The sequence below is a fragment of the Micromonospora wenchangensis genome (assembly GCF_002210435.1).
Lineage (GTDB): Bacteria > Actinomycetota > Actinomycetes > Mycobacteriales > Micromonosporaceae > Micromonospora > Micromonospora wenchangensis.
In genome coordinates this window covers 1-115,343 of record NZ_MZMV01000005.1, presented here as the reverse complement: position 1 = coordinate 115,343, position 115,343 = coordinate 1, and the positions used below count along the sequence as shown (strand labels likewise).

The window sequence follows — 115,343 nt, the reverse complement described above, 5'->3', positions numbered from 1 at the left end:
GACCCGGTGCGCGGCGGAGTGCGACACCCCGAACAGGGGGCCGATCTGCCGCATCGTCAGGTTCGTGCGCCAGTACACGGCCACCAGCAACACCCGGTCGGCGAGGTCGAGCGACCACGGCCGGCCGGCCGACCGTCAGCGATCGCGTCACCACCACGCTCGGCGAGCAACCTGACCAGTGTCACCTGCACCCGAACATGATCCACCATAGACCTGACACCGAGTTGCGAGACGTCCTTGAGCGACCTGCGGGTTCATCTAGGGTGGCAGGGAGTGGCTTACGTTCATCCACGGCACCCGGAGTCCCGTTTAACCAGCCCAGGAGCACAGCTCGAGCACACGAACCCTCGTTTGCGACCACAATCGGCTGTGGTGAACCGGTAGGCTCCAGTTGACCCGGGCTGGCATCCGCCGACGAGCACATGCCTCGCACACCATCGATGATCATCTAGAGATGATCCTGCTGCAGCGGGCTGGTCGGAGGTGGTCAGATCTCGCTCGACGTGCTTCCCATCAGTCGGGAGACTGGTGGTCGTGAGAGCGGTAATGGTGTTCCCGGACGGTGCTTGGCAGGCGGGGGCTGTCCGCTACCAAACACACAACGCCACACTCCTGCGGTGTCCCGCCGCGTGGATAGACCGCTCCTGTAGCGGGGCTGTCGACAATGGATACATGGCGGTGCGTAGCGATGTTCGGTGGTGGTCGGTCGGCGGATTGGTGGTCCTCGGGCTGGCGCTGATCGCGTTGGGCAGGTTCCTGGCAGGGCAGGGCCTGGAGGACGCCGACCGATGGGGCAGTGTCATGGGCGTGTTCCTGAACGTCGCTGCGGTGCTGCTGGCCGGGTACTCCGCCGTCGTCGGCCGCCGGGCCCTGGTGGCGCAGACCCGGAGCGTCCCGATGGACACCACCCGCAACACGCTTACTGATGTCGAGGCCGACGGGGTTGTCGTCATGGGTCGGGACATCCACGGTCTGGGGCCAGCCGCGGTGGACGCGGCTGCGGCCGGTGGGGCCACGGGGTCTGCCGCGGATGGCGGTGGGGGTGACACGGAGAACCGGGTCGAGGGCGGGACCTTCCACGGGCCGCTGATCATGGGTCGGGACATCCGTGACCTGCCTTCGTTCCCGCCGTCGGGGTCGGGTGGCATCCGGTGACCGGCGCTGTCGGGCCGTCGGCGGACGGCGGGGTGTCGAACACGATCGGCGGTGGCGTGTTCTTCCACGCGGTAATCCAGGGCCGTGACATTCAGGTGGTGCTGCCGCGCAAGGTGGCACCAGCGTTGACCGGGCTGCCACCGGCGTCACCAGTGTTCACCGGCCGTACCGAGATGACCGAGACACTCCGCTACTGGCTACGCCCCGACCAGCCTGGGGAGGTGCAAGTGGTGTCGGCGGTCGCAGGGCTGGCCGGGGTCGGGAAGACGGAGCTCGTCCTGCACACCGCGCACCAGGTGTTAGCGGAGGGCTGGTTCCCGGGTGGGGTGTTGTTCGTCGACATGTTCGGCTACGACCCGGACCGCCGGCTCTCGGCCGGGCAGGCACTGACGGGCTGGTTGTCGGCGATTGGCATACCGGGTGAGCACATTCCCGCCGGGGAGCAGGACCGGTCCCGGTTGTGGCGCAGTGTCCTGGACGCCTACACACATCAGGACCGGCGGCTACTGCTGATCATTGACAACGCCTCGGCCGAGGAGCAGATACGGCCGCTGCTGCCTGCCGATGCCCGTACTCCGGTGTTGGTAACCTCCCGGCACACCCTGGACCTCGACGCACGGCTACATGACCTGGACACCCTCGACGCGCAGGCGTCACTGGATCTGATCACGCGGATCGTCGCCGGGCGTCGCGGCCCTGATGATCCGCGCCTGCTTGATGCTACTGGGCTGGCCGAACTGGCTAAGCTGTGCGTGGGGCTGCCCCTGGCGCTGCGGATCGTCGCCGCGCTGCTGGCCGACCGTCCTCATCTGCACCCCCATGCCCTGGCCAGGCATCTGAGTGACGACCAGTACCGTCTCGACGGCCTGTCCCGGCAGCAGGCCGCGGTGCGGGCCGCGTTCGATCTGTCGCATCAGCACCTCACCGGCCCGCAGGCCCGCCTGTTCCGGCTGTTGCCAGTCAACCCCGGCCCGGACATCGCCACCGGCGGCGCCGCCCGGCTGGTCGACCTGCCCGAACAACAGACCGAGCGGCTACTGGCTGACCTCCACCGCGCCCACTTGATCACCGAACCCACACCCGACCGGTGGGGCATGCACGACCTGGTCCGCCTGTACGCCACTGACCAACAAACCCATCAGGCCAGCGGGTGGTCCGACGACCGACCACCCGACGACAGCCACTCCGCCACCGCCACAACCGAGACCGAGGCGGTGGCGGCCCGGCGACGGCTGTACGACCACTACCGGCACACCGCCGCCACCGCCACCACCCATCTCCACCCCACCGTCCCCGCCGACACCAGCGTGTTTCCCGACCAGAAGCGCGCCCTGGCCTGGCTGGACGCCGAGCACACCAACCTCATTACCGTCGCCATCACCGCCCCCGACTACCAGCGGCCCGAAACCACCACCGACCTTGCGTTCACCCTCGCCCACTTCCTGTTCTTCCGCCGCCACTTCACCGATGTGATTGCCATCACCACTTGTGCTCGTGACGTCTTGCAGCAGGCTGGCGACCTACACGGTGAAGGCCAAGCATGGGGCAACCTCGGCCTCGCCTTGGCCCAGGTACGCCGGTTCGACGAGGCGATCGCCGCCCACACCCACGCCCGCAAGATCCTTCAACAGACCGGCGACCTACACGGCGAAGGCACTGCGTGGAACAACCTCGGCCTCGCCCTGCCCCAGGCGCGGCGGTTCGACGAGGCCATCACCGCCCACACCCACGCCCTAAACGCCTACCAGCAGACCGGCGACCTACACGGCGAAGGCCAAGCATGGGGCAACCTCGGCAACGCCCTGGCCGAGGTACGCCGATTCGACGAGGCCATCACCGCCCACACCCACGCCCGCAAGATCCTTCAACAGACCGGCGACCTACACGGCGAAGGCCAAGCATGGGGCAACCTCGGCAACGCCCTGGCCGAGGTACGCCGATTCGACGAGGCCCAGAGCAGCCACCATCACGCGATCGCCGCGTTTACCGCGACCGGCGACACCGCCAGGGCGAAGCTCGTTCAGGGTTGGCTCGCCAAGCTTCCTCAACCCTGGTGCCGCTAATACTCCAGCCGTGGTTGCTTCATCTAGAGCTTCAGCTTCTCGTCGCCATGATCATTATGGGAGTTGAACGCGCCATGTAGCTGCGAATGTCGGTGCTGTTCGGTCGGCGGTTTGCGTGGTTGCACTGTCTGTCTGTGGTGGCCGATCGCAGTGCGGGCAGGCTCATGTGCTTGTTTTGGTCGATGAGGTCGTGGGCTGGCGGGCGGGTCTGGATGATCTGCTGGCGCGGTTCGCGCACCGGTTCGGGCGGGCGGAGCCGCGCCGGCAGGCGCTGACCTACCTGGTCGGGTTGTTGTCACCCCTGGCCTGCAAGAACGGCTGGACGCTGGCCGAGGCTGCGGGCGACGCGACGCCGGATCGGATGCAGCGGCTGCTGACCGTTCGGCGTGGGACCCAGACGCGGTCCGCGATGACCTGTCCGCCTACGTATCCGAGCACCTCGGCGACGACCAGGGGGTGCTGATCGTCGACGAGACTGGCTTCCTGAAGAAGGGCGTCAAGTCGGCCGGGGTGCAGCGTCAGTACTCGGGCACGGCCGGGCGGACGGAGAACTGCCAGCTCGGAGTGTTCCCGAAGACGCTCCGGATGCGGATGATCTACGCTGCGACGGTGGCAGGCGAAACGTCTTCTGGCCCGATTCGTTGGTCTGCCTATGATCGACGTTGACGTTGAGCATGGTGATGCAGCGTTGCACCAGCTGCACGCACCGGTCGGATCCTGGTTGTCCCGGCTGGAGTTGGGTCAGCGACAGAACCGGAGTGGGCTGGTCGGTGATCTGTCGCGGAACAACGGCTGGCCGGCAGTTGCAGCCCGGTTGGTCGACGGCCGACACATCGAGCGCGAGATGGATGATGGAGAGGCGCTGGCCGCGGACGACGAGGGCCTTCGGCGGGCAGCAGGTCCGAGCCTGATACGCCGGGGCCACATCCCTCGATTCATCAGGAAATCCAGCAGCGTCAACGGCATGGTCCTCGACGAGAGGGTATCAACTCTCGAAGATCCTCCATAGGCTGGCCGCTTCGTCGCGTTGACGACACAGAGCTGCTCTCGATGTCATTCGTCGCCACCATGAGATGTTCCACGGTGTGGTCGGGCCGCGTACCGGAAGGGCTCTCAGCCGACCTCGACAACACAGAATCCGTTTGGCCGAGTTTGTTGCCGCAGACATAACCGCCACTGAGTGGTACAGATTCAGCCGTTCAAGGGCCATGGGCTTCGTCGAAGTAAATCCGTCCGACCTCGACCGTCCACAAACACGATCCAGGAGACAGTACGTGCCGAGCATCGACGACTTCGTTCAGCGCCAGGAACGCCTCATCGACACCACCGGCTGGGCCGTCACTCATGTGCTGCCGACCGAACACGACCCCGACCTCACCCCGTTCACCTACACCGTCGGGCTCACCGCTCACGACCAACCGGAGCTGGTGGCTGCCGGGTTGTCTCCGGAGATTGCTCACAGCCTGCTCAACGATCTGGCTCGACGGGTCCATGACAGAGCCGAACGGTTCACCCATGGTCAGCTCATCCGCAATTTCATCGCGAGCTACGACGCGATCATTATTGACGGCCCGCCCACCGACGACCTGCTTCCGGGGCTGGCGATCGCCCGTTACGGCCGTGCTCGCGTTCGCCTTCAGCAGATGGTGTGGCCCGACCAGCAGGGCTTGTTTCCCTGGGATGCGGGGTATGATCTCGCACCGGGGGCGCAGCCGCTGATCGCCTGCCGGTAGCCGGAGTTGCGCGCGGGCCCTGTCCGAACCCCAGACGTCTGAGGGGCCTCCTCGTTCGGTGTCCCGGTGAGTGGCGTGCTACGGCAGTACGGGCAGATTCGCCGTCACACCAGGTGCATTGTTGTCAGCACGACCGTCAGCGTCGGTGGCTGGACTCGGCCGGGCGACAGTCTCCGCGGCTGTGACGTGCATCGATCAGCTGTCGCTACGGCCGCCGCAGGTGAGGTTTGCTGACCCGGGTGGTGGACGGTACCCCCTGATCATGACGGAGACTGCGCTAGTGGTCGATGTCGTGTTCAAAGAGGTCGGCATTGACCACGCCGCCAGGCCTGGATCGATGCGGCAGGGGAAGGTGAGGTCGACGATCCGCTTGTCGCCCCGGTGACACCAGCGCGTTACGTGTGTCGCCCCCCACGGGCACGAGCGCGCCGGTGTCGAGGAGCCGGGCGATGGCGTGCACACAGCGCTCGGCTGCGCGGCCGTCGCCGAAGGGTGAGCCCGCTGGTGCGCCGCGCGGTCCGCTCAAGCGTCGGGTGACCGCGTCGATGATCCGGTCGGGGTCGGTACCGACGAGTTCACCGAGGCCGTGGTGCAGGATTTCCGGTCGTTCGGTGGTCTCTCGGGTGACCACTACCGGCACCCCGAGACTGGCGGCTTCCTCCTGCAACCCTCCGGAATCGGTGACGACCAGGTCGGCGGCGTGCAGTAGGCCAATCATCTCCGGGTACGGCATCGGCGGCATCAGGCGGGCGTTGCGGACGTGACCGAGTCCGGCTTGGACCTGGGCGGCCAGCTTCGGGTTCGGGTGGTTCACCAGGGCGAGGTCGAGGTCGGGGTGGGCGGTGGCGACGTGGGCGAGAGCACCGAGGATGTCGGTGATGCCACGGCCCCAGTTCTCTCTGCGGTGCACGGTGGCCACGGCCAGTCGACGTTGCGAGTGCACCCAGGATGGCGCTCGGGCGACGCCGTGACGCAGCAGGGTGTGTAGGGCGTCTACGACGGTGTTGCCGGTAACCACGACCTGGTGTGCGGGTAGTCCCTCGGCGAGTAGGTTGCGACGTGCGGTGGGTGTTGGCGCCAGATGCAGGTCGACGCAGCGCGCCACCATCGCCCGGTTGGCCTCCTCGGGGAATGGGTGGCCGCGGTCGTGGCTGCGTAGTCCGGCCTCCAGGTGCACCACGGGGATCTGATTCCAGAACGCCACCTGTGCGCCGATCAGGGCGGTGGTGGTGTCGCCGTGCACCAGCACGGCGTCCGGGCGGTGTCGGTGGAGGCTGCGGTCCACGGCGGTGGTCAGCTCGGCGGCGAGTTCGGCGAGGCGGCCGGTTCGCCGCCGAATGGTCAGGGTGTCGTCGGGCCGCAGCCCGAACGGCGCCAGGGCCTCGACGACCCGGCCGGGTTGCTGCCCAGTGTCGACGACCCGGGCGGTGATGCGGGGGTCGTGGCAGAGCAGCCGGACCACAGGAGCGATCTTGATGCCCTCGGGGCGGGTGCCCACCAGGACCATGATCTCGGGAGCGTCCGCTCTGCCACGACCCATCGGTCAGCTCCGCACGGTGGCGCGGCGACGCCGGTGCAGCATGATGCCGCCACCGGTGCCCGCGGCCACAGCGCCGAGACCCACGGCGATGGGCATGCCGGCGAGCGGGATCACCGGGACGGGCGGGGCGATCGCGTTCGGGCCGCAGCCCGCCGACCCGATGACGAGCGAGGCGAGGGAACCGCCAAGGGCACTGAGGTTGAGCGCGGTGACGGTCAGCTGTCCGGGAGTGGAGCTGGTCTGGCCGTTGAGGACCAGGCTCAGCACGCCCGGAATGTTCAGCCCGGTGTTGGCCGCCGGGTTGGCCGGCAGGGTGAGCAGGGTGGTGGGGATGCCGAGAGTGGTCGACACGATGCTGGCGTTGACCAGGGTGGCGCTGCCTGTCGCCGACGGGCTGCTCGTCGCCGAGCATTGGGCGTAGATCGCATCGGCGACCAGTGTGATGGTGGCCAGGCCGTTGGTCCCCAGGGTCAGGGTGACCGAGGCGCCGGGTGTCACGGTGCAGGACCCGCCGGCGCCGATGTTGATGGTGCCGCCGCTACCGAGCACGCCGGCGCAGGCGGCCGAGGTGCCGTCGTTGAACGCCCGAACGTACTGGCCCAGCACGCCAGCGGTGATGACCGTCTGGCCACCCAGCACCGACAGCGGTGGGTTGGTGTTCCCGGAGATCGACTCGGTCGTTCCGTCGTTGGTGGCCGTCGCCGTTCCGGAACTGGCCAGTCCCCCGCCGACGAGGCTGATCTGCAGGGCGCTGGCCGTCGCCTGTGACGTGTCGGCCAGCGCTGGTGACGCCGCCAGGACGACCATCGCCAGGCCGCCGGCCAGCACGGTGGCGGTCCGGGTGAGCCCCGGTCCTAGTTTGCGCATGACACTGCTCGCTCTCTGTTGCTGTTGGTGAGGTGAGGGCTGGTCTTTGGGGTGCTCTGGGTGGATGGTTGGGCGATGGGCACACTGGCGCGGATCACCGGTACGCCGGCGGGGGTGAGCTGGTGGGGGTGTAGCCGCCGTGGGCTGGTTGCTGCGGGAGTCGGTTCGGTTCGGGCAGGTGCGGGCGCTGGGTCGGCCGCCCGGGCGGTCTTGTGCCATTCGGAACGCGCGGTGAGCATCCGACCGAGCGCGATCCAGACGGCCACCGACTGCAGATAGCTGTAGACCCAGTGGCCGATGCCGAGGCCGAGGGCGGCCGGAAGCGACAGGTGTGGTTCGCAGCGGTTGCGGTAGACCAGTCCCCAGACTGCGAACGGGCCGACGCCGAACAGCGCCACCAGCGGGATCAGGCCCCAGCCCCCTGACGTCCACCAGGCGGCGATGCCGCCGTCGGTGCGGCTGATGTACCAGCCGAGCACGCCGACGCAGCCGAGATAGATGGGGGTGCCGATGAGTTGGCACCAGGGTGCGGCGAGGAAGTGGGTGATCTCCATGATGGCCGGGTTGCCGATCTGCCGGCAGTTCAGCACCGCGTTGAGGTAGCGGACGCACTGCATGGATCCCTGCGCCCACCGGGTGCGTTGCCGGATCAGCGGTCTGACCTTGGTAAGTGCCTCCTGGGTCACCCAACTTTCGGCGCAGTATTCGGTCGCGCCGCCGTGCAGCAGGATGTGCAGGCCGAGTTCGAAGTCTTCGAGCAGCGCGCCGTGCCAGGGTGTGCCGTGCTGGGCGCCGAGCGCGTTGAGCAACGACAGCCTGGTGAACTGTCCGTTGCCGCCCATGGCGACGCTGCGGGTATGCCGGCGCAGCGACTGCATCGCGGCGATCGGCGCCCGGAACTCCATGTCCTGTAGCCGCACGAGGAGGCGACCCCACAGGTTGAGTCCGGGCGTCGGTCGACTGCACTGGACCATCCGGACCTCGATCTGGACGGCGGCGACGGCGGGTGAGCCGAAGTAGCGGGGGCCGGCCAGGGCGGAGCGGCAGCGCGGGTCGAGCTGACTGTCGGCGTCGAGGACTCCGACGATGGTCCGCTCGGCGTCGGTGTCGGCGGGCAGGTGGTCCTGGATGGCCCGCCATGCGGCGTTGAGGGCTGCGCCCTTGCCCTGTACGGCATCGGGACGCCGCCGGGTGACCACGCGGACCCTGGGGTCAGCGATGAAGGAGGCCAGCACTGCGGCGGTGCCGTCGTCGGAGTCGTCGTCGACGCACCAGATGGTGACATCGGGCATGTCGTGCAGGAGCCGCTGCAGGGTCGCGGCTATGACCGTCGCCTCGTTACGGCAGGGCACGATGACGTGCCAGGAGAATCGGCTGTGATCGCCACCGGCAGCCCTTCCTGCGCGCAGGTGCAGCACGAGGATGCTAAGGACGTAGGCGCAGAAGTAGACGCACAGCAGGAACGCGATGGTGTTCAGGATCGCCAGTGACGGGATTTCAGTGGGCATCGCGTTGCCTTCCCGGTCGGTGGCTACGGCCGACGACAAGCAGGAAGATGATCGCCACCGCGATCAGTCCGAGGGTGCTGATGACGGAACCGATCAGCACGTGACTGCGTTGGTAGCCCACCTCGAAGCCCCACATCTGCATGGCGGCGACGACGGCGGCGAGTCGGAGTTGGTTGACGGTGACCAGCATTGCCACCGCCAGCGCGACGGTGATCGCGGCTCGGGACAGGGTCAGCCGCCGGAAGCCGACGAGGAGGCTCGCCAGGACAAAGGGCGGGATGAGCAGCATCGACACCGAACAGCCGGTGGAGACCAGGAACCCGACCCATTGCTTGTCGAGCGGGAAGGTCACGGCCGCACCGACCGAGGTGGTGTCGGCCAGGCCGACGGCTGAGACAAGGTGCGCGTTGAGCCACGCCTCGACCACGGCCACGTCGTGCCAGCTGCGGAACAGGATGGCACCGAGGGCGGCCCCGCAGACCGCTCCGAGCAGTGCCTGCGTCCATCCCAGCAGGGTGCGGCGGGTCATCGAGCCCGACCGGCGTTAGCGGCCAGCCACAGTGACGCGCCGAGGACCACCAGGCCGATTCCGACCAGGATCCAGGAGTGGAGCGCCGCACCCGTCGTGGCGAGACCACCGCCGACGGAAGGCCCCTTCGTCGGAACCCCGTACATGTCACAACCTCCCGGCACCAAAACGCCCTTCACTTAACGGAAGGAACATACATCCCCAAAACGGTCAAATGGGAACTTTCGGGAATGTGAAACGGGATCAGCAGAGCTGACCTGACAGGCTCGACCGTCGGGTCGAACCACCGCGCCCGACAGGCTGCCCGCGATCGGCGTAGGACCGATGTCGCGCAGGGGTCAGCAGTGGCTCGATCGCTCGACGAAGCGCTCACGGAGCGCGCGGATCTGGGGCGCGACAGCCCTGGCTGATCTCTCGTCGCATGCTGACGCACCGCCTCGCGTTGCCGATGGCACGCGGGCGGGATGGTCGATTCTCATGGAGACGGGCAGGCCGGCGGAGAACCAGAGCATCTGACTGGCGGGTGGGTGGGGTCGCCGTCCGGGCCAGGGTTCGGCGTCATCGCGCGCAGAAGACGTGCGTGCCGCGAAGGCGGGCGGACCCTCCTGCCCACTCGCAGCTGACTTAGGCCCTCTCCCGAAGCGTTGGCTGGCTGACTACGGGTACTTGTGTATTCCGGATGACCGGTGTCGGTTGCCAAGACAGGCATCGACTGCACCCGGCCGAGGCAACTCCGTCCGGGGTGCGGACTGATCCAACGGCTGGATCCGCGCCGAGCCGGATTTCTCGCGAGTCGTTGCGGAGCGAACCGCAGGCGTCCGTGTCTACTCAGAGTCCTGCGCCGACGGGCTGCTCGGTGGTCGGCCGGTATGGGCGCTGCTGCCCGGCACGACGTCGACGGATCTCGCGCACGGTGAGCTGGACCCCGTCGGTGAGCCCGATGGTGGGCCGCCACCCGAGGCACTGCAACGCCTTACCGCTGTTCAGCGCCATCCGTCGCAGGTCGCTGCCGTCGAATTGCGGCTCATAGCGGGGCAGGGTGCTCGATCCGACCGTGGCCGCGACCGTTCGATACAGATCGTTGACGCTGGTCTGCCGACCGGTGCCGATATTGACCAGCCCGGCACCTGGGTGATGGCAGGCACGGGCGATGGCGTCAACCACGTCGCTGACGTGCACGAAGTCGCGGGTCTGCCGGCCGTCGCCGTAGATCGTCGGCTGCTCGCCGTCGAGCAGGGCTTCGGCCAGCACCGACACCACCCCGGGGGTGCGGACCGCGCGGTCCGGGCCGTAGACGTTGCCCAGCGCGAGGGCGGTGAAGGCGAGACCGTGCTCCCGGCGGTACCAGTCGAGGTAGCAGACCCCGACAGCTTTGCTGATCCCGTAGGGGCCGGTGGCGGCCAAGGGGTGGTCCTCGCGTACCGGTAGGGCCTCGGCGGGCACCGGGCCGTAGATCGCGCTCGAGGTGGCGTAGACGAAGAGCCGCACTCCGCTGCGGGCGCAGGCATCCAGGACGTTGATCGTGCCGAAGATGTTCACATCGGCGTCGAAGAGCGGCATCTCCTGGGCAGCGGGCGCGCTGCTCTGCCCCGCGAGGTGCACCACCACCTCGGGCTGCCACTCGTGAATGATGTCCACCGCTTCGGCGGTCCGAACGTCGCCGTCGAGGACATCGGACTCCTGGAGTCCTCCGTACGCCGCGTCGGCGAGATTCTCCATGCTTCCGGTGGAGAAGTCGTCGATCACCCGCACGTCGCTTCCCATCAGCATCAGCCGAGCGACGACGCCGCCGCCGATGAAACCGGCCCCGCCGGTGACCAGCACCCGGCTCGGCACGGAACTGCCGGGCTGAAACGGCTGCTCCAGCGACTCTGCATCCATCCTGAGACTCCTTGACAGTGGTGGGACAGAGTCACCACCGTGGCCCTTACAGCTTGATTGGACCACGGTATGCACCATTATGTCCGATAGAACCGTCAAGCATCTTGATGCATTTTTATGAGCAAGCCTTGTATTTGAGGGTCTCCAACAATCTTTGCCGCATCTAGTGCCTTTTACGACCCTTTAGCGTTGTTCGTCTGAAGGAGCACGAAGGGTACGACATGAAGCAGCCGACAAGCACACACACCGAGGGCCCGCTCGCCGCGTCCGCGCCCGAAACCGCGCGCCGGCACGGAGCTGGCTCACTGCTCAGCGGCGACCGCCGCAGATCCCCGAAGCCGCGACAGCCGCGCCCGTACCGAACCATGATCATGGTCGTCGAAGCCGACGACACCATGCCGCTGGTGGACCGTCTCGCCGACGAGTTCGACGTTGTCGTGCGCATGCCCGCGTCCACGCAGCCTGACGACCTGGTCGCCGCCATCGGGCGGATCCGCCCCCAGATGCTGTTGCTCAAGCACCCGCTGGAGAACATCGACGTGCCGACGGTGACGCTGTGCCGTCAGCTCGGTGTGGAGATCCTGGTGTTGGCCCGCCCCTGCTACGGCCTGCTGCAACCATCCGGCCTGCGCCGCTTCGGCGGGATGCCCTGGATCCGGTTGCGACCCGGACCGCACCGACAGACTCGGGTGGATCTACAGCGTTGCCTCGACCTCGGAATCCTCGCCCTCGGCTCCATCCTGATCCTGCCGGTCATACTCGGCATCTGCCTCGTCGTGGCAAGCACCGGACCACCGTTCTACCGTCAACAGCGAGTGGGTGCCGGCGGCCGGCTGTTCCACGTCGTCAAGTTCCGCACCATGCGCACCGATGCGGAGCGGGACACCGGACCGGTCCTCGCCCGCCCCGGCGACGAGCGGGTCACCCGGCTGGGCAGTCACCTGCGCCGCTGGCGCCTCGATGAGCTGCCGCAACTGTGGAACGTGCTGCGCGGCGACATGAGCCTGGTCGGCCCGCGCCCGGAACGCCCGGAGTTCATCGCCGAGTTCCGCCGGATGCCCCACTACGACCTACGCCACCTCATCCGGCCGGGCCTGACCGGCATCGCGCAACTCACCGGCGGCTACGCGGCCACGGTCGAGGACAAGCTCCGCTGTGACCTGCTCTACCTCAACTGCCGGTCGTTGCGGATGGACCTGAGCCTGCTGGCGTTGACCCTTCTGGAGTTGCTGCGGGGATTTCCCCGTGGCTGAACCGACCGTGCGCGCGGGGGCCCGACTGACCCGCAACACCCTGACCATGCTGGCGGCGCGCGTCGTGGTGGCGTCGACGGGTGTGGTGACCCTGCCGATCGTCTACGAGCGTCTCGGTGCCGTCGAGTTCGGTGTGTGGGTGCTGCTGTCCGGTCTACTGGCCATGGCCGCAGTACTCGACCTCGGGCTCGGATCGACACTGGTCCGCGAGGTCGCCGGAGCCGGTCCGGAGCGCGACCCGGTCAGCGTGCGTCGGCTACTCGGGCTGGGCCTGGGCTGGGGAGTCGTGCTCGGTCTGCTGCTGCTGGTCGTCCTGGCCAGCGGCTGGCCGTGGATCAGCCACCTGCTGCGCCTGGGCGAGCTCAGCCGTGACGCCTGGCACGCCGCCCTGTGGCTGCTGGTGGGGGTCGTCGCCGGCGGCGTCGAAACGCCCTGGCGGGCGATCCTCGAAGGCGTCCAGCGCTACGGCGTCCTCGCAGCCGTCACCAGCATCACTGCGGTTTTCGGCGCGGCCCTGACCGTCGTGACGCTCCGCCTCGGCGGCGGCCTCGCCGCCCTCGCCGCCTGCACCGCCGGAACCGGGATACTGCGCACCGCGATGCTCGCCGTCGCCGCGGAACGCGGACACCGGCACCTCGCTCCCCGCATCGGCCGCCTGACCAACCAGGACCTACGTCGGGTCACCGGGTACGGCCTGCGGGTACAACTCACCAGCGCCACCGGCGCGGTCAACGTCGAGCTCGACAAGCTGATCCTCGGCGCGGCATTCGGTCCGGCCGTCGCCGGCTCGGCCGACCTCGGGGTACGGCTGCTCAATCTGCTGCGGCTACCCCCGGCGTTCGCACTGCAGGTGCTCTTCCCCGAGGCCGTCCGGCGCACTGCCATCGGCGGTCGGGACTGGCTGGACCGCTTCTACCTCACCACCCTGCGCTACCTCGCCGTGCTACTCGCCCCCGCCGCGGCTGCGCTGGTCGTCGGTGCCGAGCCGCTGGTGCGGCTCTGGCTCGGCCACCCGGTCGACTGGGCTGCGGCGACCATCGCCATCCTCGCCCCCGCCTACGCACTGAACCTGGTCGCCGGTGCGGCCACGGTCACCGCCCGGGTGCAAGGGCGACCGGGGCTGGAGACCCGCTACGTCCTGCTCTCGGTGGCGATCAACCTGGCGCTGACCGTTCCCCTGCTCGTGCTGGTCGGGCCGCTCGGGGTTCCCCTGGCCACCTCACTCGGCGTGGTGCTGGCCACCGGCTACTTCCTGGCCCACTTTCACCGGGCGACCGGCCGTCCCATCGGCGTGCTGCTGCGTACCCTTTGGCCGCCCGCCGCCGCAGCCACCCTCGCCGCCCTGGTCACCGCCGCGTCCACCGAACTGCTGCCCGACGGGCCCGGGCGCCTGGGTGCCGCCGCCGCCGGATCCGTCCGCGCCGCGCTGGTGTTCGCCCTCACCGCCGCCCTGCTCCTGCTCTGCGGCTACCTACGCGCCGACGAACGCAGCCGACTACGCGCCCTGGCCACGAAAACCCGCCGGGTGGCGGTGTCGAGCGTCGCAGGGGGCGACCGATGAGCATCGACGTCTCCGTCGGTACCTGCCTGACCTGCGCCGCCGACCAGCCCCACCTGCCTCACCTCGACGGCCTGCTGCGCCGGTGCACGGGCTGCGGGCTCGGCTGGACCGTGCCCGAGCCGGGGCAGACCCCGGTTCGCTACGACCTGGACTACTTCACCGGTGGCGGTTACGAGGACTACTTCCTGACCGGCCCCCGCCGGTTCGAGGCGGGTCGCCGGTTGCGGTGGTTGTCCTCCCTGGTGAAGCCGTCGGTGCTGGTCGAGGCCGGGTGCGCGGGAGGCTACTTCCTGGAGGCCGCGAGGCGGGCGGGCTTCACGGTGACCGGCGTGGAGGTGTCGGAGGCGGCGGCGGGATTCGCGGCGGCCCGCTGGGCAGTACCGGTCCGGCAGGGCCGCTTCGAGCAGGTCGCGCCGTCGTTACGGGCGGACGTGGTGTGCGCGTTCCACGTGTTGGAGCATGTGGCGGATCCGCGAGCGTTCCTGCGGGCGGCCCGGGCGACGCTGACGCCGGGCGGATGGTTGGCGTTGGAGGTGCCGAACATCGCGTCGGCGGCAGCCCACCGCCTCGGACACGACTGGCCCGGCCTGCAGCCCCGCTACCATCACTGGCACTTCAGCCCGCTATCGCTGGCCCGGCTGCTCGCCGCCACCGGCTTCGATGTGGTACGGCAGGACACCGCCGTGTTCCGTTACTACATGCCGCTGGGCTACCGGGTGCGGCACGCCCGTCGTCTCCTCCCCCGAGACTGGCTGGACCTGCGTTCACCCCGCCTCACCCACCCGCGGCGGGGAGACCTGCTGCGGGTCGTCGCGCGCAGGGCCGACAGGGGGACAGCCCGATGAGCGTCGCCACCCGACCCGCGCTGTCCATCCTGCTGACAAGCTGGAACACCCGGGAGCAGACCCGGCTCTGCCTGCAGTCGCTGGCCGACACGGCCGACGCCGACCTCGACTACGAGGTGATCGCCGTCGACAACGCCTCCCGTGACGGATCCGCCGAGCTACTCGCGGGCTGGCCCGGCGTCGACCTCATCCGCAACGAGCGCAACCTGGGCTTCGCCGCCGCCGTCAACCAGGCCTACCGCCGTTCCCGGGGAGAGGTGATCCTGGTGCTCAACAGCGACGTCCGCTTTCATCCCGGGGCCCTAGCTCGGATGCTCGCCTTCCTGCGTGAGCACCCGCAGGCGGCCGGGGTGAGCCCGCTCTACCTCAATCTGGACGGCACCTTCCAGCAGCACTATATCCAGTTGCCCAGCTTCCCCGCGGCCCTGGCGCTGGTCACCGTGTTGCGACGGGTACCCGGATTCCGCCGGGCCCTGCACACCTTCCAGATGCGAGGACAGGATTTCAGCCGCCCCCGACGACTCGCCTCGGGCAGCTGCCTGATGGTGCGCCGGCACATCCTGGAACCCGACGCCATCTTCGACGAACGCTTCCCGATCTACTGGAACGACGCCCTGCTCGTACGCCGACTCGACAAGGCAGGACACCAGATCTGGATGATCCCCGACGCGGTGGTCGACCACGTTCGGGGCGCCTCCTGCCGGCTACTGGGCCCCGCGATCCGCTACCGGCACCTGCTCGGCGGTCTCGTGGCATACCTGAGGCTGACCCAGCCGCGCCACCGGGTCACCCTGTTCCGACGCGTCGTCCTCGCCGACCACCTGGTGAAACTGCTGTGCGGGCGTCCGGTGCAGCTCACCCTGCCCGACCTGCGCGCCGCCCTGCGCGCAGACGTCGGACCGCTACCCGACGGCGACACCCGCGACTGGTTGATCGTCTTCACCCGATCCGCGTGGCCGGCACCGCAGGCCCGGGCCGCAGCCGACAGACGAACGCCGCAGGGCGACCGCCTGCTACTCGTCGACCCACCCGCCGCACGGATCAACCGGCGTAGCCGGGTCACCACTCTCACCGACGCACGCTGGCAGTTCACCCCACCGACCCTGCTGCCCTTCGGTAACCGGATGCCCTTCGTGGACCGGATCAACCGGCGGGTCGCCGCCGGCGCCGTCCGACGGTGGCTGGACCGGCAGTCCGGCGTCCGCCTGCTGCGCCTCGACGATCACCGAGCCGGTTGCGTCCAGGGTCGGCTCGGCGAGGACGAGGTACTGCCCGCCTCTGCCCCGGTACTGGTCGAGCAGCGGGAGCACGTGTGAGCGACCTGACCGCGCGGCGACAGCCGACTCTCGACAGTGATCCCGTGCGTACGGCCATGCCATGGGCCGTGCTGTTCAGCGGCACCCCCTGGGTAGGCGGCGCACATCGCCAACATGCCCTGGCCCGGGAACTCACCACCGAACACCACGTGATGTTCGTCGATCCACCCGGACAGCGGCCCCGCTGGCAGGCGACGGTGACCCAGGTCGACCGGGCGCTCTGGCATGCCGTGCCGCCCACCGCCGTACCGTTGGGTCGGCATCTGCCGCCGGGCAACGAGATCAACCGGTGGGTGGCTGCGGGCGCCCTCCGCCGCTGGTTGCACCACCACGGAGGCCGGATACGCCTGCTCTGGATGGACGAGGATCTGGCCGCGCCCTGCGCCGACCGGTTGCCCGCCGCCGCCGTAGTCTACGACGCCACCGACCTGGACTGGACCTTCACCCGCTGGTGGAACCGCCGACACCTGCGTCGTAACCTGGCCAGGGCCCTGACCGCCGCCGACCTGGTGCTCGCCTCGTCGTCGGCGCTGCCCGAGCGGATGCCGCTGCTGGGTCCCGTCCCGGTGGTCCTGCCCAACGGGTGCGACCCGACGCACTTCGCGGTCGATGGTCCTGTCGCACCTCTGGTGGCGTGCCTGCGCGGTCCGATCGTCGGCTACTGCGGGGCGGTGGACACCCGGGCCTTCGACGCCGATCTGGTCGCCGCCGTCGCGCGCGCCCGTCCGCACTGGACGTTTCTGCTGATCGGCCCGAGCACCCGATCCGGACGGGCACCACTGCGCGGACTGGACAACGTGATACTGACCGGCCCGGTCGGATACACCGACATTCCGGCTCTGCTGCGGGGCTGCGACGTCACGGTCATTCCGTACCGGGTCGGCGGACTCATCGACTACGTGCACCCGAAAAAGTGCTACGAGTACCTCGCCTTGGGCAAGCCGGTGGTCGCCACTGCCCTGCCCGCGCTGCGGAAGCTGGAAGGTCTGGTCCGGATCGCCGCCGGCCCGGCGGCCTTCACCGAGGCGCTCGCGACGGAACTCGACACTGCCGCCGTACCGGAGCAGATCGCCCGTCGTCGGGCGGTGGCGGCCGCCAACAGTTGGGCGCACCGCGGCCAACGCCTGCGCAACCTACTCGAAGGGCTGCCACGGTGAGGCGGGCCGTCGGACCAGCTACCGCCGCGCTGGCCGCCGCCGCGCTCGCCAGCATGGCGTCGGTGCTGCTGATGCTGCCGGGGAAACTCGCGCTGGCCGGCACCGGTGCACTGGTGGCGCTGCTCGTGTTCCTGCTCTGGCCATGGCTGGTGCTGCCGGTCGGCACCCTCGGCGGAGCCGTGATCGGCGGTGTCACCAGCGGCGGTGACGTCCGAACGTACATCGTCGCGCACCTGCTGCTCCTGGCGACCGGGGTGGCCGCTCTGCTCGTCCGGTACTGGCTGCGGATGGACCCGGGGCCCCGGCGCACTCCCGCCGATCTCGGGATGTTGGTCGTGGTCGTCCTGACCGGCATCACCGCCGGCTACGGGTTGGCGATCGGGAACCTGCCTTCGGAGGTACTGGTCGCCGGGTACCAGATCACCGTCTTGCCGTTGTACTTCTTCCTCACCACTCATTCGCTGACCACGCCCCGGCGGCTCGCTGCGGCCGGGCTGGCGTACGTGGTTGTCGCAGCGGGGCTGACAGCTGCGTCGATGACGTTGCCGGGGCGACACGGTGGACTGCTCACCCTGCTGGCGATCCCCCCGTTGGTCTGGCTCGCCGGGAGGGTGCATGGCTGGCGTCGGATCCTCACGGTGGCGGTCGCCGGGTTCTTCGCCGCCGACGTGCTGCTCGCCTCCTACCGGGGAATCTGGCTCGCGGCTCTGGTGACGATCGCGGTCCTGCTGCTGCGCGGCGGACGGAGCATCCGCACCGGGCTGACCGCCACCGCGACGGCCGGCCTGGCATTGGGTGTCGTGCTGGTCTTCACGCCCGGTGTGCAGCAGCGGGCCCAGGAGATCGCCACCGGACTGGAGCAGTCCGCCGGGTACCGGGGCCCGGAGTCGGCCGTCGGGTTGGAGGTCTTCGCGCACCGTCCGGTGCTCGGTGCCGGCCTCGGGCAGTCCACCGCCGACGTCTACCTCGCCGACTTCGCATCCACCAGTGTCGGGCCGGTCTACCACGCGTACTACGTCACGCTCCTGGCGAACGTGGGTCTGGTCGGTCTCGCCCTGGTGCTCTGGCCGATCGTGCGCAGCATCCGGACCGGTCTCGCCGTCCGGGATGCGCCGTCCGTGCCGTTCGCCGCATTGTGCTGCGGTTTCCTTGCTGCGGCGTTGTTCGCCGCCCCGACCGACGGGCACTGGGAACTCGGTCTGCTGCCCGCCCTGACCCTGCTCACGCTGCCCGCGGCACGACCGTCACCGACCTGGTCGACGATGCCGGCGACGGCGTCACCACCCACGGCTTGGCGGCGCCTGGAGGTTGTCCGATGACGTCCCACTCCGATGCCACCGCGATCGTGGTGACACACAACTCCGCCCGCCAGATCCCCGCGACGCTGGCCGCGCTGCACCAGGCCGCCCTGCCGGTACGCCTGGTCGACAACGCCTCGACCGACGAGACGGTGGATCTGGTCCGCGAACTCTTCCCCACCGTGACGGTGCTGGCGAACACGGAGAACCTCGGCTTCGCCGCAGCCGTCAACCAGGCCGCGCTCGGCGTCGACAGCGCGGTGCTGCTGCTGGTCAACCCGGACTGCGTCGTGCCACCGACGACCGCCCACGAGCTCGTCCGCGTGGCGACCGAACGGTACGGGGTGGCCGGACCGAGACTGGTCGACCCCACCGGGCGGGTCGCGGTGAGCGCCCACCCCTTCGAGACGTTGACGACGGTGGTGGCGAGCCGGTTCGGCGGTCCACTGGTACCGGTGCCGCTGCGCCGGTGGTTGTCCGGACGACGGCACCGACTCACGTACGACGCCTGCCTGCGCGGTGACCGGCCCACCCCGGTGGACTGGCTCTCCGGTGCCTGCCTGGCGGTACCCACCAGGCTCTTCCTCGCCGTCGGGGGACTCGACGAGGCGTACTTCATGTACTACGAGGACGAGGAGTTCTGCCTACAGGCCCGGCACCGAGGTGCTGAGGTGTTCTATGTGCCGGCAGTGAGCGCCTGCCACATCGGCGGGGCGAGCAGCAGCGATCCGGTCTGGATCTGGCCGCACCTGTATCGCAGCATGCTGCTGTTCTTCACCCGACACCGGTCACGCAGCCGGCATCTGGTTCGGGCGGTGGTCCTGCTAAGGGCACTGCTCGGTATCGGCCTGGCGGGCGTTCGGCTGTCCCTGCAACCACGAGTCGGCCTGGCCCGCCTGCGGGCCTGGGCCCGGGTCGGCCGACTCGCGATATCCCGTCTGCCCAATTGAAGGAAAATTGTGATGCACGTTCTGACGTTTGTCGTGGGATCGCGGACCGAGCACTGGAGCGATCTTTTCGACGTTCTCTGCAACCATCCGGACCTGCACTTCAGCGTCATCGCCGCTGACGTCTCCGAGGCGACTCGCGAAGACTTCGACCGGCTGGCCCGGCTACACACCAACTTCCACGCACGTGTCGTTCCGCACTGGCTCGGGGAGGGGCGTAGCGGACACATGGCCTCGGTGATGTTCCGCAGGTTGGCGCTGGACGACCTGCCCGCCGAACCACCGGATGTCGTGCACGTCATCGGTGAGGCCGCGTACCTGTCGACCTGGCAGGTGCTGCGGCTGTGCCGACGTCACTGGCCCCGCGTTCCGACGACGCTCTACGCCGCGCAGAACGTGGTGACCCGATTCCCGCTTCCCTTCCCGATCCTGGAGCAGGCCGCGTACCGGTCGGTGCGGATGACCCTGCCGATCACTCCGCAGGCCCGGGAGGTCCTGCACGCGAAGGGGTACCGGGGACAGAGCAGCATCGTCCCCCTGGGGGTGGACACCCGTATCTTCCGCCCGTCGGCGCGAACCGACAGTGATGGCCGGTTCACTGTCGGGTTCGTCGGTCGGCTCGAGCCGCACAAGGGAATCCTCGACCTGTTACGCGCCGCTGAGCTGGTCGACTGCGACGTGCTGCTCGTCGGTGACGGTAGCCTCGCCGCGGAGATCGACCTCGCCGGCAAACGCCGCCCCGGACGGGTGCGGCGGCACAGCTGGGTGACCCACGACCGGCTGCCGGCGCTGCTCGGTGCGATGAGCACCCTGGCGCTGCCGTCCGTGGAGGTCGTCCAGCGCAACGTGCTGCCCTGGGTCGGCATCCCGCTGCGTGAGCAGTTCGGCCGGGTGCTGGTTGAGGCCATGGCATGTGGCGTTCCGGTGGTCGGCAGTGACGTCGGTGAGATCCCGTACGTCGTCGGCGACGCCGGTCTCATCTTCCCTGCCGGAGACGTGACCGCGTTGGCCGATCAGCTGACCCGGCTGAGAGACGAACCCGGCCTGGCCGCCGACCTGGCGGCTCGGGGCCTGCGCCGGGTCGAGACGGAGTTCACCTGGGAGCGGGTTGCCGACAGGCTGCATGACATCTGGCACGAGTTGGCCGCAACCACGACAGCCGCGCCGCCGGTGTTCAGCGCCCCCGCCGAGTTGATGGGAGAGGTGCGAGTCTGATGGGACGCTCAATGGGCTTCAACGGCGGTGCAACGATGTTTTGGCATCGGATAGCGCTGCCGCTGCTCGGCCTCTGCGCTGGCCTGGCCGCTGCTCAGGTGCTGACCCCGCTCCTACCGGCCCGCTATGAGGCACAGTCATCGCTTCTGCTGACGGCGACACCGCCGGACGAGGACCGTTCCGCAGAGCGGAGTCTCGCGCTTGCCCAGAACCTCGCCCCGACCGTGGCGAAGTTGGTTGGCTCCCGGGAGGTGGCCGTCGAGACGGCCAGGGCGATGTCCGTGTCGGAGCAATCGCTCGTTGGCCGCGTATGGGGCACGTACGAGCCGGGTCTGCAGATCATCACGATCGGAGCCAGTGCCCCATCGGCGCAGCAGGCGGCCGATCTCGCCAACGCGGCCACTGCGGCAGTGAGCGAGCAACTGACCCGCCTCAAACTGGGCAGGGACACACCGGTGGCCACCCGGGTAGTCGACACCGCCAGCCCGCCGGCGACGGCTTCGTTTCCGAAGCCGCTACTCAACTGCGCTCTGGGGGCGATGATCGGCCTGCTGGCCGGCTGGTGTGCGATGGTGCTGCGGGACCGCTTCGACCCTCACGTCCGCGATGTCGGGCAGGTGGAATCGCAGCTGATGCTGCCCGTCGTCGGTGCCCTGCCACCGTTGCCCCAACGGTTCGCCCGCCATCATGCGTCGGCACTGTTCGCCCGGCGGGAGGTCGCCGAACAGACCCAGGCCACCGTCGCGGCGGTGAGCATGTTGACCGCGTCGATCGGGCGTCAACGGCTGCTGGTCACCAGCGTGCGCGACGACGACGGCGCGGCGTTGCTCACCGCGCTGCTCGGACTGGGGGTGGCCGCCGAGCATCGCAGGGTCACGGTGGTCGACGGCACGGTCCGCGAGCCTGTGCTCTCCGGGCACTTCCCGGACGCGTCGTTCACCTGGCAACAGGTTGTCGGTGAGCAGCGCACCCCCGCCACGCTGCCCGGGCATCCGACGCTGACCGTGCTGCCGACCGAGCCGCAGGACTGTCTGACTCCGCAGCGGACCCGGGAACTCGCCGACCTGCTCAACGCTCTCGAGGCGACCGAGGAGGCGGTGCTCGTGCACGCGCCGCCGGTCCTGGCCAGCAGCGACACCGCAGTGTTGGCCCAGCACGTCGACGGGGTGCTGTTGGTGGTGGTGGCCGGCCGCACCCGGCTGGCCGAAGCGGCCCGGGCTGCGCGGTTGTTGCGTCAGTTGGACCTGCCGCTGGTAGGGGTGATCGCGGTCGGTGCCGCCGACCAGACCGGCCGCCGGACGGTGGAGGCCACGACCGGCACCCTCGGGTCGCTGCCCGTCGCTCCCGAGACCGAGCCGGTGTCCGGTCCCACCGCCGCTGTCACCGAAAGCCGCCAATCGGCCCGCAGCCGCCTCGCGGCGTCGCGGATCACGCGCCCGGCCGAGAGGGCCTCCAGCCGGTCGGTTGTGGCCGGACATGCCAGCGGACGAGCGGCCGTGGTCGAGCCGGCAGGTCCCGAACGGGTGGCTGCGGCCGAGTCGGCCCGGGAGCCGGTCGGCGTCGAGACCAGCGGGGAGCCAGCGGTCTTGCCGAACGTTCGGCAGGTCGTGCCGGTGGCGCGACACCGCAGGTTGGGGGCCGACAAGGCGGTCCCCACCGTGGTGGCTCCGATCGGTGCCAAGGAACTGCCCAGCCTGCTGCGCAGCCGGCCGCTGGTGCGGCCTGAGCCGAGCAGCCAGTCATCACGACCGCCGACCGGTCGCGTGCCGATCGAAGCGGTGCCGAGCAAGCGGGAGGCGGAGCCGGAGGATTCCCGCTACGTCCCCAACGGGGTACTCACCGAGGGTGGCGGTTACCGGCGGTCCGACAGCCGCCGGTGATGACCGTCCGTTCCCGGGTCGGCGCGGTCACTGTCGAGACCACGTGGGCCCGTCCATACCTGAGAGGATTTCGATGACCGAGACGATGACCACGGACCGGACCGGGGTGACCGATCCCCGCGTCCTGTACTGCGAACTGCTCAAGCAGGCGCTGACCCGGTATGTCTTCCAGGAGACCTGGATGCCGTACCAGCCGCGGGCGGCCTCCCTGCACGGCCGTATCTACCATCGGTTCAAGCATCTGCTCCAACGCCGCGGGTTGGAGCTGGTGTTGCGGTTCCCGTTCGACGCCGACGCCCGCGCCAATGGTAGGGACTGGCCGCCCGAGGCGGACACCATGATCGGCCTGCGTCGGCTCGACAATCTGGAACGGTGCATAGCCGACGTGTTGGAGCGCAACGTCCCGGGCGATCTGATCGAGACCGGGGTATGGCGCGGCGGCGCGGTGATCTTCATGCGGGGAATGCTGCGCGCCTACGGCGATCAGGAACGCTCCGTGTGGGTCGCAGACTCGTTCCAGGGCCTGCCGAGGGCCGAGCCGGGTCGGGTCGAGGACGAGGAGGACGCGCTCTGGTCGCAGCCGATCCTGGCTGTGTCTCAACAGCAGGTGGAGAACAACTTCCGGCGGTATGGCCTGCTCGACGAGCGGGTCCGGTTCCTGCCAGGTTGGTTCCAGGACACCCTGCCCGGCGCTGCGGTGCAGCAGCTGTCGGTGATCCGTCTCGACGGTGACATGTACGACTCGACAATGGTCGCGCTGCGCAGCCTCTACCCGAAGCTCTCGGTCGGCGGCTACGTGATCGCCGACGACTACCACGCGGTACGGGGCTGCAGGCAGGCCGTTGACGACTTCCGGGCCGAGCACGGCATCACCGACGAGCTGCACCGGGTGGACTGGACGTGCCGGTACTGGCGCCGTTCCCGGTGACCGGGACACGGCATGTGGGCCGTTTGCTCTGAGGACTCAGTCGGGCACGCTGACATATCGAGGATTGTCGGTGAGCCATCGGTCGACGGTGTCGCCGCGCACGGCGGTGAACAGCTCGGCGGCGGCTTGGTCGTCGAGTAGTACCGCCGAGCCCGCCGGGGTGTCGAGGCCGGGGTCGCTGACCGGTACCGTCACGAAGCGGATTCGTTCGGTGCGGACGTGGCGTAACGCGAGCGCCAGCTCGGTCAGGTCGAGGTTCTCATCGACGGTGAGCGACTCGGCGGCGGTGGTCAGCAGCCGGTCCAGCCGGGTCGGGTTGGCGATCAGGCTGGCCGGGCTGAGCTGCTCCGCGATTGCTTTGACGACAAGGTGCTGGTCGCGGATGCGACCCAGGTCCCCGCCGGGCACTCCGTGCCGTTGCCGGACCAGGTCCTCGGTGGCGTTGCCGTCGAGTCGATGGCAGCCGGCCGGCCACCGCCTGCCGGTGGTGGTCGAGGTGACCTCGTACGGTATGCAGACGGTGATGCCGCCGACGGCGTCCACGATCGTGCGTACGGCGGCGAAGTTCGCCACCACGACGCCATCGAGGGCCACACCGGTGAGCCGGTGCACCGTCTCGGCGGCGAGGGCGGCCCCACCGAAGGCGAACGCCGCGTTGATCTTGTTCTTGCCGCCGTCCCAGACGCCCGGGCGGGCGGGCACGTCGACATAGCTGTCCCGGGGGATCGACACCACCGTCACGGTGTCTCTGGTCCCGTTGAGGTGCATCAGCATGATGGTGTCCGAGCGCTGGCCCGAATACTCCCCCTGGTCCGGTTCACCGTCGCGGGAGTCTGAGCCGAGCAGCAGCAGGTTCAACGCTCCCCGACGCCACTGTTGCCCGTCGCGGGATGCGCCGCTCTGGCCGAGGATCTCCTCGCGGTGCACCCGGCCCTCGTATCGATGTCCGGCGCTGAGAACGAGCGTCACGAGGCCGGCGCAGACCGTCGCGCAGACGACCACGACGGCGAGCACGGCCCGCTGCCGTCGGGTCAGGCGACGCCAGCGTCCCGCCGGGTTCCTCGTGCTCATCGCGACAGCGGCCGGGGTGCCTCGTCGGCGATCGGGCGCAGTTGGGTCGGTGTCCGCAGGTCGGGTACGGCAGAGCGGTGGCGTTCCTCGGCGTCATTCCGCGACCGGGCGACAAGCCAGTTCCTGCCGCGCAGCGCCGGTCCTTCCACCATGTGCCAGCTGGGTATGGCGAACACCAGAGTGCCGATCACGGAGAGCACAATGTAGATCAGCAGACCCTCCGAGGCTCCGCCGAGCAGCGCCACCACCTGCTGCACCGGAAACGCGTAGATGTAGATGCCGTAGGAGTAGTCCCGGCGACGGCCGATCCGCCGCAGTACCCGGGGTGCCGCCACCGCGACGTAGAGCACAAGGTAGGCGAAGGCAGGCAGGCCGATGGCGAAGAAACCACCGAACACCATGGAGACGGGCAGCACGATGCCGGCCGCCGCGGCGTACCTTTCGCCGATCGGCAGCCGGTGGGCGTATCGGCGGGCGCAGACGCCGAGCAGGAACAGGAAGGTGAGGTAGAGCGTCCAGTCGGTGGTGAAAGTACCGAGCAGCGGCAGGCTGATCGCTCCCCGTGCCGGCGGTCGGTCGGTCCAGTCTGCGACGGTCAGCAGGTCGTTAAGGATAAGCAGGTAGGTGCCGATGGTGAGCACCAGTACGAAGCGGGCAGCACGGTGCAGCACCGCCGTCGCGGCCAGCAAGCCGGTCAGCAGGTAGCAGGCGATCTCGTAGCGCAGGCTCCACAGTGATCCGTCGAAGGCACTCGGGCCGCCCATCATTCGGCCGAACGGGGTGTCGGCCAGCAGACCGGAGATCGGATACTGATCCATCGCGCCTAGCCAGTTGACAGCGAGGTAACGCAGCGGGCCCTCAGGGTGGGTCCAGAAGCCGGTCAGGTCGCCCCGCTCGATCAGGTGGACCGCCGGCGCGATCAGCAGTGCGGTCACCGCGAGACAGACCCAGAGGCCGGGCAGGATACGCAGCGCTCGGTGCCAGGCGAACCGGCCCGCAGAGAGCCGGAGCGCACTGCCAGCGACCAGGAAGCCGGAGATGACGAAGAACCCCTGCACCGACAGGGTGCCCAGATCACTCTGTCCCGCAGTGAACGAGGCCCCGAAGCTCGGCTGGGCCAGACCGAGTGGCCAGGCGTGCGCGATGAGCACACCGAGAGCCAACGCCAGCCGCAGGAACCCGAAGGCGTTGTCTTGTGGGTCGTAGCGCTCAGCAAGGGTCCTGCGGACTGCGCGCCCTGTCTCCGTTTTCTCCATCGGGCACCCCTGTCACGGTCAGTCGGGCTCCGGCGGGTAACCACCGGATCACAACGCCATTATCGCCTTAGAATCCACCAATGGTGCCAATTAGCCAATTCACCCGTCGGCGGACGGCTTCGAGTGCAGAACCCGGTGGGTCTGTCGGCTCCACCTGAAACTGGCTCTGGCACATTTCGTGATTGATCTTGTTGATGGTTCACAGGGTCGCCAGGACGCGTTTGCGGAGGAGGTCGAGGTTCGCGCGGCCGTACGTCTTGCGCTTGATGCTCTTGATGCGGTTGACCTGGCTCTCGACGAGGCCTGAGCGCCAGGGCTGAGTGAGGCCGGCAATGACGGCGTCACAGTCGCTGGCGAAGCCGCAGATCTCGGGGGATCCGGCGTGGCGGGCGCGGTTGATCCAGGCATCGAGGTGTTGCCCGGTGCCCTGGTGGCGGAACCGGGGCGGCGAGATCGGTGACGGTGTCGAGGTCTGGGTAGCGGCTGCGGGCGTCGGCGAGATCGGCGCGGTCGTCGTCGGTGAGCCTATGTCCGGGTCGCATGATCCAGACGGTGATCCGCCGGGCCGGTGGCACCTGGACTGCGGTCGCAGGGGTGGGTCGGGTGCGGTTGGTGGCGAGCCAGTCCCGTAGCACCCGCAAGCCGCCCTGATAGCCGCGGGCCAGGATCTCCCCGTGCAGCACGGCCGTCTGGTGGACGCCATCGGTGAGGCGTTGCTGCAGGAAGGAGTGGAGCGGGGTGAGGATGCTGGTGTGGCTGCTGGCGTTCGGGCTGATCAACGACGGGAGTGTGGCGTTTTCAAACTACGCAGTCCCCGGCCTCTTTCTGATTTCTGATTGTCGCCGGCGAAGACGTGCACGAGGGTCAAGCGGCGTTAGCGTGGGATACGAAGGCCTCCTGGTTGCCGCAGCGGTTCCTGGACGGTTCCACTCCACAACCGGAGGCCTTCGTCATCACGTCCCTCTACGTCGTGTCGTCACACGACGTAGACCACCGTCCTTGAGCGGTACAGGTGGTCAGGGGTAGTTGGTCAGGTAGACGACCTGGTTGGTGGTGTTGGCGGTGCCGCCGGCGCTGTTGACGACCCGGTTGATGGTGCCGACCCCGCCGAGCGAGACGGTGACCATGTTGGTGAACCGGACGTTGGGGTTCGTCGGCGCTTCGATGGCCCGGTCGGCGACCACCGCGGGGTTGACGTTGAAGTAGCAGTAGCTGCCCAGCCCCCATGCCTGGTGGCTGGTGACCGAGTCGGCCACCTTGTACGCGGCGTAGCCCCGGGTCGCCCCGTTCGTCCAGGCGGCCTGGTTGGGTGGGTCGTAGGGCATTTCGTTCTGGTAGAAGTACGTCCGGCCGCCGTTGCCGTTCCAGACGGTCTGGTACTTCTGGTAGTGCTCGACGAACAGGCCGTACATGGTGACGTCGTCGCCGTTGACGGTCAGTCCGGTGTCGGCGGTGTTCACCGTCCAGCCGACGCCGTCGCCGTGGTCGGCACGCCACAGCCACATGTGGTCGCCGATGACGTCGTCGCTGTTGACGGTCAGGGTGTTGGTGGCCCGGCCGACGCCCGGCCCGCCGATGCGGAAGAAGACGTCGTGCAGCGAGGTCGGGTTGGCCGAGTGGTCGGCTGACGATCCGGGTGGGCCGACCTCCATGAGCACCGGCGAGGTGGTCTGCCCGGCCTCGAACATGAGGCCGGCGACCTTGACCCCGTCGACGTCGGCGACCCGCATGCCGACGGTGCCGTTGTCGGTCTGGATGGTGGCCAGGCCGAGCCCGAGGATCACCGTGTTGGCGCGGTTGACCTGGATCGGTTCGGTGACGTGGTGCACGCCGGGGGTGAACAGCAGGTGCCGGCCCTGGGCGAGCGCGGCGTTGATGGTGGCCGCGCTGGTGCCCGGCCGGACGACGAAGAACTGGCTCAGCGAGATGGACGAGCCGGCCGGGGTCTTGCCGTACCAGCTCGTGCCGGTGGAGTTGGTGCGCAGCGCCGGGACGAACACCCGGTACTCGCCGGTGCCGTCGATGTAGAGGAACGGCTTCTCGCGGATCTGCGGAGTCTGCGCGATGACGGTGTGCGACGGGTTCGGGAAGTGCGGCGGGGGTGCGCCGGTCACGCCCTGGAAGACCATGTTCCACACCGAGCCGGTCCAGCCGTTGCCGAACTCGCTGTTGCGCGAAAACCACTGCTGCTGGGAGCCGGAGACGACGAGTCCGTCGATGCGGGTGTCGGCCAGCAGGCCGCCGCTGGACCAGCCGTCGCCGCCGTTCCATAGCTGGATCTGGTTCTGCGCGCCACGCAGGTGCATCCGGCGGTACGGTGCGGCCTGCGAAACCGCCCAGCGTTCGACGGTCACTCCGGCGGGCAGGGTGACCGACAGGTTCTCTGCGGCGCGCCAGAAGTTCTGCGTCGCGTTGCCGCCGAACCAGTCGGCCTCGACCCGGACGTGGCCGTTGAGGTTCACGTCGTCGGGGCTCATGCCCAGCCCGGCGACCTGGGTGAAGAAGCCGAGGTTGACGTCGGCGGTGTAGGTGCCGGGCTTGAACAGCACGGCGTATCGCTGTGGGCCGAACTGGTTGGTCTCCTGCTGGGTGAACAGGGTGTTCAGCCGGCTCTGGATGGTGGCCGTGGGCGTGGACGGGTCGAAGACGAAGGTGTTCGGGCCGAAGTTCGGGTTGCGTGGGTCGGTGGGCTCGACCGGGTCGGTTCCACCGCTCTCGCCGTAGACCTGGAACTCCCACAGGGAGTAGCCGTAGCCGGTGGCCCGGGTGGTGCCGTACATCCGCACGTACCGGCCGCTGCCGGTGACGGGCACCGTCTGGGTGCCGCCGGTGCCGGTGGTGGTGCTCCAGACGGTGGTCCAGGTGGTGCCGTTGTCGGAGGTCTGGATCTGGAACGCCCGCGCGTGCGCGGCCTCCCAGACCAGCGTGACCTGGCTGAGGGTGGCCCGGGCCCCGAGGTCGACCTGTAGCCACTGGGGGTCGCTGAAGGCACTCGACCAGCGGGTGCCGGTGTTGCCGTCGACCGCCGCCGATGCCGGGAAGCCGGTGCCCTCGGTTGACGACGCGGTGGCCGGGCGGCCCTGGGACAGCAGTACCGGCGCGGCGTGTGCCGGTGCGGCCAGGGCGGTCGGCGTCAGGGCCGCGACGAGGGCGACGACCACGCCGACGGTGGTACGCCGCCAGCGCCGTGGGCCCGTTCTCGGGCGTGCGGGGGTGACACGAGATGTCATGACTTCGCCTGTCGGTAGGGGGTGCGGACGCCGGGCACGACGGGGCTGAGGAGAGCGGTCGCGGGTGCCGGGGTGGTGCCGCCGGGACCGGCCCGCGACCGGAGAGCGCTCTCTTCCCGAGTGTTGCGGTCATGTTGCACGGGCGTCAAGACATCGATCCATAACAGTGTTATTTATCCCGGTTGCTACCTATGGTGGTTATCGACTGTCGGCCGCAGTCCTCCGGTGGCGAGCAGCCGGGCCACCGGCAGGGTGGCAGCGCCGAGCGCGACCGCGTCCACGCCGAGCCGGCACAGTTCGATCGACGCCTGCTCGTACGGCTGGCGCAGCGCCTGCCGTCCGGCCGCCTCGCGGATTGCGGGCAGCAGACCGCCGAGCGCCATCGCCGTCCAGCCGCCCAGCACCACCCGCTCGGGATTGAACAGGTTGATCAGATTGGCGACCCCGGCGCCGAGGTAGCCGGCGGTCTCCTCCAGCACCCGACGGGCGGTGGGCGAACTGGCAGCGGCCTCGACCAGGGCGGCGATCCGGGACTCCTCGTCCCCACCGGGCACCGCCCGGCCGCCGTGGGCCTCCTGGTAGCGATCGATGATCGCCTCGGCGCCCACGTACGCCTCCAGGCAGCCCCGGGCCCCGCAGCGGCAGGTCCGGCCGCCGTACACCAGCGTGGTGTGTCCCCACTCGCCGGCGCTGCTGGACGCTCCCCGGTAGGCGACCCCGTTGGTCATCAGGGCCGCGCCGACCCCGGAGCCGACCAGGGCGAACACGGCGTGGCGGGCACCGCGTCCGGCTCCGAACCACATCTCCGCCTGGCCGAGGGTGTTCGCGCCGTTGTCGATGTGCAGCGGCAGGTCGGTGCCCGACCGGATCAACCGCTCCAGCGGCACCCGGTCCCAGCCGAGGGCCTGGGCGTGCACCACCGCCTCGGTGCCCTGCTCCACCACGCCCGACACACCGATCCCGACGCCGAGCACGTCGGCGCAGGACACCCGGGCCTGGGTGGTGACCGCGTCGATGCCGGCCAGCACGTGTCCGGCGACCGTCGCCGGTTCGGTGCGCGCCGGGTCCAGCGGGTAGCCGGCGCGGGCCAGCACGGTCATGGCGAGGTCGAACAGTTCGACCCGGACCAGGGTCTCCCCGACGTCCACCCCGATGACGAAGGCGAACCGGGGCGCGACGCGCAGCATCATGCTGGGACGCCCGCCGTCGGACTCGGCCACCCCGGCCTCGACGACCAGCCCCTCGCCGATGAGGTCACTGACCACGTTGCTGATCGCGGGTTGGCTGAGACCGGTGCTGCGCATCAGGTCCTGCCGGGTCAGTGGACCGTCGAGGAAGAGCCTGGACAGCAGCGCGGACCGGTTCCGCAGCCGCACGCTCCGATTCGTCGCTCGCGCCAACTCCACCCCGCCACCTTCCCCCGGGCCGTCCGGAGCGACTGTACGACCCCGGGGTTGACGGTCCTGCGGACAACCACTTTAATGACGACATTAATTAAGCTGTGATGTAACTCCCGCGACACGGTGCGCACCCCCCGGATCCGACGGTCCCGGATCTCCGACTGCCGGCCCCTCGCGCACGCCACCGCACCGACACACCCCACCACCAGAACCGGAAGGTCCGATCGTGTCGAGACGACGCCTCGCGATACTCACCGCCGCAGTCCTGGCTGCCGCCCCGCTCACCGCCTGCGGTGGCTCGGACGACCCGTCCGGCGGGTCCGCCAAGACCCTCACCTACTGGGCCAGCAACCAGGGGGCGAGCCTGGAAGCCGACAAGCAGATCCTCCAACCCGAACTGGACCGGTTCGAACAGCAGACCGGCATCAAGGTCAACGTGGAGGTGGTGCCCTGGTCGGACCTGCTCAACCGGCTGCTCGCCGCCGCCACCTCCGGACAAGGCCCGGACGTGGTGAACATCGGCAACACCTGGTCGGCGTCGTTGCAGGCGACCGGGGCCATGGTCGAGTTCGACGACGCCACCCTGGCCAAGGTCGGCGGCAGGGACCGGTTCGTCCCGGCCGCGCTCGCCGCCGCCGGGGCCCCGGGTAAACCGCCCGCCGCGGTGCCCCTCTACAGCCTCGCCTACGCCCTCTACTACAACAAGAAGGCGTTCGCCGACGCCGGCATCACCACCCCGCCGACCACCTGGGAACAGGTGGCCGAGCTCGGCCGGAAGCTGACCGGCGACGGCCGGTGGGGCCTCGCCGTCGAGGGTGCCAACGCCTCGGAGAACGCGCACCACGCCTTCACCTTCAGCCAGCAGTACGGCGGCGAGTGGTTCGACTCCGCCGGCAAGCCGACCTTCGACACCCCGCAGAACGTCGCCGCGGTCAAGCGGTACGTCGACCTGATGGCCACCGACAAGATCATCAACCCGAGCAACGCCGAGTACGCGCAGAACCAGTCGGTGTCCGACTTCGCCAACGGCAAGGCGGCGATGCTGCTCTGGCAGGCCGCCGGGGCGAACCTCAAGTCCCAGAACATGGCCGCCGACGCGTACGGCGTGGCCCCCGTGCCGTTCCTGGCCGCCCCGCCGGCCGGCGGCAGGAAGGTCAACAGCATGGTCGCCGGGATCAACATCGCGGTGTTCAAGCACACCAGGAACCCCGACGCCGCCCTGGAGTTCGTGAAGTTCATGACCAGTGACGCCGAGCAGGTGACGCTCAACAAGACGTACGGATCGCTGCCGCCGGTCACGACCGCCGCCAGCGATCCGGCGTTCACCGCCCCCGAGCAGAAGGTGCTCCAGGCGACCCTCGCCACCACCGCGGCTCCGCTGCCGCAGGTTCCCGACGAGAGCACCTTCGAGACCCTCGTCGGCACCGCCATCAAGGAACTCTTCGCCGACGCCGCCAGCGGCAAGCCGGTCACCGAGGACGGCGTCCGGCAGAAGCTGAGCAAGGCCCAGCAGCAGATGCGCTGACCCGCCGGACCGGTGGCCGTGGCAGGGACGCCGACCCTGCCACGGCCACCCCGCGAGAGGACCACGATGGCCATCACCACCGTCCACGACGCCACCGGGCGGGACGGGCCGCCCCGGGGCGGGGCACCGCAGAACCGCCCCCGCCGGCCCCGCCGCTCACTCCTGCCGTACCTGCTGCTCGCCCCGGCCGTCGTGCTGGAACTGGCGATCCACGTCGTGCCGATGCTCGTCGGCGCCTGGATGAGCCTGCTGGAGCTGACCCAGTTCCACATCCGCGACTGGTCCACCGCCCCGTTCGTCGGCACCGAGAACTACCGGATGGTTCTCGATCTCGACTCCGCCGCCGGAGCCGAACTGCTGCACTCGTTCCAGGTGACAGTGCTCTACACGGTCTGCTCGGTCGGCCTGTCCTGGGTGCTCGGCACCACCGCGGCCGTGCTGCTGCAACGCCCGTTCCGCGGCCGGGGCCTGCTGCGCGCGCTCTTCCTCACCCCGTACGCCCTGCCGGTCTACACCGCCGTGATCACCTGGAGTTTCCTGTTCCAGCGCGACAACGGCCTGGTCAACCACGTGTTGGTCGACCAGTTGCAGCTGCTCGGCGACCGGCCGTTCTGGCTGATCGGCGACAACAGCTTCGTCGCGTTGCTGATCGTGTCGGTCTGGCGGTCCTGGCCGTTCGCCTTCCTGTGCGTCATGGCCGGCCTCCAGAACATCCCGGCCGACCTGTACGAGGCCGCCGCGATGGACGGCGCGGGCTTCTGGCGGCGGTTTCGCTCGGTGACCCTGCCCATGCTGCGTCCGGTCAACCTGGTGCTGCTGCTGGTGCTGTTCCTGTGGACCTTCAACGACTTCAACACCCCGTACGTGCTGTTCGGCGGCTCCGCGCCGGAGCAGGCCGACCTGGTCTCCATCCACATCTACCGCAGCTCCTTCAAGACCTGGGACTTCGGCTCCGGCTCCGCGATGTCGGTGGCGCTGCTGCTGTTCCTGCTCCTGGTCACCGCCGGGTACCTGCTGCTCACCAACCGCCGGAGGAACGATGCGTGAGACCACCGCCGAGCGTTGGGCCCGCCGCAGCGTGTTGACCCTGCTCACGCTGTTCGTCCTCGTCCCGCTCTACGTGATGGTCAGTTCGTCGGTCAAACCGCTTCAGGACGTGCAGAACGCGTTCACCTGGTGGCCCCGCCGTCCCACCGTCGACGCGTTCGTGGACATGTGGTCGACCGTGCCGCTGGGCCGATACCTGGTCAACAGCCTGGTCGTCTCCTCGGTGGCGGCGGTCCTGTCGGTGGCCGTGGCGATCTTCGCGGCGTTCGCGGTCAGCCGCTACCGTTTCCGCGGCCGGGGCCTGTTCTCGGTGACCGTCCTGTCCACCCAGATGTTCCCCGGCATCCTGTTCCTGCTGCCGCTGTTCCTGATCTACGTCAACCTGGGCAACGCCACCGGCATCCAGTTGTACGCCAGCCGGACCGGCCTGATCGTCACCTACCTCACCTTCTCGCTGCCGTTCTCGATCTGGATGCTGGTCGGCTACTTCGACTCCATCCCGCGCGGACTCGACGAGGCCGCCCAGGTCGACGGCGCCGGCCCGCTCCGCACGCTGTTCCAGGTGGTGCTGCCGGCGGCAGTGCCCGGAGTGGTCGCCGTGACCGTGTACGCGTTCATGACCGCCTGGGGTGAGGTGCTGTTCGCCTCGGTGATGACCAACGAGGGCAGTCGCACCCTGGCCGTGGGCCTCCAGGGCTACTCCACCCAGTTCAACGTCTACTGGAACCAGGTGATGGCCGCCTCGCTGGTGGTCAGCATGCCCGTCGTCGCCGGCTTCCTGGCGTTGCAGCGTTACTTCGTCGCCGGCCTCACCGCCGGCGCGGTCAAGTGAGTCCGCCACCGTGTCCCGCGAGGAGAACCCCGACGTGCCCGACCTGTCCACGCTGCCAGCCGACTTCATCTGGGGCGTCGCGACCGCCGCCTACCAGATCGAGGGTGCCGTCGCCGCCGACGGCAGGGCACCGTCGATCTGGGACACCTTCTGCCAGGTGCCCGGGGCCGTCGACAACGGCGACAGCGGCGCCGTCGCCTGCGACCACTACCACCGGTGGCCGCAGGACATATCACTGGCACGCGGCCTCGGCGTCGACGCGTACCGGTTCTCGGTGGCCTGGCCCCGGGTGCTTCCCGCCGGCGTCGGCCCGGTCAACCCGCGAGGGCTGGACTTCTACGACCGGCTGGTCGACGCGTTGCTCGCGGCCGGGATCCGGCCGTTCGTCACGCTCTACCACTGGGACCTGCCGCAGGCCCTCCAGGACCGGGGCGGCTGGCCGCAACGCGCCACCGCCGAGGCGTTCGCCGACTACGCCGCGGTCGTCGCGGCCCGCCTCGGCGATCGGGTCGCCGACTGGACCACCGTCAACGAGCCGCTCTGCGTGTCCTGGATCGGGCACCTGGAGGGCCGGATGGCACCGGGCGAGCGGGATCTCGCGCGCGCGGTGCGTACCTCCCACCACACGCTGCTCGGCCACGGCCTGGCCACCCTGGCGGTCCGCGCCAACGCCGCCCGCCAGGCCTCCGTCGGGGTGGTGCTCAACCTCAGCCCCTGCGAGCCCGCCACCGACCGTCCGGCGGACGTCGCCGCCGCCCACCGGATGGACGGCCACGTCAACCGCTGGTGGCTGGACCCGCTGCACGGCCGCGGCTACCCCGCCGACATGCTCGCCACCTACCAGGTGGAACCGCCGGTACGCGGCGACGACCTCGCCGTGATCGCCACGCCGACCGACTTCCTCGGGATCAACTACTACTTCCGGCAGGTCGTCGTCGACGACCCGGACGGCCCCCCGCCGTACGCCCGGCAGGTGCCGGTGCCGGGCGCGGTGCAGACCGCGATGGGCTGGGAGAACCATCCGGCCGGGCTGGAACGGCTGCTGGTCGCGGTGCACGAGGAGTACGCGCCGGCCCGGATCGTCGTCACCGAGAGCGGGTCGGCCTGGCCGGACCACGTCACCGCCGACGGCACCGTGCAGGACCGGGAGCGCACCGACCATCTGGAGCGGCACCTGGCCGCCTGCGCGGCCGCCGTCGACCGGGGCGTTCCCCTCGCCGGATACTTCGTCTGGTCGCTGCTCGACAACTTCGAATGGGCGTACGGCTACGACAAGCGGTTCGGTCTGGTGCACGTCGACTACTCCACCCAGCGGCGCACGGTCAAGGCGAGCGGGCTGCGGTACGCCGACCTGATCCGCGCACACCGGCAGCGCACCGGACCGGCGAGGACGGTCCCGGTACGCCGATGACGGGCCGACGGGGCCCGGGAACCCCTGGGTGTCACACCGGGTGACACCCAGGGGCCCGACCCGGCGATCCTCGGCCTGCCGGTCGCGCCGCTGACCCCACAGGTGAACCTGGTCGGCGGGTCCGTGAACGCCTCGATCGTCAGACAATCGACTGTCATCCACCCGGGGAGAGGAGGCCATCCGGTGTCCGTGTCAGTGGGTAGACGTGCTCTGCGGGAAACAGCCGGTGGACCCTGGCGGCGTGCCCGGTTTGTGCCGGTGCTGCGGCCTTGCGAACCCGGAGGGTCAGGTCGGAAAGGCCGACGATCCAGTCGTCGGTGAACGTGCGGATCGCGTCGACCCTGTTCGTGCCGCCGCCGGTAGCCGATCAGCAGCGGGTTGGTGGCCAGGGCGATGTCGGCCAGCACCACCTGCCGGACGTACGCCAGCGTCCCCAGCCAGTGCCTCTCCAACCCGATTGAGATCGGACTGGTCCCTGCGAAGCGCACCCGCCCGGTCTCGGTCCGAAATCGGGCTACCTCGTCAACCAGCGCTGTGGGCAGCCCGACGGTGAGAGTTTCGACGGCATCACACTCCAGTTCGAGCACCTGGCCGGCCGGCAGCAGGACGGTGTGGCCGGGGGCCACCTGATTGACCTCCCCATGCTCGGTGATGCAGAGCCGCCCGCTCCGCACGTGGATGATGTTGATCAGCCCACGCGCAACGCCTCGCACCCGCATCTGCGCCGAGCACTGCCAGTCATTCAGCACGACATCGCCGAGCACGGCCCGCATGCCCCACAGTTCCGCTCCCTCCGGCCCAGGTGCGGACACCAGGACGTCGACGTCGGCGAAGGTGGTCTGGAAGAAGGCGAGCACCTCGTCGGCATCGGTCATGATGTACCGCTGCCAGGGCGATGGCTGCACCCCGACCCCGGGATCGGCGTCGATGGCCACTCGTGCCGTCGGCCGCCGGTTGAGCGGCGGTCGATAGCCCGCCATCCGGTGCCTCCCGTGATCACACCGACCAGCTTTCGCCGACCAGTGGAAATCCAACAATGCCGCACTATCCGGGAGATTAGAAGTACCGGAGGTGTCGTGTCCCACTTCGGACACGTCACAGCTGCCCGCGCATTCCCAATACGCGAAATGGGGTACTGGAAGGCGAAGAGGGAGCAGCGTCGGAGCGGTATTTCCGGAGCCTCGGATAGGTTGCCGAAAACGAAGGCACCGGGGTGGGAATCATCCCGTAACGTCCTCGCGCCGATTCCCGCCGACCCGGCAGGTGGCGGTGCGCGGCTCAACGGAGGACGGGCAGGGCCAGCGTCCGATCGTACCCCTGTTCACCCTGAGGGAGCGCCCGGCTGCTCGGCCGGACGAACGCCAGTGTGTGGCCGCCGGGAACCACCTGGGACCAGGGATCTCCCTGGTTCGGGACCCCAGTCTTGGCTGGCCGGGTGTTCGCCGGACGCGCGGCCGGGCCGGCGCTGGAGCGATCGTCGCCCGGGGTCCGACTCACGATGGGGGTCGGGCCGAGGTGTAGGCCGGCAGCGGCAGCGGCTCGTCGCGCAGGAACGCGCGAAGCAGCGCGTCGTACGCCTCCCGCTGGCCGGAGGTGATGTCGTGTCCCGTGTGCGGCAGGTAGACCAGCGTCGCCTGCGGCAGCGTGCGTCGGTATTCGTACGTTTCCTCCCATGGGACGAAGTCGCACTCGCCGCGCATGATCAGCGCCGGCACCCGGGCCTGCCGGAGCGCGGGCCGCGGATCGGGGATGCGGGCGAAGTCCTCGACCGTCTGTTGGTTGACGTAGAAGCCCTGGTGGTTGTCGTGTGCCTCGGCGGGTGCCGAACCGGGGCAACGGGCGGTGTCCTTGCCGAGCACGGCGACGGCGTGCATCAGCGCGTCCGCCTCGTCGTCGCCGACGAGCGCGTGCGCTGCGTTCGGGTTGACGCTCTGCAGGATCGCCTGGGCGATGACCCGGGGCGAGGCGAACAGGTCGTCGCGCTGCCGACGCTGCTCGGCGGTCATCCGGGCCCAGGGGTCGCCGCCTCCGCCGTCCGGGTAGGCGCCCGCCCAGATCGGGCCGGGCGAGGTGAACACGGCCCGGGCGACGTGCTGCGGGTGGGCCGCGAGATACTGCGCCGCGAGCGACCCGCCCCACGACTGCCCGACGAGAACGACGCGCTCGGCGCCCAGCTCGACACGGATCGCGTCGAGGTCGGCGACCTGCCGGGCGACGGTGTAGCCGGTGACGTCGGTGAGCCGGGTGGACCGGCCGGCGCCGAGCTGGTCGTAGGCGTAGACCTCGAAGCCATCGGCAGCGAGCAGGGCACCGACGGCGGGCACCCCCTCCCCCGGGGTGCCGGGGCCGCCGTGCAGGAAGAGCACGGGCGTCGGGCGGGGCGTGCCGGAGGCAGCGGCATGGACGTACGCAATCCGTGATCCGGTGGGCAGGTCCCAGAACCGGACGCCGGCGGGTGGGGGCGGGGCGGCCGGGTGCGGGCCGGGCCGGAACACGGTCACGGCGGCGAGCCCGGCGACTGCGACGGTGACGGCGACGGCCAGCACCGTCGCGGCGCGGCTCCGGCGTCGAACGCCGAGTAGCGCGAACGCGGGCCGGGCGAGGAGCTGGGCGACGGTGCCCAGCAACACGAGCCCCACCACGCACAGCAGCGGTATCCAGGCGGTGACGAGCGCGGTGGCGACGAAGCCCGCGCCGCCCACGGTCACGGCGGTGGCCACGGCGACCGGCAGCAGCAGGACGCCGATGCTCCGGCGAACAAGGGAACGAACCATGAAGATCATGCTGGCCGGTGCCTGGCGTAGGCGCGTCGTGCCACAGGACGGCTTCCGCGCGCCCCACCCCCGTCTCGCGGCGGGGTCCCGACCGGCCGGGCGGCCCGTACCATCGGGGTATGCGACGCTGGGCCCCTGACCTGGGCGACACCTGGGCTGCCGGCGCCGTGGCGGTGTCGCAGGCGCTGTGGTGGCTCGCCGCCCGGCCGGAGCCGCGGCTGGCGCCTGGCGTCTGCGCCGTCGCCGTCGTCGCCGTGGTCGCGCTGCTCTACCGCAGGCGGGTGCCCGGTCCGGCGCTGGCCGGTGCCGCCCTGGCCACCGCGCTGGCCGCCCCCGTCGTCGGGGCCGCCCCGGCCGGCCCGGCCGCGGTGCTGCTGACGGCGTACGCGCTGGTGGTGCATCGCACGGCGGCGGTCTCGGCGGCCGGCGTCGCGGCCGTGGTGGCCGGGTTCGCCGTGACGGCGGCGGCCTGCGGTGCGTCGGCGCGGGCCACCGTCGCGACCGCGCTCGTGCTCGGGGCCGTGGCCGCCGGGGTGTGGGCGGTCGGGCGGTTTGGCCGTCGGGTCCGCGCCGACCGGGCGTCGGCCGAGACCTTCCGGGCGGCCGTGGACGGGTTCGCGCCGCTCGCGGTCGCGCAGGAACGCCGGCGGCTCTCGACCGAGCTGCACGACGTGGCCGGTCACCGGCTGACCGCGATCCTCGTGTCCGCCGGTGCGGCGCTGCGCCTCGCCGACCCGGTGCTGCGGGAGCGGGCGATCGAACACGCGATCGGCGCCGGGCAGGCGGCGGTCGACGACCTGGACCGGGTGGTGGCGTCGGCGGGGCGGGACGACGAGGTCGGCATCGAGGCGGTCGACCAGCTGGTGGCGGGGCACCCGTGGGTGCGCTACGAGCGCACCGCGCGGGTCGTCCCGCCGGCGGTCGCGGCCCTGGCGCACGGGATCGTCCGCGAGGCGCTGACCAACATCATGCGGTACGCGCAGGGCGCGGCGGCGACGGTGCGGATCATCGCCGACCCCGGCGGGTTCACCGTGACGGTGCTCGACGGGGGTGGCAGCCGTGCGGCCGGCGACGTGGGCAGCGGGCTCGGCATCGCCGGGCTCCGCGCCCGGGTCGAGGCGGTCGGCGGTGACCTCGACGCCGGGCCGGCCGGTCCGGGATGGCGGGTCCGGGCCCGGCTGCCGTGGCGGCCCGGGGTGGCACCGGGCGCCGCGCCAGGGACCGGAGCGACGCCGCCCGTCTGGGCGACGACGGGAGCGCCGCCGGGCGTCCGGACGTGGGCCGGGGCCGGCGCGGCGGTCCGGGACGGGGCGATGGTCGTCCTCGCGCTCGGGCTGTCCACGGGCACGGTGCTGCTGCCGGGCGGGGACAGCCCCGATCCGCTGGCCGCGCCGATTCCGGCGACGCTGCTGGTGGCGCTGCTGGTGCTGCACGCGCTGCCGTTGGCGTGGCGCCGGCTCGCGCCCGGCCCGGCGCTGGTCGCGGCGCTGGCGATCCAGGTCGCCTGGCTTGCTGGCACCGCTGCTGGCTGGACCCGGCACGACCCGGCGGAGACGTTCCTGTGGTGCTGGTGGGTCGAGCTGGCGCTGGTGTACGCCGTGGCCGCCTACCGGCCCGCAGCCAGCCTCGGGTTCGCCGCGCCGTTGGCGGTGGCCGCCGTCGGCGGGGTGGCCCTGGGCGCGGGTGCCGACATCACCGGAAACCGTGCCGCGGCCGGTGCGGTGCTGGGCGTCGTGCTCGCGATACCGCTGGGTGCCGCCTGGCTCGCCGGCAGGCTGGTGACGACGCGGCGGTCCCGCCGGTCGACCGCCGAGGCCGCCGCACGGGAGACCGTGCGCCGGCACGCCGACAGCGCGGCGCGGGGCGAGCGCGCGCGCATCGTGGACGACCTGCGCGCGAGCGCGCGGCTGCACGCCACCTCGGCGCTCGCCGCGGCCGAGGCGGGCCGGCTGGACGAGGTCGCGGCGCAGGCCCGCGCCAGCCTGGTCGCCCTGCGACGGCTGCTGCACGGGCTGCCCCAGGACCGGCCCGACCCGCCGCCCGCCGTCGCCGCCCTGTCCGACCTGGCGGCGCGCCGCCGGTCGGCGCTGCGGTTCGTCGGCGAGCCACGGTCCCTGCCCGTGCCCCTGGAGGTGGCCGCGCACCGGGCGGGTGCGGCGCTCATCGCCGACGGCGCGGTGGCCACGGTGACGTACGTCGCCGGCGGGATCGGCCTGGAGGTCCGCCGCTGCCCGCCCGTCGGTGCGGAGGTGCTGCGGTCGCTGCGGGATTCGACGGACGCCGCCAGCGGTTCGGTGGCGGTCGACACCGACCGCACCACGGTCCGCGTCTGGTTGCCGGAGGCGCTGCGGTGATCCGGGTCATCGTCGCCGACGACGAGGCCACGGTGCGGGCCGGCATCGCCGCGATCCTCGACGCAGAGCCGGACATCGCGGTCGTCGGCCAGGCCCACGACGGTGACTCGGCCGTCGCGGTCGTCGCGTCGACCACTCCCGACGTCGCCGTCCTGGACGTACGCATGCCAGCCCGCCGGCCCCCCACCCCGGGTCCGCCGGTTCGGGGGCTCCGCCCGGAGGGGCCGCCCTCGGGCCGGCCGACCTGCGCCGACGGGATCGCGGCGGCCGCCGTGATCGGGCAGCGGCATCCGGCGACCCGGATCGTCATGCTGACGACGTTCGGCCTCGACGAGTACGTGTTCGCGGCGCTACGGGCCGGAGCGGCCGGGTTCCTGCTCAAGGACGCGGAGCCGCAGCGGGTCGTCGACGCCGTCCGGGTCGTCGCCGCCGGGGACGCGATGCTCGACCCGGGGGTCACCCACCGGCTCATCGACCGGTTCGCGACCGGGCCCGGGCCCGAGGACGCCGCACGCCTCGGCGGGCTGACCCCCCGCGAGACGCAGGTGCTGCACCAGGTGGCACGCGGGCTGTCCAACGCCGAGATCGCGGCGGTCCTGGGTATCAGCGCGTCGACGGTCAAGGACCATGTGGCGGTCGTCCTGGGCAAGCTGGGCGTGCGCGACCGGGTGCAGGCGACGATCGCGGCGTACGAGGGCGGGCTGATCCGCCCGGGGGTACGCGAGCAGCCGGCCCTGGAATCGTCGGGGCGCCACGGGTCTCCACCGTCGAAGGGCCGGCTGCTCGGATGAAGGTCCGGCCGGTCGGCCATGCCGCACCCGGCCCCTACCGCCCCGTCGACTCCCTGAGTCACGCACGGCTGTCGGAGATCGGCTTTTTGGTGCGTTCCTGCGGCGAGGCTGGCGCGGCGGCTCCACGAAGCCGGATCCCCGGCGCTGTTGCGTTGTCCGATCGGGAGACGCGTTCCGCCTGGGTAGAGCGGTGGGAGTGAGATCGCCTGGGCGAGCTCGTTGAACGCGGCGGCCGGGCGTTGCCGGGCTGGGGTGTCGGTGGTGACGGCGGCGGCGTCGGTCACCACCTCGACCGGCACCGTCTTCAACACCTTCTGTGCCCGGGTGAAGAACCTGCGGGCTGCGGCAGCGTCAAGGCGGGCGGATACCAGCACGTCGATGACCTGCCCGTACTGACCGATGGCCCGGTACACGTACCGCCAGACGCCGCTGACCTTGACATACGTCTCGTCGACGAACCAGCGGTCACCCGGAGCGTGGCGGGTAACTCGGGCCGCGTCAACGTAAGAAGGGGTCGAAGGGCGGCCGGCCACCCGCCTTCGACCCGCAGCGGTACGAGCAGCGCCACGCAGTCGAGTGCGGCTTCAACAGACTCAAACGCAACCGCGCTGTGGCGATCCGCTTCGACAAGCTCGCCGTCCGCTACGAAGCCACCATCCACATCGCCGCGATCAACGAGTGGCTGTGACCAACTTCGACACAGGCCGTGACAGTGAGCCCTCCCCAGGCTGATCTTCCAGGTCTGGTCCCCCCACCCGATCAGCCCGAATCAAGATCACCGGAGCCTGTCTCTGGCGGTGCCTGCTCCCCCACCATGCTGGTCGCGATCCCGCGGCTTCACCATGCTCCGCCGCCACGCCCCGCCTTATCGCCGATGTCGCAGCAGCTTGGTCAACTGCGGCAGCGCTGGCGGCCGGCTGCTCGACGTCGTTCCTGAAACGATCTCTCATCGCCGGCTTGGCCGTCGGCTTGGTCCTGTCCTTGATCAAGGCGTGGTGCTACGCCCCGACCCCAGGACGGCGCGATGTCAAGATCGCGGACGCCGTTGCCTGCGGGCGGCCGCAGCTGCGCCGCCGGGCTGCGGCCTCGATAGTTGCGGCACGGGGGTGGCATCCTATGGGTCGTGAGGCCTAAATGCTCCCTGTATGTGGACGTCGGTTACCTGCTCAGCGCTGCGGCGGTCCGGGTGACGGGGACGTCGCTGCGGAACGGGATTCAGGTCGACTACGAGTCACTGATCGACGCGCTGGTCCAGCAGTCCGAGGCGCTGTCGGAGCTGCCGATGTTGCGCGTTCACTGGTACGACTCCGCGAGAGACGGCGTGCCCGACGGCTCGCAGCAGTTCATCGGTGAACTCCCCAACGTCAAGCTGCGGCTCGGCCGGTTCGGCGTGGATGGCCAGCAGAAGGGTGTCGACCTGCGCATTGGGCTCGACCTGGTGATGCACGCACGCAACGCCGTTGCGGACGTCTTCGTCCTCGTCTCGGGCGACGATGATCTGACCGAGGCTGTGGAGGAGGCCCAGGTGCACGGGGTGCAGGTCATCCTGCTCGCCGTCCCGAACGGGCAGGACCGGCCTCACGGCATCAGCCGGCATCTGATCCGGGCGGCCGACGGGCTCAAGATCATTTTTCCGGACGCCATCGACACTGCCGTGACGAAGATGGAGACACCCTCGGCGGTGCCGTCACCGATGGCGGTGTCGCTGGGCGGGCACCCGCGTGCCAAAGCCCCGACGACGGGCTCCACCGCGCAGGAAGACTCACGAGCACCCCGCCGGCCGTCCGCGCTCGCCGTCAGCGGGGCCCTGGACGTCGGCACGGGCACGACGAATCACGAGGATCCTCCTGACCTTGCCGAACAGATCGGCTCGGTCGTCACCAACGTCCTGACGACTTTCCGCAGTTCCGCCACGCCCGAGGCCCTGGCGGAACTCACCGCCGGCAAACCATCGATCCCACGCGATATCGACAAAGCCCTACTGACCGACCTGTCGGAGCAGCTCGGGGAAGTCGATCTGAGTGAAGCCGTGCGACACCAGCTTCGGGCACGGTTTTGGGAGCAGTATGACCAGACCTAGTAGTGCATTGTCAGGTTCTGTGGCGCTTGTAGCGGCGTAGGGTTTCACGATTTGATGGCAGGTGAGGTAGGCGCCGGTCCAGGTCCCGAGGAGCCTCCGGCAAACCGGGGGAACCTCATCCTCGTCGCCGGCTCAACCCTGGCTGTCCTCGTCGTGCTGGTGGGTGGGCTGCGGCGGCGGGCGGCCCGTCGTTGAGCAGACCCCCGCTCCCGCGATCGCGGCACATTCTCCGAGGGGATCCCTGAACGCGTGGCAGGCCGGGTCCCTCCGTGTCTCGGTGCCGGTCTCGGGACGCCGGGGTGACGACGAGCTGCGCGAGAACGCCTGGCAGTCAGCTACCGGTGTGGGCCGGTCGAATGACGGTGAAGACGGCTCCCGCCGGGTCGGCGAGCGCGCAGACCCGACCGGTCACCACGTCGCGCGGCGGCACCAGCAGTCGGCCACCGCCCCGCTGGGCCCGCTCGGCGACGTCGTCCGGGTCCGCCACGGCCAGATAGACCATCCAGCCGGCGGGCAGCAGGGTGTCCAGCGGCGCAGGCGTGGCGAGCCGGCCGGCGACCGGCGCGACGTCGCCGACGAGCAGGGCGTACGAGTCGTCGGGGGCGCCGGGTGGCACGCTGGACCGCAGGCCCAGGGCGGCGGTGTGGAACCGGTCCGCTCCGGCCGGGTCGGTCGTCATGTACTCGTACCAGCAGGGCCGACCGGGGCCCGGGGCCACCGGGGCCGGTGCGGTGCGTAGCCGGAAGCTCCCGCCCAGCGGGTCGTGCACCTCGTCGCCGGTCAGCCGGGCGCCGGCTGCGCCGGCGGCGGCCCGGACGGTGGCCTCGTCGGCGGCGCCGAAGACAGTCCACCAGCGGGCCGGGGCAGGACCGAACCGCAGATCGGCGGCGGGAACTCCGTCGGCGAGCGCGGTGCAGCCGTCGGCGGTGGCCTGGTACGTCCAGCCCAACAGGTCCTGGTAGAAGCTACGGGCAGCGTCGAGGTCGCTCGTGACGAGTTCGGCGCCGGTGGGGAACGGCCTTGTCCGGGGTGCGTTCACCTGAGTCTCCAAACCGGGGCGGTTGATCAGGGTTCAGGATGCCCCACGACTGTCCCGGCCGCCCCGCCGCCCTGCCGCGAGTCGAACGTTCGGCCGAGTAGTTCGTCCAATGGGGTCGGTCGGCCCAGGTGGTAGCCCTGGCCGGCGTCCACGCCCAGCGTCCGCAGTGCCGGCACCAGCGCGGCGCGCTCCACCGACTCGGCGACGGTTCGCATGCCCAGGCCGTGCGCGGCGCGGACGACCGCGTCGATGAGCACGGGATCGGCACCGCCGTGATCCGCCTGGCGGACGAAGTCGCCCGCGATCTTGACCGTGCTGAAGGGCAGGTGCTTGAGGTAGGCGAACGAGCCGAACCCGGCGCCGAAGTCGTCCAGGCTCAGCCGGCAACCGGCGTCGCGCAGGGTGCTGGCGAGGTGCCGCACCGCGGCGACATTGGTGATCGCCGCGGTCTCGGTGATCTCCAGGCCGAGCCGGCTCGCGTCGATGCCGGCCGCGCGCAGGGTGCGCACCACCCAGTCACCGAAGCCCGGCGATTCCAGGGATCGGGCCGAGATGTTGATGTCGAAGCACATTCCCGCCGTCATGGCCTTGGGGTGGGCCAGCGCCTGGGTGGCGGTGGACACCACCCACCGGTCGAGCTCACCGATGAGGTCGTCACGTTCCACCGTCGGTAGGAACTCCGCCGGTGACAGGCTGGGCTCGCCGCCGTCGCGCAGCCGGATGAGCAGCTCGCGGCTGACCACTTCCCCGGTCGACAGGTCGATGATCGGCTGGGCGTCCAACCGCATCCGGTTCTCGTCGAGGGCCTTGCGGACCCGGGTCACCACGTTGACGCGCTGCACGGCGTGCCGGTACTGCTCCGGCAGGTAGAGCCTGGCCCGGTTGCGGCCGGCGTTCTTCGCCTCGTACAGGGCGAGGTCGGCGTGGGCGAGCACGGTGTCGCGGGTGTCGCCCGGTTCCAGCGAGGCGGCACCGATGCTCAGGGTCACCCGCAGCCCGGTGCCGGCCAACGGCACGGGCGTGCGGACGATGGCGTCGCAGAGCCGCTCGGCGACGGCGAGGGCGTCCTCGGCGTACGCCCCCGGCAGGACGACCGCGAACTCGTCGCCGCCCAGGCGGCCCAGCACCGTGCCGTCGGGCAGCTCGTGCAGCAGCCGCCGGGCCAGGACGCGCAGCACGTCGTCGCCGACCGCGTGCCCGTGCACGTCGTTGATGTCCTTAAAGTTGTCGATGTCGATCAGCAGCAACGCCGCGGACCGTTCCCGCAGCTCGGCGATCAGGTCGTCGAGGCGGGCCAGCAGGGCACGGCGGTTCGGCAGATCGGTCAACGGGTCGCGTTCGGCCAGCTTGGTCAGCTCGTCCTGCACTCGCCGCATCGCGGTGATGTCGTGGGCGGTGCCCAGGACGCGCACCGGCGCCCCAGCGGCATCGGGGAAGACCTCGCCGTAGCACTCGAAGACGCGCAGGGTCGCGCCGTCGGCGAGGTACATCCGATGCGTGTAGGAGAACGAGCCGCCGTCGCGCAGGGCTTCTTCCAACGTCCGTTCGATCATCGCGACGTCGTCCGGGTACAACATCTGCCGGTAGGAGTCGTAGTCGAGGTGCGCATCAGCGGGCAGACCGAACATCTGCAGCAGCACGTCGCTCCAGACGACCTCACCGGTCAGTACGTTCCACTCCCAGGTGCCCACCTTGGCGAGTTGCTCGAGGTGGGCCAGCCGCCACCGGTAGTTGCGCCCACGGTCGCGTTCCTGCCGCTCGGCGCTGACGTCACGCAGCTCGTACAGGCGCAGCGGTTGCCCCTCGTGTTCCATGCCGTGACATCGCACCCGTAACCACCTGGTGGCTCCGTCGGCACCTTGCACCTGGTGGTCCACCGCGGGCCCGTCGGGCCCGATCTGTCCCAGCGGCAAGTCTGCCAGCCCGACACCCAGCCGGTGACCGGCCGGGTTGCACCAGAGAAAGCGGCCGTCCGGGGCCATTATCGCCAAGGCAATGGAGGCGGTGTCCGCCGCGAGTCCCGGCAGCGTGCTCACCTGGGGCCACCACTTCCCTTCGCCGAGCAGGGCGCAGCACAGCCACGGCTGACAGACGGTCATCCTGTCGCGACGGGCAGTCTAGCGGCCGTCCGGACGGTCCGCTCAGGGCGTCGGCGGCGAGAGCGGCGGGGCCGGTCGCGATGTTGGTTGATCGAGGCCGTGGTGCCGGGTTGAAGCTGACCGGTGCGGCGTATGCACCCGAGCAGCCAGCGGCGGGCGACGCGGCGCGGCAGCGTCTGTTCGCACGTCCTGACGGCAAGCTTGTCCTGGTCGACGGCTGTCGATTCCTGGGCGCAGGGGCTGCGCTTCGTCCCCTGAAGACCGTAATCTTGCGGCGTCGGTCACTGGTGCGTCTCGGAGAGTAGCGAGGAGTGTTGGTGAGTGCCGCGCCGAGGGCGCGGTAGGTAGGTAATGGTCTTGGGGGAGGAACTGCGTGCCGAACCCGCCACGGCTGTGGTGGCAGGACATCGATCCGGTCGTGTGGCGGTGTTTCGGCCAACCCGAGGACTTGGCGCGCGAGCGCAACACGGCAGTGTTGGCAGCTCTGGAGGAGTTGGCGACCCGCGCCCCGATGTCGACGCCGGCCGACATCGCCGCGCAGATGCGCGACGTCGGTTTTCGTGACCAGATGACCGAATTCGAGCTGCGCACGGTGCTCGACTACCTGACGAGCGCGCATCTCGTCGAGCCATTCCGGGACTATGCGGCGCTCAACGCGGGTTTGGATGCGGTGGTCCGCCGGCAGGAGGCGTGGGCGCTGACCAAGATCGGCCGGGCCGTGGTGGCTGCGGTGCGCACGGCTGTCGTCGACTCGCGGCGGGCGCTACAACTGCCGAGCCGTCTTCTCGACAGCGTCGAACGCACGGTCCGTGATCTGATCGAGCATCTCTCTTCCGATGCTGGGTTGCTGCCGACCGATCTGGATGACGTCCGGACGAGGCTGGACGAGATGCAGCGTGTCACCGCCGACTTCTACGCTGCGCTGGCGCAGATGGTGCAGTCTGATGTCACCGACGATCTGCTGTTCGGGGAGAACCGTGATCGTGTGATCGAGGCCCTGCGACAGTTCCCGCGTGAGTATGGGCGAGCGCTGCGCCGGGTCGAGGCGGCCCTGACCGACTTGGAGTCGGTCGGGCACCGGCCGCTGGTCGAGACCGCCGCCATGCACGCGGGCCTGCTCGACACCCGTGATCAGCAGGACTGGATCGACGAGCGGGTGCGTCGGCTGTCCGACCTTGCCGCCTGGTTCGCCCCTTCGGGTTCGGTGCAGCGGTTGATCTCCTCGGCGGCTGGTGCCGTGCACACCCTCCTGGTGGCCATCGATCGACGCTACACAGCGCTGCGGCGTGGCTCGGATCTGGCCGCCGACTTCCGGGAACTCGCCTACAGCTTGTACGCCCAGCCGGACGACGAGGCCGCGCGCCGCGTGTATGCCGCTGCGTTCGGCCAGTGGCCTGCCGTGCATGCGGTCGTCGGGACGACGGAGGAGGACGTTGCCCACGCGACCCCGGCAGCCGGTGGGACCAGCCGGCACCAGGTGGATGTGATCCTGCGCGAGCACGAACGCGTCGGTCGTGCCAGCGGCCGTCCCCGCAAGGTCCCGGATGCCGGTGCTGCCCGTGCTGCCGCTTTGGAGAGGGCCGGAGCCACTGCGGCGAACCGGCGACGGTTCAGCGCGTTGCTGGTCACCGACGGCGAAGTGCCGCTGAGCTATTTCACCGGTCTGGAGACACCGGCGTTGATGATCCTGCTCGGTGCGATCGAAGTAGCGCGCAACACGATTGATGCCGCTACCGGATACGGCGAGGCTCATGCCGAGGGTGCCAGCGTGGTGGTCCGGGTCCGGTTGGGCCGTCCCGAGACGCACCTGCCGGTCCGGTTTGCCGAAGGGATTCTGGTGGCGCCGGAACTTCTGATCACCGTGACGCCGTCCGAAGTCGCCCTGGGTCTGCAGGTTGTGACGAGGGAGGGTGCCGCATGACTCAGCGGCTTCTCGACCCGGATCTTGCCGATGCGGCACGTCACCTGATTCTCGCCTGCCGGATCTCTTCGGCCGATGACCCGGTTCGCTACCGTGTGGTGTTGCGCGGCCGGCGGGAGCTCACCGACTTCTTCCGGACGGAATTGGGGTGGACCCTGCACATTCACGACGTTGGTGGGATGGTGCGGCTGCATAAGCGCCGGGACGATGTTCCCGGGGATCGCGGGCCGCGGCTGCAGCGGCGAAGTGGACGAGGCGAGTTGGCTCCCGCTGAGGTGCTGGTGCTGGCCGCGCTGGTCTGTGAACAGCTGTGGCGGCGTCCGCGGATCAGCCTGCGCGAGCTGTTGCAGTCGGTGGCTCAGGTGTGCGCTGCCGAGGCGACCACGGGTCGGCTACCGGCTTTCCGGATCGTGGCGACGGACGGGGTCAGCAAGCGTGAAGCACAGGCCGCACGGGCGAACATTGTGGATGCGATAAAGCTGCTGCAGGTCGACGGGGAGATCGGCGTCGACGCGGACTTGGACCGGGCGGTGACAGACGAGAACGCTGAGGTGTTCATCACCGCTGACCGCGACAGCCTCGCTAACAAGTTCGCCTCGCTGTCACCGACGCTGTTGTCGTTGAGCGCCCGGGCCCCCGATCAGCACGTCGCCACGCTGACAGCGATCTCACTTCCGGATGCCGAGCCCGACGCCGTCGCGCAACGGCAGGCCAGCGTGGAGGGGCGCCGGCTGACCGCGCTGCGGCGGGTGGTGGACGACCCTGTCGCTGATCCGGACAACGACCCGAATCCGGTCGGCTACCTCGCCACCTCGACCGGCCGGGAACGCGCGTTGAACATCGCCGCCGCGCTGGGGCTGGTCGCCAGCGTTCGCCGTGACTGGTGGGAGATCACCGACCCGACGGGAACCGCCTCTGACTTCGACTTCCCGCAGGGCCGCAAGACAGAGCGCCAGGGTGCGCTGGCCCTGCTGTCGCACCTGCCGCATCACGGCGCGTCCGAGGTAACCGCCGGTGAGATTACGACAATGTTCGAGGAGATCCGTCGAGACATGCCGCGGTGGGCGGCCGGCTATGCCGAACGACTGCCCGTTCTGGCCCGGGCCGCTGCTGGGGAACTGGTCACCGCCGGCCTGCTGCGGGTCACGGGCGATGAGGACCGGTGGCAGGTCACACCGGGCGTGCACCTGTGGCGCGTGCGGGCACGACATGGCCAGCCTGCTCGTCCGGGCCGCCACCGCACGGAAGCCGACTCGGACCCGAGGGAGGAGCCGGCGTGAGCCTCATCGCACACCCGGGTCGACAGCCGATCGGAAGAAGCGACGGTGCCGGCCCGGTGGCGGATTGGAACGACGGACCGGTCGCTGCCGACAGGTGGCAGCCGACCCGGGCCGGTGCGGTGAACTCGTGGGCGTGGACCGATGAGACGCTGATGTTCGCCGATGGCTGGCTGGCGCTGGCCGGGCCGAACGGATCCGGTAAGTCCTTGACCGCCTCGATGCTGGTCACCGTCCTGCTCGACGGCGAGGTGTCGCAGAAGGCGCTGTCGGTGTCTGGTGAGGCCGTCGGCACGCTGATAGACCGGCATACCGACCGCAACGCCAAGGAGGACCGTACCGGAGCGTGGTGGCTGGAGTACGGCTACCGCGACAGCGGCACCGGCGAGGTTCGCTACCTGACGACCGGGTTGTGGCTGCGCTCGCAGAGCAGCGGCTTGCAGAAGGCGTTCTTCATCATGCCGGGTCGCGTCGGAACCGACCTCTTCCTCGCTCGACAGCGGGACCCGGTACCGGTCGAAGGGCTCGCCGAGCAGGTTGGCGCCGCGGACGGCCGATTGTTCACCTCCCATGACCGTCTTATCTTGAAGGTCCGGGACTATGTGAACCTTGCCGAGGAGAACCAGTACCGCGACGCGATCCGTACGACGTTGTTCGCGCCGTTGGACTCGGTGCAGTTCGACGCGCTCGTCGGAGTGTTACGCAGCCTGCGCAGCGTCCGCACCGCAGAGGCGATCTCCCCGAATCAGATGCGCGCGGTGCTGACCGAGGCGCTTCCGGCGCTGGATCCTCGCGCGTTGCAGTTCATCGCCGACACGATGGAACGCATCGCTGACCTTGAGGCACAGCTGAAGCAGGCCCGTGCCGAGATTCGGCAGCTGGAACAATCGGAGCAGCAGTACCAGCGCTACATTGACGCGATCATCGCCGAGGAAGCCGCCCGCTTGGCGAATGCCCAGACGGTCTTCGACGATCACGCCCGCGAGGCGCGCGCCGCCGAGCAGCAGTTGGCGGACGCGCAGGCACAGGTGGCGCGCGTGCAGGCCCGGCGCGAGGAACTGCGCCGCGAGATCGCCGGTGTTCGCGGCCGGCTCCAAGCTGCCGAGGGGGCGCTGCGTGAGCATGCCGGCGCCGAGCTTCCGCATCTCGAAGAACGCCTCACCGATCTACGCAAGCAGCAGTTCGAGCTGGAAGCGGCCGGTCTGGACTTGCAGGAAGAGTCACAACAGGCCACCCAGCAGGCAGTGGAGTGCGCCGATCAGTTCCGCAACAGTCAGCGCCATCTGGCTGGGATCGGCTCGCGTCTACGCGCGACAGCCGGCGATGTCGGGGCGCATGCATTCGTCGATCGTCTCGCCGAGGTCACCGAACAGGTGACGGCAGCCACCAGCCTCGATCCGGACCCACCCACGATTGACCTCGCACAGATCGCTGAAACTCCGCGCGGCTGGATCGAGGCGCGCGAGACGGCTCTCAACGGCATCGACGCGATGCTGCACGAACATGACATAGCGCAGGTCGAACAACGGACCGAGGCCGGGCATCTCCGGGCCGCCGAGGAGGCCCAGGACCGTGCCGCCGACCGCGTTGGCGATGCCCGTGCCGAACGTCGTGCCGCCGAGCAGGACCTACTCGACGAAATGGACCGGTGGGAGGGTGGCCGGGTCCAGCTTCCGTCCGTTCCGGCAGACCTGACGACTGACGCCGAGGACCGCATCGACCCCGACCGGTTGGTTGCCTGGCTGCATGAGGCGGGTACCGCAACGCGGGAACGGATCGCCCTGGCGGCCCGGGATCAGGACGTCGTGCACGGTACCCGCCTCGTGCACGCTGCCGAGGGTGCGGCACACCGGGCCGCGCAGGCTCGGGATAGGGCCGAACACGTCGCCGATCAGGCTCAACGTGCCCTGGAAAACGCGCAGGCGCAGGCTGACCTCGACCGTGCGGCCGTAGACGAACAGGCACGCCAGGCCCGAGCCGATCATGACGCGGCCGTGGACGCTGCCCACGCCGTCACCGCCGCCGCTGAGCACGCTCTGGCGGCCGGCCGGGTGGACGCCACCAAGGCGGCATCCGAGTGGAGCCGCCAGGTGGCCGGGTGGCGCACCGGGCTCGTCCACCTCAACGGCCGTACGGTGAGCCTGCCCGACGATCCGGATGCCATCGATCTGCGGCAGCCGTTCCTCGATCTGGAACGGGCCCATTCGGCGGCCGTCAACAGTCTGCAAGGCGCCATCGCCGAGGCAGAGCGTGCCGTCGAGGTTGCGAGGCAACGGGTCACCGGGATCGAGGACGAGCTCGAAAAGGCCCGACGACAGCTGCCGGTGCCGCAGGCGCCGCCGTGGCGGTCGCCCCGCGATCCGGGTCGTGGCGTGCCGTTGTGGGCCGCCGTTGCTTTCGCCGAGCACATCAGTGCAGAACAGGCCGACCGTGTCGAAGGTGCGTTGCTGACCGCGGGGCTGCTCGACGCGCTGATCACTGCGGACCGCCTGGTCGGTGACGGTGACCTGGTACTCGCCGGTGACGGTCCCGTGGACGGGCAGAGTCTGGCCGACATTCTCGTTGCGGAGGACGGCTCGGGTGCCGACCCGCGGCACGTGGAATGGCTGCTGCGGGCCGTTGCCGTCGACCTGGCCGGCAGCGACCTCAGCATCGGGCACCTGCGCACCGGCAATGTGATCGCGTCGGCTCCGCCGAACTACCGGGCCACATTCATCGGTCGGGTCGCCCGCGAACGGGCGCGGCTCGCGCTCGTCGCCGACCTCGAACAGCGATTGGGTACCGCGCGTCACGACCTTGAGGCTGAGAAGCAACACGTTGCACACCTTGATGCCGCTGTCCGTGCGTCTCTGCGGGAGCGGGATGACTTCCCTTCCGCCGACGCGGTTGCCATGGCGCGCGCGCAGGTCAGCCAACTGCAGCTCGGCGTCGCGAAAGCTCAGCAGCAAACCACGCAGGCACTGGCCACCGCCGCAGCGCAGCTCACCGGGCTGCTCGCCGAGTTCGATGCTGTCCGCAGTGGCGTGGACAGGGCGGTGGAGACTGCCCTCCGGCGACGTGAAGAGGCGTCTGGCGCACTAGAACGATCGAGGCGGGATGAGTCCGATGCCGGCGCTGCCCTGGCCGCCGCGCGGGAAGAGTTGGCGGAGGCCACTGAGCGACGCGATGAGGCCCGAACGGCTCAGCAATTGTGCATCGCTGAGGAACAGCGATTCCCCGACGTGGAGCATCTGCGTCGCACCATCCGTGATGAGGACGTCGCCGAACGGGACGAGGTCGCCGCCCGCGCCTCTGTCGATGAGCATCGCCGCCGGCATCAGCGTTCCAGTGACCGTGTCCGCGTGGCGCTGCGCGCACTGCATACTGCTGCGACGCTGCCCGACGGCGCCGTCCTGCCAACCGACCGAGATGTGTTGCGGCGGCACCGGGGCCTGATCGCTGCCCTGCTGCAGCAGATCGGGGCCTGGCAGAGCGCCGGGCAGCGGGCACTCGACTTGCTGGCGACAGCCCAGCGCGAGCAGCGGGCCGCGGACCGGGTCGCCATCCGGTTCCAGAAGGCGGTTGCCGCCGCAGGCCAGATCCGGCTCGCCGCCGAAGAACTGGACGCCCGGGTGGAGCAGACTCGGACGCTGTACGGGGCGGAATACGCCGAGCTACGGCAGACGAAAGACCAGCTCGCTGACGAACTGACCGACAAGCTGGCCGAGGTCGAGCGACGCGAGGCCGAGTTCCGTACGCATGACAATGCTGCGGTTGCCGCCGCCACGACGCTTGAGAAGATTGCGCCGCGTCGTCGAGAGGCGGATCAGCACCGTACCGACTGCTTCGATCGAATGTGTCTGCTGATCACCCATGGCTTCGCCGAAGTGCCGCAGACGCTGCCGCGTGATGGCGACAACCGGCCGGCCAACCTGACCGCCGCGCTCACCTGGTCGCGTCAGCTGCTTGCCGGCAAACCCACCACCAGCGCCCGGATGGAAACCCTGAGGATCGCTCGGGAACGGGTGCAGAAGCAGCTTGAGAGCACGATGCGGTCCGTCAACCAGGCTCTCGCAGAGTTCGATCAGCAGCTCGACAGCACCACCCTTGAGGGCACGGAGTGGCGGCGTGTCACGCTCGCTGCACCTAACGCCGCCGTCGGGGAGGATCTGCGGCAAGCCGCCGAGACGCTCCGCGCTACGGCCGAAGGCCTCGAACGAGATCTGCGTCAGGACGTCAAAGCGACGCTCAAGACGTCGATGTTCACCCAGCTGCGGCGTGACATCCAGACTCGCCGTGAGGCGGCGAGGGAACTGGTTCGGCAGATTCGGGCCACCCTTGAGAACGTTCGGACCGGTGTGGCCCGCGTCGGCGTGCAGGTCGACTGGAAGGTTCGCGACGACGGCAACTCCCAGCAGATGGTCGCCCTGCTCACAGCGCCGCCCTCCGACGAGGTCTTCGATCAGATGTACGAGATCCTGCGGGAACGGATGGAGGATGCCGGCGAGGAAACCTGGGCCGAACGTGTCGCCCACACCTTCGACTACCGCTCCTGGCACCATTGGGAGATCAGCGTCACGCACAGCAGCTTCGGTGCCGACCAGTTCAAGCCGGTCAACACCCGGTCCAACCCGCTCAAGAGCCTGTCCACCGGTGAATCCCGTCTCGCGACGATGCTCCCGCTGTTGGCCGCGGCCTGGTCGATGTATTCCGGCGACACCTACCAGGGGCCTCGCCTGCTGTCCATCGACGAGATCGACGCCGCCTTCGACGACCGTAACCTGCGCCAGATCCTCACCCTGCTGCGAACCTGGGATTTCGACGTTCTTGCGACCACACCTACCATCGCCCCGCTGATCAAACGCGAAGCTCAGAGCGTCGTCGTTCACGAAGTCATCACCGACGGCCGGCACCGTGTGACCGTCCCGTGGTTGTGGAAGGGTAGCGGGGAACCGACGCCCCTCCCCCTCGCCGTTCCTACCGCGAGCGCGACCCCGGTGGGGCACTGAACGATGCCGGCTGACCTCACCTACCTGGCGGAGGACGTCGACCTGCGTCCTTTGTGGCGCGCCGTCCATGGGCGTCTGTGCGCCGGCGCCCGTCCCGAGGTGATCAACACGGTTCGGGTCCCGACGCTGAGCACGGCCGGCATCGCGCAACTGCGGACCTGGCTCGACACCTCCGTTCGTCGGCGCCGCGGCACATCCGCCGTCACCGTGTCCGGGGATACCGCCACGGTCCCGCTGCGAGAGCTCCTCGCCGTGCTCGGCATCGATCGAGAAGCGCTCGTCGCACTGGTCGAGAAGGCGGTGGGGGAACCGGTCATCGACCGTGGTGCCGCTGCGTTGGCCGCGGCGGACCGTCGTGCGCGGCTGTGGCAGTACGCGACCGAGGAGCTTCCCGACCTACCGCAGCTCGTCGCCCGGATGCGGGTGAGCGGCGTCGGCGAGGACGATACCGAGGTCCGGCACAGCATCGCGGCGCTCGCCGCAGCGCTGCGGCGCCTTCCGGCCCGGCCGCCGGTGCCTTTGGCGAAGCTCGCCCACGACATCACCGGCGACCCGCACTATTTCGACCTGACCACCCTCAACGGGATCCGCCTCGTGGCCGCCGTCGCCGAACGCACCGGCCAAAGCGAGCCGAGTCGGCCGGATCTGGTACGCGCGCTGCTGGCCACCGTCGGTGTCATTGCGGACCGGTTGTACGCGACCGTCCTGCTCTTCAACGTCGAGGCTGTCGGCGACGGGCCGATCGACCGGCGGCTGCGTGATTCACCGGCGCCCGTGGCGCTCACCCTGCTCGACCTTGTACATCATCCGCCCATTCTCGCGCCGCAGACCCTGACGGTCGTGGAGAACCCGTCGGTCATGGAGGTCGCTTTCATTGCCGGGGTGCGGCAACCGATCGCTTGTACCAGCGGCCAGTTGCGCGCGATCGATCATGTGTTTTTTCAGCTCGCTGTCGCGCACGGCGTGCGTCTGCGGTACGCCGGTGACATTGACACCGCGGGGAAGCAGATCGCCGCGGTCGTCGCGTCGACCTACGGTGCCGAGATCGTCGCGATGGATGACGACGTCGCCTCCGAAGCTCGGCATCACCCGCCGGCTGCACCCCGGCCCAGGCCGCGCGAAGGTGAGCAGTCCCCCACGTGCGCTGGCGCGGCGACCCCGGTCTTCCAGGAACACGACGTCGTTCTCGCGCGAATCCTCGCTGCTCACCGGCTCTGAACCCGCGTGGACCGGCGGCACCGCCCTAACCGTTGATCGTGCCTCGTCGGTCGCGGCACGGTGCCGCACGTCCGGGTCGCGCATATCCGAGCGTTTCCTCCAGGTGCGGTGCCAGCTTTTTGGCTGCAAGTAGCTGCCGCTTTTTGCGGCCCACATGGTGTCGCGGGCATTGGTTTCGGGCCGCCTATCGTCGGCAGCGTGACGCCCCGTTGAGGGGTCGCGGCGCGGTGGCTTCCGCGCGGTCGGTGCTGTTTTCGACAACCGGCAACGTGGTGCGCCTCGGCGAAGGGTGATGGTGACCGTGACTGTGCTCGCTGCGGTGGTTCAGGCGCGTACCGAGGTGGTGTGGCCCAGCATGTGTGGGCACAACTCGCTGTTCGTCGGCCGGATCGGCGACTGGACCTGGGACGCCGTCGGGGCGGCGTGCGGCATCGACGTGATGAACACCCATGATTCGCAGGGCCGGCCGGCCTATCTGTCGTTCTGCTACTTCCGGATCCGCGGTGGTCGACGTTTCCATCTGCGGACGCCGACGTTCGGGGACCGGCTTCAGGTGGACACGGCGCTGTACCGGACGAGGGGGCAGTCGGTGCTGGCGCTGCATCGTATCGACCGGTCGCCGCGCCGGCACGGTGACGGTTTCGACCTGCACGAGTTCGTGACGGCCGGTGACGCGGACCGCCTGTACGTGCAGACGCTCAACAGGTGGGTGGCCCGTAGCCGGGAGGGTTCGAACCAGGCGTTGCTCCGGTCACTGCCGTCGGACTTTGCGCTCGACAGCTTGCCGGAGATTCCGCCGTCGTACTGTCCCCTTCCCACGATGCGTCGGGCACGGATGGCGTACACCCTGCGCCCGGCCGCAGCGGTGCTCTCCGGGGAGGGCCTGCGGTTGGATTATCAGATCGACCCGTCGCGTGACCTCAACGGTGTCGGTTTGCTGTATTTCGCCTCCTATTTCTCGATCGTGGACTGGGCTTTGTTGCGGTGGTGGCGGCAGCAACGCCGCACCGACGAGACGTTTCTCGGCAGGGTCGTCGTCGACCAGCAGATGTGTTATCTGGCGAATGTGGACGTGAGCGTGACGATCAGCGCCGACGTCCGGGCGTGGCGGCCGATGACGGGACCCCGCCCCCATTCGGAGTTCGTGGAGGTCGTGCTGCGTGACGGGCAGCGGAGGCTCGTGGTCAGCACGCTGGAAATTCTCACCGACGACAGCAGGTGAGCCCAGGTTCCGCCGGAACCTAAACCGAGGGAGCAGTGTCGATGGCCGAGGATGTGCCCAGGGCCGGGACCGTCGGGCGCGCGCAGGCGCTGGCCGCGCTGGAGGCGCTGTGGTCCGACGCCGGGCGTCGTGATCCTTTTCCGCACGTACGGACCCTGCTGGCCCACGCCCCGGTCGTGCCGATCGGTCCGCGCCGCGCCGTCGTGCTCGGCTACCCCGAATGCGAGCAGGTCCTCAGGAACCCGGACGTGTTCCGGGTGTGCGACACGGTGTGGGCGGACCAGTCGTGGCCCACCTGGCGCGAGCATCCCTCGGTCTCCTCCATCTACAACGGGCTCAACCACCAGGAGTCGCCGGACAACCAGCCGGCCCGCCGGTTGCTGGTGAGGCTGTTCGGGCCGAAACAGCTGACCCGGCACCGCCCGCTGATGGAACAGCTCTGCCAACGGTATGTACGCAGGCTCGGTGGGGCCGCACGTGACGGGCGGGTGGACGTCACCGACGACCTGCTGCACCTGCCGATGGCGCTGCTCGCCACCCTCCTCGGCTTTCCCGACTCTGATCTGCCCCGACTGCGGGACTGGTCGACGGCCCTGATGGAAGCCAACGATTTCAACCCGCCGGGAACGGATCTCGCGGCGGCCGACGCGGCCATCTGCGAGTTGCGGCGCTACCTGCGGCCCCGGCTGGTCGGGGACCCGGCCGCAGCTCGGGCAGACCTCACCGCCGATCTGGTCGGAGGGTGGCCGGCTGAAGACGTCGAGGGTCTCGTCGACAACGTCACCTTCCTGCTGGGCGCCGGCAACGAGACGTCGGCGGCGATGCTGGGCACGGGGGTTTTCCTGCTGGCCGATCAGCCGCACCTCGCCGCCCTGCTGCGCGACCGGCCGGACCTGGCTGCGGCGTTCACCCGCGAGGTGCTGCGTTACGACCCGCCGGCCAAGATGACCGGCCGGTGGGTGACCCGACCCACCACCCTCGGCGGGGTGCGCCTGCCGCAGGGGTGCATGGTGGTCGTGCAGGTGGCCGCGGCGGGCCGCGATCCGCGCCAGTACCCCGATCCTGATCGTTTCGACCCGTTCCGGTTCGCCCCGGTCAGCGCCGACGGCGTCGCCCAGGAGCCGCCCCGGTCGCTGACCCTCGGCGTCGGCCCGCACCACTGCGTCGGGTCGACGCTGGCACAACTCACCGGGGAGATCGTCTTTCCGCTCGTCGCCCGCGTCTGCGCCGGCCTGAGGGTCGCCGGGCCGGTGGTGCGGGCCGCAGGCATGGTGGTGCACGGCTGGGACCGGCTGCCGGTGGCCATCCCGGCACCGGTGCACGGGCCGGTCAACCCGCCGCAACCCGCGCGGATCGAGGGCGCGACGCTGCCCGACGCCCTGCGTCGGTTGGCCGTCGCGGCACCGGACACCGGCTGGGTGTTCCCGGGTGTGTCGCAGCGGCTGACCGCAGCGCAGCTGTATCGCGGGGCCGTCGCCGCCGGACGTGGCCTGGTCGCCGCCGGTGTCCGTCCCGGGGACCGGGTCGGGCTGCTCACGCCCACCGGCCCCGACCTGTGGCTCGGCGCGTTCGGCATCATGCTGGCCGCCGGCAGCGTGTCCGCGTTGCCGATGCGTCCGATGGGCGAGTCGCCGCAGGTGGCGGCGGCCCGCATCACCCGCATCGTCGACGCCGCCGGGATGCGCCTCATCGTGGCCCACCCACGGTACGAGCGGCTGGTCCGGGCGGTGCGCCAGCTCAGGCCGGGGCTGCGCTGCGTGCCCCTGCCGGTGGCCGGTGACCGCTGCGACCGGCTGCCAGACATCACCCCGGACGATCTGGCGGTGGTGCAGTACACCTCCGGCAGCACCGCGTTCCCCAAGGGGGTGACGCTGCCCCACGCCACCGTGCTGGCCGGGTTACGGGCCCTGCTCGCCTCGTCGGCGGTGACCGGCCGCGACAGCCTCGTCCAGTGGGTTCCCCACCACCACGACATGGGGTTCTTCACCGCCCTCGGGTACGGGCTGGCCGGACTGCCGGTCCACATGTTCACCTCCACCGACTTCATCCGCCGACCTGTCGCGTTCCTGGAATACCTGTCCCGGCAGCAGGTCACCGCCACCACCGGCCCCGACCACGGGTATGCGTTGATGACCGAGGCGGTCGACCGGTCCGATCCTCGCGGGCTGGATCTGAGCCGGTGGCGGCTGGCGTACAACGGGGCCGAGCCGGTGCGTTCCGAAACGGTCCACCGCTTCACCGAGACCGTGGCCCGGTTCGGGGCCGCCGCCGGGGTGATGTATCCGGTGTACGGCCTGGCGGAGGCGACACTGTGCGCGGCGTTCCCGCCGCCGGGCAGCCTGGCGCGCATAGTCCACGTCGACCGTCAGGTTCTTGCCGCCGACGGACACGTCCGCCACGTTGCAGCCGACGCCGACGGGGCTCGCCCGCTGGTGTCCGTCGGCCGGCCGGTGCAGGGTCTGCGGCTGCGGCTGGTCGACCCGTCCGGCGTCGAGGTGCACGACGGCCGGGTCGGTGAGGTGCAGATCATCGGTGACTCGGTCACCCCCGGCTACCTGTTCGATCCCGACGCCACCGCTGCGGCCTTCGACGGAGGCTGGCTACGCACCGGTGACCTGGGGGTACGCCTCGACGGTGACCTGTTCATCGTCGGCCGCGACAAGGACATGATCATCGTGGCTGGTCGGAACATCTTCGCCGAGGACGCCGAACTGGTCACCCGCACGGTTCCCGGGGTGCATCAGGGCCGGTGCGTCGCGTTCGCCGCAGCGCAGGCCGCCGGGCAGCTCGGTCTGGACGAGGAACACCTCGTCGTGGTCGCCGAGAGCCTGGACATGGGCCGCGCCGCTCATCTCGCGGCGGACATCCGCCGCCGGCTGCAGGGCGAACTCGGCGTCAGCGCCGTGCAGGTGCACGTCGTACGGCGGGGCACGTTGCCCCGAACCACCAGCGGGAAGTGGCAGCGCGGCGCAGCCCGCGACCTGCTCGCCGGCACCCGGATACCCACGGTGACATCGCCGTGACCCCCTCCCGGATTCCGTCGAGAACGACACCGATAGGAGATGTCATGACAACTGTCGACGCCACCCGTTCGGAGATCGTGTCGCGGGTGACGCAGTGGGCCCGCGACGTTTTCCACGCACCTGCCGCCGAGGTGGACGAGACGACGGTGCTGATGGACATCGAGGGCGCCGACTCCATCCGGATGCTGCACCTGCTGGGACGCCTCGAAGCGCACTACGGCGTCGTCCTGATGGCCGAGGACACGTGGGTGCCGGCAACCGTCGGCGAGCTGGCCGAGGACCTACGGCAGGCCGTCGGCCGCCGCCCGGTCGACGGCTGACGACGCGGCCCACCCGCCTCGCCGTTCGACCCCATGCACCCCGCGACCACCGGGCCTGCCCGGGAAGGAGAACGACGACACCGATGAGCAGACCGACCACCCACGTCGTGACCGGCGCCACCGGCATGCTGGGCAGCGCATTCGTACTCGACCTGCTGGCCCGCACCGACGATCCGGTCTGGTGCCTGGTACGCGCCCCCACCCAGCAGCAGGCACAGGCGCGGCTGCACACACAGCTGGTCCGTACGGCGCAGGAACAGGACCGGTCACCGGACCTGATCCGCCGCGACCGGCTCCGGGCGGTACCCGGCGACATCACCGACCTGTCTGCGGTGGCGACCGCGCTGCGGTTTCCTCCGGGCCGGGTCCTGCTGTGGCACAGCGCGGCGTCGCTGGCCTACGAACCGGGCTATTCCACCCAGACGTATCAGGCCAACGTCGTCGGCACCGAGCAGATCGTCGCCCTCGCGCAGGAACACGACGCGGAACTCGTCCACATCAGCACCGCCTACGTCGCCGGCCGCCGTCGCGGCCTGCAGGCCGAGACGCTCCCTCCGTCCGACCAGCCCGTCAACAACCAGTACGAACGCACCAAGGTCGCCGCCGAGCGGCTGGTCGCCGCCTCCGGGCTCACCTGGCGGATCCTGCGCCCCAGCGCGGTCATCGCCGACAGTCGCACGCTGCGCACCAGCGCCTTCTCCGGCCTCTACGACCTGGCCACCCGGGTTGCCCGGTTCCGCCGGCAGTACGAGAAACGCCATGGTGACCGCCTGTTCGGCCAGCCGTCGAGGCTCTGCGGCGACGGCCGGGGCGAGATCAACCTCGTGCCCCTCGACCACGTCGTCGAACACGGCGTGCGCGCCGGACTCCACGGTGCCGGCGGCACCGTCTACCACCTGACCAACTCCACCGCGCCGAGCGCCCAGGAGATGTACGACGTCGTGTTCACCCGTGCGGGGCTCCCCGCACCGGTGTTCGTCGACGATCCCCGCGACCTCGACACCCTGGACCGGCTGCTGGCCAACGCCCTGGCCTTCCACCTGCCCTACACCTGCTCACCGAAGACCTTCGACAACACCCACACCACCGGCCTGACGGGCGCGTCGGCCACCGCCTTCGCGGCACCCCGCCCCGTCATCGGCGCACTACTCGACCGCCACCAGCCGCGGCCCCGGCCGCTGACCCGAGTCAGGAGCACCCTCGATGTCCGCTGACACCCGCCAGGAACGGAACGTCGCCGCCGTCCACCGCTGGATCGAGTACTACAACACCGACGTCCACCGCATGATCGACGACAGCTACGCCCCCGACATCAACGTCGTGTGCCCGGGGCTCATCGACATCACCGACCGCGCCCAGTTCCACGAGATCGAGCAGTCGGTGCTCGACGCCGCACCGGACCGCAGGGCCCGCATCGAGAACCTGATCGCGGCCGATGACCACGTGATCATCGAAGCGGTCCTGTTCGGCACCGACACCGCCTCCGGCACCACCTGGGAAACCCCCTGGTGCGCCATCCTGACCTTCCACGACGGCGCGATCGTCACCGATCACACCTACCTGGACCGCACCCGGTGGCCGTGGGTCAAGGACCAGAAGCTCGACGGCTGACCCACCGAGATCCATCGGACGTCCGGCTGCCCGACGCACCGCACCGCCGGGCAGCCCCGCTCCCCCGGCATCCCCACATCTCACCCCGGAGTCACGATGAACCCGCTGCACCATCGCATAGGCGAGTTGCTCACCACCCGGTTCGGCGTCGAACCCGCCACCATCCGCCCGGATTCCACACTCGATGAACTTCACCTCGACTCCCTCGCCCTGGTCGAGTTCGCCGAGGTCCTCCAGTCGGAGTTCGACGTGACGATCTCCGACGACGACATCTCCCAGACAGCATCCGTCGACGACATAGCCGCCCTGCTCACCGCCATGGGCGCGCCCCGGTGACACCGGCGCCCGTCGTCATCAGCGGTCTCGGGCTGGTCACCCCCGCCGGCGTGGGCGTGCCTGCCAACTGGGACGGTGTACTCGCCGGCCGGTCGACGGCGGTGCGGCCGCCGCAGCTGGCGGGCCTACCGGTCGATTTCGCCTGTGTGGTTCCCGACTTCGACGCCGACACACTGCTCGGGCGTCGGAAAACCTGGCTGCTGGACCGCCACGCCCAGTTCGCCGTCGTCGCGGCCCGGGAGGCGGTCGGCGACGCGGGCCTGGACATCGCCGACTGCGACCCGCACCGCATCGCCGTCATCATCGGCACCGGCGCAGGCGGCACCATCACCGCCGAGACCCAACACCGCAGACTGCTGGAGACCGGTGCCGCCCGGATCTCGGCGCTCACCCTGCCGATGGCGCTGCCCAACATGGCGACCGCTCAGGTGGCCATCGACCTCGGCGCACACGGCCCCAGCATGTCCGTCGCGACAGCGTGCGCATCCGGTGCCACCGCCATCGGTCTCGCCCGGGACCTGCTGCGCTTCGGCGTCGCCGACGTGGCGGTTGCCGGCGGCACCGATGCCGCCGTCACCCCGTACTTCGCCGCCGCGTTCGCCCGGATGAAGGCACTGTCCACCCGCAGGCACGACCCGGCCGGTGCCTCCCGCCCGTTCGACGTCGAGCGCGACGGCTTCGTGATGGCGGAAGGCGCGGGCGTCGTGGTGCTCGAGACCGAACAACACGCCCGCGGCCGGGGTGTCCGGCCACGAACCCACCTGCTCGGCTACGGTGCGTCCACCGACGCCTACCACGCGACCACCCCTGCGCCCGACGGTGTCGGCGTCGAGCGTGCCATGCGCGCCGCCCTGGCCGAGGCCGGACTGGGTAGCGACGACATCGGCCACGTGAACGCGCACGGCACGTCCACTCCGCTCAACGACGTGGCCGAGGCCGCCGCCGTGCGGCGGGTACTCGGTCGGGACACCGTCATCACCTCGACCAAGGGGGTGACCGGCCATCCCCTCGGTGCCGCTGGCGCCATCGAGGCCGTATACACCGTTCTCGCCCTGCGGCACGGCCTCGTACCGCCCACCGCCAACGTGCAGGCGGTGGAACCCGCCGTCGACCTGGACGTCGTCGTCGACGCGCCCCGGAAGAACCAGGGCACTGCCGCGGTCTCCAACTCCTTCGGCTTCGGCGGACACAACACCGCCCTCGTCATCGCCGTCACCTGACTCCGGCGGCCAGACCAACCGGCGATCGCGCCGGGTGATGGGGCATGGGCTTGCCACGGCGATGCATCCCGGGCGCGGAGCCGCTGCACGCCGGGGCCGGTGTCAGTCGCCGGTTGCCTCTCGGGCAGCCCGGTGGGCGGCGACGGCGGCCTGTCGGCGGGCGCTGGCCTCCGCGATGGCCTGGGCGACCCGGTCGGGTCGGCGCAGCGGATTGCGGGGCAGCCGAGGCACGGCTGCCGGGTGGACGCCGCGGACACCGCCCGGCACCGGTCGGGTGGAATCGCCCCCGCTCGCCCGTGGAGAGGTCGGCCCGCTCGGGGTGTCGAGGGTGGAATCCGGTCGGCGTCGCGTGCACGCGCTACAGCAGGGTTCCGTACGGACCACGGTGGTTTCTTCCTGGGTTTTCTCGCTCCTCGTGGTTCCTCCTGGGTCCTCTGTCACCCGTTCCCCGGGGGACGTGAGGACTGTTCAGTTCTGTTTTCGGTTCGGTGGCCACTGGAAGCCGAACTGTTGTGCGGCTTCCTGGCTACCGCCGGCCAGCCGGTCTTGCCGACGCGGGTCGCCGGCGGCGGGTCCGGACCGGATCACCATGGCGGGACGCGCCCGCGTACTACCCGCCGTGGCAGACCTTGTATCGATGGTTTCGGCGCTGGCAGCGCGACGGCGTCTGGGCGCAGATCCTCACTTCGTTGCAGACCAGCGCGGACGCGGCGGGGTTGATCGGCTGGACGGTGAGCGTGGACTCCACCATCAGCCGCGCCCACCAGCACGCCGCTGGGGCCCGCCCTGACGGGCAGGCGCAGAAAGAGCCGCCCGGCGGTGTGCGGGCGGGCCGAACCGGCAGATCATGGGCTCGGCCAATCGAGGGGCGGCTGGACCACCAAGACCCATCTGGCCTGCGAGCAAGGCCGCAAACTGATGGCCATGGTAGTGACCGCCGGACAACGCGGCGACACCCGCTCGCCAGCGACGTAATCGCCAACGGCTGGCCACCAAGCCACTCACCTGTCGGCAAGGTCTTCCCCGCCGTGAACGCCCCACCAACTCGGCGCATGCCTGCGCAGCCTTCCCGAGAAGCGGGTCAGCAGCAGCCAGTCGGCATCGAGGATCAGCGCGGCGTCCTCCGCCCGCTCGCCCAGCACCCGAGCCACAGACGCCAGCATCTCCCGCGTGGCCCGGTCGGAGGATTCGCCCTTTCCCAGTCGGAAGCCAACGGTGACGTACCGCTCCGGTTCCCACTCCCACACCGAGCCGTCACCATCCTCGGCCTCGAAGTAGCCGCGGGAACCGGCGTAGATGATCACCGTGTAACCACACGGATCACTGAGGTCCGCACTCAACACCCGGGGCCTGCCATCTACCGCCGACTCCTCGACACCCTCCGGAGCGACGACGCCGGCCAGCACATCGAGCGGAACGTCGCCGGCCAGCGTCAAGCGGTACTCGGTCGCCATGGATAGCCCTTCAGTCTCGTCGCAGGATCTGGATTATCGCCCCGCCGCGCGTCACCGCCACCAGTTCCTTCAACCCTGCGATCGGCCAGTCGTCGAACTGCTTCTGCAACGCCGCGAGATCGCCGCGAACAGCAGGGTCTTCGTGCCGTTCAGAGAGAAGCCGTCGACCTTCCACTGGGCGCTGCGGAACCCGAACGTGGCCCGGTAGGTGTCGACGACCGTGCCGCTGCCGATCACCCCGTCCGCCGTGGTGTCGGTGACGAGCGAGGTGGTCACGGTATAGAGCGCCGGATTGTTCGGCGCCCACAGATCGAGGCCCTGCACCATGGCGGCGGTGTTCGACAGGGTGCCGCTGAGTGCGTCGAGGGTCGTCGAGGCCGCCGCGCCGAGGGTCCGCACCGGCGAAATGAAGGTCGCCAGCACGGTGTTCGACCCCTGCCGGCGTACCTCCTGGCGGGCGTAGACGTCGATGGGCGAGGCGTTGTCGTTGCGTACCTCGGTCTGTACCCGGACGTTCGATCGGCGGGCGGCGAGGTTGGCGCGCAGGTCGGTCTCGCTGGGATACTGCGACGGGTCGATGTTGCGGTAGTAGGCGGCGTTGCTCGTGTCCCAGGTCGGGTTGGTCAGCGCGGGCGTGGTGACGAAGGTGCCGTACCAGGCGACGTGGACGTTGTTCGTGACGTTCAGGAAGACGTCCCGGTAGATGCCGCCGCTGAACTGGTGGTCACCGGTGCGCGGGGCCAGGTCCGCCCGCCAACCGTTGTCCACTCGTACGGCCAGCACGTTGTCGCCGGTGCGCAGCGCGTTGGTGATGTCGACGGTGAACCCGGTGAAGCCACCACGGTGGGTGCCGGCCCTGGTTCCGTTGACCCACACGTCGGTGACCGAGAACGAGCCCTCGAACTCGATCTCGACCCGTCGGCCGCTCTACGACGTGGGCACGGTCAGGTGCCTGCGGTACCAGCCGACACCGACGTGGAAGGACTGTCCGTTGGTCGTGCCGCCCACGTCGTAGGGGGCGTCGAAATCGTGCGGCAACGCCACCGGCACCCAGGTGCTGTCGTTGAGGTCGGGGTTCTGGGCTCCGGACAGGTCCACACGGATGAACCTCCAGCTCCGGTTGAGGTTGATCTTCTCCCGGGCACCCGACCCGCCCGGCGGGGTGGTGGTCGGGGGCGGGGTGGGGGTGGCCGGTGTCTCCGGTGGGATGGGCGTGGCCGCCCCACCGGTGCACACGGTGCCGTTGAGGGTAAACGCCGTGGGCACGGGATCGCTGCCGGGCGTCGAGCCGTTGAAGCCGAAAGCCGCGTTTGCACCGGTGGGGATGGCCGCGTTGTAGCTCACGTTGGTGACGGTGACCTGGGCTCCGGACTGGCTGACTGTGCCGTTCCAGAGTTGGGTGACCGTCTGCCCGGCGGCGTACGACCAGGACAACCGCCACCAGTCGATCGGATTACCGAGGTTGGTGACGGTGGCCGCCGCGCCGAAGCCACCCGGCCAGGAACTGGTGACCGTTTAGTCGACCCGACAGCCCGGTGCGGCCTGGGCGGCGGTCGCCACCAGCCCACCCGTGCCCGCCAGCACGGCGGCGAGGACGAGACTCCTGATCTTCATTGCTACCTCCTTCGTTGACCGGGACGGGTGGGACGACATCCCGGCCTCGCCGGGGTGACCGGGGCGAGGTCGGGCTGCGCCTGCGGTCTGTCAGGTCGTGGTGCAGGTGAGGATGGGTGTCGTCGCTGAGCCGCCGGCGGTGAAGCCGAACGTGGTGGATGCGCTGGCGGCGAGGTTGCCGTTCCATGCCTCGTTGGTGACGTTCTGGGTGTTGCCGGCGGGGGTGTTGCGCCCGCCCCAGAGTTGGGTGATGCTCTGCCCGTTGGCGAGCGTCCAGCTGACCCGCCAGCCGGTGATAGCGCGGGCGCCGGCGGTCACCGTGACCTCACCCTGGAAGCCACCCTGCCACTGGCCGACGGTCTGGTAGCTGGCCGTGCACCCGCCCGGCCCGGGGCTCGTCGGCGGCGTCGTGGGTGGCGTCGTCGGCGGAGTGGTGGGGGGCGTGGTCGGGGTGGTGCCGGCGAACTGGGTGAAGAACCGCCACACCTCGCCCGGGACCCAGGTCCGGCTGCCGCTGTCACCGCCGGCACCGTCCTGCGGCGCGGCGATGTGCCCACCGTCGAACGCCGCCCACACCACCGGGTAGCCGGATCGGCAGCCGGAGTAGCTGTAGACCGTGTGGGTCAGGCTCCCGGCCCTCGGCTCCGGCGGGCTCGCCGCCGTGCATCCGTTGTTGCGGACGAAGCGGTCCCGCAGCGCCCGTCCGCTGGCGATGTTGTCACCGATACCGTGTACGCCGAGGTAGGCGATCGGCTGGGTGCCGCCGCTGCATCCGCTGAGCGTGCCGGGGGACGACTGGACCGCGACGGCGCGGAAGACGTTCGGCCGGGCACAGGCCAGGGCGTAGCTCATGCCGCCGCCGTAGCTGAAGCCGACGGAGAAGCGTTGTGTCGTGTCGATGCACAGGTCGCTCTCGATCCGGCGGAGCATGTCGTCGACGAAGGTGACGTCCTCACCGCCGGTGTTGGCCCAGCCGTTGCCGATGCCCTGCGGTGCCACGAAGATCGTGCTGTTGTTCGACAACCGCAGCAGGCCGTAGTACGCCCAGACGTCGCGCTGCACCGTCTGACCGGTCGCGACGTCGACGGCGGTTCCACCCCACCAGTGGAATCCGAACACCAGCCGGTACTGGCGGTTGCGGTCGTACCCGTCGGGGAGCTTCAGGATGAAGCTGCGGTTCTTGCCGCCGCTGGAGATGGTGTAGGTGCCGTTACCCAGGGTGGGGGCCTTGCCGCAGCCCGCTGTCGCGGCCAGTGGGCTGACCCCGGCGGCGGACGCGGCACCGGGGCCACCGGTCAGTGCGGCGCCGGCCAGCGCGGCGACGAGTACCGCCGCGGTGGCTAGCGCGCCGACGATGGGCGAACGTCTTGCCATGTCATGACTCCTCTATCGGTCCTGTGCGGGGTCCCTGCTCAGACGGCTGCGTCCCGGACACCGGTGAGGTCGCGGGCGGGCCGGGACAACCCGCCCGCGACCGGTACTGCGGCTACCTGGTGCAGGTGACGCCGTTGAGGGTGAACGCCGTCGGTGCGGCGGCGTTGCCGGTGTGGTTGGCCTGGAAGCCGATGCTGACCGAGGCGCTGGGGGCGATGGTCGGGTTGTAGCTGACGTTGCGGGCGGTGACCTGGCCGGAGGCGGGCGTGTAGGTGGCGTTCCAGCCGGAGGTGATGCTCTGCCCGCTGGGCAGGGTGAAGACCAGCGACCAGCCGTTGACCGGGGTGCTGCCGGTGTTGGTGACGGTGAGGTCCTCGGTCAGGCCGGTGCTCCACGCGTTGACCGTCGTGGTGACCGCGCAGCCCCCGCCGGCCGGCGGCGGGGTGGTCGGCGCGGGCGTGGTCGGGCCGGGCGTGGTCGGTGCGGGGGTGGTGGGCTCGGGCGTGGTCGACGCGAACTGGGTGAAGAACCGCCAGGTCTCGGCCGGCAGCCAGGTGCGGGTGCCGCTGTCACCGGTTGCGCCGTCCTGCGGGGCGGCGATGTGCCCCTCGTCGAAGGCCGCCCACACCACCGGGTATCCGGCCCGGCAGCCCGAGTAGGTGGTGCTGCGGTGGGTCAGGCTGCCCTGGCTCGGCTCGGGCGGGTTCTGCGCGGTGCAGCCGTTGTTGCGGACGAACCGGTCGCGCAGCGTGCGTCCGCCGGCGATGTTGAGGACGCCGTCGCGGATGCCGTGCGCGCCGAAGTAGGCGATCGGTTGGGTGCCGCCGCTGCATCCGCTGAGCTGCCCGCCGGAGTAGACCGCCACGGCCCGGAAGACGGTGGGCCGGGCGCAGGCGACGGCGTAGCTCATCGCGCCGCCGTAGCTGAAGCCGAGGGCGAACCGCTGGGTGGTGTCCACGCACAGGCCGGCCTCGACCCGGTTGAGGATGTTGTCGACGAAGGTGATGTCCTCCCCGCCGGCGTTGCCCCAGCCGTTGTTCAGGCCCTGCGGCGCGACGAAGATGGTGCTGTTGTTCGCCAGTCGTTGCAGGCCGTAGTAGGACCACACGTCGCGCTGCACGGTCTGGCCGGTGGCGACGTCGGTGGCGGTGCCGCCGACCCAGTGAAAGCCGAGCACCAGCCGGTACTGCCGGTTGGCGTCGTAGCCGTCGGGCACCCGCAGGATGAAGCTGCGGTTCTTGCCGTTGCTGGTGATGGTGTGGGTGCCGCTGGCCAGGGTCGGGGCCTTGCCGCAGCCGGCCGTCGCGGCCGTCGTCCCGACGTCCGCGGCGCGGGCGGAGGCGCCCAGGCCGCCGCTGACCATCGCGGTGCCCAGGCCCAGGGCCAGCAGCATCGCCGCGGCTACCGACCCGAGTCTCGATCTGCGTCCTGTCATCAGGTGTCTCCTCGTACGTGGGGGTAGAGGTGGTCCCACCCCGGCCACGGTGGGACGGACGGCCGGGGCGGAGCGGGGCGTCAGCGGAACTGCCACCAGTTGACGTTGAACAGGTTGCCGCTGCCCCCGGCGAACCGCAGGAACACGTCCTGGGTCCCGATGGCGCCGCTGACCGGGCAGGTGACCGTGGTCCAGGTCTGCCAGCCGCCGGTCACCGGGACGGTGCAGGTGCCCACGGTGGTGCCGGTGGCGCTGCCCAGCCGTACCTCGATGCGGCCACCGGTGGTCGCCGACGCGACCCGGGCGGTGAACGAGCTGGCGCCGGCCCCGAAGGCGACCCCCTTGACCTTGATGTAGTCGCCGTTGTTGAGCCAGCCGACGTTCATCCCGCCCTCGCTTGACGGCTCGGTCTCCACCCCGACCGACCAGGCGATCGTCTCGGCCTCCTGGCGTAGGTACGGGTTGAGGGTGCCGACCTGCGGGGTGCCGGAGGTGGTCATGTTGATGGTCGGGATGGTGCCGTCGGCCCGGTAGCTGAACTTCTCCACCGCCACCGAGCGGGTGAAGCCGCCGCCGCCCGGCAGCGCGCCGTTGTGGTAGAAGAAGTACGAGCCGCCGTTGAAGTCGATGACGGCGGGGTGGTTGGTGAAGCTGGTCCCCTGCCGGGGCATGATCGTCCCCCGGTAGGTCCACGGCCCGGTCGGGCCGGGAGCGGTGGAGTAGGCGATGAACTCCGAGCAGCACTCGGCCGCGAACACGTTGTAGTAGACGCCGTTGCGCTTGTAGACCCAGGGCGCCTCCTCGTACAGCGTGGGGCGGCTGGTGTTTCCGCTGCGGGTGCCGAAGCCGGCGGTGGTCAGCGAGATCTGGGTCGGGCTGCCCGAGAACGAGGTCATGTCGGTGTTGAGCCGCACGTACCACAGGTTGGGGTTGCCCCAGTACAGGTACGCCTGTCCGGTGTCGTCGACGAAGGCATGCGGGTCGATCTCGCCGTTCTCCACCAGTGGCCGGCCGATGGCGTCGCGGAACGGGCCGGTGGGGCTGTCGGCGACCGCGACGCCGATCGCCATCCGTCCGGTCGCCCGGTTCTTGACCGGGACGTACCAGTAGAAGCGGCCGTTGCGGTAGACGGTCTGGCCGGCCCACGCGTCGGCGCTGGCCCAGCTGAAGGTGGCCAGGCTCATCGGGGAGCCGTGGTCGGTCCAGTTGACCATGTCGGCCGACGAGTAGACGCGCCAGTCCTTCATCGTGAAGTACGTCGAGCCGTCCTCGTCGTGGCCGGTGTAGAGGTAGACCCGGCCGTTGTGCACGAGCGCGGCCGGGTCGGCGGTGTAGATGGTCTGCACGACGGGGTTGTCCGCGCGGCTGACCGCCGGCGTCAGCACCACCAGGCAGAGCAGGCCGGCGAGTAGCGCGGTGCCACGTCGCAGCAGGTTTCTCGTCACGGTGCTCTCCTCGCTCAGGGCGTGATGCGGAAGGTGGCGTCCTGCCGGTCGGTCACGCTCGAACCGGCGCTGAGCGGGTCGATCCGCAGGACGTTTCCGGCGTGCCGCAGATACCGGTCGGGGAAGTTGGCGGACCGGAGCGACGTCCACGCCGCGTCGGCCAGGCCGGCGGTACGGTGGAAGGTGGCGTCCGCCCGGAACGTCGCCGACCCGTCGTTCGGGTCGAGTCGGATGGCGTAGTTGCTGTGCCGCAGGAAGTTCCCCGGTCGGTTCACCGACTCGAACGAGACCCCGGCAGAGTCGGACAGACCTGCCACCATCCGCCACAGCTGGTCCTGGTACGGGTCGAACGGGAACGGGTCGATCCGGCCGACGCCGTTGCTGTGCCGCACGAAGTAGTCCGGCAGGTTCGACGACTTGAGCCGCACCCAGTTGGGGGTGCCCCACCGGGACACCATCGCGTTGTACTCGGCGTCGCTGATCCCGACGACCGAGCCGTGCTTGGCGTTCAACGGCGGGGTGTAGTCCCGCTGGTTCAGCGCCGTCCACGAGTTGCCGGCGATGTTGGAGGTGGACCAGATGTAGTAGTCGGCGTTGACCGGGCTGAACGAGTCACCCCAGAGCCGCCAGCCACTGCCGTCGTTGTTCTTCACCAGCAGCGGTGCCTCGATCGCGTTGCCCATCCGCAGCCCGCTGGTGTAGGTGGTGAAACTGTTCGGCGCCCCGGTCGAGGAGCGTGCGCCGTGCAGCAGACCGGTGGAGAGGTTCTTGTAGTACAGGTACGTGGTGCTGCCGTCGACGACGACGTCGCCGTCGAGCACGCCGAAGCCGGGGCTGAAGAACACCTGCTGGGGGCCGATGTTGACGAAGTCGCTGGTGTAGTTGACCATCAGCACGTCGCCGCCGCTGTTGCACGAGTAGACGATGGCGTACTGCCCCCGGGCGGCGTCCCAGAACGCCGTCGGTGCCCAGGTGTGCGAGTTGGGCAGGGTGTGCATCCTGATCCGGCGGTAGCCGGTGAGGTTCGTCAGGTTGGTCGAGTCCCACATGTGCAGGTACTGGCTGTTCAGGCCGAAGTTGGTGCCCTTGAGGTCGGTGGCCAACACCACGAAGGTGCCGTCCTGCTTGCGGAACACGAACGGGTCCCGCAGGCCCAGTTGCCCCTGGGTGGGGGTCACCACCGGATTGTTCTGGTTCAACGGTGTCCAGTTCAGACCGTCCCGGCTCACCGCCAGGTGCAGACCGTAGTCCGCGCCCTGGAAGCTCGGCGTCTCGGTGAAGTAGGCCATCGCGTACGCGGTGTTCGCCGCCCACGCAACACCGGGCAGCCCAGCCACCGATGCCGCGGTGAGCGCACCGGACGCGGCCACGGCCTTGATGAGTGCTCGTCGACTGATCGCCACGATACGGAACCCTTCTGCCATCGTTTTGGTCGTCCATTTGCGAAAATGCAGTACGTCTGAGCGGCGGAGCGGCAGCGGGGCAGGGTGCGGCCGGCCGCCACCATCGCGACCCTGGTCCCGCTGGAGGAGGTGCGGACGTCGGCTGCCATCGATACCGGCAGCCATCAGCCCGGATGCCGACGAACACCGGTTCGCGCCAGGTGGAACCGACGTTCTGTTAGCGTTCACAGGATGCTGCCCAGGCATCCTCACCCGAGGGTCTTCCGACGCCCGGGCTCCCGACCGCGCGTCACACTCCCTGACATGGACTCTCGTGGATGGCTGTCTCAGCCGTCAAGATGTGACGATCAGATTTCGCGAAAGTTCCCGTCCGTTGACGTTCGGTCGAAACCCCCGAAACCGCCGCCCGCACGGTGTCCCACCCTCTTTCACCTGCTACGAACCGATTCGAGGACGACGCGATCCACCATCGGGACTTTCGAATGTTATCGATAACGGTTTCGCGCCTGCCGCAGTCGTCGACAGACGACAAGGCGGCGGTCCGGCGGCCTGAGCGGCACTGGTCAACCCCCGCACCTCGACCCATAGACTTCCTTCGTGATTGAGAAAGGCCCCGAGCAGCCACTCCGCAGACTCCGGCGCGGTGACCTGCCCATCGCCGCGATCGCCGAACTCGCCGGCGTCTCCCCACCCACGGTCTCCAAGGTCCTCAACGGCCGTCGCGGCGTGGGCGAACAGACCCGGCAGCGGGTGGAGGCACTGCTCCGCGACCACGGCTACCGACGGCGGGAGACCACCGGCACGGCCCTCTGCATCGAGGTGGTCTTCCACCAGATGCTGTCATCGATCGCCATGGAGATCCTGCTCGGTGTCCAGGGGGTCACCTCTGCCAGCGGCTACACGGTCGGCTTCACCGATGTGGGTGAGCACCTGAGAGCGGGGCAACCCTGGGCGGCGCCGCTGCTGCGGCGGCGGCCAGCCGCCGTCATCACGATGTTCTCCCTGTTCACCGCCGAGGACGGCGAGCAGTTCGCGGCGGCCGGGACACCACTCGTCGCGGTCGACCCGATCGGGAGCCTGTTTCCCACCCCCGCCGTCGGGTCGAACAACTGGAGCGGTGCCGTCGCCGCCACCCAGCACCTTCTCGACCTCGGTCATCGGCGGATCGGAGTGCTCACCGGGCCGGTCAGGGACCTGCACGCACGGGCTCGTCTGGACGGCTTCCGGGCCGCGTTGGACTACGCCGGTGTCCCGTTCGACGCAGCCCTCGAACGGCACGGGATGTTCACCGTCGAGGACGGCCGCGACCTCGGCGCCGAGCTGCTCGCCCGCCCGGATCCGCCGACTGCCGTCGTCTGCGGCAACGACCTTCAGGCGATGGGCGTCTACGTGGCGGCGCGGGAGGCGGGGCTGCGGATCCCTGACGATCTCAGCGTTGTCGGCTTCGACGACGTCGAATCAGCGGCGTGGCTGGCTCCGCCTCTGACCACCGTGCGGCAGCCGTTCGCCGAGATCGGTGCCACCGCCGCCCGACTCGCGCTGACCATGGTCGATGGCCGGTCGCTCAGCCAGGAACGATACGAGGTCGGCACGACTCTCGTCGCCCGTGGCAGCACCGCCCCGCCCGGCTCCGGATCGTCGGCTCCTCCGACGTGACCGATGAACTGCGCCGGGCAGCGGGCCACCCACCGTGGCTCGTCCTGGATCACTGCCAGGACGGGACCGTAGTCCGCACCCTGGAAGCTCGGCGTCTCGGTGAAGTAGGCCATCGCGTACGCGGTGTTCGCCGCCCACGCAACACCGGGCAGCCCAGCCACCGATGCCGCGGTGAGCGCACCGGACGCGGCCACGGCCTTGACGAGTGCTCGTCGGCTGATCGCCACGGTGCGGGCCCCTTCTGTCGGCATGCTTGTCGGTTGGCTTGGTCGAAAAGTGCAGTAGGTCTAACGAGCAGGACCGCATCGGCACAGGATGAAATCGGAGCAACCTAGCCGTCAGTGCACTCTGGAGCTGCCCGACGACGGCAAACCGCCCGCCGGGGGCACCCCGGCCCGGCTTCCCACCCACACGGGACACTCCGATCGGCACGATGTCGCACGTCCGGCCCGCCGCCGATGCGACACCCCCACCACTCGCGAAAGCTGTCGTTCTTCCCGATCAGCTCCAGGACGCAGCGCCACCGTCAATCGTTTTCCCTGGTGGATGGGTCTTTCGCTCCCCCAGCAGGCGGTCGAGAGCAGGGTGGACCCCGGTCGCCATATCCATTGACATGCTCGTATGTGAACGTTAACTTTCTCATCAGTGCAGCAGTGTGGGTCACGCCCTCTGCCGCCGATTCGGCTGACCGTTGGCCCTGGCGTCCGGGCCGCCAGCCCCAACGGCACCGACCAGCGGACTCGCCAGGCTGCACGGTTGCTCCTGCCTGCCGGAGTTCGGGCCCGACAGGCGGCGAACCGGAGGGACCCACCCCGAGTGGGCCCGTGAACTCTCGTCCACATCTGGAGGACTCCATGAAACGTGGCACTGTCTGGCGTCAAGCCTCGGCATCGGTCGCGGCCCTGGCTACGCTGGTGCTCATCGGCAGCGGCACAATCGGGACGCCCCAGGCGTCCGCGGCGGCCGCCGGCTGCCAGGTCACCTACACGGTCAGTTCACAGTGGCCCGGCGGCTTCGGCGCGGGCGTCACCATCACCAACCTGGGCGACCCGGTCAGCAGTTGGCGGCTCACCTGGAGCTTCGACGCCGGACAGACCGTCACCCAGCTCTGGAACGGCTCCTACACCCAGTCGGGCGCCCAGGTCGCCGTCACCAACGTGTCCTACAACGGCAGCATCCCGACCGGGGGCAGCACCTCGTTCGGCTTCAACGGCGCGGCGACCGGCAGTAACCCGGCACCCACCACGTTCACGCTGAACGGCACGACCTGCACCGGCGGCGTCACCCCCACCACACCGCCACCCACCACACCGCCGCCGACCACCCCTCCGCCCACCACCCCTCCGCCCACCACGCCCCCGCCCACCACGCCGCCGCCGGGCACCCGCCTGCCCTGCGACCTCTACGCCGTCGGCAACACGCCCTGCGTGGCCGCGCACAGCACCACCAGGGCCCTGTACGCCGCGTACACCGGCAACCTCTACCAAGTCCGCCGCGCCTCGGACAACACCACCCGTAACATCACCCCGCTGGCCGCCGGCGGGGTCGCCAACGCGGCCGCGCAGGACTCGTTCTGCGCCAACACCACCTGCCTGATCACCATCATCTACGACCAGAGCGGTCGCGGTAACCACCTCACCCAGGCGCCCCCCGGCGGCTTCCCCGGCCCTGCCCCCGGCGGATACGACAACCTCGCCAACGCCACCGCCGCCCCCACCACGCTCAACGGCCAGAAGGCGTACGGGGTGTTCGTCGCCCCCGGCACCGGCTACCGGAACAACACCACCAACGGCATCGCCAAGGGCGACCAACCCGAGGGGATGTACGCCATCCTCGACGGCACCCACTACAACGGCGGCTGCTGCTTCGACTACGGCAACGCCGAGACCAACAGCCGGGACAACGGCAACGGCACCATGGAGGCCATCTACTTCGGCAACAACAAGGTCTGGGGCTACGGCGCCGGCAACGGCCCGTGGATCATGGCCGACCTCGAGAACGGTCTGTTCTCCGGGGTCAACCAGAAATACAACGCCAACGACCCCAGCATCAGCCACCGCTACCTCACCGCCATCATCAAGGGCGAGCCCAACCACTGGGCCATCCGCGGCGGCAACGCCCAGTCCGGCAGTCTGTCGACCTTCTACAACGGCGTACGGCCCAACGTGCCGGGCTACAACCCGATGAAGAAGGAAGGCGCGATCATCCTCGGCATCGGCGGCGACAACAGCCACGGCGCGGCCGGCACCTTCTATGAGGGCGTGATGACCGCCGGCTACCCCACGGACGCCACCGAGAACGCCGTCCAGGCGAACATCGTCGCCGCCGGCTACCGGTGACACCTTCCGCGGCAGGTCATCCCACCACCGTTCGACCAGGAGAGCGTCCAATGTCCTCGATCCCCCTCCGACTGACCCGCCGCGGACTGCTCGTCGCGGGCGGTGCCACCGGTATCGCCGCCACCACCGGCCTGCTGGGCGTCCGCAACGCCCTGGCCACGGCGGGGCCGCAGAGCTACACGCCCACCTGGGCGTCGGTCGACCAGCACCCGCCGGCCGCCGAGTGGTTCCAGGACGGCAAGTTCGGCATCTACTACCACTGGGGAGCGTTCGCCGTCCCCGCGTTTGGCAACGAGTGGTACCCGCGCAACATGTACAACAACGGCTCGTACGAGAACAACCATCACAAGAGCGTGTACGGCGATCCGGCGGCCTGGCCGTACCACAACTTCATCAACGGGGGCCGTGACAAGGCCGGCAACTGGGTGCAGTTCGCGCCGAAGCTCAGATCCGCGGGCGGCAACTGGGACCCCAACGAGTGGGCCCAGTTGTTCGTCGACGCCGGGGCGAGGTTCGCCGGCCCGGTGGCCGAGCACCACGACGGCTACTCGATGTGGAACAGCAGGGTCAACGAGTGGAACTCCGTGGCGACCGGCCCGAAGCTGGACCTGCTGCGGCTGCACGCCGACGCCATCCGCGCCAAGGGTCTCAAGCTGTTCGTCTCGCTGCACCACCAGTGGAACTTCGGCGGCTACTACCAGTACGTGCCGCAGCAGTCCAGCACCACCCTGCGCAAGCTCTACGGTCAGCTCGACAACGCCACCGAGCAGCAACTGTGGACCGACAAGCTGCGGGAGGTCATCGACGGCTACCAACCCGATCTCATCTGGCAGGACCTCTACCTGGGCCGCATCGACGAGGCACGGCGGCTCGATTTCCTGGCGTACTACTACAACAAGGCTGTCGCGTGGAACCGGGACGTGGTGGTCACCTACAAGGACGGGTTCAACAACCGCGGTGAGGTCTACGACTTCGAGCGCGGCGGCCCGGCAGGCATCCAGTCCCCCTACTGGCTCACCGACGACAGCGTCTCCAGCAGCAGCTGGTGCTACACGCAGGGCATCGGCTACTACTCGACCACCGCCCTGCTGCACGCATTGATCGACCGGGTCAGCAAGAACGGCACCATGGTCCTCAACGTCGCGCCGACGGCCGACGGCGTCATCCCGTCCGGGCAGCAGACGATCCTGCGCGGCATCGGCGACCACCTCAAGCGGTTCGGCGAGTCGATCTACGGCACCCGGGCCTGGTCCGTCTTCGGCGAGGGACCCACCCAGATGGGCGGTGGGTCCTTCGTCACCCCGCGCGCGGGCACCAACCGGGACATCCGGTTCACCCGCAACAAGAACAACACCGTCCTGTACGCGACGGTGCTGGGCTGGCCGGGCAGCACCCTGACCATCTCGACGATGACGTCGAGCCGGGTGAACCTGGGCAACCTGACCGGCGTGCAGCTGCTCGGCTCCACCGCCGGTACGTACGTCAATCTGCCCCGGCCCACCCAGGACGGGTCCGGCCTGCACGTCACCATGCCCTCGGCGAGCGCTCCGTACAGCGCGCTCGCGTACGTGGTCAAGCTGACCTTCGTCGGCGCGACCCCCACCGCGACACCGTCTCCCACCCCCACCCCCACCCCGACGCCGACCGGCACCACCGCACCGCCGGCCGGCCAGGCGACGGCGAAGTACACCATCACCAACTCCTGGGCCGGTGGCTTCCAGGCCGACGTCACCGTCACCGCCGGCGCGACGCCCATCAACGGGTGGAAGGTCTCCTGGAGCTTCCCCAACGGGCAGGTGATCACCCAGATCTGGAACGGCAGCCACACCCAGAGCGGGGCGAGCGTTACGGTCGCCAACGTCGCCTACAACGGCACGCTCGCCGCAGGCACCTCCACCACGTTCGGTTTCACCGCGACGTGGAACGGCACCAACAACCCGCCGGCCAGCATCACCTGCACCACCAGCTAAGCCCCGGGTCGTCGTCCGGGATTGGGCGGCTGGGGGCGAGGTTCGTCCTGCGCGGTCCGCGCGGAGTCTCCGGTGCGTCGACGTGCCCGGCTTTCCGACGACGGACCCCACGGCGCTGCATGCCGTGGGGTCCGTCGGGATGCGGCCGTCCGGGCCGGCCAGGCTGTTCTACCCACCGGGATCGGACGGTGCGGGCCAGTGCCCGGCCATTGCCCGGCCGCTCAGGTCGATGCTCTTGCCCGGATGGCGGCGTCACCCTCGGGCAGGACGTTGTCCAGTGCCAACCACCCCGGCCGTCCGGGCTTTCCTGGCCCGCCGGCAGTCGCGCAGGATGCGCACACACCGGTCGTCGTCCCAGTCGTGCAGGATCTACTGCAACGCGTGGATGTCCCCACCGGCCGACACCTCGTCGAAGAAGTTCCCGGGACGGTCGTCCAGCGGTGATCGGCGTCGAACGCGGAAAGTTCGTGTCGGCCGAGGCCCGGCACAGCCGCCTGGCCCTGGGCCGGATTTCGCAACTTTGCCTCTGACGGTTCCGAGACGCGGCCGAGTGCGCTGGCCCGAGCAGCTCCAACCCTCGGCGATCCACGGCGGCGCGGCCGGTAGCGTGTAAGGAGCATCCCCAGCTTCCCTGGGGCGATCCAGGTGATCCAGCGATCAGCGGGTGTTGTCCTCCCCGGTCGGCGGTGCCTGGTGGCTGTGGGGCGACTCGTTCTCCCCCGTCAACAACGACATGTACCTCTGGTCCACCAGCAGTGTCAGTGGCAACTCGTGGACGGTGACCAACCAGCGGGATTACACCCCACCGCTGAACAGCAAGCACGGTTCGATCACCGGCATCACCGATGCCGGGTACAGTGCCGCCACCAGCAGCTGGGGTACCCCGAACTGGGTCCGGCTGAAGTCCTCCGACTTCCCCGACTACTACGTTCGGCACTCCAACGGATCGGTCCGCATCGACCCGTACGCCTATCGACCCCTGCCAGGACCAGATGTGGCGGATGGTCCCCGGCCTCGCGGACTCCGCCGGGGTGTCGTTCGAGTCGGTGAACCGCCCGGGCAACTACCTGCGGCACAGCGGTTACGTGGCAGGGCTCGCCGCCAACGACAACACCGCCCTCTTCCGGGCAGACGCGACCTTCTACCGCACCGCCGGGCTGGCCGATAACTCCTGGTCCTCGTTCCGCTCCTACAACTTCCCCGACCGCTACCTGTGCACAGCAACTACGTGCTGCGCATCGACTTCCTCAGCGCGAGTTCGCTGGCGACGGACCGCCAGAGCGCCACCTTCCCCGGGTCACGTCCTAGTCGTTCCGCCCGGCGGCCGAGCGGAACGGTCCGGTGACCGCAGGACGGCTGGTGGTGCGCCGTGTCCGCGCCGTGAGAGCCAGACGTCAGCGGCAGTGGCGACTGTTGGCGAGCAGCGATCCACGCACCGGGAGGGCATCATGAACAACCCAGTCACCATCATCGGCGCCGGGCTCGGCGGTCTCGTCCTGGCCCGAGTGCTGTCCGGGCACGGCATGCCGGTGGAGGTCTACGAAGCCGAGGCCACGGCCGCGGCACGGTCGCAGGGCGGAATGCTCGACATCCATGACTACAACGGGCAACTCGCCATTGAGGCCGCCGGGCTGACCGACGAGTTCCGTCGCATAGTGCTGGCGGGCCGCCAGGCGATGCGGTTCCTCGGCACGGACGGCACGGTGCTGTTCGAGAAGGGCGACGACGGCTCCGGCGGACGCCCCGAGGTACAGCGCGGCGACCTGAGGCGAATCCTGCTCGACTCACTCCCGACTGGCACGGTCCGCTGGGGGGCGAAGGCCAGGACCGTACGCGGTCTCGGCCACGGTCGTCACGCGGTCACCTTCGCCGACGGCTCGACCATGGAGACGGAACTCCTGGTCGGTGCGGACGGCGCCTGGTCACGGATCCGGCCGCTGCTGTCCGACGCCGTTCCGGAGTACACCGGTGAGTCGTACGTCGAGACCTACCTGTACGACGCCACCACCCGGCACCCGAGGGTGGCGAAAATGGTCGGTGAGGGATCGATGTACGCGCCGTCGGCCACCGAAGGGATCGTCGCCCACCGGGAGAGCGGCGGCACCCTGCACGCCTACATCTCCCTCACCCGCCCGCTGGACTGGTTCGACGACATCGACTTCACCGACCGCGCCACGGCCGCCGCCCGGGTCGTTCAGGAGTTCCAGGGCTGGGCCCCCGAACTCACCGCGCTGATCACCGACGCCGACGGCGGACCGGTCCTGCGCCCGTTGCACGCACTGCCGCTCGGCCACCGATGGGATCGCGTCCCGGGCGTCACGCTGCTCGGTGACGCCGCGCACCTGGTCGCCCCGAACGGCGAGGGCGCGAACCTCGCCATGCTGGACGGCGCCGAACTCGGCAAGGCTCTCGCCGCCCGCCCCGGCGACATCGAGGCCGCCATCGCGGAGTACGAACAGGCCATGTTCCCGCGTACCGCCGAGGTCTCGCAGGACGAGGAGCTGATGGCCAGCATCTTCGGCGGCACGCCACCCGACAGCGTGCTCGCGCTTCTGGCCGAAGAAGGTGAGCGCCCGTGAGCCGGTCCGGCCGGTCCGCGACGGCATGACGCGCCGCGCTACCGGTCGCTGTCGGTCACGGTGCAGGTGGCAGCCGCCACCTGCACCGTGGTCTGCTGCACGCAGCGACGACCCGCCGCGTACGCCGCGTCGAACCCGTCCTCGTCCAGCGCAGTCTTTCCCCTGCGGGTCAGCTCCCTGACCTGCGGGTCGGTGTGGTCGTGCGCGCCGCGCAGGCGGGCGGCGACACCGAGGAGCGCGGCCGATTCGTGATGTCTTCCCCGCCGGTCGGCAACCGCGGCCATCTGTACTGTCACCTGGGCGAGGACCGGTAGCTCCCGGGTGGCCCGGGCCGCCTCGTGCGCTACCGCCAGCGCCTCGTCGGCACCGGACAGGTCGCCCAGTTGCAGAAGGAGCGCCGCCCTGGTGCTACTCACCAGCGCACGGGCGTGATCGGCCGGGTAGGCCGGGACGACGGACAGCCCCCGCTCTGCGGCGTCGATGAGGTCACCCGCACGGTCGAGGTCGCCGAGCCGCACCCTCAGGGCCGCCTCGTGTATGTCGATGAGGACCAGCATCTCCGTCGAGGACGCGCGCCGGGCGCGCGCTCGTGCGGCGTCGAGCAGGTCTGCCGCCAGATCGGTGTCACCGCGGCGCAGGTGCAGGTCGATCCAGCGCAGGTCGCTGTGGAACTGGTCGCTGACGCCGAGCGCTCCGAATCGGCCGGTCAGCGTCCGGGCCTCGGTGAGGTCGGACATGGCGCCGTCGACGTCGTCGTACCGCCGCAGGGCCGCACGCATCGGTAGCACGGCAGCCGTGGCCCACTGGTCACCGATGCGCCGGAAGTGGTCCAGCGCCACCTCGACGTGACGGCGCATCCGGTAGAGCGCCCCTTCCTTTTCGGCGATCTCGGCCTGGAACATGTGCGCCAGCCCGGCCGACCACCGGTCGTCGCCGTCGGTGAAACGCGTGAAGGTCGCGAGCGCGGCTGGCTCGTCCTGGAGAAACAGAAGGATCGAACCCAGCAGACGGAAGTGGCCCGGCAGGTGCGGATGGGCGAGCAGCCGACCGGCCAGCTCCTGCACCGTCGTTTGTTCGTCGACCTCATACCGCGCGGAGACGCCGGCGGTGATGTCCGCTCGGTTGAGTAGATAGGCGGCACGGGCGCAGTCGCGTGCGACAGTCCATTCGCCGTTCGCCACCGCCAGTGCCTGCCCCAGCCAATGGATGCCGTCGGCATGGCGGCCACGCATCTGCCAGTACCAGGTGAGGTCGAGAGCGAGAGCGATCGCACCCGTGGCGTCCCCGGCGGCGCACAGATGGTCGAGGGCGGCGAGGATGTTGTCGTATTCTGCGTCGACGATCCCGATCGCGGCCAGTTGGTGGGGTCCACGCAGTCGGGGATCCTGCTCGGCCATCAGCGCGGCGAAGTGGGCCGCGGCCAGGTCACGAGCTCGCCCGAGCGTGCCGGCCTCGGCCAGCCGTTCCCTGCCGTACTCCCTGATTGTTTCCAGCATGCGGTAGCGGCCGGTGGTTGGATCTAGCTGGAGCAACGACCGGTCGACGAGTGTGGCAAGCACGTTCGGGACATCGGCGCTCCCCTCGCAGACTGCGGTGGCGGAGCTGGCCGTGGCGCCGCCGGGCAGGATGGCGACGTGTTCCGCGACGGCCCGTTCGCCGGCGTCGAGCAGATCCCAACTCCACGCGATCACCGCGCGCAGGGTGCGGTGCCGCAGTGGTGCGGTGCGGCTGCCCCTGCCGAGCAGGTGGAACCGGTCGGCCAGCCCCTCCGCGAGGTCGAGCAGCGACAGCGTCCGAAGCCGGGCGGCGGCCAGCTCCAATGCGAGAGGCATGCCGTCAAGTCCACGTACGAGGCGCACGACGTTGGACAGCGTCGTCTCGTCGACATCGAAGCCCGGGCGTACGGCGGCAGCGCGAGCGGTGAACAGGCGTACCGACGTGGTCTGTCGGGCCTGCGCGACGTCGGCGTCCGGGCCGGGTAGTTCGAGCGGAGCCAATGGGACGAGCCCCTCGCCGTCGACCGCGAGGGGTTCACGGCTGGTGGCGAGCACCCGCAGGCCGGGACAGCGGGGCAGCAGCGAGGAGACGACGCGCGCCACGGCGTCGATCAGGTGCTCGCAGTTGTCCAGTAGGAGGAGGATCTCCCGGTCGCTGAGTTCGGTGAGGAGGACGTCGGACTCGTCGTCGCCGGTCCGCCCGAGCGGGCCGCCGGTCCGCAGACCGATCGCGGCGAGCAGAGCCGATATGATCTTGGTGGGGTCGGTGACGGATGCGAGGTCGACCAGCCGTACACCATCGTGGTAGTCGTGACGGTGGCGGCGGCCGGCTTCCAGCGCGAGGCGGGTTTTTCCGGCGCCGCCCGGTCCGACGACGGTGACCAGCCGCCCGGCCGTGAACAGGGCGGAGATCCGGGCAAGGTCGTCATCGCGGCCGACAAAGCTGGTCAGAGGCACGGGCAGGTCAGCATTCGGCCGCCCGGCCCCGAGGCTCCCGGCCGGGAGCCCGGGCACGACTGGGTCGGCCGTCGAGGCGCCGGGCGCTGGTCGGGGCGGCTCGGGTCGCAGCAGTCGCAGATGACGCTCACGCAGGGCGGTGCCGGGATCGGTGCCCAGCACGTCGGCCAGCGCCTCGCGGACCCGCTCGTAGACGGCGAGGGCCTCTGCCTGTCGCCCCAGACCGGCCAGCGCGTCCATCAGCAGGGCGGCCGCCCGCTCATGTCCCGGCTGCTCCCGTAACAGCACGGACAGCCGGGCAGTCGCGGCTTCGGCCCGTCCGGAGAACAGTTCAGCACCGGCGAGGTCGGCGACCACCTCGATCGAGGTCTGCACCAGGCGGGTCGCGACGGTGGGCGCGACCGCCGCGATGATTGCGGGCTCGACGCCGGGCCGGTCGCCCCACAGCGCCACCGCCTCGGCGAGTGCCGCCTCTCGGCCGGTCGCGGCGAGTTCCTCGAACCGCACGGCGTCGACATCGGATGCCTCCACCGCCAGCCGGTATCCACCCGCGACCTGTCGGACCACCGTGGGATCCGGGGCGTCCGGGGAGAGCGCGCGGCGTAACCGGGAGACGAGTCGCTGGAGCGCCTGCGTGGGGTCGGACGGCGGGTCCTCCCCCCAGATCGCGTCGACCAGCACGGCCGGTGTGACCGGCCGGCCGCCAGCGAGCGCCAGCCGGACGAGCAGATTCCGCAGGCGCGTTCCGGGTACAGCCAGGGTGGTGTCACCGCGGGCGACCCGGAAGGCGCCGAGCAGGGTGACCCGTAGCCGTTCACCTCCGTCCATCCCCCGATCCTCCCGCGTTTCCCCGTCCGGTCCGGCGGCGGGGCGGTGTCCGCGCGGTGTGTGCCGCGTGTCAGCGCCGCGCCGCAGGCTGACGCCACTGATTCATCTACAGGAGGACGTCGTGACCGACATCAGGCAGCGCACCGCGGCCGCAGTGGCACTCATGGCCAGCGGAATCATCTACTTCACCGGCGAGTTCGTCGCCGCTGCGGCGTGGACGGATCCGCCCTACAGCTACACCCACCACTTCATCAGTAATCTCGGAGTCCACGGGCCGCTCACCGCGTTCGGTCAGTACATGTACTCCCCACTGGCCCTGGTGATGAATACCGGACTCGGGCTGACCGGCCTGGCCGCGCTGGCCGGAGTCGCGATGCTGAAGGGCTTGCCGGGTGGGCGGCGGGCGGCGACGGTCATCTCGGCGGTCGTGCTGGCGGTTGGCATGGTCCTGGTGGGGCTGTTTCCGGGGGACGGCGGCACTGACGGCACCGACTACCACGGGATCGGCGCGATCTTGGCCTTCGTCGCCGGCAACGTGCTCGTCATCCTGCTCGGTCGAGCGTATCGGCTGCTCGGAATGTCGTCCGGGCTGGGCCGTCTGTTGACCATGTCCGGGATGTTCGGCCTGCTCTCGCTCGTGGTCTTCGGGACCATGGTGGCCTCGGGTGCGGGCGTACTCATCGGCCTGTTCGAACGCGGGATCATCTATCCGTTCCTGATCGGCTTCGTCCTCGCGGGAGCGGCACTGCGCAGACGCCGTGCATAGCCGCCGGAGTATTCCGGAGTACGTAGGTTCTGCCGACGCGGACGCGACAGTCGCCAGGGCACGGTGATCCCGTGCGGAACCGCGACATCGGCCGGGTGCCCTGTCGCGTGGGCGCGCGCCCGGTGACGCCCCTGCGCGGTTTGACCACGAGAGACATGGAGATGACATGAGCGACGACATCACCCGCCTGGTCGGTGCCTGGAAGGCGTTGTGGAACGGAGACTTCAGCGACGTCGATGAACTGATCGCACCTGGGGTAAGGGTGCACGCGGCCCTGGCCGACGGCGGCGACGGCAGCGCGATCGACGACGCCGAGGCCATGACCGGCTGGGTGGCACAGCTTCGCGGTCCACTACCCGACCTGGTGTTCGACATCGAGGTCGGTCCGATCGTCCAAGACGACCTGTTGGCCCTGCGTTGGCGTGCCACGGGCACCTACGGCGGAGGCTTCCCCGGCGCCGGGGCACCGGTCGGCACGCCTGTCGACTTCACCGGCGTCGACCTCCTGCGCGTCCACGACGGTCAGATCATCGAGTACTGGCTCAACTCCGACATGCTGCTGCTCCTTACCCAGCTGCGCGTGCAGTCGGTCGAGCCTTCCGCTGTCTGACCGGATTCCCCCAGTTGGGCCGGCCGGCGCCGTGCGGCCGCCGGCCGGCCCGGCGATGTCACGCGCCGAGATCGGAGCGGTGCCGGAGTTGCCGCCGAGAGTTGATGCCGAGCTTGCGGAAGATGTTGCGCAGGTGGGTGTCGACGGTGCGCGGGCTGATGAACAGCTGGGCGGCCACCTCGCCGGACGTCGCGCCGGCGGCGACCAGCCGGGCGATGTGCAGCTCCTGAATCGTCAGCTGGTCGTACGTCTGTGGTGACCGATGGCGTGGCCGTTCCCCGCTGGCGCGCAGCTCGACGGCGGCGCGTCGGGCGAACGCCTCGAATCCGGCCTCGGACAGCAGGCGGTGTGCCGTGCGCAGGTGCGCTCGGCAGTCCCGCCGGCGGCCCTCGCGTCGCAGCCATTCTCCGTACACGAGATGGGCTCTGGCCCGGTAGGCCGACAACGGGCTCCGTTCGAGGTGCGCGACGGCGGTCCGGTACTGCTCCTCGGACCCGGTCACCATCCCTCGGGCGTATGCGGCGATGCCCAGACCGGTGGCGGTCCCGCTGGCGTCGGCGCGTTCCACGAGCGATTCCAGCGCCGAGCTGGCGGCCTCGGAGTCACCGCAGCGGACCGCCGCTTCGACCAGTTCGGGCAGGGAGAAACTGGCGAGGAAGAGGGTGCCGTCCGCGACGGCCCGCCGAGCGGCCGCCAGCGCGGCCGGATAGTCGGCGAGGCCGTTGAACAGCACCGCCGACGCCCAGTCGATGTTGCCGGTCAGGAGACCACTGCCGCTGGTGGTCGCCGCGACCGTGGCCTTCTCGAACAGCGCGAGCGCTTCGGCGCGGCGACCACGCAGGGCCGCCAGATGGATCCGGTGGTAGGGCATCGGCGGCCCGCCGATCGCGTCGGCGATGGCCTCTTCCTCGGCGATCGAGGCCATCGCCAGGCCAGGGTCGGCGGTGAGCGCGCCGTACGACCCCGCCTGCGCGAGCCCAAGACGCAGCAGCAGCGGAGAACCGGACTCGCGGCCGGTCCGCACCAGCCACTCGACGATCGCCGCATACCGATGGGGATCCCAGATCTCTGCCGCGAGCATGAGGGCGAGCGCGGGGTGCTCGATCCAGCCGGGCCTGCCGGAACCGTGGCGGCCGTCGAGAACCTGCCGGATCAGCGGGATCGCGCTGCGGTGGCCCGCCGAGTTCAGCAGGCCCAGCGCATCCAGCACGTCCGGCGGACGCGACGCGGTCGCCGGCACCGACCGCACGGCGGCCAGCACCAGATCGAGCACGCCGCTGGCCCGGCCGACGAGCAGACTCGTCTCGATCGCGTCCAGGAAGCACCTGCGGGCCCGTTCCGGATCCAACCCGGCCAACCGCCTTCCCGCGTGGATCATGAACTCTGGGCCGTTCTCGTCCCGGTGGCTCTGGAAGGCGACCTGTCCCCGCAGCAGGTCGGCGTGGGCGAGCTGGAACTCGTCGAGCCCGGTGTGCTCGACGGCTCTGACCAGGATGGCGGCTCGGTCGGGACGGCCCGCGACGAGGGCGGCATGCGCCGCCGCGAACGTTCGTTCGAGCCGGCCGGCGGGGTCCAGGGAAAGCTCGGCCGCCCGTTCCAGGAAGGCTGCTGCGGCCACCACGCCCCCGCGCGACCGGGCACGGGTGGCCGATCGGACGAGTTCCGCGGCGACGTCGTCGTCGGGGCCGACGGTGGCCTGGGCTCGGTGCCAGGCCCGCCGGTCCGGGTCGGTGCCGGCGTTGGTCGCCTCGGCCAGTGCCCGGTGGGCCCGCTGTCGTTCCCGCGCCGACGCGGCCCGGTAGACCGCGGACCGGGCCAGCGGGTGGCAGAAGCGAATGTCGGCGGCGAACTCGACAAGGCCGGTCGCGGCCACGCCGGCGCTGGCGGTCGGCACGTCGATGCCCAGCAGCTGCGCGGCCGGCCACACCAGGGTGGCATCGCCCGTGGGGTCGGCGCTCGCCGCGGTCAGCAGGAGACGGGCGTCGTCCGGCAGTGCCGACAGCCGGTCCCGGAAGCTGCGCTCGATACGGGTCGGTACCGGGGAGGTGTCCGGCGGCCCGAAGCCGCCCGCCTCGGGCAGTTCGAGCAATGCCAACGGGTTACCCCGGGCCTCGGCGAGCAGTCGGCTGAGCACCTGCTCGTCGAGGACGAGGTGCCGTCGGCCCGCGAGCACCGTCCGCGCCTCGGCGTCGGTTAACCCGGTGAGGTCGAGGCCGGGCAGTTCGTGCAGCTCGTCCGAGGCGGGCGACCGCAGCGCGAACACCATGGCGATCGGCTCGGTGGCCACCCGCCGGCCGACGAACGTCAACGCCCTCGCCGACGCCGCGTCCAACCAGTGGGCGTCGTCAACCACGCACAGCAGCGGGCGTACCCGGGCCGCGGCGGCGAGCAGACCCAGCGTCGCCACGCCGATGTGGAAGAGGTCGGGCGTGCCCTTCGCCAGTCCGAACGCGATCCGGAGCGCGTCGGCGTGCCGGGGTGGCAGGTCCGCGAGGTGACCCAGCACCGGCACGCACAGTTGATGCAGCGCGCTGTAGGGCAGTTCCCGCTCGAACTCCGCCCCGGCCACGTGGATCACACGTACGCCGGACGCCGCGTCGCGGGCGTGTGCCAGCAGCGTGCTCTTGCCGATGCCGGCCTCGCCGCGCACCACCAGCGCCCCGCCCCGCCCCGCTTGCGCCTCCCCGGTCAGCTCGTGGAGAACCTTGAGCTCGACCGACCTGCCGACCAGTGAGCCCCGGGAGCCAGCCGCGGATCGCACGCCGGCCAGGCTACCCCCTGTCCGGTCCGGAGTTAGCAGCCGGGAAGTCACGCTGTTCGCCTCCTGCAGTGCGCCAGACGGTTGCCGCTTCCCGCTGATGTGAGACCGAGTCAGCGGCCGGGTGACCGACCGCTGACGATCGAGCGGACGACGCGGGTCAGGAGGTCCAGACGGTGCCCCGGGGCTCGTACTCCAGGATGCGCGTCACCAGATCGGCGGCATCCGCGCCGAACTTACGACGAACGAGGTGCAGTCCCAGATCGAGTCCGGAGGTGACGCCGCCGCAGGTGACCAGGTCACCGTCGTCGACCACGCGGGCCTCGGTGACGAGGCCGCCGAACGCCGCGAGTTTGTCCTTGACCATCTGATTCTTGATGCAGCGCCGACCACGAGTCAGACCCGCCGCGCCGAGCAGCAGCGCTCCGGTGCAGACCGAGGCGACGACCAGGCCGGGGCGCGGTGCCGCGGCGAGTGTCCGCGGTAGGTCACCCTTCGCGATCTCCAGTTCGACACCGGGCCGGGTCGGGCCGGTCAAGCCGCTGCCCGGCACGATCAGAAGATCCGCGTCCCACGGCGACCAACCCGTGCCGACCTCGACCCGGGTGCCGCCACCGGCGGTGATCGTCCGCGGGACGTCGGCGGTGACGTAGTCGATGGTCAGCGGCGCACGGGCGGCACTGCGGGCGATGCTGAAGACCTCGTACGGCCCGACGAAGTCCTGCTCCTCGATGCCGTCGTACAGGAGAACCTGCACGCGCAGCGGGCCGGTCGCCGCGTCGGGCCGGTGGTGAGCTGTCATGCCCCGTTAGTCGTCCCGATCGAGGCTCGGGATCCGGCTCGATCATCCGTCGTCGACATGCCGCCGGGGCTGGGCGAGCCACCCGACGTCACCCGGAGCGTCCGCGACGACCGAAACGGTTACGCAATTCCCACCGACGCGACGCCGCTCTCCGATGACCGATGGTCTCCGTGTCCACGCGCACGAAGTGATTGAGCAGACAGGAAATCTCATGGCAGTCCGCACCCATGTCGTCGCGGAGGCACCAGTCGCGGCACCGACACGCTGGCAGGATCGGACCGGCCGGATCCTGATGGCGATCACGGCAGCCGCCACCCTGGTGCCGTTCGTCGAGGGCGTCTCCCGCCTCGGGGGTCTCCCCGACGACCTGATCCTGACCGAGTACTGGCGAACCTGTGCCTACATCGTCTTCGCCGGGATGTGGGCCATGCTGGCGGTCGCGCCCCGCAAGCAGCGCGGCATGTGGGAACTCCTGCTCTTCCACAAGCTCGCGGTCACCGTCCAGGCCGCGTTCATCCTCGACGTCCCGCACGCGCTGCGGACCCTGTTCGCCGACGGGTTCGTCTCGGCGACCACCATCGCCGCCTACGTGCTGTGCCGTGGCTGGCACACCTGGCGCCGCGGGGCGCTGGGCCCCGACGACAACCGCTGACCGGAGGGACGCCGTCATGACCAACCCCGTCACCACGAGCACGACCGAGATAGTCCTACCGGGCGTGGTCGATCCGAGCGGGCTGCAGGTATGCGCCCGCGAACTGCCCGCGCCGGTTGCGGGACAGGTCGTCCTGCGGATGGAAGCGACCGGTGTGTCGTTCGCCGAGCAGCAGATGCGCCGGGGCAAGTACTACGATCAACCGCCGTTCCCCTTCGTACCCGGATATGACCTGGTCGGAACCGTCACGGCCGTCGGACCCGGCGGGGACACCGACCTGGTCGGACGCCGGTTCGCCGCCGTCACCAAGATCGGCGCGTGGGCCACCCATGTGCTGGTCGAGGCCGCCGACCTGGTTCCGGTGCCGGACGGGGTGTCCCCCGCCGCCGCCGAGACCGTGGTCGTCAACGGCATCACCGCCTGGCAGATGCTGCACCGGCTGGCCAAGGTCCGCTCCGGGAACGTCGTCGTCGTGCTCGGGGCGAACGGCGGGGTCGGCTCCACGCTCGTCCAGCTGGCCCGGCACGCCGGCGTCCGCGTCATCGGCACCGCCTCGCCGCGCCACCACGACGCGGTACGCGCGCTGGGCGCCACCCCTGTCGACTACCGCGAGCCCGGCATGTACCACCGGATCAGGGCGTTGGCCCCGGACGGTGTGGACGCGGTGTTCGACCACGTGGGCGGCCCCGGTGTGGAACGGTCCTGGCAGTTGCTGCGCAGGGGCGGCACGCTGGTGTCCTACGGCACGGCGGCGACGAAGGACGAGGCGGGCAACTCGCGGCTGCCCGTGCTGAAGCTCTTCGCGCAGCTGAAGCTCTGGCACACCCTGCCGAACCACCGAAGCGCCTACTTCTACAACTTCTGGGCGGGCCACCGTAATCTGGCGGCTTTCCGGCGCAACCTGGCCGAGGACCTGACCCAGGTGTTCCGTCTACTCACCGACGGTGTGCTGGACCCGCAGATCGCCGCGGAGATCCCCCTGGCCGAGGCCGCGTCGGCGCTGACGCTCGCCGAGTCCCGCACCGTCGCCGGCAAAATCATCCTGGTGCCCTGATCACGGATGCCGGTGATGGCCCGGCGGAACGCCGACCTGCTCGCCCTCGCCCAGGACGACGAACTGACCCATCATCCCGTCGTCCTCGTGGGCGAGCAGGTGGCAGTGGTACATGTACGGCGTGTTCGGATCGGTGTGGTCCCGAAAGCGCAGCGCCAACCGGTAGCGCTTCCCCTGGACCAGCAGGACGGTGTCCTTCCAGCCGCGCAACGGTGGTTCCGGCATACCGCCGTCGACCGTCAGCACCTGGAACTGCACGTCGTGGATATGGAAGTTGTGCAGATACCCGTTGTCGTTCGTCACCTCCCACACCTCCACGGTGCCCTCCCGGACACCGAAGTCGATCCGGTCCATGGCCATCGAGCGCCCGTTGATCCGATTCGACGCGAGCACGAAGGAGCGTTCCTGGGCGACCGCGCGGCCGGCGAGGTCCGGTGCGGCGCCGAGCACGGCGGGCACGGCGGCGTGGCCGGACAGCGAACCCACGGCCCGGAACTGGCAGATGTCGAAGCGGTCGTCGAAGCCGTCGAGCCGTCCCAGCACCCCGCCGTGCGCCGCCGGGTAGGAACGCAGCTCCACCCGCTCCCCCGGCTCGAAGGCCACCACGATCTCCGCGCGTTCCCCCGGCGAGAGGTAGAGCCGGTCGGTCTCCCACGGCGCGGCGAGCAGACCACCGTCCGTGGCGACGAGCGAGAAGCGCCGATCGTCGGAGAACCCGAAGTGGTACAGGCGCGCGTTGGAGCCGTTCAGCATCCGCAGCCGCACGAGCCGGGTCGTCACGTCGAAGTACGGCCCGATCGTGCCGTTGACGAGGATCTCGTCGCCGATCACACCCAGCGAGCCCGCCAGCGGTTCCCGCTGCACGAACTGCTGTTCCTCGTCGAACGCGCGGTCCTGCACGATCATCGGGACGTCGTCGACGCCGTACTCCGACGGCAGGTTCAGCGCCTCGACCCGCTCGTCGTCGACGAGGAACAGCCCGGCCACGCCCCGGTACATGTGGTCGGCGGTCGCGCCGTGTACGTGCGGGTGGTACCAGAGCGTCGCGGCGGCCTGGTCGATCGTCCACTGCGGCGCCCAGGTGTCTCCGGCCCCAATCGTCTGGTGCGGGCCGCCGTCCATCACCGCCGGCAGGTGCATGCCGTGCCAGTGCAGCGACGTCGCCTCGTCCAGACCGTTGTGCACCGCGAACTCGACCCGCTCGCCGCGCCGAGCCCGGATCGTCGGGCCCAGGTACGTGCCGTTCACACCCCAGGTGCGGGTGGCCTTCCCGTCCTTGAACCGGGTCTCACCCGGCTGGATGCCGAGCGTGAAGACACGGGCGCCCAAGGCGCCACTCGTCGACCGGGCCAGGGCAGGAATCGACAAGGCCGTGTCGAAGGCGAGCTTCCCCACGGTGTCCCGCTTCACGCTCAGGTAGTAGGCGCCGAAGCCACCGCCACCCAGGGCGACCGCGCCCCCCACTCCCCACCCGAATGCCTTCAGCACCGTACGACGTCTCATGGCACAACCGTTTCGCAGCCGGCGATTCCATCGCGTCGGCGACAACTGCGTAGCCATGAGATCAGCCCCGCGCTACGAGAGCAGCTGGAACAGCTCCAGTTGAATTCCATCGGGGTCGCGGAGGTAGAGGATCTTCGTCCCCGCCAACGCCCCCGCTTCGACACCGTCGCCGTCCTCGAGCACGACCGGATCGGCGTTGACATGCACGCCCCGCTCCACCAAGTCCCGGTGCGCCGTGTCGAGGTCGTCGACCTCGAAACACAGGTGCATCACCCCGACGTCACAGTTGCGTCCGGTGAAGGGCTTCGGCCGCGGGCTGTCGTACTGGATGAGTTCCAGGAGGACGTTGTCGCCGGCCAGCGCGAACGATGCCCGCATCGACGCGTTTTCGACCTCGACGACCGCACCGATCGCCGGGTTCGTGGCGGAGATCGTCACGCCGCTCGGCGCGATGCCGAGGACGTCCTCGTACCACCTCAACGATCGGGCCAGATCGCTGACCGGCACGCCAATATGGTTCATCCTCGTCACTCTGCTCATGAACCCATCCTGGCGAGCGAGCCACGGTGGTGGAAGGCACGGATCTTCCGCGTACCGCTGATACCACCCAATCCCCTGACCGTTGGCGGATCATGTGTTCATGAATGACCTCGGCGCTACGCTGCGGGCCTGGCGGGAGCGTACGGACCCGGATGCGGTCGGTCTCCCGAACGCATCCCGTCGCCGCGTCGCCGGGCTTCGACGTGGCGAGCTGGCGACGCTGGCCGGCATCTCCTCCGAATACGTGGCACGCCTCGAACAGGGCCGGGCCGGCACGCCGTCGGCGCAGGTATGCGCCGCCCTGGCCCGCGCATTACGACTCTCCGACGACGAGGAGGCGCACCTGATGCGCCTTGCCGGCTTCGCCGCGGCCCCGGACCGGATACCCTGCCGGATCCCCGGCAGCATGCGCCGCGTCATCGACCACCTGGGCGACGTCCCGGCGGCCGTCTACGACGCCGCGTGGCGACTTCTGCACTGGAACCGGCTGTTCGCGGCCGTCTTCGGCGATCCCGCGCACTGCTCCGCCGACGACCGCAACGCGCTGATCGTCCAGTTCGAATCCCGAAATACCCGCGTCCGCCAGACCGACACCGAGCGCGCCTACTTCGAACAGTCGCTGGTGGCCGACCTGCGCGCCACCAGCGCCCGCTACCCGAATGAACCCGACGTGGCGGCGCTGATCACGCGCATGGCGGGCAACGACCGGTTCCGCCGACTCTGGGCCCTCGGCACGGTGGCCCTGCACGAGAGCGCACACAAGACCGCCCTACATCCGGACGTGGGCCCAATCCCGCTGGACTCCAACGTCCTGACTACTCGGAACACCGACCTTCGCCTCGTCGTCCTCACACCCCGGCCCGACACCACAGCCCGCGAGAAGCTGGACCGACTGGGTTGACGAGGGCCGGTTCCGCGGCAAGTCGGGCTAGAGCCAGCGCATGCGGGGTGATGTTCCCCGGGTTTCACGGAGCCGCGGCTGCCCCCGGCCTTTCGGTCGCCACGGGCGATGTCTGGTTTGTCGCCGCGTGCTCACCGAGTTCGGTAAGCGGCCTCAGGTGGCCCATCGCGCCCGTGCACGGCAGCGGATCCTTGAGCATCGATGGTCGTTGTTCTCGTCATAATGGGTGCTGCGACCATCACCAAGCGGCGTTCGACGGGCCCGTCCCGGTCGGCCAGCGGCCTACCTACCTGTTGACGGTCCCTCCGAGTTCGCCGATGGCGATGCGTCTTATGGTCACGGTGCGAAGACGGTGCCGACTGAGGTCGGGCCGGTGCGGATTTACGTTCCTCGGGACCGGGCGGGATCGTTCACGCTGCGGATCATGCCACGCATGCCCGCCGTCTGGAGGGGTTCAACGAGGCGATCCTGTCCCTGTACGCGAAAGGACTGACGACCGGGGAGATTTCCGCGCATCTGGCGGATGCGTATGACGCCGAGGTGTCCCGGGAGTTAATCAGCCGGGTCACCGACGGCGTCCCGGCCGACATGGAAACCTGGCGGCAACGGCCCCTGGACCGGATCTATCCGGTGGTGTTCATCGACGCACTGGTGATGAAGATCCGGCAGGGGCAGGTCGCGAACCGGCCCGTCTACGTGGCGGTCGGGATCAGCCTCGACGGGGAACGCGACGTCCTCGGCATGTGGGCCGGCACCGGCGGCGAGGGCGCCAAGCAGTGGGCCGGCTACCTCACCGAACGGCGCAACCGGGGTGTGGACGACGTGTTCATGGTCTGCTCCGACGGGCTCAAGGGCATGACCGACGCGATCGAGCAGGTCTGGCCCCTCGCGGTGCACCAGCAGTGCGTCGTGCACCTCGTGCGGGCCAGCCTGCGTTACCCGAATCGCAAGGAGTGGCAGAAGATCACTCCCGCGCTGCGGGACATCTACACCGCCCCACCGTCGCGGCCGTCGAGGCCCGGTTCGAGGCCTTCGCCGCCGAGTTCGGTGACCAGTACCCGGCCGTGATCCGGCTGTGGCGGACCTCGTGGCCGCAGTTCGTGCCGTTCCTCGACTACGACCACGAGGTCCGCAAGGTCCTCTACACCACCAACATCATCGAGTCCCTGAACGCACGGTTCCGGCAAGCCGCCCGCCGACGCGGGCACTCCCCCACCGAGCAGGCCGCGATGAAAGTCCTCTACCTCGTCGTCCAACAGAAACACCGAGGCGGCAGCAGCATCACCGGCCGGGTCTACGGTTGGCCAAAGCCCTCAACGCCCTGATCCTCGCCTACAGCGACCGGATCAACATCCAACAACCTCGATCACACCCAGCGGTCAAACACGGAAAACGCCATGCTCCCCGGGGCAGGCCCGGAGATCATGCGCCGAGTCGGGTCCACCACTGGTGTTGTCCCCAATTGGACTGCCCGGTGTAGACCGCGCCGTCGAAGTTGCTGTCCAGGATCAGGCCCGTCGCCCGGTTGCCCCAGAGGTATGAAGAGATCTGGTGATCATTGCCGATCATGTCCCATGTCTGGTAGTTGCCTCCGTTGCACGGCAAGGCGTACACAGCGCCGTTGAGATTGCTGTCCAGGCACCAGCCGGAGGCCCGGTTCACGAAGGTGTACCCCCCGTTCACCACGTTGAGGATCCAGTGCTGATTGTGGACGTTCGGATAGCAGGGAAGCGTGTAGACCGAGTTGCCAGAGCTGTCTAGGCATCGCTTCGTGGCGTAGTTCCTGAGGGCCGTGGTGTCGGCGGCCAGTGCCGGCTGGGCGGCGACCACGAGACCGGACGCCACCAAGCCGATGGTCATGGTGACGCGGATCAGGCTGCGGGTGAGCAGGTTCTTCACAGTACCTCCGATGCGAGTGCTTGACGTGAAGGTACGTTGGCGCCGTTCGGCTCCGCGTCGGTGACAACTACGTACGTGGTGCAACGGAAAGTTAGGTGAACAAGCCCTCTCACCACGACCTCTATCGTCGGCAGAGTGCGAGGAAATTGCCTTGTTTACCGTGCTCACGATCGCCGCGTCCGTTCTGGTCGGGCTCTTCCCCGCCGCCCGGGCGCTCGCCGTGCTGCAGGATGGCCAGGCGACCGGGCAATGGAATGTGCAGGGGCAGAGCCAGGGTGGCAAGGTCCACCGGAGTTCCGTCGGCAGACCATCGTGCAGGGAATCCTTGATGACCCGACGGTCCAGGTCCTGGCGTTGCAGGAGGTGGGCAGCGATCCGCCACCGACGGCTCAGCCGACCGGGCGGATCCTCTACGGCGTGGTCGAGTACTGCTGGAACTGCGGCACCGGGACCCGCCCGAACAACGTCTTCGTCTACTGGACCGATGTCCAACAGCAGCGCTACGGCCTCGCGATCGTCACCCGGGAATCGGTGGTCGACGCACGGCGGTTGACGGCACGGCCGTTTCAACATCATCTGGTGATGCCGAGGATGGTGAATGGCCTGGTCATGTTGCGGTTGGCCCACTGGTGGCTTCGGTGATGTCGGTGCGGTCGTTGAGGCGTAGGGCATTGATGGCGAGGTTGCGGAGCGAGGCGAGTACGCAGGGGCCGGAACGGGTGCGGACGCGGGAGTGGTCCTCGCGGTAGCAGGTGTCTCTGACGAAGCGGAGGGTTTCGATGGTCCATTGGCTGGGGTTGAACGCGGCGATCTGGGCCGGTCACGCGGTTTCGGCGGGGTGGCTGGTGACGCTCAGTTGCGCGGCGGCGGGCTGTTTGCCGTTAGTGGTGACGTAGCGTTCGACCAGCCAGACCTGGTGGACGTTGGGGAACGGTAGGTCGGGCGGGGCGGGTAGGACTCGCATGGTGCGGCGGGTGGTCCGGCCGTGTCCGGTGTCGGTGTTCTCGTGGCCGATCGGGGTGTCGGCCCAGGGCAGCGCGTCGAGGGCGTGGAACAGGGCTTGCCGGTTTTCCTTGACCGGGAGCACGAGGTTGCCACCCTGCTGGTGGATGAGGTCGGCGGTGGCCTTGACGGTGTGCAGGGCGTCGGCGGTCACGGTCACGTCGCGCAGATCGAGGGTTTCCAGCAGGGCGCGGGCGGTTTCTGGTTCTCGGGTTTCGCGCCGTCGGTGGGCGTTTGGGCGGTGACGACGGCGGTCGGGTCGGGGCAGGGTTAGCCGGTCAGGGCGGACAGCAGGTGCGGTTGTTCGCCGTCGATCCCGACGGCGCCGCGCACGGTATTACCGTCCAGGCGTACCTGTGCCGGTGCGTCGCGGCTGCCGCAGGCCTGCTCGCCGGCCTACGACCGGATGATTGGTCTGGACTTGTTCGACGTCAGCGCCGACGGCGCGATCACCAAGGCCCCGTGTGGCGGTGACCGGGCCGGTCGGTCTCCTGTCGACCGCGGCAAGGACGGCATGAAACGCTGCACCGGCGTCGACGGTTACGGCATCCCGCTCGGCCTCGTCGGCGCTCCGGCCAACCGGCACGACGCGCCGTTGCTGGCGGCACCTTCGAGGAGTGCAGCCGCCAACTGCGCCACCAATGGCCGCAGTGGGTCACCGCCCATCTGGACCGCTGATACGACAGCCGTGGCACCCGAGAGCTGCTCGACGAGATCGGCTTCGACGCCGAGATCGCCCGCAAAGGCCTGCCCGTACCGATCCAGGTCGGCAAGCGGTGAGTGGTCGAGCGGACGAACTCGTCGATGAACGCGTTCGGCAAGATCCGCTGGTGCACCGACCGCGACGCCACAGTCACCGACTTCTACCGGTAACTGGCCGCCGCCGTCGTCACCGTCCGTCACTCATCCACCGGGCACGAACCCTCTACCGCGGGGACACCCGGCCCACCACCCGCCGACTCAAGTGACACCTACTGCCGGTCCCTCTAAGTAATTCCTACCGATGCGATGTCGAGCCCCGCTACCGCATGGTCTCTGTGTCCGAGGTCTGGAGGATCTGACGTGGGCTCTGCACGCAAACGGTTGGCCACGATCATCGCGGCGACGACGGCAGCGACGCTGTTGTCCGCAGTCGAACCGATGACACCGGCGGTGGCGGCCCCGCAGGACCGGGTCACCGCGTCCTGGAACATGCAGGGCCAGAGCGACGGGACCGGGGGGCCTCCGGAGTCGCGGTGGCTGACCGGTGTGCAGCAGATGCTCAACCAGGAAGGGGTGCAGATCGCTGCACTCCAGGAGGCGGGCAGCACACCGCCCGACCGAGCGGTGTGGACCGATCGTCGGTTCGCCGATCCCGGCGTCACCGAGCATCTGTACAACATCGGTTCGGAAAGCCGCCCGGACCTGGTGCAGATCTACTGGGCCGACCCCGGTCAGCAACGCAACGGCCTGGCCATCGTCACCCGGGAGACGGTAAGCGACGCCGTGATCCTGCCGGTGGGCGGACGGTTCAACTCGCGGCCGATGATGGGCGTCCAGATCGGCACCGACTGGTATTTCACCGCCCACGCGCTGTCCAACGGTGAGAACAGCGCCAACGACGCCGCCGACATCATCGAGACGGCGCGGCAGTTCATGGCTCGCCGCCCCACCGGCGAATGGATGGTGCTCGCCGACTTCAACCAGAACCCGGCACGGATGCCGGCCGCGCTACAGAACCACATCGTCGCGGCGAACCAGCCCACCCACCAGGGTGGCCATGAGCTGGACTTCGCCTATGCCAGCAACGAAAACAACAACACCATCAACGCCGAGGTTCGCGGCGGAAACTCCGACCACGCGTACGTCCGTTACGTAGTGAACGCCGGCTGCGGCTCCGGCGGGGGCCTCGCACCCCGGACGACCGCCGACCGGGACTGCTACGCCCCGGTCCCCGGCGACACGTACCGCTTCTTCGCCCGTCACATGGAGAACGCGGTGATCGCGTTGAAGACGAACGACGGCGTCGACATCGGACCGCACGTCAGGACGCCGCGCGGCAGCCTCGACGAGGCCATTCAGGTGCGCTTCAGCACGATTGGAGGCCAGTACCAGCTCGCCTGGCCGCAGGCCGACCCGGCGACCGACCGTTGCCTGACCTGGGAGACGAACTCCCGGAGCACCGGCAGCACCCTCTGCTCCGAGCAGGCGGAGGTTTCGCGGTGGCAGTTCAAGGACGGGCAGATCTTCACGCCCGGGCTCAGCGGCGCCCTGCAGCCCTCCGCCGCGGCTCTCGGATCGCGGCTGATGGTCGCGCAGTCCTTCTACCAGTGGCGACCGGAGCCCCGCAACGGCATCGGCCCGCGCTGGGACCCGATCGGGGAGTTCCGGGACGCCACCCCTGCCGGCTCGGAGACCCACTTCCCCGACCTCGACGGCGACGGCGACGCCGACCACGTCATCGTTCAGCCCGACGGTCGGATACCCGCGTGGCGCAACAACGGCCCCCGATCCACCTGGACCGCCCTCGGTGACATCAGCCCGCCGGACCGGGGTCTGCCCACTACGGTGCACTTCGGCGACCTCGACGGCGACGACCGGGACGACTACATCCGCGTGCTGGCCGCTGACGAGTCGCCAAACGGGATCCGGGTCATACAGGTGTCCCGCAACGAGTCCGACGCCGCGCAGAAACGATGGGGAGCACCCACCATCGTGGCCAACAACCTGCTCTACGAGAACCCGCGCTTCGTCGACATCGACGGCGACGGCGACGACGACCTGATCAACTCGGATCGGCTGAGCAACGCCAGCCTCTGGGAGAACCGGTCCCCGGGCCGGATGCCGGTGCCGGGCGACTGGCACTCGGTCAGCGGCTTCGCGACCCCCGCCGACAGCTATTACCAGACGTCGTTCGCGGATGTCACCGGTGACCGCCGGGCCGACGTGCTGCGCGTCGACTACCCCAGCGGCAAAGTGCTGGCCTGGGAGAACACCGGCGCACCGTGGAGCGCGACGACCGGCTGGCGGTCGCTGGGCCCGATCCGTGACGATGGCCCGTTCGCCGGCACCACCGGCCTGTTCGTCGACCTCGACGCCGACCTGATCAGCGACTTCGTCCTGGTCAACGCCGTCTCGGGTGGTCTCGACGGTTGGCTGCTGCCCCGCTACGGCAGCGCTGATCCCGGCCCGGGACAGCCCGGCCAGAGCGGCGGGCAGGACCTGCCGGCCGGAACGCTGCCGGCGTACGGGGGTGGGCCACCGCGACCGCAGCTCGACGGCCGGCTGTTGCAGAACAGCACGTTCACCGGCACGGACAAGCCGTGGTGGACCAACGCGGGGATGACGCCGAAACTGGAGGGCGGGACCTTCTGCGTGACCGCGCCCGCGTCCACCAACCCGTGGGACGTCCTGGTGGGCCATAACAGCATCTACCTGCCCGGCGGCACCACGTACACGCTGCGGTTCCGCGCCCGCACCAACACGGCGGCGAACCCGCTGATCTACCTCGCGCCCTTCGACAACCCGACGAACGTCACGTACCTGAACAAAGGCTTCAACACCGGCACCGCCTGGAAGGAGTACGAGTACAGCATCATCACGACCTACCCGGAGCCATACCGGTTGGCCCAGCTCCAGTTCCGCCTCGGCAAGTCCACCGCGCCGTACGAGTTCTGCATGGACGACGTGACGCTCACCGGCGTCGAGTACGCGTACCGGGCCGACGCCGGGCCGGACATCAAGGTGAACCAACACGGCTATCTACCCAACGGGCCCAAACGGGCGACGTTGCTGTACGGCGCGTCCCAGGCGGTGCCGTGGACGCTGCGCCGGGCCGGCGGCGGCGCGACGGTGGCGACCGGCCTCACCACCCCGACCGGCTTCGACGCGTCGGCCAGCGCCATCACACACGTCATCGACTTCAGCCACGTCACGACCACCGGCCGGTTCGAGTTGGTGTACGACGGCTGGGTCGACCGGCCCAGTCACGCGTTCGACATCCGCGCGGACCTGTATGACCGGCTGCGCACCGACGCGACACGGTTCTTCTACACCAACCGCAGTGGGATCGCGATCGACGGGGGCATCGCCGGGGCCGCGTACGCCCGCCCGGCCGGGCACGTCGCCGACTCACCGAACGGTGGCGACACCCAGGTGCCCTGCCAGAAGCCGAAGTCGTTCCTGAACAACTGGACCTGCTCCTACCGGCTGGACGTCACCGGCGGCTGGTACGACGCCGGTGACCACGGCAAGTACGTCGTCAACGGTGGCATCGCCACGTACCAGCTCCTGTCGACGTGGGAACGCAACCGGCCGGCGGCGCTCGGCGACGGCACCCTGGCCGTGCCCGAACGCGGCAACGGGGTTCCGGACATCCTCGACGAGGCCCGCTGGAACCTCGACTTCATGCTGAAGATGCAGGTGCCCGACGGTCTCCCGCTGGCCGGCATGGTCCACCACAAGGTGCACGACGAGACCTGGACCGGGCCGCCGATGCTGCCGCACCAGGACAAGAAGCCCCGGGAACTGCACCGGCCATCGACCGCGGCCACCCTGAACCTGGCCGCCGTCGCCGCCCAGGCAGCGAGGATCTACCAGCCGTACGACGCCGGCTTCGCCGCCCGGCTGCGCGCGGCGGCCGAGCGCGCGTATGCTGCGGCCCGGGCCAACCCGGCGCTCTTCGCACCGTACGAGGACCGCAGCGGCGGCGGTCCCTACAACGACGGGGACATCTCCGACGAGTTCTACTGGGCCGCCGCCGAGCTGTACCTGACCACCAGGGACACCACCTACCTCACCGCCGTCCGGGTCAGCCGGTTCCACACCGCCGGTACGGCGTTCAGCCAGAACGGCTTCTACTGGGGATCGGTGGCCGCGCTGGCCCAACTCGACCTGGCGCGGTTCGGCACCGAGCTGAATGACCGTGAGCAGATCACAGGGTGGGTGGTCGCCGCCGCGGACCGGTTGATCTCCTTCCAGAAGGCCGAGCGCTTCGGGCAGACCTACACCCCCACCACCGGACGCTACGACTGGGGCTCGAACGCCTCCATGCTGAACAACCAGGTCGTTCTCGCCACCGCCTACGACCTCACCGGCAACGCCAGGTACGCCGACGCCGTCTTCGAGGGCCTCGACTACCTGCTGGGCCGCAACGCCCTCGGGCAGTCGTACATCACCGGCTACGGCAGCAACGACGCGAAGAACCAGCACAGCCGGTGGTACGCGAAATCGTTCGACGCCCGACTGCCGAACCCGCCCGTCGGGTCGGTCGCCGGTGGGCCCAACTCCAGCCTCCAAGACCCGCTCTCGGCGAGTTGGCTATCCGGGTGCGCCCCACAGCTCTGCTACGTCGACAATCTCGAAGCCTGGTCGGTCAACGAGATCACCATCAACTGGAACTCCGCACTGACCTGGGTGGCCGCGTTCGCGGCCGATGTGGCTGGCCGTCGAGGATGACGGGACTGTCAAACGAACGGCCCGATCCTTGCTGAGCCGAGGGTGACACGGCGACGACAGCCGCTGCGGCCGGTCCGCGGACGCTGTCCGGCCTACAAGAAGCGCTCAGGGTCGAAGCTATCGAGGTCGATAATGCGAACCCGGGGATGGACGTTGGTAAAGCAGCCCGCATCCTCCTCGTTGTCGAATACCTGCAGATCTGGCACGCAGCCGTGCTGCTCGTGCTGCATGGCCTGCGCCGGCGCGCTGTGGGGACCCGCCGAAAAACTTCTGCTGTATGACTTCAGCCGACCCGGCGAACTGCCCAGCGCGGTACGCCTCAATGCCACCTTCCGCAGCCTCGGACAGCTCTGCGGACCGGTGGTGGGCTCGGTACTGCTGCTGCTCGGGCCCAGCACCGGCATCCTGCTCAACGTCACGTTCTACCTGCCGCTCACCCTCTGCCTCAGGTCGTTCTTCGTCGGCGCATCCCTGCAGTCGACGATGCCGGCGTTCGCCGAGGATCTCGACGACGGTCACAGCGGCACCGCCTACGGTGTGCTGCTGCTCGCCACCGTGGCGGGGGGCGGTGCTCGGTGTGCTACCCCCGCCACGCCATGGTTAGACATGTGCCGACCATTCGTGGGGTAGTCGCACCGCCGAACCTGCTGGTTGCCGCCGATCGGCCCATAACACCGGTCGGGCCGATCGCAATCAGATGCGCCCACCGCCGATTCCTCGACACCCCCGGAGCGACGACGCCGGCCAGCACATCGAGCGGAACGTCGCCGGCCAGCGTCAAGCGGTACTCGGTCGCCATGGATAGCCCTTCAGTCTCGTCGCAGGATCTGGATTATCGCCCCGCTGCGCGTCACCGCCACCAGTTCCTTCAACCCTGCGATCGGCCAGCCGTCGAACTGCTTCTGCAACGCCGCGAGATCGCCGCGCCAGTCGTGGAGGTTGACCGCCACTCGCTGGGTCTGCCCGCTGGCGATCTTGTCGTCAACCCCGCTCCACACGCCTCGCACGCTCTTCGCCGGCGTCGGGGAGTAGCAGTCGAAGACATGCCCCTGCAGCCAGGACCGTGATGGCTTCGTGCAGGTTGTCGTCACCGGCAGACAGGCTGATCTTTCTGTCGGCGACAAGTTGGCGCATCCGGGTACCGTCCAACAGCCAGCGCAGGAACAGCACGGACTGCTGGAAACAGCTCAGCGCGCGCCGCTTGTTGCGGGTGCACGGCGCTGCCGTTCGGCGTGCACCAGCTTCGACAGGTAGAACACGGTCCGGTCGCGTACCGGCAGGGTGGCGGTGTAGGTGATACTCATGGTCGGCGCGGGGCTCCGTGAAGTTGATCCGTGAGAAGACCACTTCGTATCGGAGTTCCGCGTCCTTGCCCACCTTGATCACGCCCATCGGGGCGATTCCCGTACGTCACCTATCATCCCGGACAGTACTCCCGGGGACCGAAGGCTTACCCGGAGCGGCTCACTGGGAGCGTATCGGAGAGTTACCTGAAGAACGTCCGTCATGTCCTATGGGCCGACCTATCCCCCTGTGCTCGAAGTGCCACGATGCGCCCCAGTCGACGAACTCGATCGGAGTATGCGATTCGGCGGTTTGAGCGTTGAGGTGTCGGCTGCCCGCCGTCCGATAGCTTGATGGTGTGGTTGAGTTCGAGGTTCGTGAGCGGGTCGAGGCGGACGAGGCGGCGTTGGCGGCTCTGCGTGAGCAGGTCGCCGACGGGGGCCGGGTCGCCTTCACCATCCGCGACCACGTGCCCGCCGCTGATGTACGGCGGGCCCGGCATCCGGACAGCGTCGGAGTGATCGCAGAGGCTGACGGGCGGCTCGTGGGGTCCGGGTGGGTGCGGTTCGATCGGGCGCGGATCGGCGGGCAGGTGGTGCAGGTAGGGTTTTTGCACGGGCTGGCCGTACACCCGGACTACCGGCGGCAAGGGGTGGCTCGGGCGATGACCGATTTCCGGTTACGGCGCGTCGAGGCGCGCGGTCCGGGGGTGGTCGCCGTGGCTACCATCCAGCGGGGCAACGCCGGGTCGATGGCGAACGCGGAGTGGTGGGCGTCGCGAGTCACCGGGGACCTGCGGGTCACGCCGGTGCCGATGCGGCGGGCCCGGCCAGGGGGCGGGGGTGGTTGGACCGTCCGGGCGGCGGTGCGCGATGACCTCGACACGATCGTGGCGGAGCTTGAACGGCGCTACCGGGACTTCGGGGTGGCGCCGGTGACGGGCCGTGAGGAGTTGACCGCCTGGTTGGAGACTGCGGTCGGGGACATCACGGAGGTAAACTCCTACGTGGTAGTGACGGACCGTCGGGGCCGGCTGCTGGCCGGGCTCGGTGTGATCGACGAGGCACGGCTTTCGGAGATGCGGGTACGCGCCATGCCGTACGCCATGCGGTTGGCCGGTCGTGCGCTCGGCGTTGTCGGCGCCGGTGGGGTCATGCGGAATCTGTCGGTGACGTGGGCCTGGCATCGTCCGGACTCGGTGGCTGCTGGGCGGTTCCTCTGGCAGACCGTCCGCTGGCGGATGCGGGGTCGAGGCACCGCACTGGTCACTACCGTGGACGTCCGCGATCCGATCCGCGCGATGATCTCGGCGCCGGGTTGGCTGCCGTCGACGAGCATCGCATTGGTGATCCGGTCGAGTAGTCCGTGGGACGACGCCCGGCTGCTGGCGGTGCCGTCCTGAGCGTCAGGCCGGCACCGGGCGAAAGAGCTCGGGTTGACGGCGGGCCAGTTCGGCCAGCTCGTGCCGGCCGGTCACGCCCACTTTGGCGTACAGGTTGGACAGGTGGTACCCCACCGTCTTTCGCGTGATGAACAGCTCGTCGGCGATCTGTGCGTAGCTCATCCCGGAGACGGTCAGGCTCAGCACGTCGCGCTCTCGGTCGGTGACCACGAACGTTGGCGCGGCGATCGGTACGGGCTCGGCGAGGCGCTGCCGGATCTGATGAACGTACGGGGTGGCGCCGAGCCGTCGGTAGGCGGTGAGCGCCTCCTGCAGCAATGGCCGTGCTCTGTCAGGGGAGACCATCCGCGCCTGGTCGACGTGCATGTGGGCGCGGAACAGCGGCAGGTTCATCCCTGGGTCGCGCAGAGCCGGCTCCATCGCGCGCACGGCGCCGGGTACGTCGCCCTCCTGTTCGGAGGCCAGGGCTCGCAGCCACGACGCGCACGCTGGCGCCCAGGCGGGCAACGGGTCGAGCCGCACCAGTTCCTCGGCGCACGTGCGGGTGTGGTGGGTCGCGCCGGCCCAGGTCGCCGCGACGCCGGCACTGAGCAGCCACAGCGCCGTCGGGCGGTACGACCCGGCCAAAACTGCCTCGATGCTCGGCAGTTCGGCTCGCCCGACCCCGCGCATGCGGTCGCGGTCGCCCTCGGCGTGGGCTCGTAACACCATCAGGTGGGTCAGGTTCGAATCGCCCGCTGCGCGGCCCTGCCGCATCTGCTCGACCAGCGGGGCCATCGCCCGATCCATCTCGTCGAAGCGCCCATCGCCCAGTAGCAGGTACAACGGATAGACCGGATCCGGATCGAGCTCCATACCGAGGTGCATCGAGATCCGGGCGTTCGTCCAGTCACCGAGTAGCCACTGCACGAAACCGAGCCCGAGCGGAATGCGACCGTCAGCGCCGGTGAGCTCACCGCCGCGGAATCGGCGCATCACCTCCTGCAGATCGGAACGGGCGATGTCGAACAGGCCGGCCCGCACCGCGACGATCGCGCGCCGGGCCAGCTCGTAACTCGCCTCGACCGGCACGGCGGCGGCGTCGGACAGCGCGGGGTCCAGTGTCCGCCACTGCTGAGCTGGAGACATCCGAAGATGATCGGCCATGGTGCGCACCAACCGGGCGTGGTAGAAGACGCAGGGATCGTTGATACCCAGGTCCTCCGCGGCCCCGAGAACCTCATGCACCTCGCTGGCCGGCCGGCTGGTGCGAAGCATCGCGAAGGCGAGCAGCACACCAGCCCGGTGGGCGGTGAGATTGTCCAGACCGGGGGTGTGCAGCACCCGCCCGAGCATGCCCTCCACCTCCTCGAACTGGTGCGCGGCGAGGCGAATTACCGCCAGCACTACCAACGCCGCCGGATCGTCCGCTCCGTCCGACCCGGCCAGCTCGGCGTGCACGACCGCCGGATCCGACGACAACGCATGATCCATCAATGACTCCAGCAGCCTGCGGCGCCGATGCCCGGGGTCGGTCGTGAGGTCGCTCGCGCCCCGCAGATACCGCGCCGACCGTTGCCAGGCGCGCCGTCGGCGCAGGCTTTGGGCGTACGCGTCGAGGTCACCGGCCAACTGGTCGTCATAGCTGGAGGAGGCCGCGAGCCGCTGGCCGAGCACCTCGCCACGATCGGTAAGAACCTTGGCGATCTGGTGATGCAGGTCGCGCCGCAGCGCAAGCGGCGTCTGCTCGTAGACGGCGGCGCGAACCAGTGCGTGCGTTACCCGGACCGCGCCCGGCTCCGAGCGAACCGCCAGCAGCCCCTGCTCGACGAGCGCCTCGATCGCCTCGGAAGGATCGGCGGTGGATAACCCGGCGACGTCGCGCAGAGAGTGCCAGTCAGCACCCCAGACCGCGCAGAGCCGCAGCAGCGCCAACGCCGGCTCGCTTAGCCGCGCTGTACGCTGGGCGACCGTGGCGGCGAAGGCGGCCGGGGCAGGCAGCGACTGCCTGGCGGCGAGGTCGGCCGGATCGTGCTCGTCGAGAAGCGCGGTGACGTAGAGCGGATTCCCGTCGGTGTGCCGGTGCAGCGCGACTGCGGCGTCGCGAGAGAGCTTTTGTCCACGTGCCGTCAGCAGAGTCTCGATCTGGTCGATCGACAGCCCGCTGAGCTCGATTCGCACGAAGAGCCCGCTGCCGGTGCGCAGCCGTTGCCAGCGCGGGGCGGCACCGCGCAACCCCGGTCGAGCCCCCACCGCGACGAGCAGTTGGTCGTCGGTGGCCCGACCGACCAGCCAGGACAGCGCGCTGATCGACTCGTCGTCGGCCCATTGCAGATCATCGACGCGTAGCAGCACCGGTCGGTCGAACGCGACTCGGTTCAGATGTTCGCGCAGCCGCTGCGCCGCGAGAAACGGCGCGATCGGCCCGCCAGGTGAGTCATGTGGCAGGTCGACGCCCCACTGAAGCAGGACGCTGTAGGCGAAGCACTCCCCGGGCAGTCCCTCGGCGGCGAGCACCCGAAACCCATCGGCGCGTTCGGCCAATTCGTCGAGCAGCGTGGTCTTGCCGCTGCCCGGCTCCCCCTCGATGAGCATCACGGTACTGCGGCCTGAACGGGCCGACGTCAGCGCCTCGTCGAGCCGACGCCTCACGTCCTCGTGCCACAACCGCACGTCGCCTCCCAGGAAGCCCCTCGTCACGGACTAGGAATTTCGCCCAGGGTGCTGTCGGCCTGGCCGCCGTAGAACTTTATGTGACAACACTGAGCACGCACAGTACGAAGGAGACACCGATGAATCACCTCAGGTTGACGGCCGGCGGACTGGGTCTGGTCCTCGGCGGCGCCGTCCTGGTGGGCATCGCCCCGGTGTCGGCCTCGGCGGCGGACTGTTCGTCGGCCACCGACTACACGGCGGCGGGAACCTACTGTTTCGTCGTGCCCGCCGGTGCCCAGAGAATCAAGTTCGACATCTCTGGCGCGCAGGGGGGCCGGGGCGGAACCCACGGCGCGCCGGGTGGTCTGGGCGCCCAGGTGATCGACGATGTCGCCGTCACCCCCGGCCAGCGACTCACGATCACCGTGGGTGGTTCCGGCGCGGACGGGACGACGGCGCAGGGCGGCGGCAGCGGCTGGGCCGACGGCGGCTTCAACGGCGGCGGCCGGGGCGGTGGCAGCAACGGTATGGTGCCCGCCAGCGGCGGCGGCGGTGGCGGTGCGTCCGATATCCGGAGCGCCGACGGCACGAAGCTGATCGTCGCGGCCGGTGGAGGCGGTGGCGGGGGTGCCGGCGGCGGCATCTTCGGAGGGGACAGCGACGCTTACGGCGGTGGCGGCGGCGACAGCGTGGCAGGTGGATCCGGTCAAGATGGGTTCCGGGAGACCGGATCCTCGTACGAGGGCTCGGGCGGCAAGGGCGGCGGGCAGACCGCCGGCGGCAAGGGACCGAACTTCGAGGGCGGCGCGGCAGTCGCCGGCCCGGGGCAGGGCAACGACGGGGAGTGCATCCAGATCGCCGTGTGCTCGCTGAGCACTGATGCGATGGCGCGTACCGGTGGTGGGGGTGGCGGCGGTGGCGGCGGCTGGTACGGCGGTGGCGGCGGCAACGGCGGGCAGGGCGCCTGGCAGGTCGGCGGCGGCGGCGGTGGCGGCGGTGGCAGCAGCAAGGCGTCGGCTTCCGCGACTTACCGACGCGGCGTGAACTCCGGCAACGGACGAGTCCGGATCAGCTACTACTCCACAGTGGCCCTCACCTCGTCGGCCAACCCGAGTACCTACTACAGTCCGGCAGTCTTCACCGCGACCGTCACTCCAGCGGTGAGCACCGGTTCGATGACATTCGCCCTGGGCGGCGTCACGATTTGCCGGGACATCGCGGTACGAGACGGGAGGGCCATCTGTGCTGCCGTCCCCAACACCTCCTGGGTGGTGGGCACGCACGAGATCCGGGCATCGTACTCTGGCTCCACGTCCAGCAGCCCTGCCACGGCCGTCTTGAGCCAGGTGGTCAGGGCCGAGACCTCAATCAAGCTACGGATCTTCGAATTCGGCAACCGGACCGACGACGTCCCCACCGGCCAAGGGCAGAACATCACCCTGGTGGCATCGGTGCAAGCGACGGGTGCACCGGTCCAGCAGCCACTCGGAGCGATCACCATTTACCACGGGACCCGGAAGCTGGGGACCGTCCTGCCGACGGAGACTTCGAGAGGGTTCGCCGAGGCGAGGTATGTGGTCCTGGCAGCCAACATGATCAGCAATTACACGAATTCGTTGCGGGCAGTGTACGAGGGCACCACGACCACGGCCCCGTCCACCGCAACGCTCACCCACTACGTCAACAGTTCCATCACTGGCATCCCCGACAACACGCCCGGGTATCTCAGGTACGTCGGCAGCGGGTGGGCCTACTCCAGCAACCGGCCCTACGGGGACTACGACAATGACATCCACGCCACGGCGCAGGAGGGGGACTACGTCACCTACCTGACACAGGGAGGGCGGCGTATCTCCCTGTTCGGCGAGCGCGGTCCCAACCACGGAACCATCGGCATCTACTGGGACGGCAAGCTGCTAGAAACCGTGGACACCAGCGGCCCAACTGCCAACGAACCCCGGCAACTGCTCTGGACCATGAGGCTGCCCACCGACTACATGTACTCGAACAAAGAGCTGAAAATGGTGAACATGTCGCCGGGCAAGTTGTTCACCGTCGATCAGCTCAACGACGAACCCCGTCCCTGACACGCTGACGGCACCACCGGCCACGGTTCAGCCGACCTTGACACCCACCAGCGATGTCAAGGTCGGCTGAACCATGCGGGCATAAGCGATCACGTCGGAGCAGTAGTCGGAGACGCAGAGAAGAAGGATTCCCTGGTTCCGGCGGATCCTGCGTGGCGTCTTCACCCATGCAGGACTTCAGAGGGGAAGTTCACGTCAATCGATGGATGTGGTCGAAGGGTCTGTTCCCCACCGGGTTTGATGGAGACCCTCCGGCGAACCGGGGAACCTCAGTTGCGATCCTCGCCCGGCGCGGTGGCCGGGCGCAGCCTCTCCACCAGAAGAAATCGACCCTCGCCAGCGGGCCACCCAGGCGATCTGGAACCGATATATCCCAATCATTCTCATTCAGCGGTTCGGAACCTCCAGCCTTTCCGTGAGCGCCGAGTGTTCCTAGAACATTCACGGGTCCACCTTCATGTCAATCCTGACGCCGCGAGTGGAAAATAATGAACCCTGAGGCCTCGGACAGTGGGTCGACGTCTGGCGGCTTGTCGCCTCCTGCCGGCACCAGCCGAACGCCCCCGCGCCGAGCCCACGGCTCATCGCGGCGGTGCAGCGCCTGATCACCGCAGCCGACGACACGGCCGAAAGCCCACTGGCCGTCACCCCGCAATGGCCGAAAGCCCATGAGCAGGCAGGCGCGGAGCTCGGCTTCCTCGACCGGCACAGCGCGCTGACCCGCAACCTACGCGAGGTGCTGACCCACCACCTTCTGTTCCTGTTCAACCGGCTCGGCATCTCCGCCGCAGACACCTGGCTACTCGCGACGGCCGCCGTGACCGTCACCTTCCACCACCCCTTCGACACCCCATCCGGCTACCAAACCGCCACCAAGATCGACAGTAGGGTCAACGCAGTGAACACTTCCCCCACCGCACCAGCAACGTCCAGTGCCGCGACGCTGCGCGAACAACTCGCCAGCACGCTCGAACAGCGCGACCACATCCGCTCCGCCCCCATCGCGCACGCCTTCCGCACGGTCCCCCGCGAGCAGTTCCTCCCCGGCCTCGACCTGGACACCGTCTACACCCGCCGCCAGATCGTCACCAAACGAGACCCCAGCGGTGCCGCGTTGTCGTCAGCGTCGAGCCCCAGCCTCGTCGCGGACATGCTCGAACAACTCGCCCCTCAACCCGGCCACCGCGTCCTGGAGATCGGCGCGGCCACCGGCATCAACGCCGCCCTCCTCGCCGAGCTGACCAGCCCCGGCGGCACGGTCGTCACCATCGAACTCGACCAGGACCTCGCCGACGGCGCCCGCGCCAGCCTCGGCCACGCCGGCTACGACACCGTCGCAGTGGTCTGCGGCGACGGAGCCCTGGGCGACCCCGACCACGCGCCCTACGACCGGATCATCGTCACCGCCGGAGCCTGGGACATTGCCGCCGCCTGGTGGGAACAACTCGCCGACCACGGCCGCATCGTCGTACCCCTGCGCGTACACGAAAGCGGCCTGACCCGCTGCTTCGCCTTCGACCGCACCGGCCCCCACCAGCTCGTCAGCACCACGACGCCGCTGGTCTGCGGATTCGTCCCCATGCGCGGCAGCACCGAACACACCGACCACCACGTACGCCTCGACACCGACGTCGTCCTCAAACTCGACGCCACCGACCAACCCGACCGCGCCGCCCTCGCCAAGGCTCTGAGCCACCCCCGGCTCGAACGCTGGACCGGCATCCAAGTCAGCGACGCCGACCCGATCGGCCACCTCGACCTGTGGCTCCTCGTCCACGCCAACACGCCGTTCGGTCGCCTCGGCGTCGGCGACACCGCCCGCACCAACGGACTGGTCACCCCCGCCTACCGATGGGCCGGTGCCGCCATCTACCACGGCGGCACCATCGCCTACCTCGCCTTCCAAGACACCGGCGACGGCCACCACGAACTCGGCGCAATCGCCCACGGACCCGACGCCAACACGCTCGCCACCGACCTGACCAACCTGCTCGACCAATGGAACACCGCAGGCCGCCCCAACCAACCCACCGTCACCGGCCACCGCGCAGGAACCCGACCCGCCAGACACGACGACATCAGCCGATTCGACACCACCCTCACGATCACCTTCTGACCGCACCCCGCGCCGGGACCGTGCCCTGGCCCCGCCCCGGCGCCCCAGGGACGAGCGCAACCGAGATGGCCCCTCTCGGGGTACCCGATTCGCACTCGCCGGGTCTTCGGACGGGGCACGCACGGTGATGCGCGTGCCCCGATGCGCCAAGATCGAATAGACGATATCGCCTTGTTCAGCCGCTACGCTACGCACTAATGTCCTCACCGACGGCGCTTGTTGGCCGTGTGATTCGCGAAGGAGGTCGCGGTGAAGTTGACCCAGCTCTACAAGGATCCCGGGTCGGGTGGCAACGGCTGCCCGACGATCTACCTCGCCGACAGTGGAGAGCTGGTCGTCCAGGGGCCCCTGGTCGACGGCGACACCTTCGGCGAGTTGGAGAATGTTCTGCCCGGTGAGGGCGCGGTGCGGATCTCTGCCGAAGTGGTGCTCGGCGCGATCGAGCGTTACCGCGAGTCCGGGCAGCGGTGAGGGAGGTTGACCCGATCGTTCACGTCGCTGGATGATGCCGAGTTCAACCAACTGTTCCGCGACTTCCGGTATACGGCCTACCGGTTAGAAACGCTTCAGCGGTACGACGTATCGTACGAGCAGGACGAGTTCGCCCGGTTCTTGGCGGGCGAGTCCCGTGGGGAGTTTCCCGGGATCGCTGCCTGGTGCGACACCGTGCGGGCTGCGGTATCGGCTGGTAAGCGCATGCACCGGGTCCATGTCGTCGTTGAGCCGCTGTCGGACTACGTCCGGTTCGAATGCGGCTGGGCCTACGAGCACACGGTCGAGGCGGGCGAGGACGTTCGCCTCATCGTGGTTTCCGGTGATGACTGGCCGGCTGCATTACCTCGCTACGACTATTGGCTATTCGACTCCTCTCAGCTCGTGGCGATGTACTACGACGAGGAGGGCCGGTTCGTCTCCGGCGAGTTGATCAGCGAGCCGGAGAAGATCGTGCAGGCCAACCTCTGGCGTGACGCCGCCGTTTCCGCGTCGATCCCCTACCGGGCGTACGCAGTCCAGCTCCAACCCAGCTCTCCATAGATCCGCCGCTCGTCGGGGAGGAGGCAGCGTGCCCACCGCGCACAACGAGTCGTCCGGCGATGCCGAAGCTGTCGTTCAAGCCGGAACGGTGCACGGTGGCATCAACCTGTTCGGGCGCGCGGGACCGCCTACTCCTCCGCCTCGTCAGCTGCCCCTCGACGCGACCCGCTTCGTCAACCGCGAGCAGGCCCTCACCCGACTGGACGCGGCACTGCCCGCCGACGGCACGGCTGCGGGCGGCCGGTCGATGATCGTCGCGGCCATTGCGGGTGCCCCCGGTGTGGGCAAGACCGCGTTGGCTGTGCATTGGGCGCACCGGGTCCGGCGGTGGTTCGCCGACGGCGATCTCTATGTCGACATGCGTGGCTACGGACCGGGACCGGCATTGGACGTCGGACAAACATTGGACACGTTCCTGCGTGCCCTGCACGTGCCGGCCGAGCAGATCCCGACCGAAACCGAGGGACGCGCCGCTCTCTACCGGTCCGTCCTGACCGGCAAGCGTGTTCTGGTCGTGGTGGACAATGTGTCCACGGTCGGCCAGGTTCGGCCGCTGCTGCCCGCCACACCGACCTGCATGACGATCATCACCAGCCGCAGTCGCCTCTCCGGCCTTGTCGCGCGGGAAGGAGCGTCACGGATGACCCTGGACGTCCTGTCCCCCGACGAAGCGATCACGCTGCTGGGCGACAGCATCGGCGGAGACCGCGTCAGCGCCGAGCCAGAGGCCGCTGCCGAACTCGCCCGCCGCTGCGCTTACCTCCCGCTCGCGCTGCGGATCATCGGGGAGCGCATCGCCAACACCCCCTACGCCACCCTCACCGACTTCGTGGCCGACCTTGCGCTTGTCGACCATCAGCTCGACGCCCTCACCGTCGATGATGACGAACTCTCCGACGTCCGAGCCGTGTTCTCCTGGTCCTACCAGGCATTGCCCGAGGACACGGCGCGGTTCTTCCGCCTCCTCGGGCTGCACGCCGGCTCCGACATCTGCGTCGCCGCAGCGGCAGCCATCGTTGGCGTGAGCATCCCCCGGGCCCGTAACCTCCTCGACCAGCTCACTGCGGCGCATCTCGTGCAGAACCCCGCCCGCGACCGATACCTGTTCCACGACCTCCTGCGCGCCTACGCCCTCGAACGCGCGCAAGCCGAGGAGACCCCCGAACAACAACACCAGTCACGACGCCGCGTCTACACCTGGTACCTGTGGATGGCAGAGGAAGGCCGGAAGGTCATCCTTCCCTACTCCCACGCCATCGCCCTTGACCCGGCCGGACCCGACGTACCACTCGCCCCACCCAGCACCGTGGCCGAGGCGATGGCCTGGTTCGAGCGGGAACGGCTCAATCTCCTCGACACCATCCGGCAGGCAGACGAGTTCGGCGATCACGACATCGCCTGGCAACTGCCCGTCGTCAGCGACGGGTTCTTCGAACTCAAGTCGTACTGGGCAGACTGGCGCGACATCCACCTCACCGGCCTCCGCGCCGCACGGTCCGCCGGGTCACGCCTTGGCGAAGCCGCCAACCTCCGCTGCCTCGGCGACGCCTACTGGCGAATGGAACAACGCGACACCGCCCTCGACTGCTACCGCCAAGGTGCCAACGCCAGCCGCGACGTCAACGACCACTGGGTCGAAGGCTTCAGCCTCCGAGGCCAGGGCCTCATCCACGAGGAACTCGGACACCTGGAAGAAGCCCTCAACCTGTACGAGCAGGCCCGGGAGGTGTTCCGCCACCACGGCATCACCCGAGGCGAAGCCATGTCCCTACTCAGCCTCGGCAACTGCCACCGCGCCCGCGGACAATTCGACACCGCCATCGCCCACTACCAGCAAGCAGTTGCCATCCTCGACGGCATCAACGACCAATGGAGTGTCGCCTGGGCCTCCTACCCCCTCGGCCTGGCCTACCAGCAGATCGGCCACCACGACGAGGCCCTCAACCAGCATCAGCTGGCCCTGAAGCTCTTCCGCAGATTCGACGACCGACGCTGCGAAGGACTCACCCTCGCCGCCCTCGGTGACACCTTTGAGGCCACCGGCAAGGCCGATGACGCCCAGCGCTGCTGGCAGCAGGCACTCCAGATCCTCGATCCGCTCGGAGACCCCCACGCCAGCGCCGTCCGCCGTCTGGTCACACAATCCGACGGCTCCAACGGGAGCGAGCCGACCTAACCGGGAGTTCTCTCAGTAGCGGTCCAAGCAGGCCAAAATCGACGGAGTGAGGCCCTGGCACGGCCGGGAGGACCGGGCACCGTTTCGAGCCCACGCTCCATGCAGAGTTCGATACGCACCTCGACGAGCACGGCATTGGCCCCAGCCGTACGCAGCAGATGATCCAGCCGCGACGGGTATATGCACGGCACGCATGGCCCGAATTCACCCACAGCGTCGTCGTCCCTGCGGGCCCTTCGTCGTATCGGTCGCGGTCTAGGCGGCGATGGACGCCGGTAGCGGAAGACGCGGAACTCGACCGTTGAGGGCGACATCGCCGCCGAGCAGCGCGAGGATCGGCGCGACGGCCATGTCCGGGTCGCTGTCGGCCCGGCAGGTGAACAAACCAAGCGATCCTCGCCCGGCGCGGTGGCCG

The 115,343-nt window shown here is 69.6% G+C and carries 78 protein-coding genes and 13 pseudogenes (1 of these 91 running past the window's edge); 56 read left to right on the top strand and 35 right to left on the bottom strand.

The window, feature by feature from the left end:
• Positions 1 to 179, bottom strand: a pseudogene (locus B5D80_RS04395) (transposase family protein); its annotated part reaches 525 nt to the left of the window's first position; the annotation flags it as partial.
• A 499-nt stretch (positions 180 to 678) separates the two neighbouring features.
• Here B5D80_RS04395 and B5D80_RS04390 point away from each other — a divergent pair.
• The 4 genes and pseudogenes from B5D80_RS04390 to B5D80_RS04375 all read left to right on the top strand — a co-directional run bounded on the left by B5D80_RS04390 (position 679) and on the right by B5D80_RS04375 (position 4,951).
• On the top strand, positions 679 to 1,155 hold the full coding sequence (locus B5D80_RS04390) for a hypothetical protein (protein WP_144081576.1): 477 nt from the start codon (positions 679 to 681) through the stop codon (positions 1,153 to 1,155).
• Complete coding sequence (locus B5D80_RS34745) at positions 1,152 to 3,218, top strand: ATP-binding protein (RefSeq protein WP_088642457.1); 2,067 nt, start codon at positions 1,152 to 1,154, stop codon at positions 3,216 to 3,218. The genes B5D80_RS04390 and B5D80_RS34745 overlap by 4 nt, the downstream gene beginning before the upstream one ends.
• Before the next feature lie 208 nt (positions 3,219 to 3,426).
• Positions 3,427 to 3,788: pseudogene (locus B5D80_RS04380) on the top strand (IS701 family transposase); the annotation flags it as partial.
• A 704-nt stretch (positions 3,789 to 4,492) separates the two neighbouring features.
• Entirely contained in the window at positions 4,493 to 4,951 is a 459-nt protein-coding gene (locus B5D80_RS04375; RefSeq protein ID WP_088642456.1) for a DUF4262 domain-containing protein, read from the top strand.
• Positions 4,952 to 5,228: 277 nt separating this feature from the next.
• On the opposite strand, the gene wecB is transcribed toward B5D80_RS04375, so the two are convergent.
• The 5 genes from wecB to B5D80_RS04350 form a co-directional block, all read right to left on the bottom strand.
• Complete coding sequence (wecB, locus tag B5D80_RS04370; protein ID WP_088642455.1) at positions 5,229 to 6,491, bottom strand: non-hydrolyzing UDP-N-acetylglucosamine 2-epimerase; 1,263 nt, start codon at positions 6,489 to 6,491, stop codon at positions 5,229 to 5,231.
• A gap of 3 nt (positions 6,492 to 6,494) precedes the next feature.
• Positions 6,495 to 7,358 (bottom strand): choice-of-anchor P family protein, encoded by an 864-nt coding sequence (locus tag B5D80_RS04365; RefSeq protein ID WP_144081575.1) that lies wholly within the window; start codon positions 7,356 to 7,358, stop codon positions 6,495 to 6,497.
• Positions 7,346 to 8,866 (bottom strand): glycosyltransferase, encoded by a 1,521-nt coding sequence (locus tag B5D80_RS04360; protein WP_088642453.1) that lies wholly within the window; start codon positions 8,864 to 8,866, stop codon positions 7,346 to 7,348. The genes B5D80_RS04365 and B5D80_RS04360 overlap by 13 nt, the downstream gene beginning before the upstream one ends.
• Positions 8,856 to 9,395 (bottom strand): hypothetical protein, encoded by a 540-nt coding sequence (locus B5D80_RS04355; RefSeq protein WP_088642452.1) that lies wholly within the window; start codon positions 9,393 to 9,395, stop codon positions 8,856 to 8,858. Before B5D80_RS04355 ends, B5D80_RS04360 begins: the two co-directional genes overlap by 11 nt.
• Positions 9,396 to 10,223: 828 nt before the next feature.
• Entirely contained in the window at positions 10,224 to 11,276 is a 1,053-nt protein-coding gene (locus B5D80_RS04350) for an NAD-dependent epimerase/dehydratase family protein (RefSeq protein ID WP_158224121.1), read from the bottom strand.
• A gap of 371 nt (positions 11,277 to 11,647) precedes the next feature.
• On the opposite strand from B5D80_RS04350, the gene B5D80_RS04345 reads away from it, so the two are divergent.
• The 10 genes from B5D80_RS04345 to B5D80_RS04300 all read left to right on the top strand — a co-directional run bounded on the left by B5D80_RS04345 (position 11,648) and on the right by B5D80_RS04300 (position 23,676).
• Positions 11,648 to 12,529 carry a sugar transferase gene (locus B5D80_RS04345; protein WP_211291389.1) on the top strand — a complete coding sequence of 294 codons (882 nt, stop codon included), beginning with the start codon at positions 11,648 to 11,650 and terminating at the stop codon, positions 12,527 to 12,529.
• Positions 12,522 to 14,090 (top strand): lipopolysaccharide biosynthesis protein, encoded by a 1,569-nt coding sequence (locus tag B5D80_RS04340; protein ID WP_088642449.1) that lies wholly within the window; start codon positions 12,522 to 12,524, stop codon positions 14,088 to 14,090. Before B5D80_RS04345 ends, B5D80_RS04340 begins: the two co-directional genes overlap by 8 nt.
• Positions 14,087 to 14,935 (top strand): class I SAM-dependent methyltransferase, encoded by an 849-nt coding sequence (locus B5D80_RS04335; protein WP_088642448.1) that lies wholly within the window; start codon positions 14,087 to 14,089, stop codon positions 14,933 to 14,935. Before B5D80_RS04340 ends, B5D80_RS04335 begins: the two co-directional genes overlap by 4 nt.
• Positions 14,932 to 16,251 (top strand): glycosyltransferase family 2 protein, encoded by a 1,320-nt coding sequence (locus B5D80_RS04330; RefSeq protein ID WP_088642447.1) that lies wholly within the window; start codon positions 14,932 to 14,934, stop codon positions 16,249 to 16,251. Before B5D80_RS04335 ends, B5D80_RS04330 begins: the two co-directional genes overlap by 4 nt.
• Before the next feature lie 44 nt (positions 16,252 to 16,295).
• Positions 16,296 to 17,408, top strand: a complete 1,113-nt coding sequence (locus B5D80_RS04325) for a glycosyltransferase (protein ID WP_144081573.1) — start codon at positions 16,296 to 16,298, stop codon at positions 17,406 to 17,408.
• On the top strand, positions 17,405 to 18,727 hold the full coding sequence (locus B5D80_RS04320) for an O-antigen ligase family protein (protein WP_088642445.1): 1,323 nt from the start codon (positions 17,405 to 17,407) through the stop codon (positions 18,725 to 18,727). The genes B5D80_RS04325 and B5D80_RS04320 overlap by 4 nt, the downstream gene beginning before the upstream one ends.
• A complete protein-coding gene (locus B5D80_RS04315) occupies positions 18,724 to 19,656 on the top strand; it encodes a glycosyltransferase family 2 protein (protein WP_088642444.1) in 933 nt (310 codons plus the stop codon). The genes B5D80_RS04320 and B5D80_RS04315 overlap by 4 nt, the downstream gene beginning before the upstream one ends.
• Before the next feature lie 12 nt (positions 19,657 to 19,668).
• The gene (locus B5D80_RS04310; protein WP_088642443.1) at positions 19,669 to 20,868 is read left to right on the top strand and encodes a glycosyltransferase family 4 protein; all 1,200 of its coding nucleotides are present in this window, start codon (positions 19,669 to 19,671) and stop codon (positions 20,866 to 20,868) included.
• Positions 20,868 to 22,748, top strand: coding sequence for a hypothetical protein (locus tag B5D80_RS04305; RefSeq protein WP_144081572.1), 1,881 nt, complete (start codon positions 20,868 to 20,870; stop codon positions 22,746 to 22,748). The genes B5D80_RS04310 and B5D80_RS04305 overlap by 1 nt, the downstream gene beginning before the upstream one ends.
• A gap of 73 nt (positions 22,749 to 22,821) precedes the next feature.
• Positions 22,822 to 23,676, top strand: coding sequence for a TylF/MycF/NovP-related O-methyltransferase (locus tag B5D80_RS04300; protein WP_211291388.1), 855 nt, complete (start codon positions 22,822 to 22,824; stop codon positions 23,674 to 23,676).
• Between the two features lie 36 nt (positions 23,677 to 23,712).
• On the opposite strand, the gene B5D80_RS04295 is transcribed toward B5D80_RS04300, so the two are convergent.
• The 6 genes from B5D80_RS04295 to B5D80_RS04275 form a co-directional block, all read right to left on the bottom strand.
• Complete coding sequence (locus B5D80_RS04295) at positions 23,713 to 24,747, bottom strand: LCP family protein (protein WP_088642441.1); 1,035 nt, start codon at positions 24,745 to 24,747, stop codon at positions 23,713 to 23,715.
• The gene (locus B5D80_RS04290) at positions 24,744 to 26,003 is read right to left on the bottom strand and encodes an acyltransferase family protein (RefSeq protein WP_088642440.1); all 1,260 of its coding nucleotides are present in this window, start codon (positions 26,001 to 26,003) and stop codon (positions 24,744 to 24,746) included. Before B5D80_RS04290 ends, B5D80_RS04295 begins: the two co-directional genes overlap by 4 nt.
• 199 nt (positions 26,004 to 26,202) lie before the next feature.
• Positions 26,203 to 26,370: a hypothetical protein gene (locus B5D80_RS35050; protein WP_425437162.1), complete on the bottom strand. Its 168-nt coding sequence runs from the start codon at positions 26,368 to 26,370 to the stop codon at positions 26,203 to 26,205.
• The gene (locus B5D80_RS33615) at positions 26,345 to 26,782 is read right to left on the bottom strand and encodes a hypothetical protein (protein WP_169733033.1); all 438 of its coding nucleotides are present in this window, start codon (positions 26,780 to 26,782) and stop codon (positions 26,345 to 26,347) included. The genes B5D80_RS35050 and B5D80_RS33615 overlap by 26 nt, the downstream gene beginning before the upstream one ends.
• Positions 26,783 to 27,019: 237 nt before the next feature.
• The gene (locus B5D80_RS04280) at positions 27,020 to 29,233 is read right to left on the bottom strand and encodes a discoidin domain-containing protein (RefSeq protein WP_088642439.1); all 2,214 of its coding nucleotides are present in this window, start codon (positions 29,231 to 29,233) and stop codon (positions 27,020 to 27,022) included.
• Between the two features lie 185 nt (positions 29,234 to 29,418).
• On the bottom strand, positions 29,419 to 30,639 hold the full coding sequence (locus tag B5D80_RS04275; protein ID WP_088642438.1) for an ROK family transcriptional regulator: 1,221 nt from the start codon (positions 30,637 to 30,639) through the stop codon (positions 29,419 to 29,421).
• Between the two features lie 220 nt (positions 30,640 to 30,859).
• Between B5D80_RS04275 and B5D80_RS04270 the strand changes: the two genes are divergently transcribed.
• The 4 genes from B5D80_RS04270 (at position 30,860) to B5D80_RS04255 (ending at position 35,448) form a co-directional block, all read left to right on the top strand.
• Positions 30,860 to 32,158: an ABC transporter substrate-binding protein gene (locus B5D80_RS04270; protein WP_088642437.1), complete on the top strand. Its 1,299-nt coding sequence runs from the start codon at positions 30,860 to 30,862 to the stop codon at positions 32,156 to 32,158.
• 66 nt (positions 32,159 to 32,224) lie between these two features.
• Positions 32,225 to 33,205, top strand: coding sequence for a carbohydrate ABC transporter permease (locus B5D80_RS04265; RefSeq protein ID WP_088642436.1), 981 nt, complete (start codon positions 32,225 to 32,227; stop codon positions 33,203 to 33,205).
• Positions 33,198 to 34,037: a carbohydrate ABC transporter permease gene (locus B5D80_RS04260; RefSeq protein ID WP_088642435.1), complete on the top strand. Its 840-nt coding sequence runs from the start codon at positions 33,198 to 33,200 to the stop codon at positions 34,035 to 34,037. The genes B5D80_RS04265 and B5D80_RS04260 overlap by 8 nt, the downstream gene beginning before the upstream one ends.
• Positions 34,038 to 34,047: 10 nt before the next feature.
• Positions 34,048 to 35,448, top strand: coding sequence for a GH1 family beta-glucosidase (locus tag B5D80_RS04255; RefSeq protein WP_245854225.1), 1,401 nt, complete (start codon positions 34,048 to 34,050; stop codon positions 35,446 to 35,448).
• Here the strand turns inward: B5D80_RS04255 and B5D80_RS33290 are convergent.
• Both B5D80_RS33290 and B5D80_RS04245 read right to left on the bottom strand, forming a co-directional pair.
• The gene (locus B5D80_RS33290; protein WP_158224120.1) at positions 35,337 to 36,428 is read right to left on the bottom strand and encodes a hypothetical protein; all 1,092 of its coding nucleotides are present in this window, start codon (positions 36,426 to 36,428) and stop codon (positions 35,337 to 35,339) included. The genes B5D80_RS04255 and B5D80_RS33290 overlap by 112 nt on opposite strands.
• 513 nt (positions 36,429 to 36,941) lie before the next feature.
• The gene (locus tag B5D80_RS04245) at positions 36,942 to 38,222 is read right to left on the bottom strand and encodes an alpha/beta fold hydrolase (RefSeq protein WP_158224119.1); all 1,281 of its coding nucleotides are present in this window, start codon (positions 38,220 to 38,222) and stop codon (positions 36,942 to 36,944) included.
• A gap of 119 nt (positions 38,223 to 38,341) precedes the next feature.
• Here B5D80_RS04245 and B5D80_RS04240 point away from each other — a divergent pair, with 119 nt between their 5' ends.
• Both B5D80_RS04240 and B5D80_RS32775 read left to right on the top strand, forming a co-directional pair.
• Positions 38,342 to 40,576, top strand: coding sequence for a sensor histidine kinase (locus B5D80_RS04240; RefSeq protein WP_088642433.1), 2,235 nt, complete (start codon positions 38,342 to 38,344; stop codon positions 40,574 to 40,576).
• Positions 40,573 to 41,367 carry a response regulator transcription factor gene (locus tag B5D80_RS32775; RefSeq protein WP_144081571.1) on the top strand — a complete coding sequence of 265 codons (795 nt, stop codon included), beginning with the start codon at positions 40,573 to 40,575 and terminating at the stop codon, positions 41,365 to 41,367. The genes B5D80_RS04240 and B5D80_RS32775 overlap by 4 nt, the downstream gene beginning before the upstream one ends.
• Positions 41,368 to 41,630: 263 nt before the next feature.
• On the opposite strand, the pseudogene B5D80_RS33840 reads toward B5D80_RS32775, so the two are convergent.
• Positions 41,631 to 41,879 (bottom strand): annotated as a pseudogene (locus B5D80_RS33840) (DDE-type integrase/transposase/recombinase); the annotation flags it as partial.
• On the opposite strand from B5D80_RS33840, the pseudogene B5D80_RS34965 reads away from it, so the two are divergent.
• Both B5D80_RS34965 and B5D80_RS04220 read left to right on the top strand, forming a co-directional pair.
• A pseudogene (locus B5D80_RS34965) lies at positions 41,867 to 42,055 on the top strand (IS5 family transposase); the annotation flags it as partial. The pseudogenes B5D80_RS33840 and B5D80_RS34965 overlap by 13 nt on opposite strands.
• 459 nt (positions 42,056 to 42,514) lie before the next feature.
• Positions 42,515 to 43,447 carry an NYN domain-containing protein gene (locus B5D80_RS04220; protein WP_211291387.1) on the top strand — a complete coding sequence of 311 codons (933 nt, stop codon included), beginning with the start codon at positions 42,515 to 42,517 and terminating at the stop codon, positions 43,445 to 43,447.
• Between the two features lie 331 nt (positions 43,448 to 43,778).
• On the opposite strand, the gene B5D80_RS04215 is transcribed toward B5D80_RS04220, so the two are convergent.
• The gene (locus tag B5D80_RS04215) at positions 43,779 to 44,486 is read right to left on the bottom strand and encodes a VOC family protein (RefSeq protein ID WP_088642431.1); all 708 of its coding nucleotides are present in this window, start codon (positions 44,484 to 44,486) and stop codon (positions 43,779 to 43,781) included.
• 26 nt (positions 44,487 to 44,512) lie between these two features.
• Positions 44,513 to 46,300 (bottom strand): putative bifunctional diguanylate cyclase/phosphodiesterase, encoded by a 1,788-nt coding sequence (locus tag B5D80_RS04210; RefSeq protein ID WP_158224118.1) that lies wholly within the window; start codon positions 46,298 to 46,300, stop codon positions 44,513 to 44,515.
• 658 nt (positions 46,301 to 46,958) lie between these two features.
• Between B5D80_RS04210 and B5D80_RS04205 the strand changes: the two genes are divergently transcribed.
• From B5D80_RS04205 to B5D80_RS04150, 12 genes and pseudogenes are all read left to right on the top strand, one after another.
• Positions 46,959 to 48,506 carry a DUF2397 family protein gene (locus B5D80_RS04205; RefSeq protein ID WP_088642429.1) on the top strand — a complete coding sequence of 516 codons (1,548 nt, stop codon included), beginning with the start codon at positions 46,959 to 46,961 and terminating at the stop codon, positions 48,504 to 48,506.
• The gene (locus B5D80_RS04200; RefSeq protein WP_088642428.1) at positions 48,503 to 49,786 is read left to right on the top strand and encodes a DUF2398 family protein; all 1,284 of its coding nucleotides are present in this window, start codon (positions 48,503 to 48,505) and stop codon (positions 49,784 to 49,786) included. The genes B5D80_RS04205 and B5D80_RS04200 overlap by 4 nt, the downstream gene beginning before the upstream one ends.
• Entirely contained in the window at positions 49,783 to 54,771 is a 4,989-nt protein-coding gene (locus B5D80_RS04195) for an SbcC/MukB-like Walker B domain-containing protein (RefSeq protein ID WP_088642427.1), read from the top strand. Before B5D80_RS04200 ends, B5D80_RS04195 begins: the two co-directional genes overlap by 4 nt.
• Before the next feature lie 3 nt (positions 54,772 to 54,774).
• Positions 54,775 to 55,989: a TIGR02679 domain-containing protein gene (locus tag B5D80_RS04190; protein ID WP_088642426.1), complete on the top strand. Its 1,215-nt coding sequence runs from the start codon at positions 54,775 to 54,777 to the stop codon at positions 55,987 to 55,989.
• A gap of 307 nt (positions 55,990 to 56,296) precedes the next feature.
• Positions 56,297 to 57,211, top strand: coding sequence for an LnmK family bifunctional acyltransferase/decarboxylase (locus tag B5D80_RS04185; RefSeq protein ID WP_245854220.1), 915 nt, complete (start codon positions 56,297 to 56,299; stop codon positions 57,209 to 57,211).
• Between the two features lie 41 nt (positions 57,212 to 57,252).
• Complete coding sequence (locus tag B5D80_RS04180; RefSeq protein WP_144081570.1) at positions 57,253 to 60,234, top strand: cytochrome P450; 2,982 nt, start codon at positions 57,253 to 57,255, stop codon at positions 60,232 to 60,234.
• A gap of 44 nt (positions 60,235 to 60,278) precedes the next feature.
• Positions 60,279 to 60,554: an acyl carrier protein gene (locus tag B5D80_RS04175; protein ID WP_088642424.1), complete on the top strand. Its 276-nt coding sequence runs from the start codon at positions 60,279 to 60,281 to the stop codon at positions 60,552 to 60,554.
• 83 nt (positions 60,555 to 60,637) lie between these two features.
• Positions 60,638 to 61,768 (top strand): SDR family oxidoreductase, encoded by a 1,131-nt coding sequence (locus B5D80_RS04170; protein WP_088642423.1) that lies wholly within the window; start codon positions 60,638 to 60,640, stop codon positions 61,766 to 61,768.
• Positions 61,758 to 62,165, top strand: a complete 408-nt coding sequence (locus B5D80_RS04165; protein WP_088642422.1) for a nuclear transport factor 2 family protein — start codon at positions 61,758 to 61,760, stop codon at positions 62,163 to 62,165. The genes B5D80_RS04170 and B5D80_RS04165 overlap by 11 nt, the downstream gene beginning before the upstream one ends.
• A 96-nt stretch (positions 62,166 to 62,261) precedes the next feature.
• Positions 62,262 to 62,501, top strand: coding sequence for an acyl carrier protein (locus B5D80_RS04160; RefSeq protein ID WP_088642421.1), 240 nt, complete (start codon positions 62,262 to 62,264; stop codon positions 62,499 to 62,501).
• Positions 62,498 to 63,721, top strand: coding sequence for a beta-ketoacyl-[acyl-carrier-protein] synthase family protein (locus B5D80_RS04155; protein ID WP_211291386.1), 1,224 nt, complete (start codon positions 62,498 to 62,500; stop codon positions 63,719 to 63,721). The genes B5D80_RS04160 and B5D80_RS04155 overlap by 4 nt, the downstream gene beginning before the upstream one ends.
• 557 nt (positions 63,722 to 64,278) lie before the next feature.
• A pseudogene (locus tag B5D80_RS04150) lies at positions 64,279 to 64,678 on the top strand (transposase); the annotation flags it as partial.
• A gap of 44 nt (positions 64,679 to 64,722) precedes the next feature.
• Here B5D80_RS04150 and B5D80_RS04145 read toward each other — a convergent pair.
• From B5D80_RS04145 to B5D80_RS04115, 8 genes and pseudogenes are all read right to left on the bottom strand, one after another.
• Positions 64,723 to 65,175: a SitI3 family protein gene (locus B5D80_RS04145; protein ID WP_088642420.1), complete on the bottom strand. Its 453-nt coding sequence runs from the start codon at positions 65,173 to 65,175 to the stop codon at positions 64,723 to 64,725.
• 10 nt (positions 65,176 to 65,185) lie between these two features.
• Positions 65,186 to 65,302: pseudogene (locus B5D80_RS35180) on the bottom strand (CdiA C-terminal domain-containing protein); the annotation flags it as partial.
• A 68-nt stretch (positions 65,303 to 65,370) separates the two neighbouring features.
• A pseudogene (locus B5D80_RS04140) lies at positions 65,371 to 66,084 on the bottom strand (sugar-binding domain-containing protein); the annotation flags it as partial.
• Between the two features lie 18 nt (positions 66,085 to 66,102).
• Positions 66,103 to 66,678: pseudogene (locus tag B5D80_RS04135) on the bottom strand (cellulose-binding domain-containing protein); the annotation flags it as partial.
• 201 nt (positions 66,679 to 66,879) lie between these two features.
• Positions 66,880 to 68,163 (bottom strand): CE1 family esterase, encoded by a 1,284-nt coding sequence (locus tag B5D80_RS04130; RefSeq protein ID WP_088642418.1) that lies wholly within the window; start codon positions 68,161 to 68,163, stop codon positions 66,880 to 66,882.
• A 112-nt stretch (positions 68,164 to 68,275) separates the two neighbouring features.
• Positions 68,276 to 69,598 carry a CE1 family esterase gene (locus B5D80_RS04125; RefSeq protein ID WP_088642417.1) on the bottom strand — a complete coding sequence of 441 codons (1,323 nt, stop codon included), beginning with the start codon at positions 69,596 to 69,598 and terminating at the stop codon, positions 68,276 to 68,278.
• A gap of 80 nt (positions 69,599 to 69,678) precedes the next feature.
• Entirely contained in the window at positions 69,679 to 71,043 is a 1,365-nt protein-coding gene (locus B5D80_RS04120) for a glycoside hydrolase family 43 protein (RefSeq protein ID WP_088642416.1), read from the bottom strand.
• 14 nt (positions 71,044 to 71,057) lie between these two features.
• Positions 71,058 to 72,446, bottom strand: a complete 1,389-nt coding sequence (locus B5D80_RS04115; RefSeq protein WP_088642415.1) for a glycoside hydrolase family 43 protein — start codon at positions 72,444 to 72,446, stop codon at positions 71,058 to 71,060.
• Positions 72,447 to 73,043: 597 nt separating this feature from the next.
• Here B5D80_RS04115 and B5D80_RS04110 point away from each other — a divergent pair.
• The 3 genes from B5D80_RS04110 (at position 73,044) to B5D80_RS04100 (ending at position 78,411) form a co-directional block, all read left to right on the top strand.
• Positions 73,044 to 74,102 (top strand): LacI family DNA-binding transcriptional regulator, encoded by a 1,059-nt coding sequence (locus B5D80_RS04110; protein ID WP_088642414.1) that lies wholly within the window; start codon positions 73,044 to 73,046, stop codon positions 74,100 to 74,102.
• 854 nt (positions 74,103 to 74,956) lie between these two features.
• Complete coding sequence (locus B5D80_RS04105) at positions 74,957 to 76,441, top strand: arabinofuranosidase catalytic domain-containing protein (protein WP_088642413.1); 1,485 nt, start codon at positions 74,957 to 74,959, stop codon at positions 76,439 to 76,441.
• Between the two features lie 50 nt (positions 76,442 to 76,491).
• The gene (locus tag B5D80_RS04100) at positions 76,492 to 78,411 is read left to right on the top strand and encodes an alpha-L-fucosidase (RefSeq protein ID WP_088642412.1); all 1,920 of its coding nucleotides are present in this window, start codon (positions 76,492 to 76,494) and stop codon (positions 78,409 to 78,411) included.
• A 252-nt stretch (positions 78,412 to 78,663) separates the two neighbouring features.
• Here the strand turns inward: B5D80_RS04100 and B5D80_RS35045 are convergent, their stop codons facing one another.
• Positions 78,664 to 78,777: a hypothetical protein gene (locus tag B5D80_RS35045; RefSeq protein ID WP_425437161.1), complete on the bottom strand. Its 114-nt coding sequence runs from the start codon at positions 78,775 to 78,777 to the stop codon at positions 78,664 to 78,666.
• Between the two features lie 367 nt (positions 78,778 to 79,144).
• On the opposite strand from B5D80_RS35045, the pseudogene B5D80_RS34150 reads away from it, so the two are divergent.
• From B5D80_RS34150 to B5D80_RS04090, 3 genes and pseudogenes are all read left to right on the top strand, one after another.
• A pseudogene (locus B5D80_RS34150) lies at positions 79,145 to 79,366 on the top strand (alpha-L-arabinofuranosidase); the annotation flags it as partial.
• Between the two features lie 37 nt (positions 79,367 to 79,403).
• Positions 79,404 to 79,565 (top strand): annotated as a pseudogene (locus B5D80_RS34145) (AbfB domain-containing protein); the annotation flags it as partial.
• 294 nt (positions 79,566 to 79,859) lie between these two features.
• Entirely contained in the window at positions 79,860 to 80,990 is a 1,131-nt protein-coding gene (locus B5D80_RS04090) for an FAD-dependent oxidoreductase (RefSeq protein WP_088642411.1), read from the top strand.
• 38 nt (positions 80,991 to 81,028) lie between these two features.
• On the opposite strand, the gene B5D80_RS04085 is transcribed toward B5D80_RS04090, so the two are convergent.
• On the bottom strand, positions 81,029 to 84,271 hold the full coding sequence (locus B5D80_RS04085) for an AfsR/SARP family transcriptional regulator (protein ID WP_088642410.1): 3,243 nt from the start codon (positions 84,269 to 84,271) through the stop codon (positions 81,029 to 81,031).
• Between the two features lie 121 nt (positions 84,272 to 84,392).
• Between B5D80_RS04085 and B5D80_RS04080 the strand changes: the two genes are divergently transcribed.
• Entirely contained in the window at positions 84,393 to 85,037 is a 645-nt protein-coding gene (locus B5D80_RS04080; RefSeq protein ID WP_211291385.1) for a DUF998 domain-containing protein, read from the top strand.
• A gap of 166 nt (positions 85,038 to 85,203) precedes the next feature.
• Entirely contained in the window at positions 85,204 to 85,647 is a 444-nt protein-coding gene (locus tag B5D80_RS04075) for an ester cyclase (RefSeq protein WP_088642409.1), read from the top strand.
• Between the two features lie 58 nt (positions 85,648 to 85,705).
• Here B5D80_RS04075 and B5D80_RS04070 read toward each other — a convergent pair whose 3' ends face one another.
• Positions 85,706 to 88,408, bottom strand: coding sequence for an AAA family ATPase (locus B5D80_RS04070; RefSeq protein ID WP_088642408.1), 2,703 nt, complete (start codon positions 88,406 to 88,408; stop codon positions 85,706 to 85,708).
• A gap of 157 nt (positions 88,409 to 88,565) precedes the next feature.
• Positions 88,566 to 89,207 carry a DJ-1/PfpI family protein gene (locus B5D80_RS04065; protein ID WP_088642407.1) on the bottom strand — a complete coding sequence of 214 codons (642 nt, stop codon included), beginning with the start codon at positions 89,205 to 89,207 and terminating at the stop codon, positions 88,566 to 88,568.
• Between the two features lie 292 nt (positions 89,208 to 89,499).
• Between B5D80_RS04065 and B5D80_RS04060 the strand changes: the two genes are divergently transcribed.
• Entirely contained in the window at positions 89,500 to 89,859 is a 360-nt protein-coding gene (locus B5D80_RS04060; RefSeq protein WP_088642406.1) for a hypothetical protein, read from the top strand.
• A gap of 16 nt (positions 89,860 to 89,875) precedes the next feature.
• Positions 89,876 to 90,913 (top strand): medium chain dehydrogenase/reductase family protein, encoded by a 1,038-nt coding sequence (locus tag B5D80_RS04055; RefSeq protein ID WP_088642405.1) that lies wholly within the window; start codon positions 89,876 to 89,878, stop codon positions 90,911 to 90,913.
• On the opposite strand, the gene B5D80_RS04050 is transcribed toward B5D80_RS04055, so the two are convergent.
• Positions 90,914 to 92,416 carry a multicopper oxidase family protein gene (locus B5D80_RS04050; RefSeq protein ID WP_088642404.1) on the bottom strand — a complete coding sequence of 501 codons (1,503 nt, stop codon included), beginning with the start codon at positions 92,414 to 92,416 and terminating at the stop codon, positions 90,914 to 90,916. It abuts the gene before it with no gap.
• Positions 92,417 to 92,488: 72 nt separating this feature from the next.
• A complete protein-coding gene (locus B5D80_RS04045; protein ID WP_088642403.1) occupies positions 92,489 to 92,956 on the bottom strand; it encodes a VOC family protein in 468 nt (155 codons plus the stop codon).
• 100 nt (positions 92,957 to 93,056) lie between these two features.
• Between B5D80_RS04045 and B5D80_RS04040 the strand changes: the two genes are divergently transcribed.
• Together B5D80_RS04040 and B5D80_RS04035 are read left to right on the top strand one after the other, a co-directional pair.
• Positions 93,057 to 93,857, top strand: a complete 801-nt coding sequence (locus B5D80_RS04040; RefSeq protein WP_088642512.1) for a helix-turn-helix transcriptional regulator — start codon at positions 93,057 to 93,059, stop codon at positions 93,855 to 93,857.
• A 405-nt stretch (positions 93,858 to 94,262) separates the two neighbouring features.
• Positions 94,263 to 95,182: pseudogene (locus tag B5D80_RS04035) on the top strand (IS256 family transposase).
• Between the two features lie 97 nt (positions 95,183 to 95,279).
• On the opposite strand, the gene B5D80_RS33285 reads toward B5D80_RS04035, so the two are convergent.
• Positions 95,280 to 95,756: an RICIN domain-containing protein gene (locus tag B5D80_RS33285; protein WP_088642402.1), complete on the bottom strand. Its 477-nt coding sequence runs from the start codon at positions 95,754 to 95,756 to the stop codon at positions 95,280 to 95,282.
• A gap of 354 nt (positions 95,757 to 96,110) precedes the next feature.
• On the opposite strand from B5D80_RS33285, the gene B5D80_RS33280 reads away from it, so the two are divergent.
• Entirely contained in the window at positions 96,111 to 96,398 is a 288-nt protein-coding gene (locus tag B5D80_RS33280) for an exonuclease/endonuclease/phosphatase family protein (protein WP_158224117.1), read from the top strand.
• 178 nt (positions 96,399 to 96,576) lie between these two features.
• Here the strand turns inward: B5D80_RS33280 and B5D80_RS04020 are convergent, their stop codons facing one another.
• The gene (locus B5D80_RS04020) at positions 96,577 to 96,918 is read right to left on the bottom strand and encodes a hypothetical protein (protein WP_144081568.1); all 342 of its coding nucleotides are present in this window, start codon (positions 96,916 to 96,918) and stop codon (positions 96,577 to 96,579) included.
• Positions 96,919 to 97,152: 234 nt separating this feature from the next.
• Between B5D80_RS04020 and B5D80_RS34135 the strand changes: the two are divergent.
• From B5D80_RS34135 to B5D80_RS04005, 3 genes and pseudogenes are all read left to right on the top strand, one after another.
• A pseudogene (locus B5D80_RS34135) lies at positions 97,153 to 97,726 on the top strand (transposase); the annotation flags it as partial.
• Between the two features lie 94 nt (positions 97,727 to 97,820).
• On the top strand, positions 97,821 to 102,194 hold the full coding sequence (locus B5D80_RS04015) for a glycoside hydrolase family 9 protein (RefSeq protein WP_158224116.1): 4,374 nt from the start codon (positions 97,821 to 97,823) through the stop codon (positions 102,192 to 102,194).
• Positions 102,195 to 102,422: 228 nt separating this feature from the next.
• Positions 102,423 to 102,824 carry a hypothetical protein gene (locus tag B5D80_RS04005; RefSeq protein WP_205789132.1) on the top strand — a complete coding sequence of 134 codons (402 nt, stop codon included), beginning with the start codon at positions 102,423 to 102,425 and terminating at the stop codon, positions 102,822 to 102,824.
• A gap of 179 nt (positions 102,825 to 103,003) precedes the next feature.
• On the opposite strand, the pseudogene B5D80_RS33275 reads toward B5D80_RS04005, so the two are convergent.
• Positions 103,004 to 103,249: pseudogene (locus B5D80_RS33275) on the bottom strand (CdiA C-terminal domain-containing protein); the annotation flags it as partial.
• Between the two features lie 587 nt (positions 103,250 to 103,836).
• Between B5D80_RS33275 and B5D80_RS03990 the strand changes: the two are divergent.
• Positions 103,837 to 104,880, top strand: coding sequence for a GNAT family N-acetyltransferase (locus tag B5D80_RS03990; RefSeq protein ID WP_088642398.1), 1,044 nt, complete (start codon positions 103,837 to 103,839; stop codon positions 104,878 to 104,880).
• 3 nt (positions 104,881 to 104,883) lie between these two features.
• Here the strand turns inward: B5D80_RS03990 and B5D80_RS03985 are convergent, their stop codons facing one another.
• Entirely contained in the window at positions 104,884 to 107,532 is a 2,649-nt protein-coding gene (locus B5D80_RS03985) for a helix-turn-helix transcriptional regulator (RefSeq protein WP_158224114.1), read from the bottom strand.
• A 119-nt stretch (positions 107,533 to 107,651) separates the two neighbouring features.
• Here B5D80_RS03985 and B5D80_RS34740 point away from each other — a divergent pair, with 119 nt between their 5' ends.
• From B5D80_RS34740 to B5D80_RS03950, 5 genes are all read left to right on the top strand, one after another.
• Entirely contained in the window at positions 107,652 to 109,601 is a 1,950-nt protein-coding gene (locus tag B5D80_RS34740; RefSeq protein ID WP_158224113.1) for an Ig-like domain repeat protein, read from the top strand.
• Between the two features lie 592 nt (positions 109,602 to 110,193).
• On the top strand, positions 110,194 to 111,717 hold the full coding sequence (fxlM, locus tag B5D80_RS03965) for a methyltransferase, FxLD system (protein ID WP_245854217.1): 1,524 nt from the start codon (positions 110,194 to 110,196) through the stop codon (positions 111,715 to 111,717).
• 249 nt (positions 111,718 to 111,966) lie between these two features.
• A complete protein-coding gene (locus B5D80_RS03960) occupies positions 111,967 to 112,188 on the top strand; it encodes a hypothetical protein (protein WP_088642394.1) in 222 nt (73 codons plus the stop codon).
• Between the two features lie 6 nt (positions 112,189 to 112,194).
• A complete protein-coding gene (locus B5D80_RS03955) occupies positions 112,195 to 112,752 on the top strand; it encodes a DUF6879 family protein (protein ID WP_088642393.1) in 558 nt (185 codons plus the stop codon).
• A 28-nt stretch (positions 112,753 to 112,780) separates the two neighbouring features.
• On the top strand, positions 112,781 to 114,928 hold the full coding sequence (locus B5D80_RS03950; protein ID WP_088642392.1) for an ATP-binding protein: 2,148 nt from the start codon (positions 112,781 to 112,783) through the stop codon (positions 114,926 to 114,928).
• Positions 114,929 to 115,343 lie beyond the last annotated feature (415 nt).

Excerpts from the sequence above, each read along its gene's own strand:
- B5D80_RS04240 (WP_088642433.1), top strand. The coding sequence starts at position 38,342 with ATGCGACGCTGGGCCCCTGACCTGGGCGACACCTGGGCTGCCGGCGCC.
- B5D80_RS04090 (WP_088642411.1), top strand. The coding sequence starts at position 79,860 with ATGAACAACCCAGTCACCATCATCGGCGCCGGGCTCGGCGGTCTCGTC.
- B5D80_RS04050 (WP_088642404.1), bottom strand. The coding sequence starts at position 92,416 with ATGAGACGTCGTACGGTGCTGAAGGCATTCGGGTGGGGAGTGGGGGGC.
- B5D80_RS04260 (WP_088642435.1), top strand. The coding sequence starts at position 33,198 with ATGCGTGAGACCACCGCCGAGCGTTGGGCCCGCCGCAGCGTGTTGACC.
- B5D80_RS04365 (WP_144081575.1), bottom strand. The coding sequence starts at position 7,358 with ATGCGCAAACTAGGACCGGGGCTCACCCGGACCGCCACCGTGCTGGCC.
- B5D80_RS04160 (WP_088642421.1), top strand. The coding sequence starts at position 62,262 with ATGAACCCGCTGCACCATCGCATAGGCGAGTTGCTCACCACCCGGTTC.
- B5D80_RS04165 (WP_088642422.1), top strand. The coding sequence starts at position 61,758 with ATGTCCGCTGACACCCGCCAGGAACGGAACGTCGCCGCCGTCCACCGC.
- B5D80_RS04350 (WP_158224121.1), bottom strand. The coding sequence starts at position 11,276 with ATGGATGCAGAGTCGCTGGAGCAGCCGTTTCAGCCCGGCAGTTCCGTG.
- B5D80_RS04100 (WP_088642412.1), top strand. The coding sequence starts at position 76,492 with ATGTCCTCGATCCCCCTCCGACTGACCCGCCGCGGACTGCTCGTCGCG.
- B5D80_RS34740 (WP_158224113.1), top strand. The coding sequence starts at position 107,652 with ATGAATCACCTCAGGTTGACGGCCGGCGGACTGGGTCTGGTCCTCGGC.
- B5D80_RS04345 (WP_211291389.1), top strand. The coding sequence starts at position 11,648 with ATGGTCGTCGAAGCCGACGACACCATGCCGCTGGTGGACCGTCTCGCC.
- B5D80_RS04125 (WP_088642417.1), bottom strand. The coding sequence starts at position 69,598 with ATGACAGGACGCAGATCGAGACTCGGGTCGGTAGCCGCGGCGATGCTG.
- B5D80_RS04355 (WP_088642452.1), bottom strand. The coding sequence starts at position 9,395 with ATGACCCGCCGCACCCTGCTGGGATGGACGCAGGCACTGCTCGGAGCG.
- B5D80_RS04210 (WP_158224118.1), bottom strand. The coding sequence starts at position 46,300 with ATGGAACACGAGGGGCAACCGCTGCGCCTGTACGAGCTGCGTGACGTC.
- B5D80_RS33290 (WP_158224120.1), bottom strand. The coding sequence starts at position 36,428 with ATGGCGGGCTATCGACCGCCGCTCAACCGGCGGCCGACGGCACGAGTG.
- B5D80_RS04085 (WP_088642410.1), bottom strand. The coding sequence starts at position 84,271 with ATGGACGGAGGTGAACGGCTACGGGTCACCCTGCTCGGCGCCTTCCGG.
- B5D80_RS04280 (WP_088642439.1), bottom strand. The coding sequence starts at position 29,233 with ATGACATCTCGTGTCACCCCCGCACGCCCGAGAACGGGCCCACGGCGC.
- B5D80_RS04305 (WP_144081572.1), top strand. The coding sequence starts at position 20,868 with ATGGGACGCTCAATGGGCTTCAACGGCGGTGCAACGATGTTTTGGCAT.
- B5D80_RS04200 (WP_088642428.1), top strand. The coding sequence starts at position 48,503 with ATGACTCAGCGGCTTCTCGACCCGGATCTTGCCGATGCGGCACGTCAC.
- B5D80_RS04265 (WP_088642436.1), top strand. The coding sequence starts at position 32,225 with ATGGCCATCACCACCGTCCACGACGCCACCGGGCGGGACGGGCCGCCC.
- B5D80_RS04075 (WP_088642409.1), top strand. The coding sequence starts at position 85,204 with ATGAGCGACGACATCACCCGCCTGGTCGGTGCCTGGAAGGCGTTGTGG.
- B5D80_RS04245 (WP_158224119.1), bottom strand. The coding sequence starts at position 38,222 with ATGGTTCGTTCCCTTGTTCGCCGGAGCATCGGCGTCCTGCTGCTGCCG.
- B5D80_RS04300 (WP_211291388.1), top strand. The coding sequence starts at position 22,822 with ATGACCGAGACGATGACCACGGACCGGACCGGGGTGACCGATCCCCGC.
- B5D80_RS04105 (WP_088642413.1), top strand. The coding sequence starts at position 74,957 with ATGAAACGTGGCACTGTCTGGCGTCAAGCCTCGGCATCGGTCGCGGCC.
- B5D80_RS04335 (WP_088642448.1), top strand. The coding sequence starts at position 14,087 with ATGAGCATCGACGTCTCCGTCGGTACCTGCCTGACCTGCGCCGCCGAC.
- B5D80_RS04295 (WP_088642441.1), bottom strand. The coding sequence starts at position 24,747 with ATGAGCACGAGGAACCCGGCGGGACGCTGGCGTCGCCTGACCCGACGG.
- B5D80_RS04045 (WP_088642403.1), bottom strand. The coding sequence starts at position 92,956 with ATGAGCAGAGTGACGAGGATGAACCATATTGGCGTGCCGGTCAGCGAT.
- B5D80_RS04065 (WP_088642407.1), bottom strand. The coding sequence starts at position 89,207 with ATGACAGCTCACCACCGGCCCGACGCGGCGACCGGCCCGCTGCGCGTG.
- B5D80_RS04175 (WP_088642424.1), top strand. The coding sequence starts at position 60,279 with ATGACAACTGTCGACGCCACCCGTTCGGAGATCGTGTCGCGGGTGACG.
- B5D80_RS04190 (WP_088642426.1), top strand. The coding sequence starts at position 54,775 with ATGCCGGCTGACCTCACCTACCTGGCGGAGGACGTCGACCTGCGTCCT.
- B5D80_RS04170 (WP_088642423.1), top strand. The coding sequence starts at position 60,638 with ATGAGCAGACCGACCACCCACGTCGTGACCGGCGCCACCGGCATGCTG.
- wecB (WP_088642455.1), bottom strand. The coding sequence starts at position 6,491 with ATGGGTCGTGGCAGAGCGGACGCTCCCGAGATCATGGTCCTGGTGGGC.
- B5D80_RS04055 (WP_088642405.1), top strand. The coding sequence starts at position 89,876 with ATGACCAACCCCGTCACCACGAGCACGACCGAGATAGTCCTACCGGGC.
- B5D80_RS04145 (WP_088642420.1), bottom strand. The coding sequence starts at position 65,175 with ATGGCGACCGAGTACCGCTTGACGCTGGCCGGCGACGTTCCGCTCGAT.
- B5D80_RS04180 (WP_144081570.1), top strand. The coding sequence starts at position 57,253 with ATGGCCGAGGATGTGCCCAGGGCCGGGACCGTCGGGCGCGCGCAGGCG.
- B5D80_RS04040 (WP_088642512.1), top strand. The coding sequence starts at position 93,057 with ATGAATGACCTCGGCGCTACGCTGCGGGCCTGGCGGGAGCGTACGGAC.
- B5D80_RS04360 (WP_088642453.1), bottom strand. The coding sequence starts at position 8,866 with ATGCCCACTGAAATCCCGTCACTGGCGATCCTGAACACCATCGCGTTC.
- B5D80_RS04290 (WP_088642440.1), bottom strand. The coding sequence starts at position 26,003 with ATGGAGAAAACGGAGACAGGGCGCGCAGTCCGCAGGACCCTTGCTGAG.
- B5D80_RS04130 (WP_088642418.1), bottom strand. The coding sequence starts at position 68,163 with ATGGCAAGACGTTCGCCCATCGTCGGCGCGCTAGCCACCGCGGCGGTA.
- B5D80_RS04315 (WP_088642444.1), top strand. The coding sequence starts at position 18,724 with ATGACGTCCCACTCCGATGCCACCGCGATCGTGGTGACACACAACTCC.
- B5D80_RS04060 (WP_088642406.1), top strand. The coding sequence starts at position 89,500 with ATGGCGATCACGGCAGCCGCCACCCTGGTGCCGTTCGTCGAGGGCGTC.
- B5D80_RS04310 (WP_088642443.1), top strand. The coding sequence starts at position 19,669 with ATGCACGTTCTGACGTTTGTCGTGGGATCGCGGACCGAGCACTGGAGC.
- B5D80_RS04330 (WP_088642447.1), top strand. The coding sequence starts at position 14,932 with ATGAGCGTCGCCACCCGACCCGCGCTGTCCATCCTGCTGACAAGCTGG.
- B5D80_RS04005 (WP_205789132.1), top strand. The coding sequence starts at position 102,423 with ATGGCCTGCGCCGGCGCGCTGTGGGGACCCGCCGAAAAACTTCTGCTG.